The organism is Neoroseomonas marina (genome assembly GCF_012927745.1).
Classification (GTDB): Bacteria; Pseudomonadota; Alphaproteobacteria; order Acetobacterales; family Acetobacteraceae; genus Neoroseomonas; species Neoroseomonas marina.
This window is the reverse complement of sequence record NZ_JABBKX010000003.1, coordinates 495,575-606,367: the sequence shown is the minus strand read 5'-3', so window position 1 is coordinate 606,367 and position 110,793 is coordinate 495,575. Positions and strand designations below refer to the sequence as shown.

Here is a 110,793-nt window from a genome sequence, read left to right as displayed (position 1 = left end):
ATCTGCAGCTGGCCCTTTCGATGGTGCTGACCGGCATCAACGTCGTCGTCGGCAAGCTGCTGGCCGAGGCATTGCCGGTGCCCCTCGTCGTCTTCCTGCGCTGCGTGCTCGCCACGGCGGTGCTGTGGCCCTTGGCGCGGCGGATGGACGGGCCGGTCGCGGTGCCGCGCGCCGTGCTTGGCAACCTCGCACTGCAGGCGCTGTTCGGGACGGCGCTCTACAACGCCGCGCTGCTGGCCGGGCTGCGGCTGACGACGGCGCTTGAGGGCGGGCTGGTGCTGGCGACGCTGCCGGCGGTGGTCGCGATCGGCGGGGCGCTGCTGTTGCGCGAGAGGCTGCCGCGGCGCCAATGGGCGGCGGTGGTGCTGGCCGGTGGCGGCATGGCCGCGATCACCGTGGCGCGGGCGGCCGGCGGCGCGGATGGGTCGGCCTTCGGCAATCTGCTGATCTTCTGCGGCGTGCTGGGGGAGGCGGCCTACATGCTGCTCGCCCGCCGCATCGCCGGCCGCGTGCCGGTGATCACCGCGAGCTTCTGGATGCAGGCCTTCTCGGCGCTGGTGCTGGCACCCTTCGCGCTGCCCTGGGCCGGCGAGGTCGCGGCGCTGGCGGAACCGCGGATCGGCGGGCTGCTCGTCTTCCACGCCATGACGGCCAGCGTGCTGTCCCTGCTGTTCTGGTACGCGGGCATGAAGCGCGTGCCGGCGGGGATGGCGGGCGTTTTCACCGTCTTCCTGCCCGGCACGGCGGCGCTGGTCGCGGTCACGCTGTTGGGGGAGGCCTTCACCCTGGTGCACGTGGCGGGCTTCGCGCTGATGATGGGCAGCGTGGCGGTGGCGACCTGGCCGCGCCGAGGGGGAAACGCGTGAGGGCCTGGTACGCTTGCACGGGTGCCGAACTGCTCACGCGCGATCCGGCGGATACGGTGGGACGGCTCGCCTCGGCGCAGCAGATGCGCGGATTCTCGGGCACACCGGACCAGGAGATCGCGTGGCATCGGCAGGTCGCGGCGCTGCGCGGCGCGGTGGCAGCCCTGAGCGGCGCGGCCTGGACGATCGTGCTGGAGTACGAGTTGCTGCGCCTGGAAAAGCGCATCGACGCGGTGGTGCTGACCGATCGCGCCATCGTCGCCATCGAGTTCAAGTCCGGCGCGCCGAGCAATGCCAGGCGGGCCGAGGCGGAGGACTACGCGCTCGACCTGCGCGATTTCCATGCGGGCAGCCGGCGCCATTCCATCGTGCCGGTGCTGGTGGCCGCGGAAGCGGCCTTCGCGCCGCCCGTGCAGCCCTGGCTGCTACCACCCAATCCGACCGAGCCGCTGGTCTGCGGCCATGGCAGCATGGCCGAGGCGCTGCGCTGGGTGCAGGCCGAACTGCCACCCGCGGCCGCGCCACTGGTTGGCGCGGATTGGCTCGCCGGCGCCTACCGGCCGGTGCCGACAATCGTCGAGGCGGCGACGATGCTCTACGCGCGCAACGGCGTCGCCGACATCGCGACCGCGCGGGCCGATGCGCCGAACCTGACACGCACCGCGAAGGCCATCGCCCGCGCTGTCGCCGCGGCGCAGGCCGAGGGGGGCAAGCGCGTCGTCTTCGTCACCGGCATTCCTGGGGCCGGCAAGACCTTGTGCGGGCTGAACGCGGTCTTCGCGCCGGAGGCCGGCGGGCGTAGCGCCTTCCTGACCGGCAATGTCCCGCTGGTGACGGTGCTGCGCGCGGCGCTGGCGCAGGATGCGGTGGACCGGCGCGAATGCAGCCGCCCCGAGGCCGAGCGTCGCGTGAAGGAGCGGCTGCAGAACGTGCATCGCTTCCTCGAGGACAACGCGACCGATCCGCAGCGTCGTGCGCCGCCCGACCGGCTGATCGTCTTCGATGAGGCGCAGCGCGCCTGGGACGAGGCGAAGTCGCGGATCGGCACGCAGAACAAGCGATCCCTCCTGACGATGAGCGAGCCGGCCCATACGCTCGAGATCATGGGCCGGCACGAGGGCTGGGCCGTGATCGTGGCGCTGATCGGCAATGGCCAGGAGATCAACACCGGCGAGGCCGGGCTGCGCGAGTGGGGGCGCGTGATCGCGGCATCTGACGGGCGTTGGCGTGCCGTCGCCGCGGAGCGGGCGGTGGCCGCGCGCGACCCGCTGCAGCGCCTGGCCGATGGCGCGGCGCCCTGGCTGACCATCGATGAGAATCTCGACCTGACCGTTCCCGTACGCAGCGTACGGGAGAGCACCGGCGCGGCCTGGGTCGACGCGCTGCTGCGCGGCGAGATCCTGGAGGCCCGCAGCATCGCCGAGGCCGGCGCGCTGCCCTTCCTGCTGACGCGCGACCTCGATGCTCTGCGCGACGGGTTGCGGCGCTTCGCGCGCGGCCAGCGGCGGGCGGGGATCGTGGCATCGGCCGGGGCGAAGCGGTTGCGGGGGGACGGGCTCGGCGTTCAGCTGGACGATGTCGCCGACTGGTTCCTGAGGCGCTGGCCGGATGTGCGCGGATCGGACGCGCTCGAGACCTTCGCGACGGAATACGACTGCCAGGGTCTGGAACTCGACGTCGCGGGCTTGGCCTGGGGCGGCGACCTGCTGTGGTCGCGCAACGGATGGCGCACCCGGCGTTTCGTGGGACATACTTGGCAGGAACGGACCAAGGATGCGCACTACGTCATCAACAAGTACCGCGTGCTGATGACCCGCGCGCGCTACGAGACGATCCTGTGGGTGCCGCGCGGCAGCCTTCGCGAGGACCCTTTTCACGACGCCACGCGGGATGCGGCGGAGATGGACGCGCTGGCCGACCTGCTCCTCGCCTGCGGCGTCCGGCCGCTCGAGCCGATGCCGGCCCCCGCGCGCATCGCGGCCGCAACGCTGCTATGACTGCCGCCATGCGCCCCCTGCTGATCGCCTTGTGCCTGCTGTTCGCCGTGCCGCTCCAGGCCGCGGAACTGAAGATCGCGTCGTGGAACATCGCCTGGCTGACCACCAAGCCCGCGGGGCACCCCGACCTGCCGCGGGACCTTGCGCCACGGCAGGATCGCGACTTCGCCCGGCTGCGCGCCTATGCCGATCGGCTCGCCGCCGATGTCGTCGCAATCCAGGAGGTGGACGGGCCGCTTGCCGCCGCGCGGGTCTTCGACGCGACGCGCTACGAGTTCCACTTCCCCGACGAGACCGACACCCAGCGCGCCGGCTTCGCCTGGCGGCGGGGGCTGAACGTGACGCGCAATCCGGACGTCTCGGCGCTCGACCTGGTGCCGAATGCACGGCGGTCGCTGCGGCGCGGCGCCGACATCACGGTGCGCAGCGGGGAAGGGCCGCCGATCCGGCTGCTGTCCGTCCACCTCGACGGCGGCTGCGCCTGGCAATCGGTGCAGCGGCCCAATTCGCGCGACTGCCAGAATCTTGGCCGCCAGGCGGAGATCCTGCGCGACTGGATCGCGGCGCGCCGGCGGGAAGGGATCGCCTTCGCGATCCTGGGGGACTTCAACCGCCGCATCGAGCGCAACGACGATTTCCTGACCGTACTGACCGAGGCCGCGCCGCTGACCCGCGCGACCGAGGGTTTCTCGAATCCCTGCTGGGCGAGGGATGGGCAATCGCGAGGCTTCGTCGACCACATCCTGCTCGGCGGGCCGGCGCGGGACTGGCTGGTGCGGGACAGCTTCCGCGTCCTCGTCTACGCCGATCGCGATCCCGCCCTGCGCGACGTCATCTCGGACCACTGCCCGATCAGCGTGAGGATCGATCCGCGCTGATGGCCGATGGCGCACCGGGCTTCGCCCGCATCACCCTGCCGCTCGCGGCGATCAATTTCCTCAACCAGGCGAACCGCGCGCTGGTGGCGACGATCGGGCCCCTGCTCGCGCTGGAATTCGGGCTGTCCGCGGCGGAGCTCGGGCTGCTCGCGGCCTGCTTCTTCGGGGCCTATGCGCTGGCGCAGCTGCCGATCGGCGTCGCCCTCGACCTGCATGGACCGCGCAAGGTGCAGAGCGTGCTCGCGCTCGTCTCCATGGCGGGCTTCGTCGTCAGCGCGCTGGCGCCCGACGTGCTGGTGCTGGCGCTCGGACGCATGATCTGCGGCTTCGGCCTCGCCGCCGGACTGATGGCGATGCTGAAATCGAACACGCAGTGGTACCCGAAGGAACGCGTCGCGGCGGTGACGGGGGCGGGGCTGTTCATCGCCGGCCTCGGCGGGATGAGCGCGACGGTGCCGGTGCAATGGGCGCTGCCGCTGCTCGGCTGGCGCGGCATCTTCGTGCTGCTCGCGATTCTCGCGGTCTGCGGGTCGGTATGGATCCGGCTGATGGTGCCCGACCGCCCGCCGCATGTCGTCCGCCCCGAACGCCGCAGCCTGGTGCGCGAGATCGGCGAGTTCGGCCGCATCTTCAGCGACCGCGCTTTCCTGCGCTTCCTGCCGGCGGTGATGGTGCTCTCGGCACTGAACTTCACCTTCCAGGGGCTTTGGGCGGGTCCCTGGCTGCGCGACGTGGGCGGGATGGCGGACGGGCCACGCGCGGTCGCGCTGCTGATCTATGCGCTGGGTCTGGTGACGGGCAGCCTCGCCACCGGCCAGGCGGCATCCTTCGCGCAGGCGCGCGGATACTCCCCCATGTTCGTGCCCTATCTCGGCATCGCTGGCGTGCTGGCCGCTCAGGTCGTGCTGGTGATGGGACCGCAGGGATACTGGGTGATTGCGGCGACCTGGTTCTGCTTTTCCTTCTGCGGGTCGGTCGGCGTGTCGGGCTATGCCGCGATGGGGCAGGGCTTCCCGCCGGAACTGCAGGGGCGCGTCGCGACCGCCATCAACTTCGCGATGCTGGTGCTGGTCTTCGCGCTGCAGACCGGGATCGGGGCGATCCTCGACCTCTGGCCGCGCACGGCAAACGGCGGCTGGGATCCCGCCGGATATGCCGCGGCGCTGGGCCTCACCTTCCTGTTGCAGGCCGGCGCGGCGCTGTGGATCGTGGTGGCACCACGGGGGAGGGTCGCATGATCGCCAAGGGTACGGGAAAGCTGCTTGATCGTTTCCGCGTCACCTCGGGCAAGGGCTTCCGCCTCAAGAATTGCGACCCTGGTGACACCGGCGGGCTCGACGTCCAGAAGGACCATGCGGCGGACATGCTGCAGCGCGGGGTCGAACGTCTCGCGGAACTGCAGGACATGCTCTACGCGCAGGACCGCTGGTCGGTGCTGTGCATCTTCCAGGCGATGGACGCGGCCGGGAAGGACGGAGTGATCAAGCACGTCTTCTCCGGCGTGAATCCGCAGGGCTGCCAGGTGCATTCCTTCAAGGCGCCGACGCCGGTCGACCTCGACCACGACTTCCTCTGGCGCCATTCGACCGCCCTGCCCGAGCGTGGGCGCATCGGCATCCACAACCGCTCCTGGTACGAGGAAGTGCTGGTGGTGCGCGTGCATCCCGATTTCCTCGCCGGCCAGAAGCTGCCGCCGAGCGTCGTCGGCAAGACCATCTGGGAAGAGCGGCTTGAGGACATCGCGGCCTATGAGCGCTATCTCTCGCGCCAAGGCACCGTGGTGCTGAAGTTCTTCCTCAATGTCAGCCGGGAGGAGCAGAAGCGCCGCTTCCTCTCCCGCATCGACGAGCCCGAGAAGAACTGGAAGTTCTCGGCGAACGACGTCGCCGAGCGGGCGCATTGGGATGCGTATATGAGGGCCTATGAGGCGGCGATCCGCGGCACCGCGGCACGGCACGCGCCGTGGTTCGTGGTGCCGGCCGATGCGAAGTGGTTCACGCGCCTCGTCGTGGTCGCCGCGATCGTGGAGGCGCTGGAGGGTTTGGACCTCCACTACCCCAAGGTCTCGAAGGCGCAGAAGGCGGCGCTGGAGGTGGCGCGGAAGGCGCTGGTCTAGGCCTCGTTCGCCCGGTCCAGCGCATGCAGCGCGTAGGTGAAGGCCGCACCTGCGTTCAGGGCGATGGACACGCCCAGCGCCTCGGCGATCTCCTCCTTGGTCGCCCCGGCAGCCTGCGCCTTGCGGACATGCGCATCCAGGCAGCCGTCGCAGCGCGTGGTGATGGCCACTGCGAGCGCGATCAGCTCCCGCGTCTTGGCATCGAGGTGCTGCGTCTTCGCCGCCCCGTTGTTCAGTGCGACGAAGCCCTTGACGATCTCGGGGTGCAGTTGCCCGAGTTCCTTGCCGCGGTCGCGCAGCGTGGCGGAATAGGCGGGCCAGTCCTTGATGGCGCTCATGGCAATCTCCCCTGCCGTGCCGGCGCGGGATGGCGCCGTCAGGCGGCCAGGATATCCGCCGATGCCAGGCGCCGCACCCCCGCCGCGGTCATCTCGGACCAGGCGCGCGCCAGGCTGCCTTCAAGATCGATGGCGCGGCACGCTTCCTCGATCACCGCGGCCGCGATGCCGAAGCGGCGCGCATCCAGCGCGGTCCAGGCCACGCAGAAATCGGTCGCAAGACCGCAGACATGCACCTCGGTCACGCCGCGGGAGGTGAGCCATCCATCGAGCCCAGTGCGCGTCGCGCGGTCGGCTTCGAGCAGCGCGGAGTAGGAATCGACTCCACGATGGCTGCCCTTGCGGAGGACAAGCTGCGCGCGGGTGACGTCGAGGTCTTCATGAAGGGCCGCGCCATGGCTGCCCATGACGCAGTGGTCGGGCCACAGCACCTGCGGTCCGTACGGCATGTCGACCGTGTCGAAGATCGTCCGGCCGGGATGTTGCGAGGCGAAGGACGCGTGGTCCGCAGGATGCCAGTCCTGCGTCACGACGATGATGTCGTACTGCGCCTGGATGGCGTTGATCAGGGGGACGACGCGCTCTCCGTGAGGGACGGAGAGCGCGCCACCGGAACAGAAGTCGTTCTGCACATCCACGACGAGCAGTGCAGTCGTGGACGGTGCCCTCATTCCGCCGTCTCGGGTTCCCGCTCGGAATCGCCTTCGCCACCTTCCTCGGGCTTGGGCAAGGCCGGGGGCGCGGCTTCCACCACGTCGAAGGTGAGCGCGCCGTCCTTGAAGCCGACCTTCACCGCACCGCCCTTCACCAGCTTGCCGAAGAGCAGTTCCTCGGCCAGCGGCTTCTTGACGTATTCCTGGATGATGCGGGCCAGGGGACGCGCGCCGTACAACGGGTCGTAGCCCTTCTCCGCCAGCCATTCCTTCGCCGCGGAGGAGAGTTCGATCGTCACGTTGCGGTCGGCGAGCTGCGCCTCGAGCTGCATGACGAACTTCTCGACCACCTGGCCGACGATCTCGGGCGTCAGGCCCGAGAAGGGGACCGTGGCGTCGAGCCGGTTGCGGAACTCCGGCGTGAACATCCGCTGGATCGCCTCGGTGTCCTCGCCGACGCGCGCCGAGCGTTCGAAGCCGATCGCCGGCTTCGCCATGTCCGACGCACCCGCATTGGTCGTCATGATCAGGATGACGTTGCGGAAGTCGACGGTCTTGCCGTTGTGGTCCGTCAGCTTCCCGTGGTCCATCACCTGCAGCAGGATGTTGTAGAGATCCTGGTGCGCTTTCTCGATCTCATCGAGCAGGAGCACGGCGTGCGGGTGCTGGTCGATCGCATCCGTCAGCAGGCCGCCCTGGTCGAAGCCGACATAGCCGGGCGGCGCGCCGATCAGGCGGGAGACGCTGTGCCGTTCCATGTACTCGGACATGTCGAAGCGGATCAGCTCGATCCCGAGGGTCTTGGCGAGCTGCTTCGCGACCTCGGTCTTGCCGACGCCGGTCGGACCGGAGAACAGGTAGTTGCCGATCGGCTTTTCCGGGTCGCGCAGCCCGGCGCGGGACAGCTTGATCGCGGCGGACAGCGCCTCGATCGCCTTGTCCTGGCCGAACACCATCGCCTTCAGGTCGCGCTCGAGATTGCGCAGCTGCTCGCGGTCGTCGGTCGAGACCGACTTCGGCGGGATGCGCGCGATCTTCGCGACGATGTCCTCCACGTCCTTCAGCGTCACCGTCTTCCGCCGCTTGTTCTCGGGCAGCAGCATGCGGCTCGCACCGACCTCGTCGATCACGTCGATCGCCTTGTCGGGCAGCTTGCGGTCGTGGATGTACTTCGCGCTGAGCTCCACCGCGGCGCGGATCGCCTCGGGGGTGTAGCGGACCTTGTGGTGCTTCTCGTAGTTGGTCTTGAGGCCCTGCAGGATCTTCACCGCATCCTCGAGCGTCGGCTCGTTGACGTCGATCTTCTGGAAGCGGCGGACCAGCGCGCGGTCCTTCTCGAAGTAGTTGCGGTATTCCTTGTAGGTGGTCGACCCGATGCAGCGCAGCGTACCCTGCGCGAGCGCCGGCTTCAGCAGGTTCGACGCGTCCATGGCCCCGCCCGAGGTCGCGCCGGCGCCGATCACCGTGTGGATCTCATCGATGAAGAGGATCGAGCCGGCCTGGTTCTCCAGTTCCTGCACGACCGCCTTCAGCCGTTCCTCGAAATCGCCGCGATAGCGCGTGCCGGCGAGCAGGCTGCCCATGTCGAGCGCATAGATGGTCGACTTGAGCAGCACCTCGGGCACGTCGCCCTCGACGATGCGCTTCGCCAGGCCCTCGGCGATGGCGGTCTTGCCGACGCCGGGATCGCCCACGTAGAGCGGGTTGTTCTTGGTGCGCCGGCAGAGAATCTGGATCGTGCGCTCGATCTCGGGCTCGCGCCCGATGAGCGGGTCGATCTTGCCCTGCTGCGCCTTCTTGTTGAGGTTGACGCAGTAGTTCGACAGCGCGTCCTGCCCACGGCCGCCGCGCGGCTTGTCGTCCTTCTCCTGGTTCTCCTCGCTGTTGTTCGACCCGGTCGAACCCTGCACCGGACGCGGCTGGGACCGCCCCGGCGCCTTGGCGATGCCGTGGGAGATGAAGTTCACGGCGTCGAGCCGCGTCATGTCCTGCAGCTGCAGGAAATAGACGGCGTGCGATTCGCGTTCGCTGAACAGGGCGACGAGGACATTGGCCCCCGTCACCTCGTCGCGGCCGGACGACTGCACGTGGATCGCGGCGCGCTGGACGACGCGCTGGAAACCGGCGGTCGGCTTCGGGTCGCCGCCGCGCTCGGTCACCAGCCCCGCGAGGTCCTTGTCGAGGAACTCGGTCAGGTCGCGCTTCAGCCGGTCGAGGTCGACGCCGCAGGCGCGCAGCACGGTGGCCGCGTCCTGGTCGTCACCCAGCGCCAGCAGCAGGTGTTCGAGAGTTGCGTATTCGTGACGCCGTTCACTGGCCAGGGCCAATGCCCGGTGGAGCGTCTGCTCGAGGTTGCGGGACAGCATGTCAGTGACGCTCCCCTGTAGGTGGTGCGGACGCCTCGTTGGGCCGCTGCGCCACCGAAGTTCCGGTCGTGATGTGGGCCTCCCCCTGGGGTTCTGCGACCCCCGCCCTATTCCTTCTCGATGGTGCACTGAAGCGGATGCTGGTTCTGGCGCGCCAGATCCATCACCTGCGTCACCTTGGTCTCCGCGACCTCATAGGTGAAGACGCCGCAGACACCGACGCCGCGGCGGTGGACGTGCAGCATGATCCGCGTCGCCTCCTCGCGGTTCTTCTGGAAGAAGCGTTCGAGGACATGCACGACGAACTCCATCGGCGTGTAGTCGTCGTTCAGCATCAGCACCTTGTACATGGCCGGCTTCTTGGTGCGCGGACGGGCCTTTACGACGACCCCGGTCTGGGATCCGTCGCCGCCCTGTCCGCCGCCGGTACGCTTGTCCTGGTCGCTCATGGCCGCACTAGGTGGTTTCCCTCGACGCGGCCGGCAACAGGCGGCGTCGCATGACAGGATATCGGAGCGCGCGGCCCCAGGTGAAGGGCCGAGCGACCGCCGGGCGCAGATTGTGGGCCTGCACCGTTACCCTGCGCCTCACGCGAAAGGGCCCGGCCCAGGCCGCCGCCCTGAGGGCGGCGACCCGGAACCGGGCCCATCGTCGGCCGTCCCCGCCCGTGGGGAGGGGGAGTTGGCGGGAGCGGCCGGGTAGTCCCGTCGGAGGATCAGGCCGCGAGCGGCTTGGTGATCTTCTCGACCGCGACGGTCACGCGGGCGGAGATCGGGGCCACGGTCTGCTCGGTCAGCTTGAACATGGCTTCCTGGAACTTCGCGGACTCGGCCACGGCCTTCTCCATCGCGGCCTTGGCGAACTTCGCCTGGACCTCGGCGGCCTCGTTGAGGCTCTTCACCGCGGCGAGGGCCTTCGCGCCCTCGAGCGACTGGTCCGTGAAGCCCTGCGCGAGCGCCATCGCCTGGCGGGCGAGGTCCTGCGTGCCGACGGCCCAGGTCTGGGCGGCCTTGGTGAAGGCCTCGAGGTTGCCACGGCCGAACTCGGCGGCTTCCTCGGCGGCCTTCATGAGGCCTTCGGCCCCCTTCGTGATCTGTTCCATGCTCTTCTCCATCGTGGCGCGAGCCTGCGCCGCACCTTCGGTCACGATCTTCTGCGCCTGGGCAGCACCCTCGGCGGCGATCTTCTTCACGTCGGCCTTCGTCTCAGCCATGTCCGTATCCCTTTCGTCATCGACGACGGGCACCGGAACGGTCCCGTCCTGCTTGGTCGATCCGGGCTTCCGGACCGCTTTGCTGCGCTGCAACATGATGGCCGTGTATCCAATTCGCAGGAGCCGCCGCAACAGTTTTTTTGCACTGCACCATAGAAATCTTCCGCCCGCGGCTCGGGCCGCAGCCGGGTCAAATAACCGCGTGCGGCAACTGGGCGTCCTAAGCCATTGCGGGGAAAGGGGATGGCCCGGTCATTTCGGCTGGACGCCGGCGGCCCCACGACCGTATCCTGATGCCAGAAAGGGGGGCGGGCACGCGGGGGCGTGCCGCGCCGGAGGGTGATTCAGCATGACTCCAGACCGCGCCGAGACGCCGGCGATGCGGCGCGGCCGCACCTTCGGGACGACGCTGGCCTGCCTTCTGACTCTCCTTGCCTGGCTCCTGCCAAACCCGGCTGCCGCACAGATCGGCAGCGACCGTTATTCGGCCATCGTGGTCGACGCGCGCAGCGGGAACGTCCTCATCGCCGCCAACGCGGATGAGGAACGCTACCCGGCCTCCCTGACCAAGATGATGACCCTCTACATGCTGTTCGACGCGCTGCGGGAAGGCCGCGTGCAGCTCAGCACCCCGATCCGGATGAGCGAGGAGGCGGCGTCGCGCCCGCCTTCGAAGCTCGGCCTGCCCGCTGGCATGACCCTGACGGTCGAGCAGGCGATCCTCGCCCTGGTGACCAAGAGCGCCAACGACGTCGCCGCCGCGGTCGGCGAGCACCTGGCCGGCAGCGAGGACCGCTTCGCGCAGCTGATGACGATGCGGGCGCGCTCCATCGGCATGACGCGCACCACCTTCCGCAACGCCTCGGGCCTGCCGGACCAGGAGAACACCACGACCGCCCGCGACATGGCGACGCTCGGGCTGCGGCTGATCCGCGACTACCCGGACCGTTATCGTTACTTCAGCACGGTGCATTTCGCCTGGGGGCGGCAGATGATCCGCAACCACAACCGGATGGTCGGCGACTACGAAGGCGCGGACGGGATCAAGACCGGCTACATCCGGGCCTCCGGCTTCAACATCGTCACGTCTGCGCAGCGCGACGGTGTGCGGCTGGTCGGCGTGACCATGGGCGGGTCGTCCTGGGTCGAGCGCGACCGGCACATGGGCGCGCTGCTCGACCAGGGCTTCGCGCAGCTCGGCGTGGCGCCGCGGCCCCCGTCCTCCGCCATGGCCGCCGTCGGCGCGGTGGGGGCGGCGCGCGCGGCGACGGCCGGCGGCCGCGCGGCCGCCACACGCAACGCGGCGACCCGGCAGCGCGTGGGGCCCGGGCGTGGAACGACCGCGGCCACTGCCGCACGCCGCGCCGTCGCGCCGCCGACACCCCGGACGGCGACCACGACGCGGCCGACGCCTACCGTGCAGCGGACCTCGACGCGGGCGACCGCGACCGCCGCCCGCATCGAGCAGGGCAGCCGCGCGGCGCCGGTCTCGTCCGGCCGCGGCAGCCTGCCGCCGCCGGTGCGCCGGACCACCACCACCCAGGCGTCCCGCTGACGCCCCCACCCGTTCCAGGCATGGCACGAGGCTTGCGATCCTGACGTTCCGGTAATCACGCCGCGCGGCGCGGCCACCGCATTGCCTTCGCCCTGGGCGCCGGCTGCGCGGATGGGCGCGCCGGCGCCACCGGAAAGGGCAGTCCATGCTGCGTCGCCGCCTGCTTCTCGCCACCCCGGCCCTGTTGGCCGCACCGGCCGTCCGGGCCCAGGGCGCCTGGCCCAACCGTCCGGTGCGCATCATCAATCCTTATGCGCCGGGCGGGACGTCGGACATCGTGGTGCGGTTCCTCGCGGTCGGGCTGGAACGCGCCTTCGGGCAGTCCTTCATCGTGGACAACCGCCCCGGGGCGGGCGGCGCGGTCGGGACGGCGCAGGTCGCCGCCGCCGCGGCCGACGGGTACACGCTGCTGGTGACGAACACCGGGCCGCTCGCCGTCTCCGTCAGCATGACGCCGCCCCCGGCCTACGACCCGCAGCGATCCTTCGCCTACATCACCATGTTCGGCGGCGCGCCGATCCTGTGTGCCGTGAAGGGCGACGGGCCGATCCGGACCATGGCCGACTACAAGGCCGCGGCCGCGCGCGGGCGCGATGCCGTCTCCTTCGGGTCGTCCGGCGTCGGGTCCGTCGGGCATCTCGCCGGAATGCTCTGGGCGCAGGAAGCGGGCGTCGAACTGCTGCACGTGCCCTTCCGCGGCGCGGCGGATGCCGAACAGGCGATCGTCGGCAACAGCACCACCTCGCTCTGGAACACGGTCGGGGCCCATACCGGCGGCGTGCAGGGGGGCAGCATCCGTGGCCTCGCGGTGACGAGCGACACGCGCATCTCCTCGGTCCCCGCCGTCCCGACGATCGTCGAGGCGGGCTTCCCCGGATCGGTCGCGTCGAACTGGTTCCTGCTCGCGGGGCCGGCCGGGCTGTCGGGCGAGATCGTCGCGCGCCTGCGCGCGCATCTGAGCGCGGCGATGGCCGAACCTGCGGCGCGGGAACGATGGGCGAGTATCGGCATGGTCGCCCTGGGCGATCCGAGCCCGGCGGAGATCTCGGGCTTCGTCGCGCGCGAGGCTGCGCGCTGGGCGCCGGTCGTCAGGGCGGCGGGGGCCGCCTGAGGCGGTTCAGCGCGGGGCGGCGAGCACCAGCGTCCAGAAGAGCCGCGGCATGTTGCCGGGCATCATCCCCGGGGCGCCGGCATAGCCCACGCCGACCTGGGTGACGTCGTCGGCCAGCATGTTGTCGCGGTGTCCGGGGCTGGCGATCCAGCCGTGCATCACCTCGGGCACGCCCATGTACCCGGCGCCGACATTCTCGCGATAGGAGCGCCACCGATAGCCGGCGCGGCTGATCCGGGCGCCGGGGTCGCTGCCGTCGCTGCCCGCATGGGTCATCCGGCTCCATTGCAGCATGTCCAGGGAATGGGCCGTCGCCGCCTGCGACAGTCGCGCGTCGAGCCCGAGCGGTCGCCGGCGCTGGCTTGCACGAAAGGCGTTCACCTCGCGCAGCAGGGCCTGCTGCAGCCACACCTCGGTCGCGCCGGCCGGTCGCGGCCGGCCGAACAGCATCATCCCGGCGCCCGCCACGACGAGGCGACGCGGGACTCGATGTTCCCATCCACCCATGCCGTTCACGACGCCGCGTGCACGCCCCGTCGACAACACACGATCCCGCGAGGGTTCCTCACGCGAAGCGGTCGAGCCAATGCCGGGCGATGTCCATCCGCCGCGCCACCCAGGCGGCGTTTCCGGCGCGCGCCACGTGATCGAGGAACTGCTCGAGCCCGGCAATGCGCCCCGGCCGGCCGATCGTGCGCAGATGCAGTCCGACCGACATCATCCGCCCGCCTTCCTGCAAGAGGCGGTCGAAGGCGGCGATGCAGTAGCGGGAGAAGTCCTCGGCGTGGTTGAAGCCGCCACCCGGGCGGAAGCGCATGTCGTTGGTGTCGAAGGCGTAGGGCAGGATCACGTGCGGCCGCGTGGTCCCAGGCGCCAGGCGCGGCAGGTCGTCGTCGTAGCAATCGGAATCATAGAGGAAGCCGCCCTCCTCGATCAGCAGACGGCGCGTGTTCACCGAGGGGGCGGATTTGGTGTGCCACCCCACCGGCCGCGCGCCCGCATGGGCGCCGAGCGTCGCGACCGTCCGTGCGATCGCGGCGCGCTCGGTCGCCTCCTCCATGCCGGCATGCATCTCCCACCGCCAGCCATGTGCGCTGACTTCGTGGCCGCGTGCGGCCGGCGCGGCGGCAAGGGCAGGGGTATGCGCCACGGCACGCCCGCAGCAGGAGAAGGTCGCCTTCGCGCCGTGGGCGTCGAGCGCGCCCAGCACCCGCCACAGGCCGACGCGCGCCCCGTAGGCGAAGTGGCTTTCCATGCAGGGATCCGGCGCGCCCTGGATGAGCTGGCCGGATTCCGGGATCGTCTCGTTCCGCTCGTCGCCCGAGGCGAGGGACAGTTCCGCCCCCTCCTCGACATTCACCACGATGGACAGCGCAAGCCTCGCGCCGCCGGGCCATCGCGGATCCGGCGGCGCGAGGCCGTAGCCGGTCAGGTCGCGGGCCGGATCGGGCATCCCACCCGGCAGGCGGACCTCAGGCATAGGCCTTGAGGATCGCCCGCATCGCCGGTGCCAGGTCCGGGCGGCGCAGCGCGAAGGCGACCTGCGCTTCGAGGAAGCCGGCCTTGTCGCCGCAATCGTAGCGCCGGCCCTGGTAGCGCAACCCGTGGAAGGGCTGGGTGCCGATCAGCTTGGCCATGGAGTCGGTGAGCTGCACCTCGCCGCCGGCGCCCTTTTCGAGCCGCGAGAGGAATCCCATCACCTCGGGCGTCAGCACGTAGCGGCCGATGATGGTGAGGTTGGACGGTGCCTTCTCGACGGGCGGCTTCTCGACCAGGCCCTTCACCGAAACGAGGCGTCCCTTGTCCTCGGCGATGTCGAGCACGCCGTAGCGGTTCACTCTTTCGCGGGGCACTTCCTCGATCGCGACGACGCTGCCGCCGGTCTCGTGATAGGCCTCGGCGAGCTGCTGCATGCAGGGCACGTCGCAGAGCATCAGGTCGTCCGGCAGCAGGATCGCGAAGGGATCCTCGCCGACGAAGGAACGTGCGCACCAGATCGCATGGCCCAGGCCGAGGGGGACCTGCTGGCGCACCGTGACGATGGCGCCGGGCGTCATGGTCTGCGCGCGCAACGCCTCGAGCTCGGCGGCCTTGTTGCGTTCCTCGAGCGTGCGCTCGAGTTCGAAGGCGACGTCGAAATGCTCGACGATCGCGGTCTTGCCGCGGCCGGTGATGAAGCAGAACTGCTCGATCCCGGCAGCGCGCGCTTCCTCGACCGCGTACTGGATCAGGGGCTTGTCGACGACCGGCAGCATCTCCTTGGCCATCGCCTTGGTGGCGGGCAGGAAGCGGGTGCCGAGGCCGGCGACGGGAAGGACGGCCTTCTTGAGCGGCTTCAGGGGCACGGTTGGCGAATCCTCGTGTCAGTGATCCACACCATACGAAGCACGGCTCCAAGACGCGAATAGGGCGGCGCCATGCCGGCGCAACGGACGGGAGGCGATGGGCGCCGCGGGCATGGCACGGGGCGGCATCATCACGGAGCCCGTTCCATGCGCGATCCTCTCCAGCGTTTGACCGCCGCCGCCTTCGGCCTGCATGCGGCCGACCAGCTTGCCATGGCGGCGCTGCCTCTGACCGCGGTCCTTGCCTTCGGCGCCGGGCCGGGGGTCGTGGGGGCGCTGCTCGCGGCCCAGGCGGCCGCCTGGCTGGCCTTCTCGCTGCCCGCGGGGCTGCTGGTGGACCGGCTGGGCCGCGCGCGGCTGCTGGTCGCGGCGACCCTGACGGCGGCCGCGGGCGCGGCGCTGGCCCTGCCGGCCGCGGCGGGCGGCGGCGTTGCGATGCTCGGGGCGGCGGCGTTCGTGGCGTCCTGCGGCACGGTTCTCTTCGTGCTGACGGCGGGGTCGCTGGTGCCCGCCTTCGTGGCGCGCGATGGGCTGGCGGGCGCCAATGCCAGGCTCGAACTGGCGCGGGCCGCGGCAAGCCTGGGCGCGCCGCCGCTGGTCGGTGCGCTGGCGGGCCACGGATGGACCATTGCAGGCTATGGCCTGGCGCTGATGGCCGCCGGCTTCGCGGCGGTCGCGACCCGGGGCTTGCCCCGTGATCCGTCCGTTCGGGCCGCGGCGCGAGCGCCGATGCACGCGCAATTGATGGAAGGCGCGCGCTTCGTGCTCGGTCACCGGCTGCTGCGCGGCATCTTCGGTTGTGCGCTGGCGTGGAATTTCGGCTTCTTCGCGCTGCTGGCGGTCGTCGTGCCCTTCGCGCTCGGGCCGCTGGGTCTCGACCCGGCTCGGCTGGGGCTGGCGCAGGCGGGCTACGGGGCCGGGATGATCGCGGGTGCGCTGGCGGCAGCGGCGGCACAGCGGCGCTTCGGGCCGAACGCCATCCTGCTCGCGGGCCCTGGGCTATCGGTGGCGACGCCCCTGTTGCTGCTCATGGCACCGCCGGGCGGCGTGGGCGTTCCGTTCGCGGCCATGGCGTTGGTCGGCTTCGGCCCGATGATGTGGCTCATCTGCCAGACCGGCATTCGGCAGATCGTCACCCCGCCCGCCATGCTCGGGCGGGCCGGGGCCGTGCTGCAGGTCGCGATCTACGGCGTCCGGCCGATCGGTGCGCTGGCCGGGGGCGCCCTGGCGGCGGCGGCGGGACCGGCGGCCGGCATGTGGCTCGTCGCCGCGGCCTTCGCGGCGTCCTTCCTGGTCGCCGCGCTGTCGGACCTCGCGCGGTTGCGGCGGCTGCCCGCCGCCGCGCCGGCCTGAGGAGCTACTTCCGCCCGGTCGCGCCGCGCCCGCGGCCCGGCCCGTCGGAGGGATCCGCATCCGTCAGCCCCGAGGGCGGGCGCCCACGCCCACGGCCCGGCCCGTCGGAGGGATCCGCATCCGTCAGCCCCGAGGGCGGGCGTCCACGCCCACGGCCAGGCCCGTCCGAGGGGTCCGAATCCGTGACACCCGAGGGCGGCCGCCCCCGGCCGCGGCCCGGCCCGTCGGACGGATCGGAATCCGTGACGCCCGATGGCGGGCGCCCGCGACCCCGGCCCGGGCCGTCATTCGGGTCGGCGTCTGTGACGCCCGTCCCGCCGCGCGCACCGCGCCCGCGCCCCGGACCGTCATTCGGGTCGGAATCGGTCAGGCCGCTGCGGCCGCGGCCCGGCGCGTCGTTGGGATCGGAATCGTTGCGGCCGGACTGGGCCTCGGCCGGTGCGGCGATCGTCACGGCGCCGGCAGCCGGCGCGCTGACGATCAGCAGGCGGCGACCCAGCCGCCTGGGCTTCTCGGGCGTGTCGTCGGGCATGGCGGGCCTTCCCCTTGGGGCGTTGGTTGCGGATCCGGTTATGAAGGCCCCGGCCGAATCGCCGCAAGCATCGCCCGCATTGCAATCCGGTCATGATCCTCCGCGCCCGCCGCCGCGATTCCCCGCGCCGCCGATTTCGACTAGGGTCCGGCCACCATGGACATGCCCCTGAACGCGGACGCCCGCGTGGCTGCGGAAGCCGCGCGGCGCCGCTCCTTCGCCATCATCGCCCACCCCGACGCCGGCAAGACCACGCTGACGGAGAAACTCCTGCTCAAGGGTGGGGCGATCCAGCTCGCCGGCCAGGTGCGCGCCAAGGGCAACGCGCGGCGCACGCGCTCGGACTGGATGAAGATCGAGCAGGAGCGCGGCATCTCGGTCGCCACCTCGGTGATGACCTTCGAGAAGGACGGGACGGTCTTCAACCTGCTCGACACGCCGGGCCACGAGGACTTCTCCGAGGACACCTACCGCACGCTGACGGCCGTCGACGCGGCGGTGATGGTGCTCGACGCCGCCAAGGGCATCGAAAGCCAGACCCGCAAGCTGTTCGAGGTCTGCCGCCTGCGCGACATCCCGATCATCACCTTCGTGAACAAGATGGACCGCGAAGGGCGCGACCCCTTCGACCTGCTCGACGAGATCGAGAAGACGCTCGCGCTCGAGGCCAGCCCCGTCGCCTGGCCGGTCGGGCAGGGTGCGGACCTGCGCGGGGTCTACGACATCCTGCATCCGTCCCTGCGCATGGTGGACAGCGACGAGATCATCCCGCTGACCGGCCTCGACGATCCGACCATCGAGGCGCGCGTGCCCGGCGACCGTGCCGCGACGCTGCGCGAGCAGGCGGAGCTCGCATCCGGCGCCTGCGCGGAATTCGACCTCGGCAAGTTCCTCGAGGGGTCGCTGACGCCGGTCTATTTCGGCTCGGCGCTGCGCGACTTCGGCGTGGCGCATCTGCTGGAAGGCCTCGCGCGCTTCGCCCCCCCGCCGCGCGCGCGCCCGGCGGATGTGCGCACCGTGCGGCCGGAGGAGCCGAAGCTGTCGGGCTTCGTCTTCAAGATCCAGGCGAACATGGACCCGCAGCATCGCGATCGCGTCGCCTTCCTGCGCATCTGCTCCGGCCGGCTCGAGAAGGGGATGCGGCTGCGCCAGGTCCGCACCGGCAAGCTGGTGCCGGTCAACGCGCCGCTGTTCTTCTTCGCCAAGGACCGCCAGGTGGCCGAGGAAGCCTGGCCCGGCGACGTGGTCGGCATCGCGACCCATGGCGGCATCCGCATCGGCGACACGCTGACCGAGGGCGATCCGCTGAACTTCCAGGGCGTGCCCTCCTTCGCGCCGGAGCATCTGCGGCGCGTGCGGCTCGACGATCCGATGCTGGCGAAGAAGCTGCGCAAGGCGCTGGACGAACTCGCCGACGAGGGCGTGGTGCAGCTGTTCCGGCCGCTCGACGGGTCCCAGCCGATCGTCGGCGTGGTGGGGCTGCTGCAGCTCGACGTGCTGCAGTCCCGGCTGCGCGTGGAATACAGCGTGCCCGCGTCGTTCGAGGCAGCGCCCTGGACCACGATGCGCTGGATGGCGTCGGAGGATCGCGGCGCCATCGAGCGCTTCGCCGCTGCCAACAAGATGGACATGGCGCAGGACCACGACGACGAGCAGGTGGCCTTCTTCACCTCCGACTGGCGGCGCCGGCGCGCGGAGGAGGAATTCCCGATGATCCGCTTCCTGCCGGTGCGCGAGCAGCACGGGCTGGCCGCGGCCTGAAGGGGAAGGGGCCTCGCCCCTCTCGGGTCACTTCGGCGATGTCGCCTCGGCCAGCAGGCCGGCCTCCACCGCCGCGCCCTGCATCTCGCGATGGACGAGCGCGCGCAGCCAGGCATGGCCCGCGTCGCGCCGCCGCCCTTCGTGCCAGACGACCCAGATCGGGATACGGATCGCCGGGCCGGGAACGGGCACGATGATCATGCGGAACTGTTCCTCCGCGATCCGCGCCATGCTCTTCGGCAACACACCTAGGTAGTCGGTCCGCCCGATCACGAAGGGGACCTCGAGGTATTCGCTGACCGTCAGGCGGCTCTCGGCCATCAGCTCCCACAGCTTGCCCGACAGCGCCTTGGGCCGCCGTTCCGGCGCGCGGCGGTGGCAGCGGACGAATTCCTCCTGCGCGAGGTCCCGCCAACCCATGCCGGGGCGCGCGCGCGGATGCCCTTCCCGTGCGGCGATCACCAGGCTGTCGTCGAACAGGCGGCGGTTTACGAAGCGGTCGTCCTCCGCCGGGATCCAGTCCACGGCGCAATCGAGCAGCCCTTCGCGCATCAGGGCCGGGGCATCGTCGGCCAGCGTGCGGGTGTCGAAGCGCAGCGTGACGCCCGGCGCCGCGGCCCGCGCGGCGTCGCGGATGCGCAGCGCGAAGGCGGGGCCGAGGGGATGGGGGATCGCGATCTCGAAGCGCCGCGTGCTGGTTGCCGGATCGAAGCCGCGCGCCTCCTCGACCGAATGGCGCAGGGATTCCAGCGCCTGGTGGATATCGGGGAAGATGCGGTTCGCCACCGGCGTCGGCGTCATGCCGACCGGCGCGCGCAGGAACAGTTCGTCGCGGCAGGCTTCGCGCAGCCGGGCAAGGGCGTGGCTTGTCGCCGACTGGCTCAGCCCGAGCCGCTGCCCGGCGCGCGAGACGGACCGCGTCTCGTGCAGCGCCTCGAAGACGAGGAGCAGATTGAGGTCCAGGCCGCGCAGCGAGGTCATCTCGGTGTCCCCGGCGGCCGGAGGGGCGCGCACCGCGCAGGCCCGATCATGCCGCCACAGAACCGTTTTGGAGCCGATGCGGCACCGGGATCAAGGGCCTGCCTGCTAGTCCGGCCGCCGGGTCCGGACCACGGTCACGCTGCAGGGGGCCTCGGCCGCGACGCGCCCGGACACGCTGCCGAGCAGCCGGCGCGTGAGCGAGTTCTCGCGCGCGCCGAGCACGACATGGTCCACGCGGTTCGACCGCGCATAGTCGATGATGGCGTCGGCGACGTCGCTGCCTTCGAGGACGTGGAAGGTGGCCCGCCCTTCCGCCAGGCCGAGCGGGCGCGCCCAGTGCTGCAACTCGACGAGCCGCTGGACGTGCCGGTTGCGGCCCTGGTCGTCGTGGGTGCTCTCGATGGACAGCAGGGCCGTCTTGAGCACGTTGAGGCAGGCCAGCCGCGCGCCTGGCCGGCTGGCGAGCATCTTCTGCGCCTGGTTCCGCAGCGCCGCCGCGAGATCTTCCGTCATCAGGCTCGGATCGAGCGCGATGGCGACGATCGGCGCCGACTGCATCTGCCGGGCGGTCGCGAAGGCGCGCGGCTGGATCGTCTCGCCGCGGAGGCGGCGGCGCATCACGGTCAGGAAGCTGTCGCGCCGCGCCTTGGTCGCGCGTTCCGTCAGGGCGATCTGGTCGGGGTTGCGCAGGTCGAAGGCGAGCTGCGCGGCCGTCGGATAGCGCGCGTCGGGATGCACCTCGAGACAGCGGAGGATCACCTCCTGCAGCCAGGGCGGGATATTCGCGCGCCGTCGTCGCGGCGGCACCGGGTCCCGCCAGAGCCGCCGCTTCACGCCGCTGAGGTGCTGCGGTTCGCCGAAGGGCAGGTCGGCGGTCGCCAACTGGTACATCAACGCGCCGAGGGAGAAGATGTCGCTGCGCGGGTCGTTGCGGATGCCCAGCGCCTGTTCCGGCGCCATGTAGGGGACGGTGCCGTAGGGCAGGCGGAACTCCTCCGCCATCAGGTCGGGCAGGCGTTCGTGGTGGGCCAGGCCGTAGTCGATCATCACCGCCTCGCCCGTCTCGCGGAAGATGATGTTGGCCGGCTTCACGTCGAGATGGACGACGTGCTGGTGATGCAGGGCATCGAGCGCATCGGCGACGGCCGCGCCGATGCGTGCGACCTCCTCGGCCGGCAGCGGCACGTCGCGCAGGCGGATCGAGAGCGCCGGGCCTGGCACGCGCTCCATGACGATGAAAGGATCGGCCTCGAAGCCGCCGAGGGCGATGAAGCGGGGCACATGCACGCCCGCGAGGCGGGGCATGATCATCTGCTCCATCTCGAAGGAGACGATCGCGGCCGGGTCCTCGCCCTCGCGCAGCCGCGGCACCTTCATCAGCATGGACAGGTCGTGGTCGGGATGGGTCACGCGGTAGAGCACCGCCATGCCGCCCTCATGCAGGACTTCGTGGACCGTGAAGCCGGCGACCTCGCGCGTCATCGGCCGGGCCCCGCCGGTCAGCGACCGACGAAGAGCCGCTCGGCCAGGCCAGGCGGCAGGCCGGCGGCACGGATCTTCGCGGCGGCGGTGACGACGTCGTAGGGGACCCGCAGCCAGGTCACCCGCATCGGATGCGTGTCGACCATGGCGTAGCAGGCCGCGGGGTTGCCGTCCCGCGGCTGGCCGACGGCGCCGAGCACGCCCAGCCAGCGCCGCCCGTGCGTGAGCGGCACCGGCGCATCCTCGACCGGGCGGAACGCGATGAGCTTGCCGGTCTCCCCGAGGCTGTAGAGCGCCGGGCGATGCACATGGCCGCAGACCGTCGCATGCGCGGTCGTCGCCTGCAGGCTGCGATTGGCGGTCTCGGAATCCGTCACATAGCGCCATTTCGCGGGCGCCGAGGGATCGGCGTGGACGAAGAGGCAGCCCTCCTCCTCGATGGTCAGCGGCAGGCCACGCAGGAAGCGGCGATGCGTCTCGTTCAGCTTGCCGCGCGTCCAGGCGATGGCGGCCGCGGCGGAATCGTTCATGCCCGTCGCGCCGTTGCCGATCGCCGCTTCGTCATGGTTGCCGAGCAGGGCGAGCCCGCCGCGCCCGACCTCCTCCATGGCGAGGTCGAGCACGGCGGCCGGGTCGGCGCCGTAGCCCACCAGGTCGCCGAGCAGGACCAGGCGGTCCGCGCCGCGCGTCCTCGCGTGGTCCAGGCAGGCCCGGAAGGCCTCGAGGTTGGCGTGGACGTCGGCGAAGACCGCGAAGCGCATGGCGGCTAGTTGTTGATGAAGACGCGTGCGGCCAGGGCGACCTGGAACAGCGCCGTCACGAGATCGGTGCCGAGCTGCCAGTATTTCGGGTCGAGATAGGGCAGGGCGATCAGCTCGTCCCCCGGCCGCGGGGGCTGGCTCGGGCTGAGCTGCGCGAAGCCCGAGGGGCGGCGGACCATCAGCGTCGAGCGGTTGCCGCGCGGCGACAGCCCGCCCGCGGCCTCGATGTACTGATCGATCGACCAGCCCTCGCGCCAGACCACCGCCTGCGGCGCGTTCACCTCGCCCTGGACCATGACGGTCTGGGAGCGTTCGGGGATGACGATGACGTCGCCGGTTTCGAGGCGCAGCGGGGCGCAGGTGCCGTCGTTGCTCATCACCACCAGCGTGCCCTCGGGCTGCACCCGGCGGGCGCGGCTGATGTACTGCGAGATCAGCGCCGCCTCGGCGGTGCGGGATTCGGCGATGCGCGTCGTCGCGGAGGGCGCGAGGAAGAGCTGCCGCTCGAGCCGGTCCAGCGCCTCGTCGATCGAACGCTTCTGCCGCAGGGCCAGCGACGGCCGCATGACGAACACGCCTTCGGTGTTCGCGAGGACCGGGTCGACGGCGATGTGGTCGAGGATCTGGCAGAGGTTGATGTCGCGGTCGGCGACCAGCACCGAGGGATAGAGACGGCTGCCTTCGACCGAGACGCGCACGGTCCGCGCCGCGACGTCGGCGACGAAGGTGACGGTGTCCTGGTCGAGCAGCGTCTGCTGCGCCAGCTCGTTGATCGACATGTAGCGGGAGAAGGGCTGGGCATTGCGCACGCCGCGGATGACCGCGTTCGTTGCGGCAGGAAGCGGGCGGGCGAGGTCGATCAGCTCGCGGCCCGTGAGGTTGGCGCGGGCCGTGCTCTCGAACAGGTAGTTGTTCCGTACCGCACCGTCGGCGCCGACCATGGCGCGCTGCCGGCCGACGACGATGGTGTCGCCTTCCTGCAGGCGCAGGATGGGCAGCTGGCCCTCGAGCAGGAAGCGGTAGAGATCGATCCGGGCGACCGTGTTGCCGCCGCGGTTGAGCGCGATCTCGCGGAAGGAGCCGCGGCCGGGGTCGATGCCGCCGGCGCGGACCAGGAAGTCGAGGATGCTGTCGGAGGCGACGCCCGCGAAACGGCCCGGAGAGCGCACGAAGCCCGTCACGAAGACGCCGATGCGCTGGGTCGACAGCACCGTCGCATAGACCTGCACCTGCGTGGTGTAGACCTTGCGGATCTCGCCCTCGACGACCGATTGCAGGTCCCCCACGCGCACGCCGGCCACCCGGATCGGGCCGATGTTCGGCAGGAAGAGATTTCCGGCGGGGTCGATCACGCCCATCAGTTCGGAATCGACGGCGCCCCAGGCACGGACGGACACGCGGTCGCCGGGCTGCAGGACGTAGTTGGGGTTCGGCGCATCGGAGGAGGACTGCGCGGACCCGGTGAAGAGCGAGGCGCCGAACACCGCGGTTGCCGGGCCGGTGATGCGGCCCTGGTCGCCGAGCGGCGCGACCAGGGTCGGCCCGCCTTCCGCCTGGGTGGGGCTGCCGATGCGTTCCATCCCGCGCGTCTGGCCCGGGATGTCGGCGAGGCTGCGGCGGTCGAAGACGGGCGGCGGCTGTGCGGCCTGGTCGCTGGGCGCCGTCCCGGTCCCGGTGCCGTCCTGGGTGGTCGGCTGGCGCGGCAGCAGGTTCGGCATGCCGGGCAGCACCGCGGGCACGCCGCCGATGCCGGTGGGCAGCCGCGTCTGGCTCTGCGCCGCAAGGTCGCCGGCGAAGGTGAGGGCGAAAAGCGCCGCGAGCAGCGCGCCGCCGGCGCGGCGCCCGCTAAACCGCATGGTCGCGCATGCTGGCGATGAGGAGCCAGGCGATACCGAAAGCGACCGCAAGACCGAGGAAAACACTGCCGACACCGATGAGCTTCCGAGGATAGAGAGGATAGACGGCGAGGTTGGGTTCGACCACGCGGGCGACGAAGACCTGTTGGCGCTGCGCATCCGTGCGCGCGCTCTCGAGGCTCGTCGTCGCGGAGGCGAGTTGCCGGTCGGCGAATTCCCGTTCCAGCATGAGCCGATCGTAGGAGGCGAGCTGGTGCACCAGCGCGCCGTCGCCGCCGGTGCGGCGGAGCCGCTCGGCTTCGATCTGACGTTCCAGCGCCTCGATCCGGTTGCGTGTGCTCTGCAGCGCGGGGTTGTCCGGGCGCATGAAGGCGGACCGCTCGCGGAGCTCGGCGCGCGCGACGGTGAGGGCCCCTTCCATCGCCGAGATCTGCTGCTGCGATGCCACCGCGGTCCCCTGGCTGTCGAGGTCGCGCTGCTGTTCGCGGAAGCGGGCCAGGGCTTCCCGGCTGTCGGCCACGCGTCGCTCGGCGATCGCGACCTCGTCTCGCGCGACCCGCAGCTGGTCGCCGCGCTGCCGTTCCGACAGTCGGTTGACCAGGTCCTCCGCCTGCGCGAGCAGCGCTTCGGCGATGGCCTTCGAATCCTCCGGGCGGAAGCTGCGCACGCGCAGCGTGAGCACGCCCGTCGACCCGTCGAGGGAGGCCGAGACCATGGAGTTGTAGTATTTGGTCAGGCGCTCCGGCTCGGTATCGTGCAGGCGCGCGATGTAGTCGGCCTCCGGGCGCTGCCAGATCGAGACGATGTCGAGCCTGTCGTGCAGGCTCATCACCGCGTCATGGGATGTCAGGTACTCCCGCAGCGTGCTGGCCTCGCCGGCGCTGGCGCCGCTGCCCGTCGCGCCCATCAGGGACGCCAGCGCGTTGGCGCCCATGGCGTGCTGGGTCTCGCCCCGCACGCGCACCACGATGCGGGCTTCCGACACGTATTGCGGGGCGGCGAACAGGTAGAAATAGGCCGCGACGATCGCCGTCGGCAGCAGCACCCATAGGGTGAACGGGTGGATGATGAAGCGCCACAGCCGGTTGCGTGGCCGCGGTGGCGGCGTCGGCGCAGCCTCGGTCCAGGTCTCGACCGTCCCCAGGGGGGACGGTTCAAAGGCTGTTGTATGTGGCGAGAGCTTCATCGATGTCTTCGTAGAAGGTGAGGGTGCCCTGGTCCATGACCGCCGCCCGCGTACAGAGCTGGCGGACCTGGGAGGGCGAATGGGTGACGATGATCAGCCCGGCATTCGCCAGCCGGGCGGCGAAGGCGCGCCCGAACTTGGTGTCGCCGACCGACAGCGCTTCATCGACGAGGAAGCAGTCGAACTCGATCGCGAGGGAGATGGCAAGGCCGAGGCGCGAGCGCATGCCGCTGGAATAGGTGCCGACCGGCATGCGCAGGTATTCGCCGAGCTCGGCGAAGGATTCCACGTAGTCGACGACGGCTTGCGACGGCTTGCCGTAGATGCGCGCGATGAAGCGGCAGTTGTCGGCGCCCGACAGCGAGGTCAGGAAGCCGGCCGCCATGCCGATCGGCCAGGAGATCGACATCGACCGGCGGATGCGCCCGCGGGTCGGCACCTCGACGCCGGAGAGGACGCGCACCAGCGTGGACTTGCCCGACCCGTTGCGCCCCAGGATGCCGACGCGTTCGCCCCTGCCGAAGGATGCGTTGACGCCCCGCAGCACATGCTTGCGCCCGTGGTTCATCGGGTAGGATTTGTGGACGTCGATGAGGTCGAGTGCCATCGGCGCCTCTATTCGAGGCCGATGCGGCCGCGCACGACGCGCAGCCCGGCGAGCCCGATCAGATGCGTGACGAGGATCCACTTCGCCACGTAGAGAAGGTCGTACTGCGTCCAGTACTTCTCGCCGAACTGGCCGTCGCGCAGCAGTTCGAAGATGTGCACCGTCGGCACCCAGACCGCGTATTCCTGCAGCCACGGCGGCAGCCAGTACAGCATGAAGAACAGGCCGCTGATCGGCAGGAACAGATAGGTCATCAGGTGGATGAAGCGCTCGATGCCGTGCCACTCGGTCGTCGCCGCGCCGACCATCAGCGCCATCCCCTGAGCGAGGAGGAACATGAGCGCGGCCGCGGCCAGCATCTTCATCGGCGAGTCGGGATACTCGCCGCCCATCGCGATGCCGACGAAGGTCATCAGGAACAGGACGCCCGTGCACGCCGCGGTCTCGATCAGATGGCGGGCGAAGAAGAGGTCCGGCAGGGCGATCTGCCGATGATGCAGCAGCGCCACGTTCGACGGGATCGCCCCGCTGGCGCGCATGATCATCTGGCGGAACTTCATGAACAGGACGTAGCCGATGGCATACATCTCGAAGCTGCCGCGGACGCCGCGCTCGCCCTTATGGAGCTGGTGGATGATGCCGACGCCGATCGCGAGGATCATCGGTTCGAGGAACAGCGTCAGGTAGCCGAACCGGTGGCGCCCGAAGCGCGTATGCATCTCGCGGATGACCAGGGCGCCGATGACCCGAAGCTGCGTCCTTGCGCAGTCGGCCAGCGACGGACGGGCCGCGGTGTCGCTCACGGCCGGGCCGACGCGTCCTGGATCAGGGGGCGCGCCTCCCGCCACCCATTGCCGGCCCGGCAGATCAGACGGGTCTGTGTCGACCCGTCCGTGCGCACCAGGATCTCGCGGCAGTCGCGGCCACTCGCCGCGGCATAGGCGCGGACCATCCGCACGCGCGCGGTCTGCCCGGTGGAGGGAAGGACGACCGTTTCCTCCGCGCCGGGCGCGCCGGATGCGGCGAAGGCGACCACGGGATCGGAGATCGGCGCCACGACCGCGTCGCCACCCTGCGCCGCCGGTCCTTGCGAACCGTTCTGCGCGCAGCCCACGACCATCAGCGCCAGGACAGCCACGGACGCAACGCTACGGGACCGCTTCAGCGGGAGACGCATTCGTGCACAATCCTTGGCACCGAGACGACCGGACCCTAGCCTTTCCGAGCGAATTACGCAAAAATTAAGACGCCCGGATCGGCTGAGAGGACGTTTTGCGGGTCCGCCTCTCGCGTCACAGGATAGAGCGGCCCTGGATAACGTAAGATTACAACCTGAGCGTGTGTTCGCGCGGAATGCCTCGGCGGCGCCGCAGGGACGACTCCACGCCTCCAGGGCACTGCTGCGTCGTTGGCCGCATCTGCCTGCCTTCTGGCCCGATGCGAGGATCAGGACGCCGCCGGCCGTCGCGGCGCCCGACGACATGCTGCTGCTGCCGGTGGACGCGGCGGCACCGCCGGGCTGGGGTGGCGGCATCCTGTATCTCGACCCCGGCCCCTTCGCGCCGCCGGCCCTGGGTGGGCAGGAGGTGCCGACGATCCTGTTCGCCGACGCCGCGCCCGATCCGGTCCGGAGCATCCTGACCCGCGGGGCGCCGCGCCTGGCGGCCGATTACCGGCAACGATTGCGCGCCGCGGTGCGGGCGGCGCGGCTGGGCGGCCCCGCCGGCCTGCCGGACCCCGGGCCCGCCGCCCTCGGTCTCGGACCGGGCGAGGCCATCCTGGTCGTCGATCCTTGCGATCCGGCCTTGGCTGGCGCCGCCGCGGCGCTGCTGGACGAGGCATCGGTCGGCGATACCCGCCCCTGCATCGTCCGCGATCCCTTCGCGCCGGCCCGGGCGTCGACGACGCTGCATGGCGCCCGGCCGGAACGCCTCTCGCCCTGGACGCTGATCGACGCCGCCGCCGCGGTCCATGCGGCGCCCGGCGCGATGGCGCGGCTCGCAGCGCTTGCTGGCTGTCGCGTGATCGGGGCGGGGGGCGACGCGGACCCGCTGGACGCCCTCGCCGCGGCCGCACGCTGCGTCGATCCGATAGGTCGCTCGCCCATCGGCTTGGAGGAGGCGCTCGAGACGCTGGGCACCTGGCGGCGGCAGCACGCGCAGAACCGCGACATCGCGGTGTGTGTCGGCATGTCCTTCTGGAAGCGGCGCCGTATCGGCGCGGCTCTCGGGTCTGCCGGGGCGCCGGTGTCCTTTGCGCGCGGCGGACGCGATGCGGTGGCCACGGCGAGCCGGCGTGGCGGCGCCATCGCCGTCTGGGCGAGCCGCGCGCCGCGCGGCCTCGTCGCGCAGGCGGCCCAGGCCCGCGTGCCGCTGGTCTGGATCGAGGACGGGTTCATCCGCTCGGCGGGCCTCGGCGCGGGTTTCCTGCCGGGGGCGTCGCTGACCTGCGATCGGCGCCGACCCTATTATGACCCATCGGGGCCGAGCGACCTCGAGCGCCTCCTCGCGACGGCCGAGGTCCCGTCGGCGCTCCGCAAGCGGGCCGAGGCCCTGCGCGCCGCGCTGCGCGCCGGCGGCGTCACGAAGTACAACCTGCCCGGTGCCGCGCCGGTCCTACCGTCGACGCCGGGACGGCGGCGCATCCTGGTTCCGGGCCAGGTCGAGGACGACCTGTCGGTGCGCCTGGGTGCCTCGGCGGAGGTGCGCGGCAACCTCGACCTGCTGCGCGCCGTGCGGGCCGCCGCGCCGGATGCCTTCATCGCCTTCAAGCCGCATCCGGACGTCGAGGCCGGCTACCGCCGCGGCGCGGTGCCGGAGGCGGAGGCCCGCGCGCTGGCGGACGTCGTGGTCGCCCGCGCGCCGATCGCGCCGCTGCTCGACCAGGTGGAGGAGGTGCACACCATCACCTCGCTCACCGGCTTCGAGGCGCTGCTGCGCGGCCGTGCAGTGACCTGCTGGGGGAGACCTTTCTACGCCGGCTGGGGCCTGACCGAGGATCGCGCGCCGATCCCTCGCCGGCGGCGGCGGCTGTCGGTCGATGAACTCCTGGCCATCGCGCTGATCCTCTACCCGCGCTACCTGGACCCGGTGACCGAGCTGCCCTGCACCCCGGAACAGCTGATCGAGCGCCTGCGCGAGCCGCGCGCCTGGTCGGGCGGGTTCGCTGCGCGACTGCGCCGTTGGCAGGGTCGGGTCATGGCGCGGCTGCTGCCGGGGCGGGGCTGATGGCGCGTTCCTTCCTGGTGCTGCAGGGGCTGGCGACGCACTTCTTCGCCAGGCTCGGCGATGCGCTGCGCGCGCGCGGCCACGCGGTGCACCGGGTGAACCTCAACCCGGGCGACCGGCTGTTCTGGAAGCGGCCCAACGCGACCGACTACACCGGCACGGAGGCCGACTGGCCCGCCGCGCTTGACGCGCTGATCGACGGGCATCGCGTGACCGACCTCGTGATGTTCGGGGACGGGCGGCCTTTCCATGTCGCCGCCATCGCGGCGGCGCGGCGGCGCGGCCTGCGGGCCTGGATCTACGAGGAAGCCTATCTGCGGCCGGGTTACCTGGCGCTCGAGGCAGGCGGGGTGAATGCACGGTCCCGGCTGCCGCGCGACCCGGCGCGCATCCGCGCGCTGGCCGAGGGCCTGCCGCCGGCGCTGCCGGAGACGCTGTCGGGCGGATCCTTCCTTCGCCGCGCGTCGGACGATGTGCGGTACAATCTCGCGAACCTCCTGCATCGCCGCGACTTCCCGCATTGGCGGACGCACCGGCAATGGAACCCGTTCCACGAATATGCCGGCTGGCTCAAGCGCGGCCTGCTGCGGCCGCTGCGGCGGCATGCCGCATGGAAGCGGCTGAAGCAGGTGGAGGCTTGGCCCGGCCCGGTCTTCGTCCTGCCCCTGCAGCTCGAGGGCGATTACCAGCTGCGTCACCATTCGCCGTTCACGAGCCTTGCGGACGCGATCGCGCTCGTCGTCGAGTCCTTCGCCGCCCATGCCCCGCCCGATGCGCTGCTCGCCGTGAAGGGCCATCCGCTCGACAACGGGCTGTCGCATTGGGGACGCTTCGCGGAACGTCGCGCGGCGGAACGCGGCGTGGCGCAGCGCATCGCCTGGCTGCCGGAACTGCATTTCACGCCGGTCCTCGCGCCGGCGGCCGGCGTGGTGACGGTGAACAGCACGGCGGGGCTGCAGGCCTTGCGCGAAGGCAAGCCGGTCGTCGTGCTGGGCCGCGCGCTCTACGACCTGCCAGGCCTGACCTTCCAGGACGGGCTCGACCGCTTCTGGACCGAGCGCACGCCGCCCGACATGGCGCTGGTCGATGCGCTACGGCGCGTGCTCGCCGCGCATTGCCTGGTGCGCGGCGGCTTCTTCAGCGATGCGGGCATGAACGAGGCGGTGGCGAATTCCGTCCCGCGCCTCGAGGGCGATCCGCCCTTCGCGGCGGAACCGGCATGAGTGCACCGCGCTGCGTGCTGATCTCAGGCGCCTCGCGCGGGCTGGGCGCTGCGCTGGCCGAACGCTTCGCCGCGCCCGGCGTGACGCTGCGCCTCGTCGCGCGCGGCGCCGAAGGGCTGGCGGCGACGGCCGCGCGCTGCGTCGCGCGCGGCGCCATCGTCGAGACCGCGGCGATCGACGTGCGCGACGGCGCCGCACTCGGCGCGCAAGTGCTGGCCTGGGACGCGGCGTCGCCCATCGACTGCGTAGTCGCGAATGCCGGCATCTCCCGCGGCGTCGCACCGGACGGCGCCTGGGAAGGGGCCGAGGGCGCGACCGCCCAGGTTGCAGTGAACCTGATCGGCGCGATGCACCTCATCGAGCCACTTCTGCCCGAGTTTCGCGCGCGGGGCGTGGGACGGATCGTGGTCGTCGCCTCGGTCGCGGCCTATCGCGGGCTGCCAGATGCGCCGGGTTACGCCGCATCGAAGGCCGGGCTGCGCGCCTATGGCGAGGGGCTGCGCGCCGCCCTCGCCCCGCGCGGCGTCGGCGTGACGGTGGTGCTGCCGGGCTTCTTCGACAGCGCGATGGGCGCGCGGTGGAAGGGGCCGCGGCCGCTGGCCATGGGCCTCGACCGCGCGGCGGACATCACGCATCGGGCCATCCTGCGCGGCGCGCGGCGCTGCGCCTTCCCGCTGGCGCTCGCCGCGCTGCTGCGCGTGGTGGATGCGCTGCCGGCGGGGCTGTCGGACTGGGCGGTGCGGCGGATGCGCTTCCGCATCGCGCCCGAGGCGTGAACACCGCCGCGCACATCCTGATCGGCGCGGCGCTGCCGCTGCCCTTCTGGGTGTGGCTGCGGCGCGGCCTGCGCCCCTCGCCCTGGATGCTGCTGGATGCGGCGCCGCTCGTTGCGATGTTCTGTGCGCTGCTGGCGGTGACGGCGCGACCGGTGCTGGCGGGCGGGCTCACCGCGGGCGTGTGCATCTTCCTCGCCATCGCGGACCAGGCGAAGCGGGCGACGCTGCGCGAGCCGCTCGCCTTCACCGATGGCGGGCTGCTCTGGCAGGTGGCGGCGCATCCGCGCTTCTACCTGCCCTTCGTGCCGCCGGCGTTGCTGCTGGGCGGGATCGGGCTGGGGGTGGCGGCCTTCGTCACGGTGGTCGCACTGGAACCGCCGATCGCGCTTGATGCCGCGGCGCGGGCGGGGCTGCTGGCGCTGACGGCGGGCCTTGCATTGCTGGTGCTGCGGCCGCTGTGGCTGCTGCGCGGCGCTACGCCGTCGCGCCGACCGGCCGAGGATGCGGCGCGCTTCGGGCCGCTCGCCACCTTCGCGATCCATGCGCGGATCGCGGCGGTGGAACGGCCGGTGCGGCGGGCGGCGCATCCGGCCGCTGCGGCGAGCGCGCCGGCGGTCGCGCCGCATCTCGTGCTGCTGCAACTGGAATCCTTCTGCGATCCGCGCCGCTTCGGCCTGCCGCGCGCGCTGCCGAACTGGGATGCACTCGGCGCTCAGGCGCTGTCGCGCGGGCTGCTTGCGGTGCCGGGCTTCGGCGCAAACACCATGCGCACGGAGTTCGTCGTGCTGACGGGGCTGGACGATGCGGCGCTGGGGCTGGATCGGCTGAATCCGTATTTCCGCTTCGCGCGGGCGCCCGTCGGATCGCTCGCCTGGCTGTTGCGCGGGGCGGGCTATGCGACGACCTGCCTGCATCCCTTCGATGCGCGCTTCTTCGGCCGGGACAAGGTGCTGCCGGCCCTTGGCTTCCAGCGCTTCGAGGCGGAGCCCGCCTTCGCCGGCGCGCCGCGCGCGCATGGGCTGGTGACGGATGCGGCGCTTGGCGTGCGTATCGTGTCCGACCTGGCGGCGGCGGAAGGGCCGGCCTTCCTCTATGCGATCAGTGTCGCCGCGCACGGGCCCTGGACGGGACCCGACCCGGCGGCGGCCTGGGCGGACCGGATGGTCGCGACGGATGCGATGCTGGGTGCCATCGCCACGGCGGCGCGAAAATCGTCGCGGCCCGTGGTGGTCGCGGCCTTCGGCGACCACCGCCCGGCGCTGCCGGTCGCACGGGGCGGCACCGACACGGACTACCTGGTCTGGCGCAGCGATCGCGGGGGGGGGGGCACGCGGCGCGACCGCGACGCCGCCGGGCTCCATCGCGCGGTGCGCGATGCCGTGCTGCTCGGCTAGACGGCCACGCCGCCCAGCGCCCGCCCGGCGCGCCAGTCCGCGAAGCCCGCCAGCCGCACGCCCTTGCGCCGCGCCGCCGCGATCGCCGCGCCGTCGGGGAAGGACTGGTAGGGCAGCGGCGGGCTGTCCCGGCCGCGGTCGCGGCCCGTGGCGATGTCGTCCAGCGCCTGCAGCAGCAGCTCTGCGCCGGCCTGGTGCAGCAGGCGCGCCGCGGTCGAGACCGTCGCCTCCGCCGGCACCGGCACGCGCCGCTGGGCGATCACCGGGCCGGCGTCGATCCGCGGGGCCAGCCGATGCACGCTGACGCCGAAATCCCCGCCCCCCTCGGCTGCTGCCCAGAAGCAGGGCATCGGGCCGCGATGCAGCGGCAGCAGGGAGGGATGCAGGTTCACCCCGCCGCGGGGCGCGAGTGCCAGGACCTCGGGTACGAGGATCTGGTCGAAATGGCAGATGGCGATGACGTCGGGGCGCGTGGCCTCGATCGCCGCCTGGGCGAAGGCGCCGTTGATGTCGACGATCGGCGTCGGCGTGACGCCGCGGGCCCGCGCGGCGGCGGCGAGCGGGCCGGTGCCGCGCGGTCGCATCAGGCGCGGGGCGACGAATTCGGCGAGCAGCCAGGGAATGATGCGCGGCCCGCAGCGTCCGATGATCCGCCGGGCACGCGCGCGCGACAGCGGGCTCGAGACGCCGAGGAACACGACCTCGTGCCGCGTCTCGCGCAGGACGCGCGCCGCCGCCTCGGCGCTGGCCGTGCTTTCGAGCGTCAGGAGCGCGACGCGGAGCGGCATGGCGCGGGGGTCAGGTGGCGAGTTCCGCGGGCCGCGCGCCGCCGATCGCCGCGGCGACCGCGGCGACGGTGGCGCGGATCTGCGCGTCGTCGTGCTCGGAGGAGAGGAAGAAGCGCAGCCGCGCCGAGGACTCCGGGACGGCCGGGAACAGGATGGGCTGCACGTTGATCCCGCCATCGAACAGCGCCTGGGACAGCCGCGCAGCGCCGACCGAGGATCCGACGATGACCGGTACGATGGCAAGGCCCGCCGAGGTGCCGGTATCGAGCCCGGCCGCCTTCGCGAGTCGCAGGAACAGTGCGGCGTTGGCCTGCAGCCGCGCGACGCGCTCGGGCTCGGCGTGCAGGATGCGCAGCGATTCCAGCGATGCCGCGGCGAGCGCCGGCGCCATGCCGACCGAATAGACGAAGCCGGGCGCGGAATGCTTCAGCCAGGCGATCAGGTCCGCATTGCCGGCGATGTAGCCGCCGCAGCCCGACAGCGTCTTGGACAGGGTGCCCATCCAGATGTCGACATCCTGCGCGGCGACGCCCCAATGCTCGTGGATGCCCTGGCCGGTCGCGCCCACCACGCCGAGGCCATGTGCCTCATCGACCATGAGCCATGCGTCGTGCTTGCGCGCGAGGTCCACGAAGCGCGGCAGGTCGGGGATGTCGCCATCCATCGAGTAGTGGCCCTCGATGACGATCAGCGCGCGGCGCGCGCCGCGCCGGGCGGCGGCGAGTTCCCGTTCCGCCGCGCGCCAGTCGTTGTGGGCGAAGGCGATGCGCCGCGCGCCGGACAGCCGCGCGCCCTCGGCGCAGGAATTGTGGATGGCGGCGTCATGCACGATCAGGTCGCGCGGGCCCATCAGGTGGCCAAGCACGGTCACGTTCGTCGCATGGCCCGAGACGAAGGCGATCGCCGCCTCGACCCCGTAATGCGCCGCGATGGCGGCTTCCAGTTCCCCATGCACGGGCCGTTCGCCCGACACCATGCGGGAGGCCGAGGCCGAGACGCCGTGCCGGTCCATCGCCGCCTTGGCCGCCGCGATGACGCGAGGATCCCCGTTCAGGCCGAGGTAGTTGTAGGAGCCGTAGTTCACGACCTCCCGGTTGCCGATGCGCGTCGTCGCGCCGGCGATACCCTCATGTGGGCGGAAGAAGGGGTTCTCGAGGCCGAGGGCGCCGGCGGCCTCGCGGATCATCTCCATGTCGCGCTGGCCGGGCAGTTCGCGGAAGGCGCGCGCCGCACCCGGGGCGGGGCCCTTCTCCTCTCGGCGCTTGGACAGGCGCTGCAGCAGCGCGAGCCGCGCCGTGGCCGACAGGCCGAAGCCCTGGCTCATGGCGCCGCGTCGGTCGCGGCGGGCTCGTAGGCATCCATCAGCGACTGCACCGCGTGCTCCGTCCGGTCCTCAAGCACCACACCGGCGATGCGGTTGGCAAGCACGGCGATGGTGAGGTCCTCCGTCACCGCGGCAAGCGGCACCTGCACGCCGAGCCGCCGTTCCAGCGCCATGCGCAGTTCGAGCCCGCCGAGCGAATCGAGGCCGAGCCCCGCGACGGGCGCATCGGCGCCGAAGGCCTCGGCAGGGAGGCGGAGGATGCGGGCGATCTCCTCCTGCGCCAGCGCCACCAGACGCGCGCGGGCCTGCTCGGGCGGCAGGGCGCGGAGTTCCTCGCGCAGGTCGGCGCCACCGGGGGCCGCCTCCCGCGCCGTGCGGATCGCGGCGTAGGCGGGTTCGGCCAGGACGGGCAGGGCGGAAGCGAGCGCGCCCCAGCCGATGCGCGCGACATGCGCGACCGGGATGCGGGCGGCGAGGATCGCGGGCAGGGTGGCGAGCGCCTCCTGCGCCGGCATGGGCGCGACGCCGGTGCGGCGTTCCAGGGTCTCGGCCGTCGCCGCGTCGCGGGCCAGCACGCCGGCATCGGCGATCGGCCCCCAGCCGACGGCAAGCGCGGGCAGGCCCGACTCCTGGCGCTGCCGCGCGATGGCCTCGAGCGCCGCATTCGCCGCGACGTAGTTGGCCTGGCCCGGATTGCCGAAGGCGGTGGTGGCCGAGGAGAAGAGCAGGAAGAGGTGCAGCGGGTCCTCGCGCGTCAGGGCGTCGAGGTGCCGCGCGGCCGTCACCTTGGGCGCGAGCACGCGGGCGAAGCGCGCGGCATCCATGCCGGCGGCCGCGCCGTCGGCGAAGGCGGCGGCGGCGTGGACGACGCCCCGGATCGGCGGGCCCTCGCGCCTCAGTCGCGCGAGCAGCGCGGCGAGTGCCACGCGGTCCGTCGCATCGCAGGCCTCGATGCGCGTCCGGGCGCCGAGGGCGGCGAGCGTGCGTAGCGCGGCATCTGCCCCAGGCGTCTCGCCGCCGCGGCGTGAGACCAGCGCGAGATGCGCCGCTCCGTTCGCTGCGAGCCATTTCGCGCATTCCAGCCCGAAGCCCTGGGTGCCGCCGATGACGAGGTAGGTGCCCCCCGGAGCGGGCGCCCAGGGCGCGGGCGCCGTGCCGGTCCGGACGGGCGGGCGGATCACGAGCTTCCCGATATGCGCCGAGGCCTGCAGCGTGCGGAAGGCGGCCTCGGCCGCGTCGGCGTCGAATACGGCATGGGGCAGGGGCAGCAGCGCGCCCTCGGCGAGCCGCGCCGCGATGTCGGCAAGCAGCGCCTGGGCGAGGTCCGGCTTCGCGCGTGGCAATGCATCGGCGTCGACGGCGAAGTAGGAGACGTTGCGCCGCAGCGGGCGCAGCGCGGCGCGGCGGTTCTCCACGAAGTCGCGCTTGCCGAGTTCGATGAAGCGCCCGAAGGGCGCGAGCAGCCCAAGGCTGCGCTCCATCGCCTCCCCGGCGAGCGAGTTCATCACCACATCGACACCATCCGGCCAGGCCGCGCGCAGCGCGTCGGCGAAGCCGGCATCGCGGCTGTCGAGCACGAGCTCGGCGCCCGCCATGCGCAGGAAGGCGCGCTTTTCCGTGCTGCCGGCGGTCGCCGCGACGCGCGCCCCGGCCGCGCGCGCGACCTGCAGCGCCGCGAGCCCGACGCCGCCCGCCCCGCCATGGATCAGCACGCGCTCGCCGGGGCGGATGCGCGCCAGCGTCTCGAGCGCGTAGCAGGCGGTGATGAAGGCGACGGGGATGGTCGCCGCGGCCTCGGGGGGCAGGCCCTCGGGCAGCGGGGCGAGGGCCTCGGCGCGGGTCAGCGCATGGGTGGAGAAGGCCGAGGGCGCGAAGCCGAACACCGCATCGCCGGGACGGAGCGCGACGCCGGGCCCGCCGACCTCGACGACGCCGGCGCATTCCATGCCGAGGGTCGGGCCGGCGAAGCCGTCCATCAGCACTTCCTCGGGCAGCAGGCCCTGCGCCCACATCAGGTCGCGGAAATTCAACCCGGTGGCGGCGACGCGCAGGCGGACCTCGCCGGGGCCGGGCGCGGGCAGGGCGGGTTCCGGAGCCCAGGCCAAGCTGCCGATCTGGCCCGGCTGGCCGATCGCGAGGCGCCGCGCCCCGGTGCGCGCGGGCGCCGGCAGGCCGGGGGTGAGGCGCGGCAGCAGGCGCGCATCGGGGGCGACCACGACTTCGGGCGCGTCGCCCGCAAGTTCGGCGGCGAGCCGCCGCGCCGCAGGTTCCGGCGGCAGCGCGGGATCGAGCGTGATCCGCCGCGGCGCGAGGTCCGGCAGCTCGTTCGCCAGCACGCGGCCAAGACCGGCCAGCGCCGCGCTGTCGACGCCAGCGCCGACGAGGACGATGCCGCTTGCCGCACCGTTGGCGGCTTCCGCGAGGCGCGTCGCGGCGGCGAGCGTCGCGGGCAACGGGTCATCGCCGGCCAGCGCCACCACCTGCGCGCCCTGGATCGCGCGCGGCGCCGGTGTGGCGTCGAGCGGGGACTGCGTCACGGCATGGCCCTCGGCGCGCAGCGCGGCGTCGAGCGCGGCCGCGAGCCGCGCCGCGCCTGCGGCTGCGAAGATCGCGACGCGGCGCGGCTTGCCCGGAGCGGCAATGACGACCGAGGGCGCGCGGGCGGCGAGCAGCAACGCCGGCCAGGGCGCGGCGGCGAGCGGCAGGGCCTCCGGGTCCTCGAAACCGGCGTCGGACAGCGCGTGGCGCCAGCTGGCCGCGTCGGGTAGCGCGCCCTCGCCGCCGGTCCACCAGGCGGGGTCCTGGCCGCAGGCGAAATCCCACAGCCGTCCGGGCGCGGGTTCCGCGAGCAGCAGCAGCGCGCCGGGCGCGGCGGCGGCGCGGAGTGCCGCGGCAAGATCCGTCCCCGCCCGGCCGCGCACCGCCGGGGCGAGGCCGATCACAACGTCGGACGGCTCCAGGGGCCCGCTGCCGGTCCAGGCGAAGTCGATGCCCTCTGCGGCGGGGGGCGTCGCGCCGGCCCGCGCCTCGCCTGCCGCGCGATAGGCGACGCGCAGGCCGCGTCCGGCGAGCGCCGCGACGGCCGCGCGCGTCAGCGGCCCGCCGGCGCCGAATTCCGTCACGCGCAGCAGCCGCCCCGTCGGCCAGCGATCCGCGACGGCGGCGAGCGCGGCCGCGACGACCGCGGCGAGCCGTGTGAAGGCACCGGAGTCGAGTGGCGGCGGCGGCGCCGCGACCGGCTCCCCGGTGAGCGCGACCGGCAGCGTCTCCGCCGCGCGGGCCAGCCAGGCCATGTCGAGCGCGAGGTCCGGATTCTCCGCGAGCACCGAGCGCCAGATCTCGCTCGCCGCCGGCAGCGCCTGGTCCTCGGCCAGGCGCCAGCCGGCGGGGGTTTCCTCGGCGAGGCCGGTCTCGCCCAGCGACTGCCACAGCGCGCGGCGATAGGACGTGGCGACCGGCGGCGCGACGGGCAGCGCCGCGACGGTCGCCGCGGCGGCGAAGCCTTCGAGCAGCAGCGCCGCCTCGGCCGCATCGGCGGCGGCATCGGCGGCGCGGGCGGCATCGAGCGCGGCCTCGGCCGCCACGGGCGCCGCCGCGGGCGGCAGCGGCGGGGCGGGCAGCGGGTCGAGGCGGAAGACGAGGTCCTCCGGCGCCGTGCGGCCAGGCAGGCGCACCACCTGCAGCCAGACGTCGCTGCACACCGCGACGACCGTCCCTGTCGCATCGCGCAGTGTCAGGTCGGCGGCGAGCACGCGTTCCCCCCGCCGTGTCAGGCAGATCTCCGCGATGGCCGGCAGCGCGGCGCCGCGCAGCACCGCCAGCCGCCCGATCCGCACCGGCACCAGCGAGGCCGCGTCGGCGGCACCCGCCAGAAGCGCGACGAGGCCCTGCAGCGCGCCGTCGAGCAGCACGGGATGCAGCAGGAAGCCCGCCGCGCCGGGCGCGGCCTCGGGCAGGCGGAGGCTGACGCGGGCGTGGCGGCCGGCGGCGTCGGTCGTGACGCGCTCGACCGGGCGGAAGGCCGGGCCGTAATCGAGGCCCGCGCGCGCGGCGAGGGCGATCACCTCGGCGCCGCGCATCTCGCGTGCCTCGGCCGGCGGGGCGTCCGGCGCGACGGGCAGGCGCGGCAGGGCGGCGATGCGTGCGCGGGCGGCGAGCGCCCAGGGCTCCTCGGCGAGGCGGCGGCGACTTTCGAGCAGGAAGCCGCCCTCGGCATCGGCGGTGCTGCGGACCTCCCGGACGCGGCCGGGCTCGAAGGCCAGCGGGCGCTGGATGGCGAGCTCCGTGACTTCGAGTGCCGGGGCGTCCGGATGCAGCGCGGCGGCGGCGGCGAGCGCCATCTCGGCCATCGCGGCGGCGGGCAGCACCGCCTCGTTCATCAGGCGGTGGTCGGCAAGCCAGGGGTCGGTCTCGGTGTCGAGGAAGGCGGTCCAGCGCCCCGCATCCCCGCCCGAGCGCAGGCCCAGCAGCGGGTGGTCCCGCTCGGGGTCGGTGAGGCGCGCGCTTTCCGTAGTGCGCGGGAACCAGGCCGGGCGGCGGGCGAAGGGCGTGCGCGGCAGGTCGCGCCGGGCGGGGCCGGCGAAGGCGCGGCCGTCGCGCGGGTCGGCGCCGCGCGCGACGGCGCGGTCGGCGATGGCGGGGAAGGGATCGCCGGCCGGGTCGCGACGCGTGAGCGTGGGGAGGATCGCGGCCTCCGCGCTGTCCTCGCGCAGGCTTTCGCGCAGGTAGGATTGCAGGACGGGATGCGGCCCGATCTCGAGGAAGAGCCGCGCGCCGGCCTCGGCCGCGGCCCGCGTCGCGTCGCGGAAGCGCACCGGTTCGCGCAGGTTGCGCCACCAGTAGGCGGCGCCGGCATCATCAGCGGCCAGAACGTCGCCGGTGACCGAGGAGACCATCGGGATCGTGCCGCGTCGCGGCGCGAGCGTCGCGAGGTCAGCGAGCAGCCCGTTCCGCACCGGATCCATCGCCGCGGCGTGGAAGGCGTAGTCGAGATCGAGCGGGATGGCCGAGACTCGCGCGGCTTCGGCCGCCGCGCAAAGCCGCGCGACCGCGTCCGCCGGTCCGGCAACGGTGATCGAGGACGGGCCGTTCACCGCCGCGATCTCGACGCCCGGCCCGGCGGCGTCGAGCAGCGGCGCCGCGGCCTCCGGCCCGCAGCCGATCGCGGCCATCCGGCCGGTGCCGCGCGTCGCGTGCTGGTGGCGGCTGCGCGCGACGATCAGCCGCGCCGCTTCGTCGAGCGGGAGGAGGCCGGCGCACCAGGCGGCGGCGACCTCGCCGACCGAATGGCCGAGCACCAGGCCCGGGCGGATGCCCTGCGCGGCGAGCGCGCCCACCACGCCGACCTGCACCGCGAACAGCAGCGGCTGGGCGATGTCGGTGCCGGCGAGCGCCTCGGCCGTCACGCCGCGCCGGAGCAGCACCAGTGGCGACCAGCCGAGCAGCGGCGCGAGCGCCGCGTCGGCCTCCTTCACCGCGCGGCGGAAGGTGGGCGAGGCGGCCAGCGCGCCCTTCGCCATGCCGGCGTATTGCGCACCGTTGCCCGAGAAGGCGAAGGCGGTCGCGCCGCGCACGGCCTGGCCGCGCTCGCCCCGATCGGAAGCGATGGCGGCGGCCAGGGCATCCCCGTCGGCACCGCGCAACACCAGGCGGTGGGGGCCGAGGTCCCGGTGTCGCGCGACGCCGCGGGCGAGCGCGGCGGCGTCGGCCGCGTCGCACCCTTCGAGCCGGTCGCGCCATTGCGTGGCCAGCAGGCCGAGCGCGGCCTCGGACCGCGCGGATAGCACCAGCGGCGGCGCGCCGCTGGGCTTGCCGGCGGGCGTCGCGGCGACGGCCGGCGCGCGGCCCAGCAGCACGGTCGCGTTGGTGCCGCCGAAGCCGAAGGCATTGACGCCGACTACCGCATCCGGCGCGGCCGGCAGGGCCGCGTGCCGCGTCGCGACGGTGAGGTTCAGCCCGGCGAAATCGATCTCGGGGTTGGGCTCGGCGAAGTGGAGCGAGGGCACCAGCGCGCCCTTCTCCAGCATCAGCATCGCCTTCAGCAGCCCGGCCATGCCGGAGGCGGATTCGAGGTGGCCGATATTGGTCTTCACCGAGCCGATCGGCAGCGGCGCGGCGCGGCGCTGCGCGATGGTGGTGCCGATCGCCCAGGTCTCGGCCGGGTCGCCGACGCGGGTGCCGGTGCCATGCGCCTCGAAGGCGAGGAAACGGTCGGGGGTGATGCCGGCGCGCGCGACGACGCGGTCCATCAGCGCGGCCTGCGCCATGCGGTTCGGCAGCGACAGGCCGATCGTCCGCCCCGCCGCGTTCACGCCGCTGCCGAGCAGCACGGCCCGCACCGCATCGCCCGCCGCGATCGCATCCGGCAGGCGCTTGAGCACGACGACGCCCGCGCCTTCCGCCCGGACATAGCCGTCCGCCGCCGCGTCGAAGGCGCGGCAGCGCCCGGTCGGCGAGAGCATCCCCGCGCGCGAGAAGCCGATGAAGGAATAGGGCGAGAGCAGCATGTTCACGCCGCCCACCACTGCCGCTTCCAGTTCCGGGTCGTCCTCCAGCGCACGGATCGCGAGGTGCAGCGCGACGAGGGAGGAGGAGCAGGCCGTATCGATCGTCTGCGCCGGCCCGCGCAGGTCGAAGACGTTGCCGATGCGATTGGCGAGGATCGACAGCGCGTTCCCCGTCATCAGGAAGCGGTCCGCCGCGGAGGGATCGCCCAGGCGCAGTTCCGCGAAGTCGGTGGAGGAGCCGCCGATGAAGACCGCGACGTTGCGGCCGGCGAGGCGCTCGGCCGGGATGCCCGCATCCTCCAGCGCCTCGGCCGCGACCTCGAGCAGCACGCGCTGCTGCGGGTCCATCTCCGCCGCCTCGCGCATCGACACGCCGAAGGCCGCCGCGTCGAAGCCGGTTGCGTCCCCGATGGTGCCTGCGGCGAAAGTGTAGGAGCGGCCAGGCTCGGACGGGCGCGGATGGAACCAGCGCGCCTGGTCGAAACGGTCCGCAGGAACGCTGGTGACGGCGTCGCGCCCTTCGGCGAGCAGCGACCAGAAGGCTTCGAGATCCGGGGCGCCAGGCAGGCGACACGCGGCGCCCAGGATGGCGATGCCCGGCGAGGGCTGGCGCGGGCGCGCCCGGCGCGCGGCCCGCATCAGCTGGCGGCCGGCCTGGCCGTGCAGCGCCTCATTCGGCCGGGACGGGTGCGGCGGGCAGGGGCGCGCTCACCATCGGGCGGTCGAGCCGACGGGCCGGGGTCGCGATGGTGACCGCGCCGCGGGCGGTCGCCTGGGCCAGCAAGCCATCGACGGCGGCGAAGTGGTCGTCCCAGTTCGGCGCGCTCCAGTTCCGCAGGCGCGCGAGCTGCGCCGCACGCGCGCGGCTGTCGGGCGCGGCGTAGTCGAGGATGGTGCGCCGCCAGCCGGCGCCGTCGAGCGGGTCGAGGTATTCCGGTACGGCGCCACCCACCTCGCGCAGCGCGGGCAGGTCGGAGCAGATCGCCGGCGCGCCGGCGGCCAGGGCTTCGGCGAGCGGCAGGCCGTAGCCCTCGGCGAACGAGGGAAACAGCAGTGCGCGGCTGCCGGCGAGCAGCGAGGCGACTTGAGAGTCCGGAAGCGATCCCGCTTCCTCCACCACCCCGCGCAGGATCGTGCAGCGTTCGAGCAGGTCCAGGACGTTCTCGTTCTCCCAGCCACGGCGGCCGACGAGGACGAGTCGCGGCGCCGCAGGGCCCCATTTGGTCGCGAAGTCGCGCCACAGATGCAGCAGCAGGAGATGGTTCTTGCGCGGCTCGATGGTGCCGATCACGACGAAGTAGGGGTGCGCGGAAGGATCCGGCGGATCGCCGGCCTGCAACGTGTCGATGCCGAGAGGCGCGACGAGCACCGGCGGCGACACCGTCTGCCCGACCAGGTGCGGCGACAGGACCGCGGCCGTCGCCGCCGAATTGACGATGATCGCATCCGCCAGCGATGCCACCGTGTCGATCCGCTGCAGATGCTGCATCGCCACGCCCGGCCGGGCGTATTCGGGATGCGTCGCGGGGATGAGATCGTGCACCAGCGGCACGAAGGCGGCGCCGGCGCGCCGCAGTTCGGCGATCGGTTCCGCCTGTTCCATCAGACGATGCGACACAAGCAGGAGGACGGCCCGGCGTTCGCGCCCCAGCACCTCGGTCAGGCGGTTGCGACCGCGGCCGAGCGCCAGGCGAGCGAAGGCGACCAGCGCGGTGCGGCGGGCCGCGCGGCGGGCGGCCGACGCGCCGGGCCCGCCCGACCAGGCGACCTGCAACTGGTTCGCCAGATCGGCGACCATGCCTCGGGGCACAGCGGCGTAGCCGCCGCGCGGGCCGCGGGCGACGAAGGTGACGGTGCTCTCGGGGGCAGCGAGCCAGCGGCGGGCATAGGCGGCTTCGACGCGATCGATGCCGGAGGGTGCCCGACGGCGCGAGCAACCGAAGAACCGGGATACGTCGAGCAGTACGTGCACGCTCGGCCCTCCTGACCGCACCCTGGAGACCGGCGTCCGGCCTCCGCTTCTCGGCACTCCTACCATCGTGATGGTTGATAAAACGCGAACTCGCCTCACCGCGACGGTTGACCGTCTCAAATTTTCGAAACGACCGAAAAATTAATGCAATACTACTGGGCAAGTGTCAATTCTATCCGTGCGGTACCGTCATGACGCAACGTCCGAACCCTGGCACGCTGCGGACCTTCCCCCTCTTCGCCTATGAAGGTTTTCACATGACGATCTGGCGACAGCCCCCCGATTCCGCTGCCATGGAGCGTCGATTCGCGGGAAGCCTTCCCGGCCATTTCGGTATCAGAATTCTCGAGATCGGCCCCGATTTCATCCGCGCCGAGATGCCGGTCGACGATCGCCACATCCAGCCCTTCGGCATCCTCCATGGCGGCGCATCGGTCGTCCTGGCCGAGACGCTGGGCAGCATGGCCAGCAACATGACCCTGCCCGAAGGGCGGATGGCCGTGGGGCTCGAGGTCAACGCCAACCACATCTCCTCCGTCCCCAAGGGGGAGACCGTGAGCGCGGTCTGCCGGCCCTTTCACCTCGGACGCAACACCCAGGTCTGGCAGACGGAGATCCACCGCGCGGACGGGCGACTCGCCTGCGTGTCGCGCCTGACCACGGCGGTGATCGACCGGCGCGGCTGAACTGGGGCCGGTTGCCGGCCCAGGGGAGCGCCGATAGCGTTCGAGCGGATGTTTCGCGCCGCCACGACGACCGCCGGTCGCGATCCCGCACGTCTCGAAAGGAAGCAGCGTGAGCAGCAAACCCAAGGTCGCGATCATCGGCACCGGCGGGACGATCTCCTCCATGGGCAAGGGGCCGCTCGACCTCATCGACTATGGCAGCCTGGGCCAGGTGCTGGACGTGAAGGGGGTGATCGCGCGGGTGCCCGAACTGGCGCTCGTCGCCGATGTCATCCCCGTGCCGTTCAAGGCGATCCCCTCCACCGCGCTCGGCTGGCCGGAGTGGAAGGAGCTGCTGCTGATCTGCGACCGGCTGTCGGCCGAGCATCCCGACCTCGCGGGCATCGTCGTCACGCACGGCACGGCATCGCTCGAGGAGACGGCGTATTTCCTGTCGCTGACGCTGAAGATCCCGCAGCCGGTGGTGCTGGTCGGCGCGCAGCGGCCGGCCTCCGCGCTTGCCGGCGACGGGCCGATGAACCTGTTGAACGGCTGCCGCGTCGCCGCCGATCCACGCGCGCGCGGCCTCGGCGCGCTGGTGTTGCTGAATGACGAGATCCAGGCGGCGCGCGAGGTGACGAAGACCTCCACCCTGCGCATGCAGACCTTCCGCACGCCCGATTTCGGCGTGCTCGGCCAGGCGGATGCGGATGCCATCGTCTGGTATCGCAAGCCGCTGCGGCGCCTCGCCCCCGATACCGAGTTCGACGTGCGCGGCATGGAGGCGCTGCCGCGCGTCGATGTCGCCTATGTCTACGCCGGCGCCGATGGCGCGGCGATCGAGGCCTTCGTCGCGGCTGGTGCCAAGGGCATCGTCACCGCGGGCTTCGCGCCGGGCTATGTGACGCCCGCCATGTCGGCGGCGATGGCCGCGGCGGTGAAGAAGGGCGTCGCGGTGGTGCTGTCCTCGCGCGCCGGATCGGGGCGTGTGGGGCGGACGACGAAGAATGCCGCGCTCGGGTTCGTGACGGCGGACAACCTCAACCCGCAGAAGGCGCGGATCCTGTTGGCGCTGGCGCTGGCGCACGGGGTCACGGACCTCGAGCGCGTCTTTGCGGAATACTGACGGGGGAAGGCCGGGGGAGATGGGAACTTCTCCCCCGGACCCCCTCAACCTTCCTTGTCACCTGGTGCCGCCCGTGGACGTCAGTTCCCAAGAGCCAAGGAAGGGAGGGGGGGCGGGGGAGGCTCTCCTCCCCCGCGCATCCTGATGCCCGACCGTGCCTGGGTCCGCCTGCCCTCCGGACGGCGGCTGGATCTTCTGTCCCCGACGCCCTTCGACTGGACCGATGCCGACCTGGCGACGGGCCTGGCGCGCACCTTCCGCTGGGGCGGGCACTCGGCCTGGCCGGAGCCGCTGTCGGTTGCGCAGCATTCGCTGACGGTGCTCGCGCTGCGCCGGTCGCGCACGCGCCATCGCCTGACGCCGGTGCAGGAGTTGCGCGAGCTGCTGCACGACGCCGATGAGGGGCTGATCAACTTCGACTGCATCTCGCCGCTGAAGCCCTTCCTGGGGGAGGCCTTCGCCGACCTCCAGGCGCGGCTGTCCGCGGCGATCGCGACGCGCTACCGCCTGCCGTCCTGGACGGCGGAGGAGAAGCGCGCCCACAAGGTGGTCGACGTCGCGGCCGCGGCAGCCGAGGCGGTGCACGTCGTCGGCTGGACCGCGACCGAGGTGCGCGAGACGCTCGGCATCAAGGCCGAGGTCATCGCGAAGGACCCGCTCGCGGTGCGCTACGGCGACCCGCCCTGGCGCCCCTGGGCGCCCGACGTTGCGGCCGCGCGCTTCCTCGAGGAACTGACCATCCTCCAGGCGCGCGTCTAGCCGGTCAGGCGTGCGCGAAGAGCGGCGCGCCCGGCCGTTCCCAGCGGGCGCGCAGGACCGAACCGCTCTCGCTTTCGGTGATGAAGAGGTCGCGGTTCTCCGGGCCCCCGAAGCAGACATTGGTGGTGCCGAGCCCGCGCGGGGAGCGGATGCGCAGCAGCGGCTCGCCGAGGCGCGAGAAGATCCAGACGGTGCCCATCCCCGCATGGGCGACGGCGATGTTGCCGTCCACGTCCATCGCCATCCCGTCGGGCCCTGCGAGGCCGCCCGACATGGCGATGAAGCGGCCGACGCGGATCACGCCGCCATCATCGGTGATCGGCACGCGCCAGATGGCGTTGTCGCGGGTCACCGCGACGTAGAGTGTGTGGGCGTCCGCGGTCAGCACGAGGCCGTTGGGGCTCGGCACGTTGGAGACGAGCGCATCGGCCTGTGACGCGCCCGCGCGCAGGCGATAGACGCGCCCGGCGGGATCGTGCAGGCCGGTCTGGCCCTGATCGGTGAAGAACAGATCCCCGTTCATGGCGAAGGTACAGTCGTTGACGCCTCGGAAGCCCTCGCGCCGGGCGCGCGGCACGAGGGGTGCGACCTCGCCGGTCGCGGGATCGAGGCGCAGCAGGCCGCGCTTCGCATCGGTGATGGCGACCCAGCCGTCGCGATGGAAGGCGAGGCCGTTGGGCTCGCCGTCATAGTCGGCGACCACGGTCCAGTCGCCGGCGGGGCTCACGCGGAAGATGCGGCCGAAGACGATGTCGGTCAGCCAGAGGTTCCCCGCGCGGTCGAAGGACGGGCCTTCGAGGAAGGAATGCGGCGTCGCGCCGGGCCGGCCGTAGAGCCATTCGCTCGTGCGGCCGCGGATGCGCAGGGCCTCGGGGACCTCGGTGTGGATCTCGGCGGTGATGGAGGGTGGTGCGGCGTACATGCTCTCAGCCCAGGGTGATGTTGGCGTCGCGGATCAGGCGTGCGGCGCGCTCGCGCTGCGCGATGACGAAAGCGGCGAAGTCGTCGGGGCTGGTGCCGAGCGGCACGATCCCGATCTGGTCCATGCGCGCGCGGACGTCCGGCTGCGCCAGGGCGAAGATGGCCGCCGCATGCAGGCGTTCCACCGCGATGCGCGGCGATCCGGCGACGGTCCAGAGCCCGTTCCATTCGTCCCAGTCGAAGCCGGTGTAGCCCTGGTCCGAGATGGTCGGCATGTCGGGCAGGGCCGTGATGCGGCGCAGACCCGCGGCGCCGAGCGCGCGCAGCCGCCCGCCCTGCACATGCGCGGTCGCCGCCGCCGCCGAGGCGAAGGCCATGGCGACATTGCCCGCGATGAGGTCCGTCATCGCCGGGCCGCCGCCCCGATAGGGGATGTGCACCACCTCGATGCCCGCCAGGCGGGCAAATTCGACCATGGCCAGATGCGCGCCGGTGCCGTTGCCCGAGGAGGCGTAGGAGAGCGTGCCGGGCCGCGCCTTCGCCGCCGCCACGAGGTCGGCGAGCGTCCGGTAGGGCGAGGCCGCCGGCACCACCAGCATCTGCGGCTGCCAGGTGAGCTGCGTGATCGGCCCGAAGGCCGTCGCGTAGTCGAAGGGCAGGTTCGGCATCAGCGTCGGGTTGACGACATGGCCCATGCTGTCGAGCAGCAACGTGTGTCCGTCCTTCGGCGCGCGCGCGACCTCGGCCGCGCCGATCGCACCGCCGGCGCCGCCGCGGTTCTCGACGACGATGTTCTGGCCGAGCTGCGACATCAGGTGCGGCAGCAGCAGCCGCGCCACCGTGTCGGTGCCGCCGCCGGGCGGATAGGGCGGGATGAGGCGCAGCGGCTGCGTCGGGAAGGCCTGCGCGCGGGCGGTCACCGGCAATGCCGGCAACAGGGCGGCACCCAGCAGGGCGCGGCGGTGCAGGGCCATGATTGTCTCCTCCGGTCCTGGTGCGGAGGCTAGGCCGCTGCGGCGCGCGCGTCACCCTGGCGGCGCTTCACGGCTGCGGCCGTCGATGCAATGGTTCTCGCATGACGGGCGATGCGGGATCGATCGGGACATGAGTGGTTTCACGGCGCTGCGGCTGGGATCCGCCTGGCGGCGCATCGCGGGGCTGATGGACGAGGCGGCGCAGAACTTCGTCCGCACCTCCTTCTCCTCAGTGGTGCGGGACAACTGGGATCTCGCCATCGGGCTGATGGACAGCGAGGGGCGGCAGTTCGCGCAATCCTCCCGTTCCGTGCCGTCCTTCGTGGGCACGATGCCGGTGACGCTGGGGCACATGCTGGCGCGCATCCCGCGCGAGCGGCTGCGGCCGGGCGACGTGCTGATCAGCAACGACGGCTATCTCGGTACCGGGCACCTGAACGACATCACGACGATCCGTCCCGTCTTCCGCGATGGGCGGATCGCGGCCTGGATCGGCGGCACCTTCCATTCGACCGACATCGGCGGCGCACCATCGGTCGAGGCACGGGATTCCTGGGAGGAAGGCCTCACCATACCGATCGCGCGCATCCTGCGCGGCGGGGAGGAGAACGAGGACGTCATCGCCTTCCTCGAGGCGAACCTCCGGCAGCCCGACGAAACGCTGGGCGACATCCGCGCGCTGTTCGCCGTCTATGAGCAGGCGGAGACGCGGCTGTTCCGCATCCTGGCCGAGGAAGGGATCGAGGACCTCGATGCGCTGGCCGGCGAGATCTTCGCACGGTCCGAGCGGTCGATGCGCCAGGCGATCGCCGCGGTGCCGGATGGCGAGGTGACGGACGAGGTGACCTCGGACGGCTTCGAGCATCCGGTGACGATCCGGCTGCGGCTGGGGATCAAGGGCGATGCGTTGAGCCTCGACTTCACCGGCACCGATCCGCAGATCGCGCGGCCGGTGAATTCGCCGCTGAACTTCTCCCGTGCCTATTCCCACTACGCGGTGAAATGCGCCTTCGATCCGGAGACGCCGAACAACGACGGATGCTTCCGACCGATCCGCTTCATCGCGCCCGAGGGCAGCATCGTGAACCCGCGCCGCCCCGCGCCGGTCTGGGGGCGGCACCTGACGGGGCACTACCTGCCGATCCTGGTGCTGGCCGCGCTGGGGCGGCTGATCCCGGACCGCGTCATCGCCGAATGCGGCAGCCCCCTGTGGAACTGCTACTTCACCGGCGAGCACGCCGATGGCCGCCGCTACGTGCGGATGTTCTTCATGAATGGCGGGCATGGCGCGATGCCCATGCGCGACGGGCCGGCCTGCCTGTCCTTCCCCTCCAACGTCGCGACCCAGCCGGTCGAGCAGTTCGAGAACGCCGTGCCCATGCTGCTGACCGAAAAGCGGCTCATCCCGGATTCCGGCGGCGCGGGGAGGATGCGTGGCGGGCTCTCGCAGCGCCTGACCTTCGAGGCGACGGGGCCGAGGCCCGTCACCGTCACCTACCGCCACGAGCGCGTGCAGCATCCGCCGCGGGGCATCCTAGGCGGGCTGGCCGGCACCGGCGGGCGTGATCTGGTGAACGGCGCGAAGGCGCCGGCCAAGGCGCGCATCGTGCTCGCGCCCGGCGACCGCATCACCTTCGAGACGCCTGGCGGCGGGGGGATGGGACCGCCGACGGAGCGCGATCCGGCGGCGCTCGCGCGCGACATCGCCGAAGGCTACGTCACCGAGGCCGGCGCGAAGGCGTATCGCGCATGACCGGCGCGCCCTACCGGATCGGCGTCGACATCGGCGGCACCTTCACCGACTTCGTGCTGCTCGACACGCGCGACGGGTCCTTGCGCAACGGCAAGCTGCTGACGACGCCGCATGCGCCGGAGGAAGCCGTGCTTGCCGGCATACGGCAGATGCTGGACGCGCATGGCATCGCGCCGGATCAGGTGCAGCACGTCATCCATGGCACCACGCTCGTCGCCAACGCGCTGATCGAACGGCGCGGGGTGCCGACCGGGCTGATCACGACCGACGGTTTCCGCGACGTCGTCGAGATCGGCACGGAACTGCGCCACGACACCTACGACCTCTTCATGCGCGTGCCGCAGCCGCTGGTGCCGCGCAGCGGGCGCATCGAGGTCGCGGAGCGCATCCTGCCCGATGGCGGCGTGCGGATGCCGCTCGACGAGGCCGCCGCCCGCGCCGCGGCGCGGGACCTTGCCGCATCGGGCGTGCAGGCCGTCGCCGTCTGCTTCCTGCATGCCTTCCGCAACCCCGCGCATGAACGGCGGATGGGCGAGATCCTCGCGGAAGAGGCGCCGGGCGTGACGCTGTGCCTCTCCTCGGACGTGGTGCCGGAGATCGGCGAGTACGAACGCGCCTCCACCACCATCTGCAACGCCTATGTGCTGCCGGTCTTCCAGCGCTACCTCACGCGTCTGGCCGAGGGGCTGCGCGGCATCGGCCTGACCGGCCCGCTCTACCTGATGCTGTCCGATGGCGGCACGGTGGGGGAGGAGACCGCGGCGCGGCATCCGATCCGCCTGGTGCAGTCCGGGCCGGCCGGCGGGGTGCGCGCGACGGCGCTGCTCGGCGGGGCGTCGGGGGCGGCGGATGTGCTCTGCTTCGACATGGGCGGCACCACCGCCAAGGCCTGCCTGATCGAAGGCGGGGAGCCGCTGCGCAGCCTCGACTTCGAGGTCGCGCGCGTCGATCGCTTCCGCAAGGGCAGCGGCCTGCCGCTCAAGGTGCCGGTGATCGAGATGATCGAGATCGGCGCCGGCGGCGGGTCCATCGCGCAGGTCGATCGGCTCGGGCTGATCCAGGTGGGGCCGGAGAGCGCGTCGTCCGATCCCGGCCCGGCCTGCTACGGCCTCGGCGGCACGCGGCCGACGGTGACGGATGCGGATCTCGTCCTCGGCTATCTCGGCGCGGGGTCGTTCCTGGGCGGCGACATGCGGCTCGACGTCGCGGCGGCGGAGCGCGCGATCCGCGAGCATCTCGCCGATCCGCTCGGCCTGTCGGTGGTGGAAGCGGCCTGGGCGCTGCATGAGACGGTCAACGGCAACATGGCCCAGGCCGCGGCGATCCACGCGCTCGAGAAGGCGCGGCGGATCGAGGGCTACGCCATGGTCCCGATCGGGGGCGCCGGCCCGGTCCATGCGGCGCAGGTGTGCCGGAAACTCGGCATCGCGCGGATGATCGCGCCGGCCGGGGCGGGCGTCGCCTCGGCCTTCGGCTTCCTCGCCTCGCCGATCTCCTTCGCCTTCGTGCGGGGCTGGGTGGCGCCGCTGGCGACGCTCGACTTCGCGGAACTCGCGGCCCTGGTCGCGGGCATGGAAGCCGAGGGGCGTCGCATGGTCGCCGAGGCCGGCGTCGCGCCGGCGGCGATGCGCACCACCGTCATCGGCGCGCTGCGCTATGCCGGCCAGGGCTTCCAGGTCGAGGCCGAGATCCCCGCCGCCGCCATCGCGCATGCTGATCGCGACGGCATCCGCCGCGCCTTCGAAGCCGCCTACCTGCAGCAATACGGCCGCACGGAGCCGGCCCTGCCGGTCGAGGGCGTGTCCTGGCGTGTCATCGTCGCCGGGCCGACGCCGGCGCTCGACCTCGCGCGCGGCGCGGGCGGCGGCGGGGCGGCGGTGACCGGCGTGCGCCCGGCCTGGTTCCCCGGCCAGGGCTTCGTCGAGACGCCGGTGATCGACCGCACCCGGCTCGGTCCCGACGATCGCGTCGCGGGTCCGGCGCTGGTCGAGGAACGCGAAAGCACGCTCGTATTGCCGCCGGGCAGCGAGGCGGTGTGCGACGCGTCGCTGAACCTGGTGGTGACGGTCGGCGGCTAGCGCAGGCCGGGCAGCAGCGCCGCGCGGCAGGCGCTGCCCGATCGCAGCGACGGCGATTCCGCCAGCCGCGCCATCACCGCGCCGGCGCCGCCGCCCGGCTGCACCAGCACCATCGCGCTGCCCGCGCCGCCGCCGTCGCGCGGTGCGACGACATGCAGCAGCCAGCAGGAGAAGGGCGGCGAGAGGAACTCGCCTGCCACCGCTGCCAGGACGACGACCACGCCGACCTTGAGCAGGGTGCCGAACATCAGCGCGGCGGCGGCACGAAGGCGCCCTGGCCGGGCGTCTCGGCCCAGGCGCGGAAGGCGGGGGAGGGCGTGACGCGGCCGGCCTGCATCAGGCGCAACCAGGTCTCGGTCGCGCGGACGAAGGGGTTCACGCCGCGCACCCAGATGGCGAGGCTCATCGCCTCGGCGATCTCGGGTTCCGGCACGCCGGCGGCATAGGCGGCCTCGATCTCGGCGGCGAGGCCCCAGGCCTCGTCGCCCGCGGTATGCGCGCCGATCAGCGCGAGCCGCGCGAGGCGTTCGTCCAAGGCACCGGCGACGAGGCGCATCGCGCCGTCCTTGTATTCGCGCGCGAGGTCGGTCCCCGGCAGGTGCTGCTGCCAGGACGCCGCGAGCGCCGCATAGCGCCGCGCCCCCGCCGCCCAGGCGGCGAGGCGGAACACGGCGGCAGCCTCGGCCTCGGTGCCGCCGGTCTTCATGAACAAGTGCAGGTGGTGCGTGCCGACCGGCTCCTGGCAGGCGACGAGGATCGCGAGCCAGACCACCTCCTTCGCATGCGGGGTCAGGTGGTGGTCGTCGAGCGTCAGCGCCCGGTACATCGCCTCATAGGTCGCGTGCAGCTCGGGCAGGGCGGCGGCCATGGCGCCGTGGTGCGGCAGGACATAGCCGCCGCGCGCGGCGCGGATCGCCTCGAGCCGCGCGCGGACCTCCTCGGGCGAGGTCATGCGACGACGGGGTCGAGCGTCTCGACCATCCAGCGCGCGATGGCGGTCGCCTGGGCGTCCATGTGCGGCTGCACCATCACCTGGATGCCCATCGGCATGCCGCCGACCGAGGTGAGCGGCACCGTCACGGCTGGGGCGCCGATGCCGGAGCTCGGCGTGTTGAACACCGCATCGCCGGTCGGGCGCGGCACCAGCGGCTGGCCCGGCACCTCGCCGGCCCAGAGCGGGGCGGGGCCGGGCGAGGCGGGGGCGATCAGCGCGTCGACCACCGGGGCAAGGGCGGCGTGCCGGGCGCGGATCTCCTCGCGCTGCAGCAGGCGCAGGCGGTAGTCCTCGGGCGTCATCTTGCTGGCCATGGTCAGCACCGCCTTGCTCCGCGCGCTGATGCCGTCCGGGTCCTGCGCGACCAGGTTGCGGAACAGCCAGTGGTTCTCCCAGCCGGTGATGGCGCTGGTCATCGCCTGCACGCCGGTCAGCGAGGCCTCGAAGGTCTCGAGCAGCGGATGGTCGCCGCGGCGCAGCACCGTGACGCCCTGCGCGCGGAGGCGGTCCACCACCTGCTCGAAGGCCACCTTGCTCGCGGCGTCGAGGCCGGCCCAGCCTTCCGTCTCCATCACGCCGATCACGGCGGGGCGGCGCGCCTCGGGTGGCGTGGACGGGCCGAACAGGCCGGGGCGGCCGGGGTCGCCGCCGGCGCGCTTCGCGATCTCGATCGCGACCTGCCACATGTCCTCGATCGAGCCGGCATGCACGCCGGAGGTGCTCATCGAGGTCGCCTGGCGTTCGCCGCGGTTGATGCCGCCCTGGGTCGGCTTCAGCGCGAAGTTCCCGCAATAGGAGGCCGGGCGGATGATGGACCCGCCGACCTGCGTGCCGATCGCCGCCGGCACCATGCGCGCCGCGACGGCGGCGGCCGACCCGGAGGACGACCCGCCCGGCGTGCGTCCCTGGTCGAAGGGGTTGGTCGTCGGCCCCGGATGCGCGCCGCCGAGTTCCGTCGTCACGGTCTTGCCGAGGATGATCGCCCCCGCCTCCCGCAGCGCCGAGACGGCCGCGTTGTCGCGCTTCGGGAAATTCCCGCGATAGGCGCGGCAGCCCATCTGGGTCGGCATGTCCCGCGTCTCGAGCAAGTCCTTGATGCCGATCGGCATGCCGTCGATGGGGGAGAGCGGGCGGCCCGCCTTCCAACGCGCGGTGGAGGCGTCCGCGGCCTCCCGCGCGCCGGCCTGGTTCAGCACCACCCAGGCGCGGACCACCGGTTCCTGCGCCGCAATGGTCTCGAGACAGCGTTCGAGGAAGTCGCGTGGGGTGTCCGCATCCTCGGCGAAGGCCCGGGCGGCCTGGTGGAAGGCGAGGGCGCGAAAGTCGCGCGGCGAATATGCGGCCATGGATGATCCTGCTCCCGTCCGGGGCATTCAGGGCCCAGCTTGCGGGCATGTCCAGGCCAGGGCGGATGACGGGATGGACAGAACCCTCTGGCGCGCCGCACTCTGCCGTTGCAGTTTGAGGCAACGTCAGGGCAGAGCGCCGCCAGGCGCCGACTGGGAGAAGTGGGCATGACCGAGGACGATCTTCGCGGCCTTATCGCGCGCGTGAAGGATGGCCGGCTGTCGCGGCGCGGCTTCGTGCGGCGCATGGCGGCAGTGGGCCTCACCGCCCCGATGGCGACGCAGATCCTGGCGATCGCCGGCGCCGCGCCTGCCGCGGCGCAGTCGGTGCCGGAGTACAAGCCCACCCGGCGCGGGGGCGGCGGGCAGCTCAAGATCCTCTATTGGCAGGCGGCGACGCTGCTGAACCCGCATTTCGCGGCCGGCACGACCAACCAGGATGCGAGCCGCGTCTTCTACGAGCCGCTCGCCGGCTGGGCGACCGACGGGACGCTGGTGCCGATCCTCGCCGCCGAGGTCCCCTCCGTCGAGAATGGCGGCCTCGCCGCGGACGGCCGTTCCGTGACCTGGAAGCTGAAGCGCGGCGTGAAGTGGCACGACGGGCAGGATTTCTCGGCCGACGACGTCGTCTTCAACTGGGAATATTCCCGCAATCCCGCCGTCGCGGCGGTGACGTCGGGATCCTATCGCGACGTCAATGTCGTGAAGGTCGACGACTACACGGTGCGCGTCGAATTCCAGCAGCCGACCCCGTTCTGGGCGGACGCCTTCGTGGGCGTCACCGGGCAGATCGTTCCCAAGCACCAGTTCAAGGACTTCGCGGGCGGCAATTCCCGCGACGCGCCGGCCAACCTGCGGCCGGTGGGCACCAGCGCCTACAAGTTCGTCTCCTTCGCGCCGGGCGACAACCTGCGCGCGGAGCTGAACCCGAACTACCACATGAACAACCGCCCCTACTTCGACACGCTCGAGGTCAAGGGCGGGGGCGATGCGGTCTCGGCCGCGCGCGCCGTGCTGCAGACCGGCGACTACGACTACGCCTGGAACATGCAGGTCGAGGACGAGATCCTGAAGCGGCTGGAATCGGCCGGGCGCGGCAAGGTCAACATCGTCGACGGCGGCAGCATCGAGTTCGTCCAGCTCAATGCGACCGATCCGAACCAGGAGGTCGACGGCGAGCGCGCCTCGATCCGGACGCAGCACCCGGCCTTCCGCGATCCGGCGGTGCGCCAGGCGATGGCGCTGCTGATCGACCGCAACGCGCTCGAGCAGTTCATCTACGGGCGTGGCGGGCCGGCGACGGCGAACTTCCTGAACAACCCGCCGCGCTTCCGCTCGCCGAACCTGCGCTGGGAGTTCAGCATCCAGAAGGCGAACGAGCTGCTCGACGCCGCCGGTTGGGCCCGCGGGCGCGACGGCATCCGGGCCAAGGACGGCGTGCGGCTGAAGTTCGTCTACCAGACCTCGGTCAACGCGCCGCGCCAGCGCACCCAGGCGATCTACAAGCAGGCGGCGCAGCGCGCGGGCATCGAGCTCGAGCTGAAGTCGGTCACCGCGTCGGTGTTCTTCTCGTCGGATGTCGCCAATCCCGACACCTACACGAAGTTCTACGCCGACATGCAGATGTACACGACGACGATGCCGCAGGCCGACCCCGAGCGGTTCATGAACCAGTATGTCTCGTGGGAAATCTCCTCCAAGGCGAACAATTGGCAGGGCCGCAACATCGTCCGCTGGCGCAGCGAGGAATACGACCGCATCTTCCGCGAGGCGCAGGGCGAGCTCGACCCGGTCAAGCGCGCGGCGATGTTCATCCGGCTGAACGACCTGGTGGTCGGCAGCAACCACATCATCCCGCTGGTGAAGCGCCCGACCGTGAGCGCGAGCGTCAACAGTCTCCGGCCCGTGCTCAGCGCCTGGGATCTGACCTTGTGGTACCTGAACGACTGGACCCGCGAAGCCTGATCGTCGCGCGTGCTCCAGTACGTCACCCGGCGCCTGCTGATCGCGATCCCGAGCCTGCTCGGGATCAGCGTGGTGCTGTTCACCGTCCTCGCGCTCGCGCCCGGGGATCCGTTCGAGGAACTCGCGACCAACCCCGCCGTGCCGCCCGATGTCCGCGCGGCACTGCGGGCGAGCCTCGGGCTCGATGACCCGGTCTACCTGCGCTACCTGCACTGGCTGAGCGCGATGCTGCGCGGCGACTGGGGCTTTTCCTTCGTCAGCCGCATCCCGGTCGACCAGCTGATCCTGCAGCGCCTGCCGACCACGGTCGCCGTGATCGGCGCGTCGCAGGTGCTGGCGCTGGCGATCGCCCTGCCGGTCGGCGTCTTCGCGGCGACGCGGCCCTATTCGATCTTCGACCAGATCGCGAACACGCTGGCCTTCGTCGGCTTCTCCCTGCCGACCTTCTTCACCGGCCTGCTGCTGATCATGTTCTTCTCCATCCACCTCGACTGGCTGCCCTTCGTGTTCCGCACGAACATCGAGGCGACGGGCTGGAAGTGGTGGTGGGAGATGATCCGCCAGTCGATCATGCCCGTCCTGGTGCTCGGCCTGTTCCAGGGCGCGGCCTGGACGCGCTTCGTGCGGTCGGCCGTGCTCGACGTGGTGCGGCTCGACCACGTGACGACGGCGCGGTCGAAGGGCCTGTCGGAAGCGCGGATCACGCTGAAGCACATCGTGCGCAACGCGATGATCCCGGTGGTGACCCTGGTCGCGCTGCAGATGCCTGCCGTCTTCGGCGGCGCCATCGTGACCGAGCAGATCTTCCGCGTGCCCGGCATCGGATCGCTGCTGATCAGCGCCATCCTCGCCAACGACACGCCGGTGATCATGGCGGTCACCTTCGTCTTCGCGGGCCTCGTCATCCTCTTCAACCTGCTGGCGGACGTGCTCTATGGCTGGCTCGACCCTCGCATCAGCTTCCGCTAGCCCCGCCGCCGAACGCCGGCACATCGGGCCCTGGCAGGAAGCCTGGCGGCGCTTCCGCAAGCACCGGCTGGCGGTGGCCAGCGGCGTGGTGCTGCTGGCGCTGATCCTCGCCGTCGTGGTCGGTCCATTCGTCTGGTCGGTGCCGATCGACGAGATCGACTTCACCGCCCGGCTGCAGGGGCCGTCCTGGGCACATCCGCTCGGCACGGACGACCTCGGACAGGACCTGCTGGCGCGCATCCTCTATGGTGGGCGGATCTCCCTCGCGGTCGGCTTCGCGGCCATGGCGGTCGCGATCTTCGTCGGCGTGCTGGTCGGCGCGGTGGCCGGCATGGCGGGCGGGAAGGTGGACGTCGCCCTGATGTGGCTGACGGACCTGTTCCTCTCCCTGCCGCAACTGCCGCTGCTGCTGCTGATCATCTACCTGTTCCGCGACACGCTGACGGGGCTGGTGGGGCTGGAACTGGGCGTCTTCATCCTCATCGTCGCGGTGATCGGCGGCTTCCGCTGGATGCCGGTGGCGCGGCTGGTGCGTGCGCAGTTCCTGTCGCTGCGCGAGAAGGAATTCGTCGAGGCGGCGCGCGCCCTCGGCGCCTCCCGCGGGCGGCTGGTGCTGCGCCACATCCTGCCCAATGCGCTGGGGCCGGTGATCGTGGCCGCGTCGATCGACGTCGCGGCGGCGATCCTCGCGGAATCGACGCTGTCCTTCCTCGGCCTCGGCTTCCCGCCGGACGTGCCGACCTGGGGGCGGCTGCTGTTCGACGCCAAGGACAACCTCGACTTCGCGCCGCACTGGGCGCTGTTCCCGGGCATGGCGATCTTCCTGACGGTGCTGTCGATCAACTACATCGGCGACGGCCTGCGCGACGCGCTGGATCCGCGCCGGATCATCTCGGCATGAGCGCGACCGCGGCGGACCCGCTGCTCTCCATCCGCGACCTCAAGGTCCATTTTGCCACCGACGACGGCATGGTCCGCGCCGTCGACGGCGTGAGCATCGATGTCGGCCGCAAGGAGACGGTCTGCGTCGTCGGCGAATCAGGCTGCGGCAAGACCGTCACGGCGATGACGGTGCTGAAGCTGATCGCCATGCCGCCGGGCAAGATCGCCGGCGGGCAGATCCTGTGGCAGGGCAGGGACCTCGTGCCGCTCAAGGGCGATGCGATGCGGCCGATCCGCGCCAAGGAGATCGCGATCGTCTTCCAGGAGCCGATGACCTCGCTCAATCCCGTCTACACGGTGGGCGAGCAGATCGCGGAGGTGGTGCGTCAGCAGGAAGGCCTCGGCAAGCGCGCGGCGATGGACCGCGCGAAGGAGATGCTGAGCCTGGTGCACATCCCCAACGCCGCGCGGCGCGCGAACGATTATCCGCACCAGTTCTCGGGCGGCATGCGCCAGCGCGTGATGATCGCCATGGCCCTGTCCTGCAACCCGCAACTGCTGATCGCGGACGAACCGACCACCGCCCTCGACGTCACCATCCAGGCGCAGATCCTCGACCTGCTGGCCGAGATGAAGGAACGGCTCGGCATGGCGGTGATGCTCATCACCCATGCCATGGGCGTGGTGGCCGAGGTCGCCCAGCGCGTCGTCGTCATGTACGCCGGCAAGGTGGTCGAGGAGGCGCCGGTGCGGGAGCTCTTCGGCAATCCGCGCCATCCTTATACGCAGGGGCTGATCCGCTCGATCCCGCGCCTCGATCTCGCCGCGACGCACCGGCAGCGGCTCGAGGCGATTCCGGGCACGGTGCCGAACCTGCTGCATCCGCCGGTCGGGTGCCGCTTCGCCGCGCGCTGCCGCTTCGCCACCGACGCCTGCACCGCGGCCGAGCCGCCGCTGCGCGAGGTCGCACCCGGCCACAAGGTGGCCTGCATCCTGTGAGCGCCGCGAAGGAACCGCCGATGCAGACGCCGCTGCTCTCCGTTCGCAACCTGGTCAAGCAGTTCCCGGTGCGCGGTGGACTGCTGCGGCGCGTCGTCGACCATGTGCACGCCGTCGACGGCGTGGGTTTCGACCTGGACCAGGGGGAGACGCTCGGCCTGGTGGGCGAATCCGGCTGCGGCAAGTCCACCACGGGCCGCTGCATCCTGCGGCTGATCGAGCCGACCTCGGGCGAGGTGGTCTTCGAAGGGCGCGACGTGCGCGCGCTGAACGGCCGGGACCTCGCGGCGATCCGCCGCGACATGCAGATCATCTTCCAGGACCCCTTCGCCTCGCTGAACCCGCGGATGACCGTCTCGGCCATCATCGGGGAGGCGCTGGAGATCCACGGCCTCGCGAAGAATCGCCGCGAGCGGGACGAGAAGGTGGCGGAACTGCTGACCACGGTCGGCCTCCGGCCGGATCACATGACGCGGTTCCCGCACGAATTCTCGGGCGGACAGCGCCAGCGCATCGGGATCGCGCGCGCGCTCGCCGTCTCGCCCAAGCTCATCATCTGCGACGAGCCGGTCTCCGCCCTCGACGTCTCGATCCAGGCGCAGGTCATCAACCTGCTCGAGGATCTGCAGGAGAAGTTCGGCCTCTCCTTCCTGTTCATCGCGCACGACCTGTCGGTCGTGGAGCACATCAGCGACCGCGTCGCGGTGATGTATCTCGGGCGCATCGTGGAGATCGCGCCCTCGCGCGACCTCTACACGGACCCGCTGCATCCCTACACGGAAGCGCTGCTTTCGGCTGTGCCGATCCCGGACCCGACGATCAAGCGCGAACGCATCCGCCTCCAGGGCGACATCCCGAGCCCGCTGAACCCGCCCTCCGGCTGTCGCTTCCACACGCGCTGCCCGATCGCGGAAAAGGGGCTGTGCGACACCACCTCACCCGAATTCCGCGAAGCGAAGCCCGGGCACTGGGTGGCGTGTCACAAGCGCGGGTGAGGGCGTAGCGAGAGGGGCCTTGCCCCTCTCGCGCTCACCCCACCAGAGGCCGAAAGGCCTCTGGACACCAATAGTTCAATGGCCGGTTGGCGGAAGGGCACCGAAGGCGATCCGCGCATTGCGGTCGCTCGGTGCCCTTCCGCCAACCGGCCATCTGACGGGTTCCAAGGGCCTTTGGGCCTTTGGCGGGGTGGTCCGGAGGGGCAGGGCCCCTCCGGCGACAACCTCAGCCCCGCTTGTCGATCGCGACGAAGTCGCGCGCTGCCGCGCCGGTGTAGATCTGGCGCGGGCGGCCGATGCGCTGGGACGGGTCCTCGATCAGTTCCTTCCACTGGCTCACCCAGCCGACGGTGCGCGCCACCGCGAACAGCACGGTGAACATCGAGGTCGGGATGCCCATCGCCTTGAGGATGATGCCCGAATAGAAGTCCACGTTCGGGTACAGCTTGCGCGACACGAAGTACTCGTCGGTCAGCGCGATCCGTTCCATCTCGATCGCCATGTCGAGCAGCGGCTCGTCCTTGATGCCAAGCTCGGCGAGGACCTCGTGGCAGGTCTCCTTCATGATCTTCGCGCGCGGGTCGAAGTTCTTGTAGACCCGGTGACCGAAGCCCATGAGCTTGGTGTGGGAGTTCTTGTCCTTCACCTCGCTGATGAAGGCCGGGATGTTCTCGGGCTTGCCGATCTCCGCGAGCATCTTCAGCACCGCCTCGTTCGCGCCGCCATGCGCAGGGCCCCACAGGGCGGCGATGCCGGCGGCGATGCAGGCGAAGGGGTTCGCGCCCGTCGAACCCGCCAGGCGTACCGTCGAGGTCGAGGCGTTCTGCTCGTGGTCCGCGTGCAGGATCAGGATGCGATCCATGGCGCGCGAGAGGATCGGGTTGTTGACGTATTCCTCGGCCGGCACGCCGTTCAGCATGTAGAGGAAGTTCTCCGCGTAGCCGAGGTCGTTGCGCGGATACATGAAGGGCTGGCCGATCGAGTACTTGTAGGCCCAGGCCGCGATGGTCGGCACCTTCGCGATCAGGCGGAAGGCCGCGATGCGGCGCTGCTCCGGATCGTTGATATCGAGGTTGTCGTGGTAGAAGGCGGCCATCGCGCCGACCACGCCGCACATCACCGCCATCGGGTGCGCGTCACGGCGGAAGCCGTCGAAGAAGCGGCGCAGCTGCTCGTGCAGCATGGTGTGGCGCGTAACACCCTTGTCGAATTCGGCATACTGCGCCGCGGTCGGCAACTCGCCGTTCAGGAGCAGGTAGGCGACCTCGAGGAAGGAGGACTTCTCGGCCAGCTGCTCGATCGGGTAGCCGCGGTAGAGCAGCACGCCGGCGTCGCCGTCGATGTAGGTGATCGTGCTCTCGCAGGACGCGGTCGCGCCGTAGCCGGGATCGTAGGTGAAGATGCCGAGCTCGTTGTAGAGCTTGCGGATGTCGGCGACCTGCGGGCCGAGCGTCCCGCCGAGCAGCGGCAATGTCGCGCTCTTGTTGGAGCCCTCCATCGTGACGGTGATGGAGCCGGTGGCCTTGCTGCTCATGTGGGGAGTTCCTCGGGGCGTTCGGGCGGGGTGCTGAGGGGCGGCCCCGCCTGTTTGATGCACCGCAAGATAACGGCCGTCACCCTGGCTTGGCAAACGCGGCGGAATGACCGGGAGGATGGAGGCGGTCCGCGGGTTCGACGCATGACATCCGGGTCATGCGTTGCACAAGCGGCGGAACGGGATGCTAGTCGCGCAGGCGCCAGGCCGGCGGCGCGCCGGCGCCGTTCGCCCAGAGGCCCTGCGCGGCGCCGCGGGCGAGGCTTTCCTCGTTGCGCAAAACGCCGCTGCTCGCGATCGCGAAGCCGCCGCGGACGAGAGAGCGATTGAGATCGGCACCCGCCGCGTCGCACTGGCCGAGCCCGCGGCCGAACCCGTCCTGGCCGACGATGCGGCAGGTCACGGGGCGTCCGGAGATGAGCCGCATCAGCGCGGCGGCGGACGCGGCGCCGCAGTCGAAGACCTCACCGCCGCGGCCGCGGCAATCCTCGCCGCGTGTCGGCGCGGCCACACCGGCCAGCCGCACGATCTTGTCGCCGAGCCCGATCGTCTCGCCATCCACGATGCGGATCGCATGCGCTTCGGCATGCCATTCGCGGCTGGTGGGCGCGGAACCGAAGAGGTTCGACGGCACCGCAACTGCCGCGATCACCGGCAGGGCGATCGCTGCGGAAAGCAGGAGCGCCGTGCCGCTCATACGCGGACGGTTCCTGCGGCCTTTGAAGATGCGCCGTCGTTCAAGCACGGTGCGATGGCTATCGCGACGAAACGCCATCTGCAACCCGCCGTTGCAGCCTGTTCCGACAAAATTTGATCGTCATCGTCAACGCGATGAGAGGAAGCGTCGCTAGTCGCCTGACCAGAAACGATCCTTGCCGCTCAGCCGCTCCCACGCCTCCAGGGCGTCGCCGCGATGGTCCGCGACGCGGGCTTCGCACCACCCTTCGATGACGCCCGCAGCCCACATCCGGCCCGCCTGGCCCTGCCCGATGAGGCTCCGCGCGAGGCCTCGCGCCACGGCCGCGTCGTTGGCGATGCCGAGGCCTTCCTGCAACGCGGCAACACGGCGCAGGAAGCGTCGTGCCGCCTTCGGGCCGAAGACGGGCGCGAACACCTCGGCCGCGTAGCGCAGGCGCTTGCCGTCCAGGCGGAGCTCGTGCAGCGCCTCGGACGACAATTGCTCGAAATCCTCGCCGGCGCGACGCAGCCGGTGCCAGCGGCGGTCCAGGATGCTGCGGGCGAACTCCCCGACCCGCGCTTCGAGCGCCGCAAGAGCCTCGCTGGATGCCTCCTCGCGCCAGGGGCGGGCCAGGAGTGTCCCCGTCGCGTCGATCAGCAACATGCGCCACGCCGGCCCGTCGAGCATGGCGAGCACCGCCTCATACGCCGCATGCCGACGCCCTTTGGCGGCGCGGAGCAGGGCGGCGATGCGCGTCTCATCGGGGAAGGCCGTGCTGACCTGACGGCCGATGCCGCCGATGAACACATCCCAGTCCCGTGCCGGGCCGAGCACCGAGAGCACCTCCCGCAGGCGGGCGTCGAGTGCGCGCAGGGGCGGTCCGTCCGTTGCCGCCCGGAAGACGCGCAGCACGGATCGGAGGCGGCGCAGGGCGACCCGTGTCTGGTGCACCGCCTCCGGCCCGCCGTCCTGGCGTATGCGGGCGGATTGCTGGCGAATGACCTCGATCAGGTGGCCGGCGGCACGCAGGAAGGCGTCCTCGACCGTGTCGGCGCCCGAGGTATCGGGAGGGCCGAGCCGATGGGGTCGCGCATCGGTGCCGGTGGCCAGCGCGCGGCCTTCCTCGGCGAGGCAGGCGAGCGGCGGCAGCAGCGGGACGGTCGCAGCGATGCCGTTGGCCGCCGCCAGCACGGCCGGCAGCGTGCCCGTCAGCGAAAGTCGCGCGGTGGGGCGTTCCGCCGCGACGCAGCGCAACCGGCCGACCAGCAGGACGCCGTCGACCGTCTCCCCCGCAAGTCCGAGGCGAAAGGCCAGGCGGCGCCCCGTGAAGGCGGCGACGGCGACGAGCGGGCCGTCTCCGGCCTGGGCCGGCGTCTCATCGGCGGCGAGCGGACGCAGGACCTCGGGCGGCATGCCGGGGTGCCAGGCCGCCGCAGGTTCGGGCAGCGTACGGACCAGGACGCGCGGGCCCCGCTTCGGCGCGGCGACGGTCAGCCCGGCGGCCGCGAGCGCGCCGTCGGCCGTGTCGAGCCACACCGTCTCCGCCGTCGTGGGCCGTGCCCGGTCGCTGCGGTGGGTCTGGAGGAAGGGCAGGCGGGTCAGGCGCTCCGCGGCCTCGACGGGCAGGGTGAAGTCGAGGGTGAGCGCCTCAGGCGATCGGGCGTCCGGTTCCGGCGGGGGCGGGTCGCCGGTGTGGGCTTCCGCCTCGCCCTCCGTTTGGCGGGTTGCGCGGCCGGCTGCCATGGCGGAGATCACAGGGCCATCTCCGGCAGGTCGGCCGGCACCAGGAAGCGCACCAGCCGGCCACCCCCGTCGCCGAGGTCGTGCCATGGCGTGGCAATCGAGAATTCGGCCAGCGCGCAGGTCGGGAAGCCGTCCGCCATGCGTCGGGCCGAGGCCGGGCCGGACGCCATGCCCGCCGCGCCGACCAGCGCCAAAGCGAGGTCCTGCAGACCGGGATTGTGGCCGATCAGCATGATGCTGCGCGCCGTCTCGGGCGCGCGGCGCAGGATGTCGAGGAGCCGCGGCCAGGGTGCCAGGTAGATGTCGTCCATCGGCTCGACGAGTGGGCTGTCGGGGAAGGGCGATATCGCCTCGAGCGTCTGCAGCGTGCGCCGCGCCGAGGAGACCAGCACCACGTCCGGCGACAGGCCGAGGTCGCGCATGGCGCCGGCCATGGCCTGTGCGGCCCGTCGCCCGCGGGCGTTCAGCGGGCGGGCATGATCGGGAAGGGACGGGTCGTCCCAGGAGGATTTCGCGTGCCGGAGAAGAAGGAGCTGACGCATGTCGCCGCGCATCCTGCCACGGCGCGCGCGTCCTGTCGCGGGCGGCGCGGGACCCCTCCCGCTTCCGCGCGCCGCCACCATCTCGCGCGGACGGTCGGCGATCGAGGGTTGCATGTCGGGAACGGTCATCGTGGTGGGCGCGACGGGGGCGGTAGGCGCGGCGCTGGCGCGGCGACGCGCGGCACAGGGGGACCGTGTCGTGCTGGTGGCCCGCGACCCCGAACGGGTTGCTGCGCTGGCGGCGGGGCTGCCGGGCAGCCTCGCCGTGGTGGCGGACGCAATGGACGCGGCGGCGTTGCATGCCGCCGTCGCCGCGGCCGGGCCGTCCGTTTCGGGCCTGGCCTATTGCGCCGGGTCGATCGCGCTGAAGCCGCTGAAGCGGACGCGGGAGGCGGATTTCCTTGATGCCTTCCGGCTGAACGCGCTCGGCGCGGCGATCGCGGTGCAGGCGGCGCAGGACGCCCTTGTCGCGGCAAAGGGGTCGGTGGTGCTGTTCTCGACGGTTGCCGCGCGGGCCGGCTTCCCCAACCATGCCGCCATCGCCGCCGCCAAGGCGGCGGTCGAGGGGCTGACGGTGGCACTCGCCGCCGAGCTGGCACCGGCGGTGCGGGTGAACTGCATCGCCCCCTCGTTGACGCGCAGCGCCATGGCGGCGCCGCTGACCGGGAATGCACAGATGGCCGAGGCGATCGCGAAACAACACCCCATCCCGCGCCTGGGCGAGGGCGAGGATTCGGCGGCCCTCGCCGATTTCCTGCTCTCCCCCGCCGCGGGCTGGATCACCGGGCAGGTCTTTGCCGTGGACGGCGGCCGGTCGACCGTGCGGAGCCGCGGCTGATGCAGCGGCGCGACGCGATCGCCTTGCCCGCGGCGCTGCTCGCCTGGCCGGCGCGCGCGGCGGAGGGCGACATCGCCTTCCGCATCCTCCGCAAGGGCGAGGCCGTGGGCACGCACACGGTGCGCTTCGCGACGCGCGGGGCGGAACGCGTCGCGACCTCGGACCTGGTGATCGCGCCACGGGTCTTCGGCATCGTCGTCTACCGCTATGAGCATCGCTACGAAGAGGTGACGGAGGGCGGCCGCTTCCGCCGCGTGACTTCGCGCCTCAACCGCAACGGCCGCATCGTGGAGGTGCGCGGGGAACGGGTGGCCGGCGCCGTGCTGCTCGACGGAACCGAGGGGCCGCAGCGCCTGCCCGAGGACGCCGCGCCGCTGTCCTGGTGGGAGATGCGCCGCCTCGGCGGCCGCGTGCCGCTGTTCGGCACCACCACGGGCCGCGCCCTGGACCTCGCCTGGGAGACACGACGCGGGGCCGCCGGCGGGCCCGAATTCCAGTGCAGCGGGGAGGTGACGGCATCCGTCGCCTTCGATGCGGCCGGGCGCTGGGTGGGGTTCTCCGCGCGCGGGGACGACGGCACCGACATCGTCTACGCCCCGGCATGACCGGCGGCACGCTGCGCGTGGTGCTGGGTGACCAGTGCGCGCGCGACATCGCGTCGCTGGACGGCCTCGATCCGGCGCGCGACGTGGTGCTGATGATGGAGGTGCAGGCCGAATGCACCTATGTCCCGCATCATCCGCAGAAGATCGTCCTCGTGCTGTCGGCCATGCGGCACTTCGCGCGGGCGCTCGCGGCGCGTGGCGTGCAGGTGGACCTGGTGCGGCTCGACGATCCGGCGAACACGCACTCCTTCCGCGGGGAGGTCTTGCGCGCCTTCGCCCGACACCGGCCCGCGCGCATCGTCGCGACGCATCCCGGCGAATGGCGCGCGCTGCAGGACATGCTGGGCTGGGAGGAGGCGGCGGGCGTTCCGGTCGAGATCCGCGAGGATACGCGCTTCCTCTGCTCCCTGCCGCGCTTCCGCGCCTGGGCGGCTGGGCGGAAGTCGTACCGGATGGAATTCTTCTACCGCGAGATGCGACGCGAGACCGGCCTGCTGATGGACGGCGACGAGCCCGCCGGCGGGAAGTGGAACTTCGATGCGGAGAACCGCGCCGCCCTGCCCAAGGGCCTGACGCCGCCGGAACCGCCGCGCTTCGCGCCCGATGCGATCACGCGCGAGGTGATGGACCTGGTCGCCGCGCGCTTCGGCGCGCATTTCGGCGCCGTCGAGGGCTTCTCTTGGCCCGTCACCGCGAAGGATGCGCGCGCCGCGCTGGTCGCCTTCGTCCGCGACCGGCTGCCGCTGTTCGGCGACTACCAGGACGCGATGGCCACGGGACAGCCGACGCTGTTCCATTCCCTCGTCTCGACCAGTCTCAACACCGGTCTACTCGATCCGATGGAGGCCTGCCGCGCAGCCGAACAGGCCTGGCGCGACGGGCAAGCGCCGCTCAACGCCGCCGAGGGCTTCATCCGCCAGATCCTCGGCTGGCGGGAGTATGTCCGCGGCATCTACTGGCACTTGATGCCGGGCTATGCGCGGGAGAACGCGCTCGGTGCCGACCGCCGGCTTCCGGGCTTCTACTGGGGTGCACCGACGACGATGCGCTGCATCGAACAGGCCGTGGCGCAGACGCGCGACCTCGCCTACGCGCACCACATCCAGCGCCTGATGGTCACCGGCAATTTCGCGCTGCTGGCCGGCATCGATCCGGCCGAGATCAATGCCTGGTATCTCGCGGTCTACGCGGACGCCTTCGAATGGGTGGAACTGCCCAACACCCACGGCATGGCGATCCATGCCGATGGCGGGGTAATGGCGTCGAAGCCCTATGCGGCCTCGGGCGCCTACATCAACCGCATGTCGGATTATTGCGGCGGCTGCGCGCACGACCCGAAGCAGTCGACCGGCCCGCGCGCCTGTCCGTTCAACGCGCTCTACTGGGACTTCATCGCCCGCCACGCGGACCGCTTCGCCGCGAACCCGCGGATGGCCATGCCGCTGCGGACGCTGGCGAAGATGGACCCGCGCAAGGTCGCGGCGATGCGGGCCGAGGCGGCGCGGTTCCTCGCCGCCCTCGACGCCTGACCGCGCGCGTTCCATCCTCCGCCCGGCCCAGCACGACGGAGGACGCCATGACGCAGGATACCGAGATCGAGTGGATGAAGCTCACCTTCGCGGAGCTCAACGCCCACGCGGCGGCGGATGCGCTCGTCATCGTCCCGGTCGCCTCGCTCGAGCAGCATGGGCCGCACCTCGCGACGGGCGTCGACATCATCTGCGCCAGCGGCGTCGCGCAGCGCGTCGCGCGCCGCATGGTCGCGGCCGGCAAGCCTGCCGTGGTCATGCCCTGCGTGTGGACCGGCCTCGCCGAGCATCACGTGCCTTTCGGCGGCACCGTGACGCTCGACTACGACACCTTCGCTGCGGTGCTGAAGGGCGTCGTGCGGTCCGCCGCGCGCGCGGGCTTCAAGCGGGTGATGCTGCTCAACGGCCATGGCGGCAATGCCGAGGCCGTCGCCGTCGCCGGCGGCGAATGCCAGACGGAGTTCGGCCTGAAGGTCGCCGCCGGCACCTATTGGCACCTGGCCGGCGATGCCTTCGCGCCGATCCTCGAACGCCAGTCCAACGTGCTGCACGCCTGCGAGGCCGAGACCTCCATGGTCATGGCCCTGCTGCCCGAGGCGGTGCGCACCGACCGCCTGGCCGAGGCGCACGGGCCGCACTCGACGCGCCCCGAGGGCCAGCCCGCGGCGATGATCCGCCGGCGGTCGTTCAAGGAGATCACGCCCTCCGGCGTGATCGGCGACGCACGCGCGGCGACCGCGGCGAAGGGCGAGGCGCTGCTGGACGCCGCGGCCGAACGCATTGCCGACGAACTCGGCAACGCGCGGCTCTGGGGCTAGAGAGGCACGGGCGCGCCGGGCGTCGGCGCGCCCTTGGGTCAGTAGGTCGCGATCACCGCCGGATCGTTGGCATCGTTCGGATCGAACCAGCCGGTCGAAACGCCGGCGTCGGTGTTGCACACGTAGTTCCAGAACGACTGCCTGTGGTTCCCGATGTACTGGATGCCATTCCACGGATCCAGGATCGTGAGGTCGCGACCGTCCTTCGTGGGACCGACGCAGACGGTCCAATGTCCGCCGTTGGACCGCTCGCCGCGCCGTCCCCACCACCAGCCGACGATGGCGGGCCGCTTCGAGGAGGATTTCTGGAGAGCGTCCAGAACGGCGGCCGCGTTCCCCGCGACCGTCCGTGCCGTCGTGATGGGCGACGGTTGAGCCTTCAGGATCTGGACCAGCGGTGCGGCCTCGGAGCCATTCCGCGTCCAGTCGTGCAGGCCGCCGGCACTGCGGCTGATCGCCGATATGCCGGCGTTGAGCCGCCCGCGTTCGGCGAGTGCGACGAGCCCGCGGAAGACATCTTCCGAGATCTGGTATCGCGCCGCCGGGTTCCAGAGCTGCTTCATGATCAGCACGCAGGCGGGACCGCACGAATTGCCCCGCTTCTGCAGGACGAACTCGAACCAGTTCCCGTCGCGATTCTTCTCGCGAACCCATTTGCCAGCTTCATAGACCACGGCGACTCATCCTCCATGCGGGCGACGATCGGCGGGGGCTGAACCACGGCCGACGCGTCGCGAACCAGGAGCCGGTTGGAAGGAGGACGCCGCCCAGAGCCATCGCAACGGCCGTGCGCCTCACCTGCCCGACAGTACGTCCGTGGCTTGCTCGCTCGGCCTTCGATGTCCAACCGAAGACCGCAAGATATCAATCTCAAGACGATCAGGCGTCAAGGTGGGATCGGGCTACCGCGCCACGCGCCGCCGCTGTTCCGGATGCAGCGTCTTGCCCAGGATATGCGCGTTCGATCCGATGACATGGGCCGTCGAACCGACGATCAGCGGATCGGGTTCGTGCACCACGCCGTCATCCTTGCCATCATAGCGCAGGTTGTAGAGGAAATGGCGCATCGCCTCGATCCGGGCGCGCCGCTTGTCGTCGGACTTCACGATCGTCCAGGGGGCGTCGGCGGTGTCGGTATAGAAGAACATCGCCTCCTTCGCCTCGGTGTAGTCGTCCCACTTGTCGAGGCTCGCCTTGTCGATCGGCGAGAGTTTCCACTGCTTCAGCGGATCGGTTTCGCGTGCCTTGAATCGGCGCAGCTGTTCGTCGCGCGTCACGCTGAACCAATACTTGAACAGGCGCAGGCCGGAGCGGACCAGCATGCGTTCGAGGTCCGGCGCCTGGCGCATGAATTCGAGGTAGTCGGAGGCGGAGCAGAATCCCATCACGCGCTCGACGCCGGCGCGATTGTACCAGGAGCGATCGAAGAACACGATCTCGCCGCCCGAGGGCAGGTGCTTCACATAGCGCTGGAAGTACCATTGCGACCGTTCCTGGTCGGACGGCTTCTCGAGCGCTACGATGCGCGCGCCGCGCGGGTTCAGGTGCTCCATGAAGCGCTTGATGGTGCCGCCCTTGCCGGCGGCGTCGCGGCCTTCGAACAGCACCGTGATGCGTTCATTCGCCGTCTTGATCCAGTTCTGCGCCTTCAGCAGCTCGACCTGCAGCGGCATGATGCGGGCGACGTACTCCTTCTCGGTCAGCCGCGTGGCGTAGGGATAGGCGCCGGTCTCGAAGGCGCGGCGGATCGCCTCGGCGTCGCGGGCGGGCCGGTGCGGTCGCTTCTCGGGCGTCGCGAGCGCTGCGGCGGCATCGGTGATGGAACGCGCGCCCTCGGCGGCGCCGTTCGGGGGAGTCTCCTGATCCATGCAACCTCCACGGCGGCGCCCGGGATAGGGCGGCTGTGTCATCAATCCGTCATCGCGGCCGCGTGTCCTTGCGGTGCATCAACGAAGACCTCCTCCAGGCGAAAATCCCGCCAGGCGAGCGCGCCGCCCTTGCCGGCGCCCGTGTCGAGGAAGATGGCACGCCCCCCGCGCGCGCCGGTGAGGATGAGCGGCCGCCCGTCGCGGGACCGGTTGTCGTGCCCGACCAGCACGGTCAGGCCCGGAGGAATGCGATCGACCCAGCCGGTGAGGCGGATCGGGAAGCCATCGGCGCCCCGCACGCCGGTCACCTGGCCGAAGATCGCACGGCCGACCAGTCCCTCCGCCTTGCGTGTCCCGGCATCCGGCGGGGCGGGATGCAGCAGCATCGCGTCGTGGAAAGCGGCATGCACGCAGAAGAGCCGGCCGATCAGGAGCCAGGCCGGTGCGCGGCCGATATGGACCATGGCGCGTTCGCGCAGCGCCGCAGCGTCCGGCGCGGCAGCCATCTGGTCCAGCGTGCGGCCGAGCCCGGCGGCCTCGATGCGGATCTTCTCGCCCGCCAGGGCGCGGCGCAGCTTGTGGTCGTGGTTGCCGAGGAGGAAGAGACCGCGTTCGGCTTCCACCAGGTCGAACATCATCCGCAGCACGGCAGGGCCGTCGCTGCCGTGGTCGGTGAGGTCGCCGAGCTGGACGATGTAGAGGCCGGCCGCCTCCGCGCCCGCCACGGCGGCCGCGAAGCCGCGCACGTCCCCATGCACGTCGCCGACGATGCGCACGCCCTTGAAGCCGGCCGCGCGCAGGCTGTCGGGCGTGACGATCATGCCGCGTCCGCGCCCTTGATCTCCGCGAAGGCGGCGAGTGCGCGGGCGCGCCCTTCGGCAAGGTCGACGATCGGCGCGGGATAGGTCTTCCCCAGCACGATGCCGGCACCGCGCAGCACGATCTCCGGCGCTTCGTGCACGCGATGGATCCAGCGGTCCGGCAGCCTCGCCAGCTCGGGGCACCAGCGACGGACATAGGCGCCGTTCGCGTCGAACTTCTCGCCCTGCAGTACCGGGTTGAAGATGCGGAAATAGGGCGCGGCATCCGCCCCGCAGCCCGCCACCCACTGCCAGGAGGCACTGTTCGCCGCGAGGTCGGCATCGACCAGCGTGTCCCAGAACCAGGCCTCGCCGTCCTGCCACGGCTGCAGCAGGTGCTTCACGAGCAGGGAGGCGGCGATCATGCGGACCCTGTTGTGCATCCACCCGGTTTGCCAGAGCTGGCGCATGCCGGCATCGACGATCGGAAAGCCGGTGCGGCCCTGCTGCCAGGCGCGCAGCAGCGCGGCGTCGCGACGCCAGGGGAAGGCGGCGAACTCGGGCCGCAGCGGCGTCTCGGGCATTTCCGGGCGGTGCCAGAGCAGGTGGTGGGAGAATTCCCGCCAGAGCACTTCCTTGAGGAAGGTCTCGAGCCCGCGGCCGCCCCTGTCCCGCGCCGCGTGCCAGACCTGGCGGGGCGAGATCTCGCCGAGATGCAGATGCGGAGAGAGGCCGGAGGTTCCCCAGATCACCCCGGGATCGTTGCGCCGCGCGGCGTAGCCGTCGAGGCCCTCCTCGAGAAACGCGGCCATGCGCGCGGCGGCGCCCGCCTCGCCGGGTTGCCAGTGATCGCGGAAACCCGCGGCCCAATCCGGCACCGGCGGCTTCGGCAGCAGGCCGAGCGCGTCGAGAGCGAGGCCGGCCGGCGCCCCGGTTGCCGGACGAAGCCGTGTCGGCGCCGGGATCGGCGGCGGCAGGCCGTCGAGCAGGGCGAAGACCGCGCGGGAGAAGGGCGTGTAGACGCCGTAAGGACCGCCGCTGCCGGTCCGCACCAGATGAGGCTCATGGAGCAGCGCCGTCCGGTGAAGGACCAGGCGCCGACCGGTCGCGTCGAGGGCCACGTGTGTCTCGGCGTCGCAGCGACGTCCGGCCGGTTCGGTGCGGCGATCGGCATGGACCTCGGTCGCGCCGGTCGCGTCGGCCAGGCCGGGCAGGATCTGCCGCGGGTCCCCGCGCAGGATCAGCAGCGGCGTGCCCGCCGCGGCCAGGGAGGCCGACAGGGCGGCCAGGCTGTGGTGCAGCCACCAGCGCGCCGCGCCGCCGGGCGCCCAGGGGCCGTCCTCGAGGATGTAGACTGGCAGCACGGGCCGGTCGCCGATGGCGGCGAGGGCCGGGTTGTCCGCCAGCCGGAGGTCCTGGCGGTACCAGAGAATCGCAGGGTCACTCATGCGACGAATCTGGGGTGTCCTGAGCGTGCGTCACGGGGTGGTCGCGAGTCTGCAACATGCGCTGGCGCGCATGGGCGGCCCGCCGTCGATGCCGCCCGCCGCGTCAATGCGTCTCCATGGTCGTCCGCAGGCGGGCCATCAGGGCCTCCCGCGCCGCGGTGTCCGGCGCCTTTTCGAGCGCATCCTCGATCGCGAGCAGCAGGGCGGCGCGCTTGTTGTGCCAATCGGGCCTGCCGGCCGCGGCCGGATCCGGGCGGCGGCGCGCCGCATCCCGCGGCCGCGCCGGGCTGCCCTTCGGCAGGATGAAGGTATCGTCCAGCGCGGGCTGCAGGACCTGACCCGGCCGAGCCACGCCGTCCGCGGTGAGGCGCGCCGCAAGCGCCTCCATCGCCGGCGGTTCACCATGCACCAGGAAGACGCTTCCCCCGACCGGCGCGCGCGCCTTCAGCCAGGCGGCCAGTTCCGGTGCGTCCGCGTGGCCGGAGTAATCGCGGATCTGTCGGATCCTGGCGCCCACGCGGATGGTCTCGCCCTGGATGCGCACCTCCTCCTTGCCGTCCAGCAGCAGCCGGCCGAGCGTGCCCTCGGCCTGGAAGCCGGTCATCAGCACCGTCGCTTCGGGGGCCCAGAGCCAGCGCTTGAGGTGGTGGCGGATGCGGCCCGCATCGCACATGCCGGACCCGGCGATGACGATGTGGAAGCCTTCCATCTCCGCGATGCGGCGCGACTGCTCGCCGCTCTCGGTGAACTGCAGCAGGGGGGACCGCAGGGCACGGCGCACCGACCGACCGTTCTCGAGCGAGGCCGCGTGTTCGAGGAACACCTCGGTCGCGCGGATGGCGAGCGGGCTGTCCACCACGATCGGCGCCTTCGGGATGCGCCCCGACTGCATCAGCGTGACCAGGTCCCAGCAGATTTCCTGGGTGCGTTCGACCGCGAAGGCCGGGATCAGCAGGGCGCCGTCGGGGTGCATCGCCTCGCGCACCAGCCCTTCGAGGCGCGCGCGCCGCTCGGCGTGGTCGACGCAGGGCTTGTCCTCGTCGCCATAGGTGCTCTCGAGGAAGACGTGGTCGAGCGCCTCGGGCCCCTGCGGATCATGCTGGAAGACCGAGCAATCCGGGCCGAGGTCGCCCGAGACCAGCACGCGGACGGTCTCCTCCTCCTGGAACTCCAACTCGATCGAGGCCGATCCGAGCATGTGCCCGGCGTTCCACCAGCGGGCGCGGACGCCGGGCAGTTCGTCGAACTCCAGCCAGCGATCCATCGGGACGCTGCGGAAGGCGCGCAGGGACGCGACGGCGTCGTTGGCGGTGTAGATCGGCTCGACCTCGCCGCGGCCCCGGCGGCGGTTCCGGAGGTTGAGGTGCTTCACCTCCATCTCCTGCACATGCCCCGAGTCCGGCAGCATCACGGCGCAAAGGTCGACGGTGGGCCCGCTGGTGTGGATCGGGCCGCGGAAGCCTTCCTTCACAAGCTTCGGCAGCAGGCCGGAATGATCGATATGCGCATGCGTCAGCAGGACGGCCGCGATGTCGCGCGGGCGGTAGGGGAAGGGCTCCCAGTTCAGGGCCTTCAGCGTCTTGGGGCCCTGGAACATCCCGCAATCGACCAGGAAGCGGGTGCGCGGCGTTTCGAACAGCAGCGACAGGCCGGTGACGGTGCGGGCGGCGCCGCAGGCGCGGACGGTGACGGGCATGGTGGCTACTCCGCGGTCACGCCGCCATCGACCGGCAGCGCGATGCCGGTGATGCCGGACGATGCGGCCGAGAGGAGGAACACCGCCGGGCCGGCGATGTCATCGGGTTCCATGATGCGGCCGAGCGGGATGCGCTTGCGCGTCGCGGCGACGAAGGCCTCGTCGGCCATCAGGTCGGCGGCGAGCGGCGTGTTCACCAATCCCGGGCAAACGGCGTTCACGCGGATGCCGAGCGGACCGAGCTCCAGCGCCATCGCGCGCGTCAGCCCCATCAGCGCGTGCTTGGTGGCGGCATAGAGGCTGCGGTTCCGCGCGCCGACCAGCCCGGCGACCGAGGCGATGTTGACGATCGCGCCCTTCGTGCCGGCCCTGGCCATGCCGCGCGCGACCTCCTGAGCGACGATGGTCGCGCCCTTCACGTTGAGCCCGAGCACGCGGTCCATCTCGGATTCGCTCGCTTCCAGGAAGGGTTCGCGCGTTACGCTGCCGGCGTTGTTCACCAGGCCGTCGAGGGGGCCGGCCATGGCGACCGCGCGGCGGATGTCCGCGGCGTCGGCGGCGTCGAAGGGCAGGGTCGTCGACCGTCCGCCGTCGCGGTCGATCAGCGCCGCCACCTCGTCCAGTCCGGCGCGGCGGCGCGCGGCGATGACCACCTCGGCACCGCTCGCCGCCGCGGCGAGGGCGATGGCGCGACCGATGCCACGCGAGGCGCCGGTGACGAGGATCCGGCGTCCGTCGAGACGAAAATCAGGGGCGGCGAGGGTCATGGCGTCTCCCGCGCGGGCAGATGTCCCGCGATGTTGTCGGAACCCAGTCTCGACGTTGCGCGGAAAGGCGCAACGGGCTGCGTTCCGCCTCTCCCTGCCATGCGTTGCTAGGCCCCTCTATCCATTCGATTGTTCTTGATCTATCGCAACACCCGAACGACACTCCCACCGCCCGGGTCGGGCATGGGGAGATGCGGCCCAGAGGGCCGTCAGCGGCAGGTGAAGGCGCATCATGCATCCACTCGACGCTACGCGCGCCCTGATGGACGGCCTCGGAAGCGACGCAAGCGTCTGTATGAAATGCGGTTCCCGGTCGGTGGGCCTGTGCGCGCCGCTGGATGCCGCTGCGCTCGACGACATGGCGGGTGAAAGCGAGCGCCTGGCGCTCGACCCCCGCGATGCGATCTTCCACCAGGGCGACCCTGCGCGCCACGTCTTCACCCTGACCGAGGGCATGGCGCGGCTGACCCGCGTCCTGCCCGATGGCCGCCAGGCCGTGATCGGCTTCCGCTTCGCCGGCGACATCCTCGGCTTCACGCCCGAGACGGAACACGCCTTCGGCGCCGAGATGCTGACGCGGGGCAATGTCTGCCGCCTGGACCGCCGCCGGCTCGAACAGCTCTTCCGTCGCTATCCGGCGATGGAACGCCGGTTCCTCGATCTCTGCCTGCGGGAACTGGCCCAGAGCCAGGACCATATCCTGGCCCTCGGGCGGTTCAGCGCCGAGGAGCGGGTCGCCGCCTTCCTGGTGTCGCTGGCCGAGGCACAGGAACGGCGCGGGCATGTCGGCCCCGTCTTCGAGCTGCCGGCGACGCGCGCCGACATGGGCGAGTTCCTCGGCCTGACGCTCGAGACGGTAAGCCGGGCGATTTCCGCCTTCCGCAAGCGCGGCTGGATCCGCCTGCACGGGCATTCCGGTATCGAACTGGTGGACCGGGTCTCCCTCATCCATCTCGGGAGCGGCGAGGGCGCCGACGCCGCCTAGGCGCGCACTACTCCCGCGCGTGCTGCCAGTTTCCATTTCAACCTGGACATGATATTTCCATAGAAAGTGATGCGTCCCCTGGCGCATGAAAATGGGCCGTTTCGGCCTAATTTGTGTGGCCATGACCGCCCTGCCGAGTCCCCAACAGCTTCGCTATCTCGTCGCGCTCGCCGAGCACGGCCATTTCGGCCGCGCCGCCAGCGCCTGCGCCGTCACCCAATCGACCCTGTCCGCCGGCATCCTGGCCCTGGAGCGCCAGCTCGACGCCGCGTTGCTCGAGCGCACCGGCGGCAAGCGACCGGTCTTCACGCCCCTCGGCCGTGACCTGGTGGGCCGGGCCCGTTCCGTCCTGTCGGCGCTCACGGCCTTCGTCGAGGCGGTGGAGACGGCGCGGGACCCGCTGACCGGGCCGCTGCGCCTCGGCACCATCCCGACCATCGGGCCGTTCCTGCTGCCCCGGCTGATGCCGCGTCTGCGCCAGTCCTTTCCCCGGCTGCGGCTTTTCCTGCGCGAGGACCTGACCGAGCGGCTGGTCGAAGGCCTCGAAGGCGGCCGGCTGGACCTGCTGCTCCTGGCCCTGCCTTGCGACTGCGGCGACGTGGAGACGATGACGATCGCCGAGGATCCGTTCTCGGTGGCGCTGCCGACGGCCCATCCGCTCGCGGCGCGGGAGGAAGTGACGCCGGGGGCGCTGGCGGGCGAGCGCGTCATGCTGCTCGAGGACGGGCATTGCCTGCGGGATCACGCCTTGTCGGCCTGTGGCCTGCCCGGCACCGCGACGTCGCAGGAGTTCGCGGCGACGTCTCTCCATACGCTGGTGCAGATGGTCGGTGGCGGGCTCGGCATCACCCTGCTGCCGCGGCTCGCGGTGGCCGGCGGCGTCACCGCCGGAGCGGAGGTCGCCGTGCGGCCGCTCACCGGCACGTTCGGGCGGCGCATCGGACTCGCATGGCGCGCCCGCAGCCCGCGTGCGGAGGAGTTCCGCGCGCTCGCCCCCTCCATTGCCGCGGCGCTGTCCGAACGCTAGCAAGGCCTGAGAGGGCCAAGGGAGCCTCCGGCATGGCGCGGTTCGACCTCGGTGACGTTCTCGGTTCGGTGCTCGGCGGCGGGTCCGCCGCGCGCGGCACGACGCGGCGCCGCAGTTCATCGCGGGGCCAGCAGGATCTGGGGCGCGCGCTGGCGATGCTGGCCGGCGTGGCGATCGAGGCGATGACGCGGTCCCAGCAGCAGCCGACGCCGGCGCCCGCGCCGCCGCCGCGCGGCAAGGGTGATCCGTGGGGGCAGCCGGCGCCGTCCGGCAAGCCGGCGCCGTTGCCGGGCGGGCCCAAATCCGCGCCGCCGGCCCGCGGCAGCGTCCCACGCAGCGGACCCTGGGGCGACACGGCGCCCGCACCCGCCAAGCCCGGGCCGACCGATGCCTGGTCCCCGGTGCCCGGCGCGCCTGCGCCGCCGCCGATCGCGGCAGAGGACCGCGAGGGGGTGCTGATGCTCCGCGCGATGATCGCCGCGGCGAAGGCGGATGGGCATGTGGATGCCGAGGAACGGGCGCGCATCGCCGATCAACTCGACGCGGCCGGCCTCGGCAGCGTCGCGCGCGATGCTGTGCTCGCCGAGTTCGACCGAAGCGTGACGGCCGAGGCGCTGGCGCGCGAGGCCGCCGATCCGATGCTCGCGGCGCAGGTCTATGCCGCGGCGGTGGCCGGGGCGGGCACCATCGAAGGCGCCGAACGCGCCTGGCTCGATGCCTTCGCCAAGGCGCTGCGGCTCGACCGCGCCGCCACCGAGGCGATCGAGCGCCGCATCAGGGGAGGATGACACCATGCACGGCCTGAACGAGGCGGAAGCCCGGCTGCGCGACCGGGCGCGCGAACTGGCCCGCGAGGCCGCGGCTCAGGCGGCGGAGACCGACCGGTCCGAGCAGTATCCCTGGCCGATGGTCCGCCGGATGACCGAGGCCGGCTTCCTCGGCCTGACCGTGCCGAAGGAATGGGGCGGGCCGGGCCTGTCCTATTTCGACGCGGTCCTCGTCATCGAGGAATTCTCGAAGGCCTGTTCGGTCTGCGGCCGCATCGCGGTCGAGGCGAACATGGGCGCGATCGGCGCGATCATGGCCTACGGCACCCCGGCGCAGAAGAAGATCGCCGCCGAATGCGTGCTGTCCGGCGACAAGCCGGCCATTCTGATCACCGAGCCCGAGGCCGGGTCCGCAGCCACCGACATGCGGACGCGCGCGGTGAAGCGCGGCGATTCCTGGGTGATCGACGGGGACAAGACCTGGATCACCGGCGGCGGCATCTCCCGCCTGCATCTGGTCTTCGCCCGCGTCATCGAGGACGGGGAGGAGAGGGGCGTCGGCGGCTTCATCGTCGTGCGCGACGGCGACGCCATGCCGCCAGGGATGGAGGCGCGGCGCATCCCGTCCATGGGCCTGCGCGGCATGCCAGAGGCCGACGTGACCATGCGCGGCCTGGTGGTGCCGGATTCGATGGTGCTGCGCCCGCCCGGCGGCTGGGCGCGCGGCTTCGGGCGGCTGATGGACGCCTATAACGGCCAACGCGTCGGCGCGGCGACGGTCGCGCTCGGCCTCGCGGCCGGGGCCTACGACCATGCGCTGGAGCGCGCCCAGGCGCGGCGCCAGTTCGGCCGCCCGATCGCGGAGTTCCAGGGCCTCGCCTGGATGCTCGCCGACATGTCGATCGAGGTGGAGGCGTCCCGCGCGCTGGTGTGGCGCGCGGCGCGCTCGGCCGGGCCGAACGGCTTCCCGGACCGGCTCGCCGCGGCGCAGGCGAAGGTGATGGCCGCCGACATGGCGATCCGCGTCACCAACAACGCGCTGCAGGTCTGGGGCGCGGCCGGGTATTCGCGGAACAACCCGATGGAGCGCTACGTCCGCGACGCGCGGATGTTCGCCATCGCGGGTGGGACGGCGCAGGTGCTGCGCACGCAGGTCGCCGAGCAGATCCTGGGCCGGAAGCTGCCGCAGACGCGCGACGGGTTCGTGCGCATCGCGGAGGAAGAGCGCGCCGCGCGCCGGTCGGCCGCGGACTGAGGAGGCGGGGAGGGCGTCCGCCCTCCCGGCGTCGCTCGCGCAGGATCCGGCGCTCCGGAGACCGAAGGGTCGCCGGATGCTCCTGTTCTTGAGGCTTTCACGGGGCTGCGGGCCGGCCGGGCGCTGCGCATACGCCGTCATCACGAAAACATTTAACTATTTGGTTGACTATTTCGCGCTGCGCCCCGATATTCAACCTCATGGTTGAATTGAATTCCCCGCCACTCGATGCCGTCTTCCACGCGCTCGGCGATGCGACCCGCCGGAGGATGCTGCGGGACCTGGCCGGCGGTGCGCGGACGGTCGGCCAACTCGCCGAGCCCTTCGCCATCTCGCTGGCGGCGGCGTCGAAGCACGTGAAGGCGCTGGAGAATGCCGGCCTGCTCCGGCGCGAGGTGCGCGGCCGCACCCACTACTGCCGCCTCGAGCCCGGGCCGTTGGCCACGGCCCATCAGTGGCTCGGCTTCTACGAGCGGTTCTGGACGGGCCGCCTCGACGAGCTCGAACGCCTCCTTCGGGAGGAGGCCGAGAAAACCCCCCCAAGGACAGGAGACGACCGATGAACGACCTCGCGACGCTGGACGCCCATGGCGTCCTGACCGAGCCCATGACGCTGCAGATCCAGCGCCTGCTTCCCGGACCGATCGAGCGGGTCTGGGCCTACATCACCGACAGCGACCTGCGGCGGCAGTGGCTCGCGGCAGGCGAGATGGAGATGCGGGTCGGTGCGGCCTTCGAGTTCATCTGGCGCAACGACGAGCTGAACGACCCGCCGAGCCGGCGCCCCGAGGGCTTCGACGCGGAGCACCGTCTGGAATGCTGGATCACCGAACTCGACGCGCCGCGCCGACTCGGAGTCACCTGGGGACGCAGCGACGGGGTGACCTTCGAACTCGCGCCGGTGGGCCAGAAGGTGCTGCTGACGATCACCCACCGCCGCCTGCCGGATCGCGACCTGCTGCTGAAGGTGTCGGCCGGCTGGCATGCCCATCTCGACGTCCTGGCCGCGCGCGTGTCGGGCACGGTGCCGCCGCCCTTCTGGGACGAATGGCTGCGCCTGAAGGCGGAGTACGCGGCCCGCATCGCGGAGTGACGCGTCACGCCCGATCCGATCCGCCACGCCGGGTTCCCGCGGCAGTGTGGTCGGATCGGGCGGATCGGCACGGTTGCGGCGCGCTGCGAGGTTGACTTGCCGCAACCGCCCTCCTAGAAGCGCGGCCTCACGAGGTAAGCCATGAAGATCCGCAATTCCCTGAAGACCGCGAAGACCCGCGACAAGAACTGCGTCCTGGTGCGTCGCCGCGGCCGCGTTTACGTCATCAACAAGAAGAACCCGCGCCTGAAGGCCCGCCAGGGCTGAGGCCCCGGGCCTCTCGAGGCTGCGAAGGGGGGCTCGGCCCCCCTTTCTATTTGCGCGGGGCGGCGCCACCGCCGCCGGCCGGCGTCAGGATCTCGGCCCCGATGCCGCCGCCCTGGCCCTGCGTCCAGGTGCCGCGGAGGCTGCCGTCCGGCTGCACGGCATAGGCCGCCGCGCCGATCTGGTTCCCCAGGACATAGCCGACCACCAGCAGCGGGCCTTCCGGGATCAGGAAGCCGACGCCCTGCGCGCGGTCGCCGCCGACCTGCCAGGTGACCCGCCAGGTGTTGTTGCCGGTCGAAGCGAGCGTCGCCGTGCCCTGGTAGCGCGACCCGTCGGCGCCCTGGCCCTCGACCGCATAGGTCCCGGCCTGCTGGGCGAGGGCGGGGCCTGAGAGGGCGGCCAGCAAGGCCGCGGTGGCGAGGGTGGGTCGCATCTCGGTCGGTCTCCCCAGGATCGTTCCGGGGCCGAGCCTGCACGCTTCGGCCCCGCCGAGGCAATGCTTGCCCCGTCCGTCCGCGATGCGCATCTTCCGCGCATCGAGAGGAATGCCGCCGTGATCGCGCTGCCCGCCCCCAAGCCTGAGATCCTCGCCCGGCGCGAGGAGATCGTCGCGGCCCTTCGCACCATCGTGCCCGGGGACGGGGTGATCGGCGAGCCGACGCGGCTCAAGCCCTATGAAACCGACGGCCTCGCCGCCTATCGCCAGGTGCCGCTCGCGGTCGTGCTGCCGACGACGACGGGGCAGGTCGCCGCCGTGCTGCGCTACTGCCACGAGACCGGCGTGCGCGTGGTGCCGCGGGGGGCGGGGACCTCGCTGTCGGGTGGTGCGCTGCCGCTGGCGGATGCGGTCGTCGTCGGGCTGATGCGCATGAACCGAATCCTCGAGATCGACCTCGATGACCGCTTCGCCGTGGTCGAGGCGGGCGTCACCAACATCGGCATCACCAAGGCGGTGGAGGGCGACGGATTCTTCTACGCGCCCGATCCGTCGAGCCAGCTCGCCTGCATGATCGGCGGCAATGTGATGATGAACTCGGGCGGCGCGCATTGCCTGAAGTATGGCGTCACCGCGAACAATCTGCTCGGCGTGAAGTTCGTCACCATCGAGGGCGAGATCATCGACATCGGCGGCGCGCATCTCGACGCCGCGGGATACGACTGGCTCGGGCTGATCACCGGTTCGGAAGGCCAGTTGGGGATGGTCACCGAAGTCACCGTGCGCATCCTGCGCGGGCCGGAAGGCGCGCGCGCCATGCTCGCGGCCTTCAAGGGCACCGAGATCGCCGGCGCGGCCGTGGACGCCATCATCGGGTCCGGCATCATCCCTGTCGCGCTCGAGTTCATGGACAAGCCCTGCATCCATGCCTGCGAGGCCTTCGCCCACGCCGGCTATCCGCTCGATGCCGAGGCGATGCTGATCATCGAGGTGGAGGGCTCGGTCGCGGAGCAGGACGACCTGCTGAACCGCATCAAGGCGATCTGCGAGCGCTTCGACCCGATCAGCCTGAAGGTCGCCGAATCCGCCGAGCAGTCGCTCGCCATCTGGAAGGGGCGCAAGGGCGCCTTCGGCGCGGTGGGGCGCATCAGCCCGGATTACCTCTGCATGGACGGGACCATCCCGACCTCGGAACTGCCCTTCGTGCTGAAGCGCATCGGGGAGATGAGCACGCAATACGGCCTTGGCGTCGCGAACGTGTTCCATGCCGGCGACGGCAACCTGCACCCGCTGATCATGTTCGACGCCAACGATCCGGAATCCTTCCGCAAGGCGGAGGCCTTCGGCGGCGACATCCTGAAGCTCTGCGTCGAGGTCGGCGGCTGCCTGACGGGCGAGCACGGCGTCGGCGTCGAGAAGCGCGACCTGATGACGGTGCAGTTCACCGCGCGGGAGCTGGACCAGCAGCGCGCGATCAAGACCGCCTTCGATCCGCAATGGCTGCTCAACCCGTCCAAGGTCTTCCCGCTGGAAGGCGCGCCCGTGCCGCTGGCCGCCGAATGAGCGACCTCATCGCTCCCGCGGACGAGGACGGCCTCGCCGCCGCCATCGCCGCCGCCCATGCCGCGCGCGAGCCGGTCGCGATCGAGGGCAACGGATCGAAGCGCGGCCTGCTGCGCCCGGTGCAGGCCGCGCGCACCGTCTCGACGCGCAACCTCTCGGGCATCACGCTCTACCGGCCCGCCGAACTCGTGCTGTCCGCACGCGCCGGCACGCCGATCCCTCAGATCGAGGCCGCGCTGGCCGAGAAGGGCCAGCACCTGATTGCCGAGCCACCCGACACGCGCGCGATCTTCGGCAGCGACCGGCCGGCGACGCTGGGCGGCATCGTCGCGGCGAACCTGTCGGGGCCGCGGCGCATCACCTGGGGCGCGATGCGCGACCACGTCCTCGGCATCCGCTTCGTGAACGGGACGGGGGAGGTGCTGCGGTCGGGCGGGCGGGTGCTGAAGAACGTCACCGGTCTCGATCTCTGCAAGCTGCTCGCGGGGTCCTACGGGACGCTCGGCGTGATGACGGAGATCACGCTGAAGGTGTTGCCCGCACCGGAGGCGACGGCGACGCTGCTGGTCGCGGTGCCGGATGCAGCGGCCGGCGTGCGGGCGCTGTCGGCGGGGCTGGGGAGCCCCTTCGGCGTCTCGGGCGCGGCGCTGGTGCCGGGGGAACCGCTGCTCGCGGCGCTGCGGATCGAGGATTTCGCGCCGTCCGTGACCTACCGCATCGGCCGGCTGCGCGAGACGCTGGCCGGCTTCGGCGCGCTGACGACGATCGAGGGCGAGGCAAGCCGCGCCTTGTGGCGCGACGTGCGCGACGCGACGCCGCTCGCCGCCCAGCCGGGGGAGGCGATCTGGCGCCTGTCGGTCCGTCCATCGGCCGGACCGGCGGTGGTCGCGGCCGCGGGCGCGCTGGGCGGCCGCGCCCTGCTCGACTGGGGCGGGGGTCTCGCCTGGGTGGCCGCGCCGGCGACGGCCGCGGCACATGCCGCGCTGGTTGCAGCGGCCGAGGCGTCTTGTGGCGCCTGCACGCTGTTCCGTGCCCCGGAGGATCTGCGGCAGTCCGTCGCCGTCCTGCCGCAGGAACCGGCCCCGCTCGCCGCCATCGGGCGGCGGGTGAAGGCCGCGCTGGATCCGGCGGGAATTCTCAATCCGGGTCGGATGCGCGCCGGCGCCTGACGCCGGGGGTGCCAAACCGCAACCTGGGCGTGCAAGACTGAGCCCCATGTCATCCCTGCCGCGCTCGCTGCGCTCCTTCGCTCTCGCGGTCGCCCTGGGTGTGCCGCTGCCCGCCGCCGCCCAGGCGGCCGGGGACCACATCGATGTCACCGTCGTGACGGTGGAGGGGATCAACGCCCAGGATTGCGGCGGCCGGACCGCCCGGCTCGCGGAGCAGTCGCGGACGCTGTCGCTCGCGACGTCTCCGCCCTACGACCTCGCGCCGGGGCTGCGGACCTTCTACGACCACGTCCTGCGGCTGGATTCGAATGGCGAGCTCAGTTCGACCGCGCAGCTCAGCACCGTCTACGTCACCGGCTACACCAGCGCCGGCGAGCCGATGCAGCGGGCGGTGTCCCCCTTCGTGCGCGTGGAGGTGGCGCGTCCGGCCGGCACGCCGGCCGATGCGCCATCGCGCCTGTCGATCTCCTGGCTATGGCTGCAGCGGCTCGCGCAGAGCAACGACCCTGCGGGCCGGATCATCGAACGCCCCTTCCTCCATCGCTTCGACTTCGTGGGGGAGGTGACGACCACCTACGGGACGTGGGGCCAGGCCGTCGCACCCTGCCGGACGGGGACGGACGGAACATGGGTGGGCGCGGTGGCGGTCTGGACCTACCTGCCGCCCTGAGCGCGAGCGCCTATCCGCCGGCCTCGCGCACCGAGAAGCGCGCCTTGCCCTCGGTCTCGAGCTGCTGGCGCCGGGCCTCGATCTGGCGCTGGACCGCCTCGCGGTCGCCGCGGCTGTAACGGTAGGCGCGGCACGCGGCGTTCCATTCGGTGACCGCGGCGTTGAAGGCCTGCACCTGGCCCTGCTTGGCGCCGCGCATGTCGGGGCGCGCCGCCTCGATCCGGATGTCGTTGAACATGCACCAGCGCAGCTCGGTGCGGCTCAGCGTGCGCTCGTTGCCGCCATTCGCGGGCTTGGCCTCGGTGAAGTCCTCGGAACAGGCCGTGAGCGCCAGGACGAGAGCGAGGAGGACGCCCAGGGATCGTGACATCAAACGTCTCCTCCTCGGTCGGGTGGGATCGCGGACAGAGGACCGCCACCATGACGAAGCGCGCGCAGCTTTCCGCGTTGTGGTGCCGCCCAAAGCCTTGAAGTCGAGGTGGATCGAGGGCCCCACGGTCGGTGCCGCTGATTTACCACGCCAGATGGCCGTGTCTCGCCTCCCGTTCCGTGACGGCGCGCACAGGATCGCCACCTGCCCGCAAGAATGGAGATGCGGACCGGCTGTGCCACGACATGATTCAGGCCTCGTCGGTGCCGCCGGCGTTGCCGCGGGGATTGTGTGCGGGCCGTCCCGCCGCCACCCTCCGCCTCAGCCAACGACTCGAAGGAAACGGCCATGGCGGCGCGCAAGCACAGGATCGCGGTGATTCCGGGCGACGGGATCGGCAAGGAGACCACGCCCGAGGGGCTGCGCGTGCTCGACGCCGCCGCCCGCCGCTTCGGCTTCGACCTGGACCTGGTCCACTACGACTGGTCCTGCGAGACCTATGCGCAGACCGGCAAGATGATGCCGGATGACGGCATGGACCGGCTGCGCGACAGCGACTCCATCTTCCTCGGCGCGGTGGGCTGGCCCGGCGTCCCGGACCACGTCTCGCTGTGGGGCCTGCTGATCCCGATCCGCCGGCAGTTCGACCAGTATGTGAACCTGCGCCCCTGCAAGCTGCTGCCGGGTTCGAAGACCCCGCTCGCCAACCGCGGGCCCGAGGACATCGACTTCTACGTGGTGCGCGAGAACACCGAGGGCGAATACTCCTCCATCGGCGGTCGGATGTTCCCCGGCACGGATCGCGAATTCGTCTCCCAGCAGACTGTGATGACGCGCATCGGCTGTGACCGGGTGATCAGGTATGCCTTCGAACTGGCGATGACGCGCAAGCGCAAGAAGGTGACGTCTGCCACCAAGTCGAACGGCATCACCTTCACCATGCCCTACTGGGATGAGCGCTTCGCCGAGATGGCGAAGAACTACCCGGGCGTGACGACCGACCAGTTCCACATCGATATTCTGTGCGCGCACTTCGTGCAGCACCCGGACTGGTTCGACGTGGTGGTGGGATCGAACCTGTTCGGGGACATCCTGTCGGACCTCGGGCCGGCGGTGGCCGGGTCGATCGGCATCGCGGCCTCCGCCAACATCAACCCGGAGAAGACCTTCCCCTCGATGTTCGAGCCGGTGCACGGCTCGGCGCCGGACATCGCGGGCAAGTGGATCGCGAACCCGATCGGCCAGATCTGGTCCGGGGCGATGATGCTCGAGCACCTCGGCGAGAAGGAGGCGGCGGACTGCATCGTCGCCACCATCGAGCGGCTGCTGGCCGAAGGCGGGCCCCGCACCCGCGACATGGGCGGCCAGGCGGGCACGGTGGATGTCGGCAAGGCGATCGCGGAGGCCGTCGCGGCGGGCTGATCCCGCAGCGCAGGCCGGCATTGCGCGGGGCGGGGCTCCATGACGGCCCCGTCACTTGAACGCGCGTTCAGGTGTCGCTACTCTGGTCAAGTGTTGCGAGTGATTCGCAACTGATGTGTCGGAGGGTTGGCCATGGGCCGCGACTTCAGCCACATCGCCCGGCGGTGCGAACGGGCGGTGGTGACGGCCTACCGGGAACTGCGGGAGCAGGGGTCGGGCGACTTCAGCGCCTTCGGCGCCTGCACGGCGCTCTATCGGATCCATCATCCGGAATCCTCGGTGAACGAGGCGCGGCGGCTGGTGGCCGAATGGATCGATCACCATATCGTGCGCGGTGAGACCGGGCCGACCGACGGCTGCCTCTGCGATTGACGCCAACGGCGCTCTTCGGCGCCGTCACGCGGTGTGAACCAGTTCACACCCCAGCCTGTCGACACCTCGACGGATTCGCTGCCGCAACATAGCCTTGCGCGAGGCTGGCTGCATCGGATCGGAGACAGGCGACATGGCGTACATCACCGTCAAGCACACGGCCGAGGCCGCCAAGGCTATCTATAAGAACAACGATTTCGAGGGCGGCGTTCAGCTCGGCGGGTTCTTCGACCCGAAGAACGACGATCGCCTCGGCTGGCACAAGGACGGCGATGCCGGCGGCGGTTCTGCCGGCTTCTACCGCTTCAGCGGCGGTGCCGACCAGTACATCCTGAGCTTCCGCGGATCCAAGGGTGCCAAGGACTGGAAGGTCGACGACGTCCAGATCGGCATGAACACCGAGGTCGACCGCGCGCATGACTGCATCGAATACGCGCGCAGCATGCAGGCGGCCTATCCGCGTGCCTTCATCATGGTCACGGGGCATTCCCTGGGCGGCTTTCTCGCGCAGGTCGTCGGCGTGATGTGCGACATGCCCTTCATCACCTACAACGCGCCGCCGGCGGGTCGGGCCCTCGCGCACAACCGGGAGGCGCAGCGGTTCCGGAAGGGCGTGAACTTCCGCGTCAACTGGGATCCGGTGAGCCGCGCGCCGGGCCGCCACATCGGGCCGCTCATCACGTTGCCGCATGTCGGCATGAACATCCTCAACGCCCATACCGGCGCGGCCTTCATGAAGGCGATCGACCGGGCGGCCTTCCGCGATACCGTCGCCATGGCGTTCATCACGCGTCAGAACATGTAGCCGAGGCGCGCCCATGGTGGTCGAAGCGCAGCGGCTGTCCTAGCGTCCGTCCCGGACCGCGCCGCGCCGCGCGGCGCGTCCCGGGTCCGGCGCCGGCCTTCACGCCCGCCTGGCTACCCTTGTCGGACGCCGTCCGGGGTGGCCCGGTCGCGGTGTCGCAGGCGCCGGCCGTGGCAAAGGGACCCTGGCCTGGCCGCATGCATGACGTGATCAAGCAATCGACCGAATGGGTCGCCGTGGCGGTGGAGGCCGCGGCGGTCCTCGTCGTCGCCCTGGCTGTCGCCCAGGCGGTGCTCGGCTTCCTGCGCGCCTTCCTCACCGGTGACGGCGAGGCGACGCCGATGGGCGACGCGGTGCGGCTGCGGCTCGCGCGGTGGCTGATGCTCGCGCTCGAATTCGCGCTCGCGGCCGACATCCTGCGCACCGCCATCGCGCCCGGCTGGGACGAGATCGGCAAGCTCGCCGCCATCGCCGCGCTGCGCACCGTGTTGAACTTCTTCCTGCAGCGCGAAATGGAACACGCCGCCCGCATCGGGCGGTGAGCGCCGTCAGGCCGCCGGCTTCGCCCAGGCGATCGAGGCGCGCGCCAGCGCGTCGATGGTGTCGGCGACGGGGAAGGGCAGCGCAGGCCCCGCCGCGATGCCGAGCGGGATCTCGGTGCAGCCCAGCACCACGGCCTTGGCGCCGCGCGCGATCAGCCGGCGCGCGATCTCGGCGAGCGGGGCGTAGGATTCCGAGATCCGGTTCGCCTTCACGAGGTCGATGGAGGGCATGACGATGCGGTCCATCTCCTCCTCGGTCGGGACCAGGCAGTCGAAGCCGCGCGCCTCGAGCCGTGGCTGATACAGCCGCATCGCCAGCGTCCCCTTGGTCGCCATCAGCCCGACCGTGCCGCCGGTCAGGCCAAGGCGCAGGAGCTCGTCCGCCGCGGCGTGGACGATGTGCAGGATCGGCAGGCGGGTCGCTTCCTGCATGGGCTCGAACCAGCCATGGGCCGTGTTGCAGGGGATGGCGATTGCGCCGCAGCCGGCGGCCTCGAGGCCCCGGAGACCGCGCATCAGCCAGGGCAGGGGGTCCTCGCCGCCGGCGATGCGTGCGGCCGTGCGGTCGGGTACCCGCGGGTCGGACCACAGGATCGAGGGGATGTGATCCTGGTCCCGCGATGCGGGTGTGAGCAGCGTCAGGCGCTGCATGAAGGTGGCCCCGGCGAGCGGCCCCATGCCGCCCAGCACGCCGAGGATCCGCGCTTCGCTCATCCGAACACTCCGTCCCAGGTCAGCTTCACGCCCGTCACGGCCAGCAGCCCGTAGAGCACGCGGTAGAAGACCGTGTCGGGGACGTGCTTCTGCATCCAGATGCCAAGATAGACGCCGACGGGCGCGAGCGGGAGAAGCACCGCGCTGGTCGCGAGGTTCCCGGGCGAGAGGTTGCCGAGGAAGAAGTAGGGGATGAGCTTCACGTAGTTCATCACCCCGAAGAAGACGACGGTCGTCGCCGCCATCACCTGCCGATCGAGCCGGCGAGGATAGAGGTAGATCGCGAGCGGCGGCGACCCCGCATGGGCGATGGTGCTGGTGAAGCCGGAGGCCGCGGCGCAGAGCCCGCCCTTCACCGGGTCGTGGGGCGCGGCCGGCGGCGGCAGGCGGTGGCGCGACAGCCAGAGCGTGCGCCCGAGGAACAGAAGGGTGGTCACCCCCACCATGGACAGGATCGCCCGGTCGGACATGAACCGGAAGGTCAGGGCGCCGATGAGGATGCCGGCGAGCGCGCCGGGGATCAGCACGCGCATCTCGCGGTGGTCCCATTTGCCCCACCACGCCTTCACGCCCGAGATGTCCATGGCGCAGAGCAGCGGCAGGGCGATGCCCGCCGCGACCGGTGCCGGCACCGTCAGGGCCATGAGCGGCACCAGCAGGTTTCCCGCGCCCGAGGCGAAGCCCCCCTTGCTGATGCCCGTCAGGAGCACGGCAGGTATGGCGAGGGCGTAGAACCAGGGGTCGGTGACGAAGGGCAAGGCGGGGTGACGCTGGATGGGTCAGCGTGTATGCCACGTCTCCTCATTCCCGCCCATCCCGGACCATCGGACCATGGAACACCTCAACGATCCCGTTTGGCTTTTCGCCCTCGCGGCCGCGATGGCGGCAACGGGGCTCGTGTCGGGCACGCTGGCGGGGCTGCTCGGCGTCGGCGGCGGCATCGTCATTGTGCCGCTGCTGTTCAACGTCTTCCCGCTCTTCGGCATCCCGGAGAGCGTCCAGATGAAGATCGCGGTCGCGACCTCGCTCGCGACCATCATCCCGACCTCGATCCAGTCGGCGCGCAAGCACTACGCGAAGGGGGCGATGGACGTGGCGCTGCTGCGGTCCATCTGGCCATCCATGCTGGCCGGCGTGGCGCTCGGCACCTTCCTCGCGGTCTATGTGAAGGGGGAGGGGCTGACGGCGGTCTTCGCCGTGGTGGCGCTGATGGTGGCGCTGAACATGGGCTTCACCGGCGTCGAGTTCAAAATCACCGACACCGTGCCGGAGGGGCCGCCCCGGCAGGCGCTGGGCCTCGGCATCGGGTCGGTCAGCGCCATGATGGGGATCGGCGGCGGGACGCTCGGCGTGCCGATCCTGTCGATGTGCGGCGCGCCGATCCGCAGCGCGGTCGCGACCGCCTCGGCCTTCGGGCTGATCATCTCGATCCCGGCAACGATCGGCTTCATCTGGGGCGGCTGGTCGGACCCGCTGCGGCCGCCCTATTCGATCGGCTACGTGAATCTGGTCGGCTTCGCGCTGATCGCGCCGACCTCGATCCTGGCAACGCCGTGGGGCGTGCACCTTGCGCACACCATCCCGCCGCTGTGGCTGAAGCGCGCCTTCGCGGTGTTTCTCGCGGTGACCAGCCTCCGGATGTTCTGGAAGCTGTTCACCTGAGGATGCCGAACCGGCCGCGCGGCGCTAGGCCGCCGGCCGGTGGTCCTTGAACATCTCCCGCAGCTTCGTCTTGAGGATCTTGCCCGTCGCGGTGTGCGGGATCTCGTCCACCACCACGAGGTCGTCGGGCAGCCACCACTTCGCGACCTTGTCGGCGAGGAAGTCGCGCATCTGCGCGAGGGTGGGCGACAGCACGCCCGGCTTCATCACCAGGATCAGCAGCGGGCGTTCGTCCCATTTCGGGTCCTTCATGGACACGACCGCGGCCTCGGCCACGCCGGGATAGCCCACCGCCGCGTTCTCGAGCGCGATGGAGGAGATCCACTCGCCGCCGGACTTGATGACGTCCTTCGACCGGTCGGTGATCTCCATGTAGCCGTTCTCGTCCATGGTCGCGACGTCGCCGGTGTCGAAGAAGCCCTGTTCGTCGAGGATCTCCTCCTCCTCGCGCCGGAAGTAGCGCCGGGCGACGGCCGGGCCCTTCACCTTCAGCCGGCCGAAGGTCTCGCCGTCCCAGGGCTGTTCCTTCCCTTCGTCGTCGGTGATCTTCATCTCGACCGTGTAGGGCGGGGTGCCCTGCTTCGCCTGCAGGCGGAGCATGTCGTCGCCCGTGAGGTGCGCCACCTCCGGCTTGACCGAGAACAGCGTGCCGACCGGGGAGAGCTCGGTCATGCCCCAGGCGTGGATGACGCGCACGCCGTACTTCTCCTGATACATCTTCGTGATCGCCGCCGGGCAGGCCGACCCGCCGATCGCGACCCGCTGCAGGCTGTCGATCCGTGACCCGGTCGCTTCCATGTGCTGCAGCAGCATCATCCAGACCGTGGGCACGGCGGCCGAGAAGGTGACGCGCTCGCGCTCGACCAGTTCGTGCACCGAGGCGCCGTCGAGCTTCGCCCCCGGCATGACCAGCCCGGCGCCCACCATCGGCGCGCAGAGCGCGAGCGACCAGCCATTCGCATGGAACATCGGCACCACCGGCATGACGCGATCCGCCGCGCCCAGGCCGAAGGCGTCCACCTGGTTGCAGACCATGGCGTGGATGACGTTGGACCGGTGCGAATAGACCACGCCCTTGGGGTCGCCCGTGGTGCCGGAGGTGTAGCAGATGCCCGCCGCGGACTGCTCGTCCACCTTCATCCAGGCGAAGTCGCCGTCCACCTCGGCGATCCAGTCCTCATAGGCGACGGCATTGGGCAGCGTCGTCTGGGGCATGTGCGCGGCGTCGGTCAGGATGACGAAGCGCTCGACCAGCGGCAGCTTGTCGGCCAGCGCCTGGACCAGCGGCACGAAGGTGAGGTCGAGCATCATGATGCGCGACCCGGCATGGTTCATGATCCAGGTGATCTGGTCCTGGAACAGCCGCGGATTGACCGTGTGGTAGACCGCGCCGGCGCCGGCGATGCCGTACCATGCCTCGAGGTGCCGCCAGGTGTTCCAGGCCAGCGTCGCGACGCGGTCGCCGGGCCTGATGCCGTCCCGCACCAGGCGCTGCGCGACCCGCAGGGCGCGGGCGCGGATGGTGGCGTAGTCGGTGCGGTGGAAGGGGCCCTCGACCGAGCGGGTCACGACCTCTCGCTTCGGGTGCTGGATCGCCGCGTGGTCCAGCACCGTGTGCATCAACAGCGGCCAGTCCTGCATCAGGCCAAGCATGGCGTATTCCCCTCCCTGCGCAGCCCCGGGGGCCGCTTTGCCGAGAAGGCTACACCACGGATTCCGCTGCCGTCAGCAGGGTGGAGCGATCACTCCGCCGGGACGAGGACCGCCAGCCCACCGGCCCCGACCGCCCGCCGCCACGGCAAGGCGAGGGCATAGAGCGCCGGCACCACAAGAAGCGTCGCGAGCGTCGCCAGCGTCAGCCCGCCGATCATCGCGATCGCCATCGGCCCCCAGAAGACCGACAGGGTCAGCGGGATGAAGGCGAGCACGGCGGCCAGCGCCGTCAGCAGCACCGGGCGGGTGCGGCGGACGGTGCTCTCGACGATGGCGGCGCGAAGGTCGAGCCCGGCCTCGAGATCCTGGCGCACCTGATCCACCAGGATCTGCGTGTTGCGCATGACCATCCCGGCCAGCGCGATGACGCCGAGCAGTGCGACGAAGCCGAAGGGCGCGCCGAGGGCCAGCAGCGCGAAGGCAGCACCCGGGATGCCGAGCGGCGCCGTCGCCAGCACCAGCGCGACCCGCCCGAAATGCCGCAGCTGGACCATCAGCAGCACCAGCATCACGGCGATCATCACCGGAAACAGGGCGAAGAGCGCGGCATTGGCCTTGCCCGATTCCTCCGCCGCGCCGCCGGCCTCGATGCGCAGGCCGACCGGCAGGGAGGCGATCACCGGGTCGAGGCGCGCACGCACCGCGGCCGAGACGTCCGGCCCCTGCAGTCCCGGCGCGACGTCGGCGCGGACGGTCAGGTAGGCTTCGCGGTTGCGGCGATACAGGATCGGCTCCTCGGCCTCAGGCAGCAGCCGCGCGACCTGGGACAGCGGTACCGGCCCCGACGGCGTGGCGAGGGAGAGGTCGGCGAGCGTCTCCGTCGTCAGGCGTTCGGCGGCCGGGGCGCGAAGGACGACGTCGACCAGGCGGTTGCCCTCGCGGTGCTGCGTCGCGGTCACGCCCGTCAGCAGCAATTGCAGGGAGGAGGCGACCTGCGCCGGGGAGAGGCCGAGCTCCGCCACGCGGGCGCGGTCGAGTTCGAGGCGCAGCGCCGGCGCGCGCTCGCCCCAATGGAGTTGCACGTCGCGCGTGCCGGGGGTGGCGCGCATCACGGCCATCACGTCCTCGCCGGCGCGGCGCAGCGCGGCGGGGTCGTCGCCATGGATGCGGAACTGCACGGGGAAGCCGACCGGCGGGCCGAAATCGAGCCGCGAGACGCGCACCCGCGCCTCCGGCACCAGCCCGTCCGCGACCAGGGCGTTGAGCCGGTCGCGCAGGCGTTCGCGCGCCGGCACGTCGCGCGCCTGGACGATGATCTTGGCGAAGGCCTCGTTCGGCAGGTCGGGGTTCAGCGCCAGGAAGAAGCGCGGCGAGCCCTGGCCGAGATAGGTCGTCACCAGCCGCGCATCGGGGTCGCCCTCGATCGCCTGCTCGATGCGCTGCGCGGCGTCGAGCGTCGCCGCGTAGCCGGCCCCCTGCCGCAAGTTGATGTCCACCAGCAGCTCGAGCCGTGCCGAGGTCGGGAAGAACTGCTTGCGGACCTGGCCCATGGCCGCGAAGCCGGCGACGAGGACGAGGAGCGTCGCGCTGATCACCGCCACGCGGTGATCCACCGCCCAGCCGACCAGGCGGCGCAGCGCGCGGTAGCCGCGCCCGTCATAGGCGTCGTGGTGCGACCCTGGCTTGGGCGAGGGCAGCAGCTTCACCCCGAGCCAGGGCGTGAACAGCACCGCCACGAGCCAGGAGGCGACGAGGGCGATGCCCACCACCCAGAAGATCCCGCCCGCATATTCGCCCGCGGTGGACCGCGCGAAGCCGACCGGCAGGAAGCCCGCCACCGTCACCAGCGTGCCCGAGAGCATCGGCCCGGCGGTGGAGGTCCAGGCGAAGGTCGCGGCCTTGGCGCGGCTCCAGCCTTCCTCGAGCTTCACGACCATCGCCTCGATGGCGATGATCGCGTCGTCGACCAGCAGGCCGAGGGAGAGGATCAGCGCGCCGAGCGTCACGCGCTCGAGCTCCATCCCGGTCGCGAGCATCACCAGGAAGACGATGGCGAGCGTCAGCGGCACGGACAGCGCGACGATGATCCCGGCCCGGAAGCCGAGCGAGAGGAAGGAGACCAGCATCACCACGCCGAGGGCGGCGACGAACTTCATCAGGAACTCGGCGATGCTCTCCTGCACCACATGGGCCTGGTCGACGATCTGCGTGACGGTGATGCCCATCGGGATGACGCGGCGCTGCGCCTCCATCGCCGCGGCGAGGTCCTGGCCGAGCGTCAGCACGTTCACCCCCGGCTGCTTCGCCACCGCGAGCAGCACGGCATTCTCCCCGCCCTGGCGGATGCCGCTCGACGCCGGATCGGCGAAGCCGCGCGTGACCTCGGCGATGTCGCCGAGGCGCAGCGAGCGGCCATTGGCGGCGACCGGGACCTCGCGCACCGCGGCGAGGCCGTCGAAGCCGCCATCGACGCGCAGATGCAGCCGCGTCGCGCTGCCTTCCACCACGCCGGCCGGCGTGACGGGGTTGTGGCGGGCCAGCGCGTCGAGGATCGCCTGCGGCTGCAGGCCGAGTGAGGCGAGGCGCGCATGGGCGACCTCGACATGGATGCGCTGGGGCTGTTCGCCGAAGATCCTGACCTTGTCGACGCCGGGCACGCGCAGCAGCCGGGCGCGCAGCGCCTCCGCCTGGCGGACCAGTTCGGCGTTGTCGGCGCCGGTCACCGCGTAGATGGCGGACCAGACGTCGGAATACTCGTCGTCGAAGAAGGGGCCGATGACGCCGGCGGGCAGCATGTGCCGCATGTCGCCGACCTTCTTGCGCACCTGGTACCAGAGGTTCTGCACCTCCCGCGGCGGGGTGGTGTCGCGCAGCACCACGGTCATCGCGGCCTGGCCGGGGCGGGTGAATGTCTCGACGCGATCCAGCCAGGGCAGGTCCTGCAACCGGCTCTCGATCGGGTCGGCGACGTGGCGCTGCATTTCCTCCGCCGTGGCACCCGGCCATTGCGCGGTGACGACCATGACCTTGATGGTGAAGCCGGGATCCTCCGCGCGGCCGAGGCGCAGATAGGCCATCGCCCCCGCGGCGCCGAGCATGACGATGAGGAACAGCGTCAGCGCGCCGTTGCGCACGCCCCAGTCGGAGAGATTGAACCCCATGGCGGCGCGGCCCTAGCGAAGCGTCGCGGCGGCGCGGTTCTGCACCACGCGCACATTGGCCCCGGGATCGAGCAGTTGCGGGCCGAGGGCCACGATGCGGTCTCCCTCGGCGAGCGGGCCGCGCAGCGCGACCTGCGTCTCGCCGAGCCGCGCGACCTCGACCGGCACGGCGACGACGCGCTCGCCCTGGACCTTCCACACCATCGGCCCCTGGCCGCGGTCGTGCAGGGCGGAGGCCGGCAGCAGGGCGACGGGCTCGCTTTCCGCGCGCAGACGGATCGTGCCGGTCATGCCGAGCGCGGCCCAGTCCGGCGCGGCGGGCAGCGAGAAGCGCGCGGAATAGGTGCGCAGCATCGGGTCGGCCTGGGGCGCGACCTCGCGCAGGCGGGCGAGGATGGGCTCGTTCGGGCGCGCCCAGAGCACGGCTTCGGCCTGCGCGCCGGCGAGGCCGGGAAGGGCGCCTTCGGGCACCTGGACCATGAGCTCGCGCTCGGCGGGGTCCGCCATGCGCATCACGGCCTGGCCCTCGGCGACGACCTGGCCGACCTCGGCGACGAGGGCGGTCACGACGCCATCGGTCGGCGCGCGCAGCACGGTGTAGCCGAGCCGGTTGCGCGCGAGGTCGAGCGCGGCGCGGGCGGAGGCGACGCGTTCCTCCGCCGTGCGGGCCGAGGCCTGGCGCTGGTCGTCATAGGCCGCGGCGACATGGCCGGCGGCGAGCAGGGTGCGGGATCGCGCGGCATCGGCCGCGGCGCGGCGGGATTCGGCCTCGGCGGCGGCGAGGTCGGCCTCCGCCGCCCGGACCGACAGCGCGATGTCGGCCGGGTCCAGCCGGGCGAGTTCCTGCCCGGCGGTCACGATGGTCCCGACATCGACCAGGCGCGCCTGGACGCGGCCACCGGCGCGGAAGGCGATGTCGGCCTCGCGCCTGGCCTTCACCACGCCGGCGAAGGCGCGGGGCTGCTCGGCCGGGACGAAGCGGATCTCGGCGACCTGGACGGGCTTGGGGGGCTCGGGGGCGGCGGCCTGGCCGGCGCCGTCGCGGCAGGCGGGCAGGGCGGCGAGCAGTGCGAGGGCGGGAAGGGCGCGACGCATGGCATGGCTCCTGGGCTCGCGCCAGGATACTCCTGCTATCTGATAAAAGTCAATAATCGTCAGTAATCAGGAATCAAGCCTCAGGCCCCGGATCAGCAGGTCCAGCATCTCCTCCAGCTCGGCGGCCATTTGCGCCTCGTCCATGGCGCGCTTGTCGAGGGCATCGGCGATCAGCTCGGGGTGCATCCAGCACATGGTGCCCTGCTTCATCATCCGCGCCGCCGTCGCGGGATCGACCGGCGCGAAATCCCCCGCGGCGATGCCGTCGGCGACGATGCGGGCCAGGGCGGCCTCGATGCGCGCGATGAAGGCGGCGACCACGCCCCAGTGCTCGGTCATGGCGGCCGAGACCATGTCGTGCATGCGCTTCTGGGAGAAGAACAGCGCCAGGTGCCGGTCGTGCAGGGTGCGGAGCACCGCCTTGAGCCGTTCGCCCGCGCTGCCCGACCCGGCCGCGATCGATTCGAGGTCGCCGGCCACGCCCTCGAGCAGGCGGGCGGCGATCGCCTCGTTAATCGCGCTCTTGGAGGGGAAGAAGCGGTAGACGTTCGCGGGCGACATGCCGATCTCGCGCGCGATGTCGGCCACGGCGGTCTTCTGGTAGCCCAGCGTGCGGAACAGGTCCCAGGCGGCGTCGAGGATCCGCTCGCGGGTGGCGGCGGCGCGGTCTTCCTGCTCGGACGCAGTGGTTCTCATGGCGCTGAAGAAATCCGTCAGTCGTCAGGCGGCTATAGCAGCGCGCTCCGGCGGACGTCACGGTTGCCCTCGATCGTGCGTCGCACCATTTTGCGACGGGGCGCGGTGCCCCCGAGGAGATCGTGCCGTGGCAGGCGTGCCGGATGTCAGCCCGAAGGAAACCTGGGAAGCGCTGCGGAACGATCCGCAGGCCGCGCTTGTCGACGTGCGCACCGATGCGGAGTGGAACTTCGTCGGCCTGCCCGACCTGACCAGCATCGCGAAGCAGACCGTGCTGGTGCCGTGGCAGATCTACCCGACCATGCAGGTGAACGGGCATTTCGCCGACCAGCTGCACAAGGCGGGGCTGACGCCGCTCCACAAGGTCTACTTCATCTGCCGGTCCGGCGCGCGATCGCTCGCGGCCTGCCAGGCGGCGCAGGCGGCGGGCTTCCCGCACGCCTTCAACGTCGCCGACGGCTTCGAAGGCCCGGTCGACCCGCAGGGGCATCGCGGCGTCGTGGCGGGGTGGAAGGCGGACGGGCTGCCCTGGCGCCAGCGCTGAGGCGCGGGCATCCTCCCCGCCATCGTCCTGATGGGGAGAACGCCGTGACGCCACTGCCGCTCAAGTCCGAATTCCTATTCCGCATCGTCCTGACCGTCGGCACGCCGCAGATGGTCGGCACGGCACGCAACGGGGAACTGCGCATCATTCCGGTGACCGGCGGCACCGCCGAAGGCCCGCGTTTCAAGGGCGAGGTGATGCCCGGCTCGGCCGCCGACTGGCTGCGCGTCGACCCCGACGGCACTGCGCACATGGATGTCCGGCTGACGCTGAAGTCGGTAACCGGCGGCGTGGTCTACATGCATTACAGCGGCATCCGCACCGGCACGCCGGAGGTGCTGGCTCGGCTCAATTCCGGCCAGACCGTCGATCCGTCGGACTACTATTTCCGCACGGCGATGCGCTTCGAGACGGGCGCGCCGGAGCTCGCCTGGATGAACAGGATCCTCGCGGTGGGCATCGGGCAGCGCCCGCCGTCGGGCCCCACCTACGACGTGTACGCCATCGCCTGAGGCACAGCGGGGGGAGGGCGCTCCCCCCGATCGGTCCCTATTGGACTCGCTCGACCATCACCGGCGACCGGCCGCCCGGCCGCGGCACGGTCCATCGTTCCGCGTCAGTTCCGCGGCACGTCGAGCCGGCTGAGAATCGGCCGCCAGAGCTCGTCCGAGCGGCGCAGGAAGTCCGTGAAGTCCTGCGGGCTGCCGCCGGCGAGGAACTGACCTTCGTTGGTCAGCCGTTCGCGGATGCGGGAGTCCTGCAGGGCCTCGTTGGCGGCAGCGTTGGTGCGTTGCACGACTTCGGGGGGCGTGCGCGCGGGCGCGAGCAGGCCGAACCAGGACAGCGCGTCGAGGCCTGGCGCGTAGTCGGCGGCGGTCGGCACCTCCGGCGTCGATTCCACCTTGCGCGCGCTGGTCCACGCGATCAGCCGGCCCTGCTGGTTGCGGTGGGCGGGGATGGCGGTGCCGCCCGCGACGATCAGCATGTCGAGGTCGCCGGCGAGGAACGCCGCGAGCTGCGCCGAATCCCCGCGATACGTCACGTCCTGCATGGTGATGCCGAGCCGCTGCATGACCATCAGCATCGCGACGTTGGTCAGCGTGGTCGGCCCGTTGGTGCCGTAGGTCATCTGCCCCGGCCGTGCCTTGGCCGCGGCGACCCAGGCCGCCACGTCCACCGGCCCACCCTGCAGGCGAGTGAGAATTCCGAAGGGGAAGGTGGTCGCCAGCGTCACCGGGGCGAAGTCGTCGACCTTGTAGGGAAGGTTGGGCACGATCACCGGATTGATCGTCAGCGTCGTGCCGGCGGCCATCAGCAGCGTCAGCCCATCGGGGCGCGATCGCGCGACGTATTCGGCGCCGATGATGGTGTTCGCACCCGGCCGGTTCTCCACCTGCACGGGCTGGCCGAGGACGGTCGTCATGCGCTCGGCCATCAGGCGGCTGACGATGTCGGTGCTGCCGCCCGGCGCGAATGGGACGACGATGGTGACGGGACGTGCCTGGCTGCTGCCCTGCGCGAGGGCAGGCGCCGGAAGCGCCGCGATCGCGGCCAGCAGCGGACGGCGGGGAAGGCGGAAGGTCATGGGCGGCAATCCTGGCGAATGTCCCTGGACCGCGCTCTGCCGGCGCGGATCCCGGGCATCATCGCCCAGTCAGCGCCGACCGGCCAGTTGCCGGTTCTCGAGCCGGCTGAGCAGCCGGACCACCGGCCAGAGCAGGATGAAGTAGGCGATCGCCGCGGCCATGATCGGCGAGGCGTTGTAGGTCACGGATTGCGCCTGGCGCGCCTGGAAGAGCAGTTCCGGTAGCGCGACGACCGAGGCGATGGAGGTGAGCTTCACCACCTCGAGCGTGTTGGAGATCAGGTCGGGCAGCACGTTCCGCACCGCCTGGGGCAGCACGACATAGGCCATGGTCTGCCCGCGGGTGAGGCCCGTGGAGCGCGCGGCCTCGATCTGCCCGCGCGGCACGCTCTCGATGCCGGCGCGCAGGATCTCCCCGTAATAGGCGCCGGTATTGAGGAAGAAGCCGATCGCCACCGCGCCCCATGCGCCGACATCGATGCCGACGAAGGGCAGGCCGGCGAAGATGAAGATCAGCAGCACGAGCGGCGGCAGGGCGCGGAAGGTGTCGACCCAGACGCGCAGCGGCCACTTCACCCAAGGGGCATGGAAGGTCGCCAGCACCGCGATGATGACGCCGCCGAGGAAACCGAGCGGCACCACCAGCGCCGAGAGCAGCAGCGTCGCCTTCAGCCCCTGTAGCAGGATCGGCGACGCCTCCTGCATGATCTGCCAGTTGAAGAAGGTGTCGAGGAACGAATCCATGATCAGCGCTTCCACGCGAAGCGCGTCTCGATCCAGCGGCCGAGCACGACGACGGGCAGGAACAGGACGAGGTAGGCGATCGCACCGAGGGTGAGCGGCGAGGGGTTGAAGGAGAAGGACACCCCCGCATTCGCAGCACCCAGGATGTCCGGCACCGCGACGACCGAGGCGAGGGCGGTGCCCTTGGTGATCGCGATGGTGCGGTTGGTCAGCGGCGGGATGGTGATGCGCAGCGCCTGCGGCAGCACCACGTAGCCGAGGGTCTGCACGAAGCCGAGCCCGGTCGAGCGCGCCGCCTCCCATTGGCCCCTCGGCACCGAGGTGATGCCGGCCCAGAAGATTTCCTCGGCGAAGGCCATCAGCACTAGCGTGAGCGCGAGCCACGATGCGGCGAAGCCCGACAGTTCCACGCCCGCGTTGGGCAGGCCGAAGAACAGCAGCACGATGATGACGAGCGGGGGCAGCGCGCGGAACAGATCCACCGTGAAGATGATCAGCCAGTTCAGCGGCCGGATGCCGAAGGCGCGGACCACCGCGAGCAGCAGGCCGAGCGCGAGCCCCGCGGCGATGATGCAGAGCGCGAGCACGACCGTCAGCCCGAAGCCCTCGATGATCTTGGGCAGGTACTGCGCCATGACGCGCGCATTGAAGAAGCTGTCGACGAAGCGATCCCAGTTGGTCATCGGATGGGCCTATGATCGCCCGACACGTCGAAGGACTGCTGCGGATGACACGAGGGACCCGGACCTGCCTGGCACTGATGGCGATGTTCTGCGTTGCGGCGGCGCCACCGCCGGAGGAGGAGCGCCTGGTGCCCGGCGGGCGTGCCGGGTTCGTCACGGACGGGGCGGGGGGATGCTGGCTCTGGGGCGGCGGCCTGCGCGCGGACGCCACGGACCTGACGGCATCCTGGACCGGCAGCTGCCCGGAGGGCCCGGCGGAAGGCGAGGGCCGCGGCGAGATCCACTGGCGCGAAGGCGGCATGCCGCGCGCGATGATCTATGAGGGCACGCTGCGGCGCGGCAAGTCCGAGGGCCAGGGTCGCCTGACCATCACCGCGGGCAAGGATGTGCTGGCGATCCAGCAGGGCCAGTTCCGCGACGACTTCTTCGTCTCCGGTCGCGTCGAACTGCCCGGCCCCCGCATCGTGTACGAAGGCGGCTGGTCCCGGTCCCATCCGAATGGCCGCGGCCGGTTGATCGTCGAAGGCCGCGTCATCCAGGGCGAATGGCGCAACGGTTGCCTGCGTGGCCCCCGCGGCTGGATCGCCTTCACCCGCCCCGCCCAGGAATGCGAAGGCACCGACACCTGAGGTGATGGTTTCCAAAGGCCCTTCGGCCTTTGGCGGGAGGGGTCCGGGGAGGGCGGCACCCTCCCCGAAGCACGCCGCGCCCATCAATGCCGCTCGATCTGCGAAATGAACGCCCGGGTCCGCGCATGCTGCGGATTGGCGAAGATCTCGGCGGGCTTGCCTTCCTCGACGATCGCCCCGTCGGCCATGAACACCACGCGGTCCGCCGCGGCCTTGGCGAAGCCCATCTCGTGGCTGACCACGACCATGGTCATGCCGTCCTCGCGCAGCTCGCGCATCACCGCGAGCACGCCGCCCACGAGTTCCGGATCGAGGGCGCTGGTCGGTTCGTCGAACAGCATCACGCGCGGTTCGAGCGCGATGGCGCGCGCGATGGCGACGCGCTGCTGCTGCCCGCCCGAGAGTTGCAGCGGGTAGTGGTCCGCGCGATCGGCCAGGTGCACGCGATCGAGCGCCGCCTTGGCCTTCGCCTCGGCCTCCGCGCGCCCCATGCCGAGCACCTTGCGCAGCGCGAGCATGACGTTCCCGAGCGCCGTCATGTGGGGGTAGAGGTTGAAGGACTGGAACACCATGCCGATGCGCTGGCGGGCCTTGTTGATGTCCGTCTTCGGGTCGAGCATGTCGATCCCGTCCACGGTCACCGTGCCCGAGGTCGGATCCTCGAGCCGGTTGAGGCACCGCAGCAGCGTCGACTTGCCCGAGCCCGAGGGGCCGATCAGGAACACCAGTTCCTTCTCGGCCACCGTCAGGTCCACACCCTTGAGGACGTGGAGGTGCCCGAAATGCTTGTGGATCGCACGGGCCTCGACGATCGGCCCGTGCGCGGTCATGGCGCTGCTCACCCGCAGGTCGGGTTCTGCGGCGTCGGGTCGTAGCCCGGCATGTCCGGCACGCCGTAGCCCGGGAAGACGATGCGCTCGGCCTGGTCGTCGCCGGGGGCATTGCCGAACCAGCGCTCGGACAGGCGCGCGACGGTGCCGTCCCGCTTCATGCAAACGATGATGTCCTCGACCTGGTTGCGCAGCGCGCCGGAATCGCGGCGGAAGGGCGTGCCCCAGTGGAAGCGCGTGCCCGGCAGCACGTAGTCGGCCACGAATTGCGGCGTGCGCGAGGCCGAGTAGCGGATGACCGTGTTGCCCGAGAGATTCGCATAGGCGCGGCCCTGGATGACGGCCTGGGCCGCATCGGCCTGGCTGTCGAAGGCGAGGAGGGTGAGGTTCAGCCGCTCGCGGTTGTTGTTCACCCACTGCTCGTAGGGCGTGCCCTTGTTCACGCTGATGGTCTTGCCGCGCAGGTCCTCCTCCGAACGGATCGGCGGCGTGCCGCGGCGGATGCCGAACTGGAGTTCGGTCCAGAGGTAGCCCTCGGTGAACAGCAGCGCCTCGGCGCGCTCCCGCGTCACCGTGGTGGGCGCGCAGAGGAAGTCGTAGCGCCCGGCATTCAGCGCCGGAATGAGACCGGAGAAGGCCGCGGATTCGATCACGATCTCGCGGCCCATGCGGCGCGCGACCTCGCGGAACAGGTCAACCTGGAAGCCCTGGACGCCGCCCTGCAGGTTGGGGAAGGCGTGCGGCGCGAAGGTCCCGTCCACGCCGCAGCGCAACGGTGGCTGGCCGCCCTGCGCCAGGGCCGGCCCGGCGATGACGGCCGACAGGAGAGCGGCGGCGATGAGCCTGCGCATGGCGAAACCTCCTCTTCATGAATCGGGACCAACACTTCCCAGATGGCTGCCCTGCTGTCCATGCAGGCCCTGCCACAAACTTGCCCCCTGAGCGTCCCGCTGCCGCCGCCGCGGGCAGTTTCTAATGAGGATGAACGGAGCGACGCCATGCCCATCATCCCCCTGACCCTGATCGGAGCCGGACTGCTCGGGAATCTGCTGCTCGTCATCGCCCTGCTGGGCGACGTGACGGCGCCGGGCCGCATGCCGCTCGCGGTCGCCGCGGTGCTGGCGCTGGGCGGCGGGGCGCTGATGCTCGTCGGGCTGATGATGATGGAGCCTCGGCGCGACCGGGAGGTCGATCACCGTTCCTGATGGCGATTGTCCATCCCGCGGAAGACGATCAGCGGGCGTGAGTTTCGCGCCTTGGGCGACATCTCCAGCCAGTCCAGGAATTCCAGCAGCACCTTCGCCGTGATGTCCGCGACGCGGTGGCGATGGGCGGCCTCGGGCGTGAACCAGCCGAGGTGTTCCAGTTCGCCCGAGCCCGCGATCTCGCCATGAACGGCCTCGGCCGGGGCGGCGAGGAAGCGGGCGTTGAACCGGATCGGCCGGCCGCCAGGCGTCACGGCGCGGCAGACATAGTGCAGGGCGCCGAGGTCGGCCGCGACCGCCTCCCCCCGCCGTTCGCCCAGGACCAGGCCGGTTTCCTCGAACAATTCCCGCGCGGCGGCGATGCCGATGGCACGCGCCCGGCCGGGTGTGGCCCGGCGTTCCAGCATCCGCCGCGTGGCCGGGGCCAGTTCGCTGGTCGCCGGCTGGCGGTGGTCGTCGGCATCCACCCGGCCGCCGGGGAAGACCATGACGTCCGGCATGAACCGGTGGCGCGCATGGCGCCGACCCATCAGCACCTCGGGGCCCGCGGGGCCGACGCGCCACAGGATCAGACTCGCGGCGTCGCGGGGACGGACGGTGCGGCGGGACCGGCCCTCGGCATCGGCGCCGCCGGGATTGTCGGCCAGCGCGTCAGTCAAGCGCGAAGCCCCTCAGGCGTAGCCAGGTCCGGAAGCCGAAGCGTTCCGGCACCGAAAGCTGCCGCGCGGCATTCTCCGACCAGGTGCAGCCCTCCGGGGCGGGGCCGTGGATCTCGGGGTAGCGCGGCTTCTGCTTCGGGCGGAGGGCGTCGTAGTCCGAGAGCGCGTCCTCGAGGCCGGTGTCGCGATAGGTCTCCCGATGCACGATGACCGAGGGCGGCAGCCGCGGCGTGACCTCGTTCTGCGCCGCCGGCCAGCCGAGGGTCAGCCCGGCGAGCGGATAGACGCCCTCGGGCAGGCCAAAGAGGGGCGCGACCTTCTCGATATGGCTGCGGACATAGGAGATCGGGCAGGTGCCGAGCCCCGCGGCGTCGGCCGCCGCGATCGCCATCCCCATGGCCAGCGCGGCATCGACCGCGGTGTTGAGGAAGGTGTCCATGTTGTTGTTGGCGTGGGGCCGGCCATGCTTCGCGCAGGCCTGCTGCCCGCGGCGCATGTCCCCGCAGAACAGCAGCAGGACCGGGGCGTCCTTGATCCAGGGCATGGTGCCGATCCAGTCGGCGACCTTGGCGATCTTCGCCGGATCGCGCGTCACCACGATCGAATACTGTTGCAGGTCCGATTTGGACGGGGCGGATTGCGCCGCGGCCAGGACCGTGTCGAGCAGCGGGTCCGGCACCTCGTCGGTGCGGTAGCGCCGCGTCACCCGGCGGTCGAGCAGGGCGGCGAGCGCCGGGGCGACCTCCTCCGGCGGTTCGAAGGGGACGATGCCGTAGCGGTTGTGGATCAGGTCGGCGGGGGTCATGGCGTCAGCGTGGCACCGGGGTGGGCGGACGAAAAGGTCACGGGTCGGGCGTCGGCCAGACCATGCGGAAGCGCTCGAAGACGACGGGTTCGTCATCGGTCAGGACGAAGCCGTCGCGCTCGGCCTGCCAGCCGAAGAACTCCCGATGGTTGGCGAGCCAGGTCGCACGGCTGCGGTCGCCTTCGCCCTCGACCCAGGCGAAGTCGTCCGTGACGCCGGCGAAGGGGCCGACCGTGACCTCGGTCGTCTGCCAGATGCAGGTGGGGCGTCCCGACCCGTCCACCACCAGCACATGGTCCCCTGGCGCCGGGCGCGGCGCCTTGCCCGGCCCGTAGTCGCGCGCCAGCGACGCCGTTGCTCGCTTGGCGCCCGCGAGGATCAGCGCGGCGAGCGCGTCCGCGATCGCGGGGGTGTGCCCGTGGGCCACCACGTCATAGCGGTCGTGATCGAGGCCGGCGGCGGCGCGATACGCCGCCCAGAAGGCCGCGACCTCGGGCGTGCGGTCAGGCACGTACCACCCAGGCATCGGCGACCGTGACGCCCTGGCCCTCGGCATGGACGATCAGCGGGTTGATCTCGGCTTCCGAGACCTCGGCCACGGCGGCCAGGCGGGATACCGCCACGATGGCACGGGCAAGGGCGTCGAGGTCGCCCTTCGGCAGGCCGCGCCAGCCGGCCAGAGGCTTGAGGCCCTTCACCTCGGCGATCATGGCGTGGGCCTCGGCTTCGCTGAGCGGGGCGCAGCGCAGCGCGGTGTCCCGGTGCAGTTCCGCCATCACGCCGCCGGCGCCGACCAACACGACCGGGCCCGATTCCGGGTCGCGACGGAAGCCGAGGATGGCCTCGGCCAGGCCCTTGGCCATTGGCTGGACCAGGAAGCCGGTGATGGTCGCATGCGGGGCCCTGGCCTTCACGCGCGCCAGCATTTCCGTCGCCGCGGCCTTGAGCGCGGCGGCGTCGGGGAGGTTGAGCGCGACCCCCCCGACCTCGGTCTTGTGGGCGAGGTCGGGCGACAGGATCTTGAGCGCGACCGGGTAGCGCAGGCCCTCCGGCACGGCATCCGGCGTCGCCATGACCGCGAAGCCGGTGGCAAGGCCGAGCGCCTCGAACAGCCGGCGGGCGTCGGCCTCGTCAGGCCGGGCGGCCAGGGCGTGCGCCAGCGCCGGCGCGGCAGGGACCGCGCGCGGCGCCTGCCATTCAATGAAGGCGCGGATCACATCGGCGCAGGATTCCGGGGTGCGGAAGGCGGCGATGCCGGCCTCGCCCAGCATCCGCAGGGAGACATCCGCCTGCGGCACCAGGAAGGCCGCGACGGGCTTCGCCAGCCCCGACCGCGCCGCGCCCAGGATGCCGGCGACGGCATCATGCGGGCGGAACTGCGCCGAGGACCCGATCACCGACAATGCGAGGTCCGTGTCCGGATCGGCGGCGAGCGCGGAGAGCGCCGCCTGTACCTTGTCCGCCCGCGTGCCGGCGAGCGTCACGTCGATCATCCGCCCGTGATGCGGCAGGCCGGCGGCCTTGAGGCCTTCCACGGCGGTCTCGTTCGGCGCGCGCGTCTCGATGCCGGCGACGCCGAGCGCATCGACCGCCATCGCCCCGCCGCCGCCCGTCGTCGTCATCACCGAGACGGCGCGCTTCGGCGCGGCGAGCGGCTTGCGCCCGATGAACAGTGCGGGGGCCTCGAGCAGCGCCTCGATCATCGTCACCCGCGCGATGCCGTTGGCGCGGAAGAAGGCGTCGGCGGCGGCGTCCGATCCCGCCAGCGCGCCGGTGTGGCTGTTCGCCAATTCCGCCCCGAAGGCCGAGCGGCCGAGCTTGAAGGCGATGATCGGCTTGCCGGCCGCATGCGCCCGGCGGGTGGCCTCGGCCAGCAGGTCGGCGCGGCGGATGGCTTCAAGGAACAGCAGGATGGCGTCGACCTGCGGGTCGTCCACCAGCAGGCCGGCGATCTCGCTCGCCGTCAGGTCGGCCTCGTTGCCGGTGCTGATCAGGTGCGAGAAGCCGAGGCCCCGCGCAGCGCCGCGCGCCATGATGGCGCCGAGCATCGAGCCCGACTGCGACACCAGCGCGAGCCGCCCGGCAGGAAGGCTCTCCGCTTCCAGCGCCGCGTTCACCGAGCAGGCGGTGCGGCTGTTGAGGTTGATCAGCCCCATCGAGTTCGGCCCGAGGATCCGCACCCCCGCCGCCTTGGCGGTAGCGAGCAGCCGCGCCTGGCGCGCCTGGCCTTCCGGCCCCGCCTCGGCGAAGCCGTCGGCGAGGATGGCCGCGACCTTGATGCCTTTGGCTGCGACGTCGGCGATGACGCCTTCGACATGCTCGGTGCCGAGCAGCAGGTAGGCGAGGTCCACCGGGCCAGGGATATCCGCGATGGTGGGATAGGACTTCTCGCCGAGGACTTCCTCGGCGCGCGGGTTCACCGGGTAGAGATCCCCGTCGAAGCCGTGCTTGCGCAGGTAGATCTGCGCCCGCGCCGTCAGCCGCTTCGGGTCGGCCGACGCGCCGACGAGGGCGATGCGGCGCGGGTTGAGCAGGGCAGGGGCGAGCGCGGTCATGATCGGGTCCGGTTCAGCGGGTGCCCTGCGCGACGCAGCCCTCTGGCGGGGCGGCGGGCGGGGCGACATGGATGGCGAGGAAGGCCGGCATCGGCGCGTCCGCTGCCAGCGGCGCGAGGTCGATGGCATGCAGCGAGATGCCGCCCTCGGCGATGCGGGCGCGGGTCGCGGCCCGGGCGAGGAGCTCACGGGTCGGGCGCAGCACCACGGCGCGTTCCCCGGTCTTCAACCCGGGCAGGCCGGCCAGGATCACCACCGCCTCGGGGCGTGCCCAGGCCATGTTGCCGGGCAGGCGGTCGAGGTGGCGGATGGTCGGGGCGAAGGCGCAGGGGGCGGCGCGCAGCGGCGCCTCGAGCGCCGCGCTGGGCGGCAGGTGCTGGACGGCGTCCAACACCTCCCGCGGCACATCCGCTGCGGCGGGCATGGCGACGGCGCAGAACGCCAGGGCCAGGACCCGCCGCATCGGGATCCTCAGATCGGGTCCCAGCAGAAGATGTCGCCGGACCGCTCGAGCTTCGAGAAGCCCTGCGCGAGCGAGGGCAGCGCGTATTCGGCGATGCTCTCGGGCGTCCAGCCGCTCTCACGATGCACCGACTTGATCGGACGGATCTGGCTGTACACGAACAGCTCGTTCATGCGCGGGGAGAAGATCTGCCCGGTCACGTCCTTCGCCGCGTCGGAGGCGAGGAAGACCGCGAGCGGCGCGTTCTTGTCCGGCGTCATCTGCATGATGCGCTCGACGCGGCGCTTCTGCTCCGGCGTCTCCGCCGGGATGGTGCCGGTCATGCGCGACCAGGCGAAGGGTGCGATGCAGTTCGAACGCACGTTGAAGCGCGCCATGTCGAGCGCGATCGACTTCGACAGCCCGACGATGCCGAGCTTCGCCGCCGAGTAGTTCGCCTGCCCGAAATTGCCGATCAGCCCCGAGGTCGAGGACATGTGCACATAGGCGCCGGACTGCTGCTGGCGGAAATGCGTGGCGGCCGCGCGGGAGACGTAGAAGGAGCCATTGAGGTGGACGGCGATCACCGCGTCCCATTCCTCGGGCGTCATGCGGTGGAAGATCTGGTCGCGAAGGATGCCGGCATTGTTCACGACGATGTCGATGCGGCCGAAATGATCGAGCGCGGCCTGCACGATCTTCTGCGCGGAGGCCCAGGTGGCGACGCTCTCGGTCGAGATCTCGGACTGGCCGCCGTTCTGGGCGATGATCGCCTTGGTCTGCTGCGCGGGCGTCGCGTCCTGGCCCTCGCCGGCAACGGAGGCGCCGACGTCGTTGATGATCACCTTGGCGCCCTGCTTGGCCATCATGATGGCGATCTCGCGCCCGATGCCGTTGCCGGCCCCCGTGACGATCGCGACCTTGCCCTCGAGCATGTTCGGCATCTGGCGTATCCCCTCCATGGTCTTTAGCCACTTAAGCTTCTAGACCCGGCCCAGCGGGCCGTGAAGCCGGGTTGCCGTGGCGGCCGCGGGCCGCGTAGATGCCGGACATGGCAGGCAGGATCGGACAGCATGGGCAGTGGTGATCGCCGGATCGCGGCGCTGCGCCGCTTCGCGGAGCATGTGGCCAAGGTCGCGCCGCTCGACCTCTCGGTCAGGCTGTGGGACGGGACCGTGCTGCCGCTGGCGCCGGGTGCGGACGGCGCGCTGACGCTCACCATCGCGACACCGGCTGCCCTGACACGCCTGGTACGCCGGCCGCGCCTGCCGACCATCGTGGAACTGATCGCCGAAGGTGCGGTCGATCTCGAGGGCGGGACGTTGCTCGACCTCGCGGCCCGGGCAGGGTCGGGATCGACCCGCGGGCTGGCGAAGCGGCTCGACAAGGGCCTGGCGCTCCGGGCGTTCCTGCCTTTCCTGTTCGGCCCCGGCGGGGGCGGGAAGGGTTACGCCTATACGGGCACGCAGGCCGCGAGGCATGGCGAGGGGCGCGACGACAAGGCGCAGGTGCAGTTCCACTACGATGTGTCGAACGCCTTCTACGCGCTCTTCCTCGACCCCGAGATGGTCTACTCCTGCGCCTACTTCCCGGATTGGGAGGCGGACCTCGCGACCGCGCAGAAGGCCAAGCTCGACATGTCCTGCCGCAAGCTGCGGCTGAAGCCCGGGGAGCGGATGCTGGACATCGGCTGCGGCTGGGGCGGTCTCGTCTGCCATGCGGCGCAGCACTACGGCGTGCAGGCGCATGGCGTGACCTTGTCCCAGGCGCAGTTCGACTTCGCGACGGAGAAGGTGCGGCGGCTCGGCCTTCAGGATCGCGTCACCATCGAGTTGCGCGACTTTCGCGACCTCACGGACATGGAGTTCGACAAGGTCGCCTCCATCGGCATGTTCGAGCATGTCGGGCTCGACAACCGGGACGGATATTTCCGCCACATCCGCGGCCTGCTGAAGCCGCGCGGGATCTACCTGCACCACGCGATCGCACGGCCGATGAAGGCGACCGAGAAGAAGTTCCGCAAGGCGAACCCCGAGTTCCGCACATTGGTGAACTACATCTTCCCGGGCGGCGAGCTGGACCATATCGGGGGCACGACCGATGCGATGGAACGCAACGGCTTCGAGATCCACGATACCGAGGGCTGGCGCGAGCATTACGGTCGGACCTGTCGGCTATGGACCGAGCGGCTCCACGCCCATCGCGAGGCTGCGTATCGCGAAGCCGGCGAGGCCAAGACCAAGATCTGGTTGATGTATCTGGCCGGCTGCGCGCTTGCCTTCGAGCGCGGCACGGTCGGCATCTTCCAGACGGTGGCGACCAAGCGGGCGCGCGGGGCCTCGGGCCTGCCGCCGACGCGGCAGGACCTCTACGCGTGAGCGCGCCGGTGTTCCGCCGCGCGATCGCGGCCGACGTACCGGCGATCGTGGCCCTGCTCGCCGACGACGTGCTCGGTGCGGCGCGGGAGAAGCCTGGCGACCCTGGCTATGATGAAGCCTTCGCGGCGATCGCGGCCGATGCGAACCAGTTCCTCGCGGTGGTCGAGATCGCGGGTCGCGTCGCCGGCTGCCTGCAGCTGAGCTTCATCCCCGGCCTGTCCCATCGCGGCATGTGGCGCGGACAGATCGAGAGCGTGCGTATCGCCGCCGAGGCGCGTGGCGGCGGCCTCGGTCGGCAGATGTTCGAATGGGCGATCGACCAATGCCGTGCCCGCGGCTGTGGCATCGTGCAACTGACCACCAACAAGTCGCGCGGGGATGCGCGCCGCTTCTATGAGACCTTGGGCTTCGTCGCCAGCCATGAGGGCATGAAACTGAAGCTCTGACGCCGGCGCGTCAGGTCTTCGCGGCGATAATGCTGCCGCTCTGGCTGGCCGGGATACGCCGCCGCCAGGCGCCGGCATCGACCTGCGTCACGAAGTCGAGCACGGCCCGGTTGAAGGCATCCGGATGCTCCAGGTTCATGGTGTGCCCGCATTTCGGCAGCACCATCAGCGCGCTCGTCGGGATGGTGCGCTTGAGGTAGAGCGCGGGCTCGAGCGTCGGATCGTCCTCGTCCCCCGCCACGACCAGCGTCGGCGTGGTGTAGGCGCGGAAACCCTCGGCGAGGTCGAAAAGGGAGGGCCGTTCGCGCTGCACGCCCTGCATGGTCAGCGCCGAGCCTTCGGTGGAATGCTCGCACAGCTGGGCCTCGAACTCGGCGAAGCCGCGCGGGTCGGATTCCTCGAAGACCAGGCGGGTCGGGCCATGGGCGTAGGTCTTGCCGTAGACGGCCATGCCCTCGGTGCGCAGGCGGGCGATGGCGGCGTCGGTCTCGGCCCGGAACTGGTCCCGTTTGTCCGGGGCGGCGCCGTAGCCGACGCCGGCCGCGACCAGGCTGCGGGCCATTCGCGGATAGCGCAGGCCGAAATGCAGCGTCGCGAAGGCGCCCATGGACAGGCCCACGATATGCGCCGGCGCGAGGTCGAGCGCCCGGACCACGGCCGCGATGTCGTTCGTCGCATGGTCCTGCGAATAGGATTTCGGGTCTGCCGGCACGGCGGAGGGCGGATACCCCCGGGCGCAATAGGCGACGCAGCGGTAGCGGCGCGAGAAGAACCGCATCTGCGGCTCCCAGGACCGGTAATCCCCGGCGAATTCGTGCACGAAGACCATCGGGATGCCGGATCCGGCTTCCTCGTAGTAGAGGTCCACGCCGTCGTCGGTCCGGATGGTCGGCATCGCGCTTTCTCCCGCTGTCGCCGGGGCAGGATGGAAGGCGCTCGTCTGGCCGTCCAGGCCGCCTTGACAGAGGATCGATGCAAGCGCATCTGCAATCCGTACCAATCGGGTCCTGATTGCAGGAGGGCAACGGCCGTGCTGCGGCTGTCCAAGCTGACCGACTACGCCGTGGTGGTGCTGACCAGGCTCGAGGAAGCCGAGGATGGGGG

The 110,793-nt window shown here is 71.5% G+C and carries 105 protein-coding genes (2 of these 105 only partly in view); 49 read left to right on the top strand and 56 right to left on the bottom strand.

What is annotated here, in order from left to right:
* The 5 genes in view from GWK16_RS13020 to GWK16_RS13000 are tightly spaced (at most 8 nt apart) and all read left to right on the top strand, a layout consistent with a single transcriptional unit that may run on beyond the window.
* Positions 1-866, top strand: the 3' portion of a protein-coding gene (locus GWK16_RS13020; RefSeq protein WP_170054379.1) for an EamA family transporter. It extends 13 nt beyond the left edge of the window; 866 of the gene's 879 nt are visible here — the last part of the coding sequence; the start codon falls outside the window, past its left edge; the stop codon is at positions 864-866.
* Positions 863-2,863, top strand: a complete 2,001-nt coding sequence (locus GWK16_RS13015) for a DNA/RNA helicase domain-containing protein (protein WP_170054378.1) — start codon at positions 863-865, stop codon at positions 2,861-2,863. The genes GWK16_RS13020 and GWK16_RS13015 overlap by 4 nt, the downstream gene beginning before the upstream one ends.
* Positions 2,864-2,871: 8 nt before the next feature.
* Positions 2,872-3,741 carry an endonuclease/exonuclease/phosphatase family protein gene (locus tag GWK16_RS13010; protein ID WP_170054377.1) on the top strand — a complete coding sequence of 290 codons (870 nt, stop codon included), beginning with the start codon at positions 2,872-2,874 and terminating at the stop codon, positions 3,739-3,741.
* Positions 3,741-4,979, top strand: coding sequence for an MFS transporter (locus tag GWK16_RS13005; RefSeq protein WP_170054376.1), 1,239 nt, complete (start codon positions 3,741-3,743; stop codon positions 4,977-4,979). The genes GWK16_RS13010 and GWK16_RS13005 overlap by 1 nt, the downstream gene beginning before the upstream one ends.
* On the top strand, positions 4,976-5,857 hold the full coding sequence (locus tag GWK16_RS13000; RefSeq protein ID WP_170054375.1) for a polyphosphate kinase 2 family protein: 882 nt from the start codon (positions 4,976-4,978) through the stop codon (positions 5,855-5,857). The genes GWK16_RS13005 and GWK16_RS13000 overlap by 4 nt, the downstream gene beginning before the upstream one ends.
* Here GWK16_RS13000 and GWK16_RS12995 read toward each other — a convergent pair.
* The 5 genes from GWK16_RS12995 to GWK16_RS12975 all read right to left on the bottom strand — a co-directional run bounded on the left by GWK16_RS12995 (position 5,854) and on the right by GWK16_RS12975 (position 10,427).
* Complete coding sequence (locus GWK16_RS12995) at positions 5,854-6,186, bottom strand: carboxymuconolactone decarboxylase family protein (RefSeq protein ID WP_338144468.1); 333 nt, start codon at positions 6,184-6,186, stop codon at positions 5,854-5,856. The two genes, GWK16_RS13000 and GWK16_RS12995, sit on opposite strands and share 4 nt — an antisense overlap.
* Before the next feature lie 47 nt (positions 6,187-6,233).
* On the bottom strand, positions 6,234-6,866 hold the full coding sequence (pncA, locus tag GWK16_RS12990) for a bifunctional nicotinamidase/pyrazinamidase (RefSeq protein WP_170054373.1): 633 nt from the start codon (positions 6,864-6,866) through the stop codon (positions 6,234-6,236).
* Complete coding sequence (gene clpA / locus GWK16_RS12985) at positions 6,863-9,214, bottom strand: ATP-dependent Clp protease ATP-binding subunit ClpA (protein WP_170054372.1); 2,352 nt, start codon at positions 9,212-9,214, stop codon at positions 6,863-6,865. The genes pncA and clpA overlap by 4 nt, the downstream gene beginning before the upstream one ends.
* A 107-nt stretch (positions 9,215-9,321) precedes the next feature.
* Complete coding sequence (gene clpS / locus GWK16_RS12980; protein ID WP_168039745.1) at positions 9,322-9,663, bottom strand: ATP-dependent Clp protease adapter ClpS; 342 nt, start codon at positions 9,661-9,663, stop codon at positions 9,322-9,324.
* A gap of 266 nt (positions 9,664-9,929) precedes the next feature.
* A complete protein-coding gene (locus GWK16_RS12975) occupies positions 9,930-10,427 on the bottom strand; it encodes a phasin family protein (protein ID WP_170054371.1) in 498 nt (165 codons plus the stop codon).
* 349 nt (positions 10,428-10,776) lie between these two features.
* On the opposite strand from GWK16_RS12975, the gene GWK16_RS12970 reads away from it, so the two are divergent.
* Both GWK16_RS12970 and GWK16_RS12965 read left to right on the top strand, forming a co-directional pair.
* A complete protein-coding gene (locus tag GWK16_RS12970; RefSeq protein WP_170054370.1) occupies positions 10,777-11,982 on the top strand; it encodes a D-alanyl-D-alanine carboxypeptidase family protein in 1,206 nt (401 codons plus the stop codon).
* A gap of 145 nt (positions 11,983-12,127) precedes the next feature.
* Positions 12,128-13,093, top strand: coding sequence for a Bug family tripartite tricarboxylate transporter substrate binding protein (locus GWK16_RS12965; RefSeq protein ID WP_170054369.1), 966 nt, complete (start codon positions 12,128-12,130; stop codon positions 13,091-13,093).
* A 6-nt stretch (positions 13,094-13,099) separates the two neighbouring features.
* Here the strand turns inward: GWK16_RS12965 and GWK16_RS12960 are convergent, their stop codons facing one another.
* From GWK16_RS12960 to galU, 3 genes are read right to left on the bottom strand one after another with little or no spacing between them, the layout of a single operon-like run.
* Positions 13,100-13,636 carry a CAP domain-containing protein gene (locus tag GWK16_RS12960; protein WP_170054368.1) on the bottom strand — a complete coding sequence of 179 codons (537 nt, stop codon included), beginning with the start codon at positions 13,634-13,636 and terminating at the stop codon, positions 13,100-13,102.
* A 22-nt stretch (positions 13,637-13,658) separates the two neighbouring features.
* On the bottom strand, positions 13,659-14,573 hold the full coding sequence (locus GWK16_RS12955) for a polysaccharide deacetylase family protein (RefSeq protein WP_248291325.1): 915 nt from the start codon (positions 14,571-14,573) through the stop codon (positions 13,659-13,661).
* Positions 14,566-15,438, bottom strand: coding sequence for a UTP--glucose-1-phosphate uridylyltransferase GalU (gene galU, locus GWK16_RS12950; protein WP_170054367.1), 873 nt, complete (start codon positions 15,436-15,438; stop codon positions 14,566-14,568). Before galU ends, GWK16_RS12955 begins: the two co-directional genes overlap by 8 nt.
* 147 nt (positions 15,439-15,585) lie before the next feature.
* Here galU and GWK16_RS12945 point away from each other — a divergent pair, with 147 nt between their 5' ends.
* Positions 15,586-16,791: an MFS transporter gene (locus GWK16_RS12945; RefSeq protein WP_170054366.1), complete on the top strand. Its 1,206-nt coding sequence runs from the start codon at positions 15,586-15,588 to the stop codon at positions 16,789-16,791.
* A 4-nt stretch (positions 16,792-16,795) separates the two neighbouring features.
* Here GWK16_RS12945 and GWK16_RS12940 read toward each other — a convergent pair whose 3' ends face one another.
* Positions 16,796-17,323, bottom strand: a complete 528-nt coding sequence (locus tag GWK16_RS12940) for a hypothetical protein (protein ID WP_170054365.1) — start codon at positions 17,321-17,323, stop codon at positions 16,796-16,798.
* Positions 17,324-17,485: 162 nt separating this feature from the next.
* Between GWK16_RS12940 and GWK16_RS12935 the strand changes: the two genes are divergently transcribed.
* Positions 17,486-19,084, top strand: a complete 1,599-nt coding sequence (locus GWK16_RS12935; protein WP_211187391.1) for a peptide chain release factor 3 — start codon at positions 17,486-17,488, stop codon at positions 19,082-19,084.
* A 27-nt stretch (positions 19,085-19,111) separates the two neighbouring features.
* Here the strand turns inward: GWK16_RS12935 and GWK16_RS12930 are convergent, their stop codons facing one another.
* The 8 genes from GWK16_RS12930 to GWK16_RS12895 all read right to left on the bottom strand — a co-directional run bounded on the left by GWK16_RS12930 (position 19,112) and on the right by GWK16_RS12895 (position 27,134).
* The gene (locus tag GWK16_RS12930; protein ID WP_170054363.1) at positions 19,112-20,065 is read right to left on the bottom strand and encodes a LysR family transcriptional regulator; all 954 of its coding nucleotides are present in this window, start codon (positions 20,063-20,065) and stop codon (positions 19,112-19,114) included.
* Positions 20,066-20,170: 105 nt separating this feature from the next.
* Positions 20,171-21,547: a serine/threonine protein kinase gene (locus tag GWK16_RS12925; protein ID WP_170054362.1), complete on the bottom strand. Its 1,377-nt coding sequence runs from the start codon at positions 21,545-21,547 to the stop codon at positions 20,171-20,173.
* Positions 21,548-21,564: 17 nt separating this feature from the next.
* The gene (locus GWK16_RS12920; RefSeq protein WP_170054361.1) at positions 21,565-22,308 is read right to left on the bottom strand and encodes a metallophosphoesterase family protein; all 744 of its coding nucleotides are present in this window, start codon (positions 22,306-22,308) and stop codon (positions 21,565-21,567) included.
* 5 nt (positions 22,309-22,313) lie between these two features.
* Positions 22,314-24,164, bottom strand: coding sequence for a polysaccharide biosynthesis/export family protein (locus GWK16_RS12915; RefSeq protein WP_248291324.1), 1,851 nt, complete (start codon positions 24,162-24,164; stop codon positions 22,314-22,316).
* Positions 24,154-25,350: a capsule biosynthesis protein gene (locus GWK16_RS12910; protein WP_248291323.1), complete on the bottom strand. Its 1,197-nt coding sequence runs from the start codon at positions 25,348-25,350 to the stop codon at positions 24,154-24,156. Before GWK16_RS12910 ends, GWK16_RS12915 begins: the two co-directional genes overlap by 11 nt.
* The gene (locus tag GWK16_RS12905) at positions 25,319-25,957 is read right to left on the bottom strand and encodes an ABC transporter ATP-binding protein (RefSeq protein ID WP_170054360.1); all 639 of its coding nucleotides are present in this window, start codon (positions 25,955-25,957) and stop codon (positions 25,319-25,321) included. The genes GWK16_RS12910 and GWK16_RS12905 overlap by 32 nt, the downstream gene beginning before the upstream one ends.
* An 8-nt stretch (positions 25,958-25,965) precedes the next feature.
* Positions 25,966-26,760 (bottom strand): ABC transporter permease, encoded by a 795-nt coding sequence (locus tag GWK16_RS12900; protein ID WP_170054359.1) that lies wholly within the window; start codon positions 26,758-26,760, stop codon positions 25,966-25,968.
* Positions 26,757-27,134: a DVU3141 family protein gene (locus GWK16_RS12895; RefSeq protein ID WP_170054358.1), complete on the bottom strand. Its 378-nt coding sequence runs from the start codon at positions 27,132-27,134 to the stop codon at positions 26,757-26,759. Before GWK16_RS12895 ends, GWK16_RS12900 begins: the two co-directional genes overlap by 4 nt.
* A 304-nt stretch (positions 27,135-27,438) precedes the next feature.
* On the opposite strand from GWK16_RS12895, the gene GWK16_RS12890 reads away from it, so the two are divergent.
* From GWK16_RS12890 to GWK16_RS12875, 4 genes are read left to right on the top strand one after another with little or no spacing between them, the layout of a single operon-like run.
* The gene (locus GWK16_RS12890) at positions 27,439-29,184 is read left to right on the top strand and encodes a capsular polysaccharide export protein, LipB/KpsS family (protein WP_170054357.1); all 1,746 of its coding nucleotides are present in this window, start codon (positions 27,439-27,441) and stop codon (positions 29,182-29,184) included.
* Positions 29,184-30,407, top strand: coding sequence for a capsule biosynthesis protein (locus GWK16_RS12885; protein WP_170054356.1), 1,224 nt, complete (start codon positions 29,184-29,186; stop codon positions 30,405-30,407). The genes GWK16_RS12890 and GWK16_RS12885 overlap by 1 nt, the downstream gene beginning before the upstream one ends.
* Complete coding sequence (locus GWK16_RS12880; protein WP_170054355.1) at positions 30,404-31,183, top strand: SDR family NAD(P)-dependent oxidoreductase; 780 nt, start codon at positions 30,404-30,406, stop codon at positions 31,181-31,183. Before GWK16_RS12885 ends, GWK16_RS12880 begins: the two co-directional genes overlap by 4 nt.
* Positions 31,180-32,577, top strand: a complete 1,398-nt coding sequence (locus tag GWK16_RS12875; RefSeq protein ID WP_170054354.1) for a sulfatase-like hydrolase/transferase — start codon at positions 31,180-31,182, stop codon at positions 32,575-32,577. Before GWK16_RS12880 ends, GWK16_RS12875 begins: the two co-directional genes overlap by 4 nt.
* On the opposite strand, the gene GWK16_RS12870 is transcribed toward GWK16_RS12875, so the two are convergent.
* From GWK16_RS12870 to GWK16_RS12855, 4 genes are read right to left on the bottom strand one after another with little or no spacing between them, the layout of a single operon-like run.
* Complete coding sequence (locus tag GWK16_RS12870; protein ID WP_170054353.1) at positions 32,574-33,365, bottom strand: formyltransferase family protein; 792 nt, start codon at positions 33,363-33,365, stop codon at positions 32,574-32,576. The two genes, GWK16_RS12875 and GWK16_RS12870, sit on opposite strands and share 4 nt — an antisense overlap.
* A gap of 10 nt (positions 33,366-33,375) precedes the next feature.
* Positions 33,376-34,689 carry an aminotransferase class I/II-fold pyridoxal phosphate-dependent enzyme gene (locus tag GWK16_RS12865; RefSeq protein ID WP_170054352.1) on the bottom strand — a complete coding sequence of 438 codons (1,314 nt, stop codon included), beginning with the start codon at positions 34,687-34,689 and terminating at the stop codon, positions 33,376-33,378.
* A complete protein-coding gene (locus GWK16_RS12860; protein WP_170054351.1) occupies positions 34,686-41,834 on the bottom strand; it encodes a type I polyketide synthase in 7,149 nt (2,382 codons plus the stop codon). The genes GWK16_RS12865 and GWK16_RS12860 overlap by 4 nt, the downstream gene beginning before the upstream one ends.
* A 31-nt stretch (positions 41,835-41,865) precedes the next feature.
* Positions 41,866-43,167, bottom strand: coding sequence for a glycosyltransferase (locus GWK16_RS12855; protein ID WP_338144465.1), 1,302 nt, complete (start codon positions 43,165-43,167; stop codon positions 41,866-41,868).
* 257 nt (positions 43,168-43,424) lie between these two features.
* Here GWK16_RS12855 and GWK16_RS12850 point away from each other — a divergent pair, with 257 nt between their 5' ends.
* The 3 genes from GWK16_RS12850 to GWK16_RS12840 all read left to right on the top strand — a co-directional run bounded on the left by GWK16_RS12850 (position 43,425) and on the right by GWK16_RS12840 (position 45,717).
* Positions 43,425-43,853, top strand: coding sequence for a hotdog fold thioesterase (locus GWK16_RS12850; protein WP_170054349.1), 429 nt, complete (start codon positions 43,425-43,427; stop codon positions 43,851-43,853).
* 109 nt (positions 43,854-43,962) lie between these two features.
* Positions 43,963-44,958, top strand: coding sequence for an asparaginase (locus GWK16_RS25735; protein ID WP_338144464.1), 996 nt, complete (start codon positions 43,963-43,965; stop codon positions 44,956-44,958).
* Positions 44,959-45,102: 144 nt separating this feature from the next.
* Positions 45,103-45,717, top strand: a complete 615-nt coding sequence (locus GWK16_RS12840) for a phosphohydrolase (protein WP_170054348.1) — start codon at positions 45,103-45,105, stop codon at positions 45,715-45,717.
* A gap of 4 nt (positions 45,718-45,721) precedes the next feature.
* On the opposite strand, the gene GWK16_RS12835 is transcribed toward GWK16_RS12840, so the two are convergent.
* Positions 45,722-46,639: an SMP-30/gluconolactonase/LRE family protein gene (locus tag GWK16_RS12835; RefSeq protein ID WP_170054347.1), complete on the bottom strand. Its 918-nt coding sequence runs from the start codon at positions 46,637-46,639 to the stop codon at positions 45,722-45,724.
* A gap of 4 nt (positions 46,640-46,643) precedes the next feature.
* Positions 46,644-47,612 (bottom strand): Bug family tripartite tricarboxylate transporter substrate binding protein, encoded by a 969-nt coding sequence (locus GWK16_RS12830; protein ID WP_170054346.1) that lies wholly within the window; start codon positions 47,610-47,612, stop codon positions 46,644-46,646.
* Positions 47,613-47,742: 130 nt separating this feature from the next.
* On the opposite strand from GWK16_RS12830, the gene GWK16_RS12825 reads away from it, so the two are divergent.
* Together GWK16_RS12825 and GWK16_RS12820 are read left to right on the top strand one after the other, a co-directional pair.
* Positions 47,743-49,365: a hydantoinase B/oxoprolinase family protein gene (locus GWK16_RS12825; protein ID WP_170054345.1), complete on the top strand. Its 1,623-nt coding sequence runs from the start codon at positions 47,743-47,745 to the stop codon at positions 49,363-49,365.
* The gene (locus tag GWK16_RS12820; protein ID WP_170054344.1) at positions 49,362-51,443 is read left to right on the top strand and encodes a hydantoinase/oxoprolinase family protein; all 2,082 of its coding nucleotides are present in this window, start codon (positions 49,362-49,364) and stop codon (positions 51,441-51,443) included. Before GWK16_RS12825 ends, GWK16_RS12820 begins: the two co-directional genes overlap by 4 nt.
* Here the strand turns inward: GWK16_RS12820 and GWK16_RS12815 are convergent.
* From GWK16_RS12815 to GWK16_RS12805, 3 genes are read right to left on the bottom strand one after another with little or no spacing between them, the layout of a single operon-like run.
* Complete coding sequence (locus GWK16_RS12815; protein WP_170054343.1) at positions 51,440-51,691, bottom strand: hypothetical protein; 252 nt, start codon at positions 51,689-51,691, stop codon at positions 51,440-51,442. The two genes, GWK16_RS12820 and GWK16_RS12815, sit on opposite strands and share 4 nt — an antisense overlap.
* Positions 51,691-52,395, bottom strand: coding sequence for a carboxymuconolactone decarboxylase family protein (locus tag GWK16_RS12810; RefSeq protein WP_170054342.1), 705 nt, complete (start codon positions 52,393-52,395; stop codon positions 51,691-51,693). The genes GWK16_RS12815 and GWK16_RS12810 overlap by 1 nt, the downstream gene beginning before the upstream one ends.
* On the bottom strand, positions 52,392-53,783 hold the full coding sequence (locus tag GWK16_RS12805; protein ID WP_170054341.1) for an amidase: 1,392 nt from the start codon (positions 53,781-53,783) through the stop codon (positions 52,392-52,394). The genes GWK16_RS12810 and GWK16_RS12805 overlap by 4 nt, the downstream gene beginning before the upstream one ends.
* Positions 53,784-53,951: 168 nt before the next feature.
* Between GWK16_RS12805 and GWK16_RS12800 the strand changes: the two genes are divergently transcribed.
* The 5 genes from GWK16_RS12800 to GWK16_RS12780 are packed head-to-tail and all read left to right on the top strand — an operon-like array spanning position 53,952 to position 59,593.
* Positions 53,952-55,748 (top strand): peptide ABC transporter substrate-binding protein, encoded by a 1,797-nt coding sequence (locus GWK16_RS12800; protein WP_170054340.1) that lies wholly within the window; start codon positions 53,952-53,954, stop codon positions 55,746-55,748.
* Between the two features lie 9 nt (positions 55,749-55,757).
* Positions 55,758-56,717, top strand: a complete 960-nt coding sequence (locus GWK16_RS12795; RefSeq protein ID WP_170054339.1) for an ABC transporter permease subunit — start codon at positions 55,758-55,760, stop codon at positions 56,715-56,717.
* Complete coding sequence (locus GWK16_RS12790) at positions 56,683-57,618, top strand: ABC transporter permease (protein WP_170054338.1); 936 nt, start codon at positions 56,683-56,685, stop codon at positions 57,616-57,618. Before GWK16_RS12795 ends, GWK16_RS12790 begins: the two co-directional genes overlap by 35 nt.
* On the top strand, positions 57,615-58,598 hold the full coding sequence (locus tag GWK16_RS12785; protein ID WP_170054337.1) for an ABC transporter ATP-binding protein: 984 nt from the start codon (positions 57,615-57,617) through the stop codon (positions 58,596-58,598). Before GWK16_RS12790 ends, GWK16_RS12785 begins: the two co-directional genes overlap by 4 nt.
* A gap of 20 nt (positions 58,599-58,618) precedes the next feature.
* The gene (locus tag GWK16_RS12780) at positions 58,619-59,593 is read left to right on the top strand and encodes an ABC transporter ATP-binding protein (RefSeq protein WP_170054336.1); all 975 of its coding nucleotides are present in this window, start codon (positions 58,619-58,621) and stop codon (positions 59,591-59,593) included.
* Between the two features lie 226 nt (positions 59,594-59,819).
* Here the strand turns inward: GWK16_RS12780 and GWK16_RS12775 are convergent, their stop codons facing one another.
* The 4 genes from GWK16_RS12775 to GWK16_RS12760 all read right to left on the bottom strand — a co-directional run bounded on the left by GWK16_RS12775 (position 59,820) and on the right by GWK16_RS12760 (position 64,091).
* Positions 59,820-61,127 carry a citrate synthase gene (locus tag GWK16_RS12775; RefSeq protein ID WP_170054335.1) on the bottom strand — a complete coding sequence of 436 codons (1,308 nt, stop codon included), beginning with the start codon at positions 61,125-61,127 and terminating at the stop codon, positions 59,820-59,822.
* Between the two features lie 187 nt (positions 61,128-61,314).
* Positions 61,315-61,824: a thermonuclease family protein gene (locus GWK16_RS12770; protein ID WP_170054334.1), complete on the bottom strand. Its 510-nt coding sequence runs from the start codon at positions 61,822-61,824 to the stop codon at positions 61,315-61,317.
* A 150-nt stretch (positions 61,825-61,974) separates the two neighbouring features.
* Positions 61,975-63,549, bottom strand: coding sequence for a CYTH and CHAD domain-containing protein (locus tag GWK16_RS12765; protein WP_170054333.1), 1,575 nt, complete (start codon positions 63,547-63,549; stop codon positions 61,975-61,977).
* A gap of 8 nt (positions 63,550-63,557) precedes the next feature.
* Positions 63,558-64,091 carry a SixA phosphatase family protein gene (locus tag GWK16_RS12760; RefSeq protein ID WP_170054332.1) on the bottom strand — a complete coding sequence of 178 codons (534 nt, stop codon included), beginning with the start codon at positions 64,089-64,091 and terminating at the stop codon, positions 63,558-63,560.
* Between the two features lie 112 nt (positions 64,092-64,203).
* Here GWK16_RS12760 and GWK16_RS12755 point away from each other — a divergent pair, with 112 nt between their 5' ends.
* The 4 genes from GWK16_RS12755 to GWK16_RS12740 are packed head-to-tail and all read left to right on the top strand — an operon-like array spanning position 64,204 to position 67,881.
* Positions 64,204-64,929, top strand: coding sequence for an SDR family NAD(P)-dependent oxidoreductase (locus tag GWK16_RS12755; protein WP_170054331.1), 726 nt, complete (start codon positions 64,204-64,206; stop codon positions 64,927-64,929).
* Positions 64,929-65,534, top strand: coding sequence for a DUF6134 family protein (locus GWK16_RS12750; protein ID WP_170054330.1), 606 nt, complete (start codon positions 64,929-64,931; stop codon positions 65,532-65,534). Before GWK16_RS12755 ends, GWK16_RS12750 begins: the two co-directional genes overlap by 1 nt.
* A complete protein-coding gene (locus GWK16_RS12745; RefSeq protein ID WP_170054329.1) occupies positions 65,531-67,063 on the top strand; it encodes a cryptochrome/photolyase family protein in 1,533 nt (510 codons plus the stop codon). The genes GWK16_RS12750 and GWK16_RS12745 overlap by 4 nt, the downstream gene beginning before the upstream one ends.
* Before the next feature lie 47 nt (positions 67,064-67,110).
* A complete protein-coding gene (locus GWK16_RS12740) occupies positions 67,111-67,881 on the top strand; it encodes a creatininase family protein (RefSeq protein ID WP_211187345.1) in 771 nt (256 codons plus the stop codon).
* Between the two features lie 38 nt (positions 67,882-67,919).
* Here GWK16_RS12740 and GWK16_RS12735 read toward each other — a convergent pair whose 3' ends face one another.
* The 6 genes from GWK16_RS12735 to GWK16_RS12710 all read right to left on the bottom strand — a co-directional run bounded on the left by GWK16_RS12735 (position 67,920) and on the right by GWK16_RS12710 (position 74,460).
* Complete coding sequence (locus GWK16_RS12735; RefSeq protein WP_170054328.1) at positions 67,920-68,555, bottom strand: papain-like cysteine protease family protein; 636 nt, start codon at positions 68,553-68,555, stop codon at positions 67,920-67,922.
* A 228-nt stretch (positions 68,556-68,783) separates the two neighbouring features.
* Complete coding sequence (gene ppk2 / locus GWK16_RS12730; protein ID WP_211187343.1) at positions 68,784-69,749, bottom strand: polyphosphate kinase 2; 966 nt, start codon at positions 69,747-69,749, stop codon at positions 68,784-68,786.
* A gap of 41 nt (positions 69,750-69,790) precedes the next feature.
* Complete coding sequence (locus tag GWK16_RS12725; RefSeq protein ID WP_170054326.1) at positions 69,791-70,570, bottom strand: metallophosphoesterase; 780 nt, start codon at positions 70,568-70,570, stop codon at positions 69,791-69,793.
* Positions 70,567-71,997: a cryptochrome/photolyase family protein gene (locus GWK16_RS12720; protein WP_170054325.1), complete on the bottom strand. Its 1,431-nt coding sequence runs from the start codon at positions 71,995-71,997 to the stop codon at positions 70,567-70,569. Before GWK16_RS12720 ends, GWK16_RS12725 begins: the two co-directional genes overlap by 4 nt.
* A 103-nt stretch (positions 71,998-72,100) precedes the next feature.
* Entirely contained in the window at positions 72,101-73,693 is a 1,593-nt protein-coding gene (locus tag GWK16_RS12715) for an MBL fold metallo-hydrolase RNA specificity domain-containing protein (protein WP_170054324.1), read from the bottom strand.
* 5 nt (positions 73,694-73,698) lie between these two features.
* Positions 73,699-74,460, bottom strand: a complete 762-nt coding sequence (locus tag GWK16_RS12710; RefSeq protein WP_170054323.1) for an SDR family NAD(P)-dependent oxidoreductase — start codon at positions 74,458-74,460, stop codon at positions 73,699-73,701.
* Positions 74,461-74,776: 316 nt separating this feature from the next.
* On the opposite strand from GWK16_RS12710, the gene GWK16_RS12705 reads away from it, so the two are divergent.
* The 7 genes from GWK16_RS12705 (at position 74,777) to ykgO (ending at position 79,854) form a co-directional block, all read left to right on the top strand.
* Positions 74,777-75,445, top strand: a complete 669-nt coding sequence (locus GWK16_RS12705) for a helix-turn-helix domain-containing protein (protein WP_211187342.1) — start codon at positions 74,777-74,779, stop codon at positions 75,443-75,445.
* 121 nt (positions 75,446-75,566) lie between these two features.
* On the top strand, positions 75,567-76,472 hold the full coding sequence (locus GWK16_RS12700) for a hydrogen peroxide-inducible genes activator (RefSeq protein ID WP_170054321.1): 906 nt from the start codon (positions 75,567-75,569) through the stop codon (positions 76,470-76,472).
* A gap of 32 nt (positions 76,473-76,504) precedes the next feature.
* Positions 76,505-77,260 carry a DUF533 domain-containing protein gene (locus tag GWK16_RS12695; protein WP_170054320.1) on the top strand — a complete coding sequence of 252 codons (756 nt, stop codon included), beginning with the start codon at positions 76,505-76,507 and terminating at the stop codon, positions 77,258-77,260.
* 4 nt (positions 77,261-77,264) lie between these two features.
* Positions 77,265-78,494 carry a 3-sulfinopropanoyl-CoA desulfinase gene (acdA, locus tag GWK16_RS12690; RefSeq protein ID WP_170054319.1) on the top strand — a complete coding sequence of 410 codons (1,230 nt, stop codon included), beginning with the start codon at positions 77,265-77,267 and terminating at the stop codon, positions 78,492-78,494.
* Positions 78,495-78,694: 200 nt separating this feature from the next.
* Complete coding sequence (locus tag GWK16_RS12685) at positions 78,695-79,057, top strand: ArsR/SmtB family transcription factor (protein ID WP_170054318.1); 363 nt, start codon at positions 78,695-78,697, stop codon at positions 79,055-79,057.
* Entirely contained in the window at positions 79,054-79,587 is a 534-nt protein-coding gene (locus GWK16_RS12680) for an SRPBCC family protein (protein ID WP_170054317.1), read from the top strand. Before GWK16_RS12685 ends, GWK16_RS12680 begins: the two co-directional genes overlap by 4 nt.
* Positions 79,588-79,728: 141 nt before the next feature.
* Positions 79,729-79,854 (top strand): type B 50S ribosomal protein L36, encoded by a 126-nt coding sequence (gene ykgO, locus GWK16_RS12675; protein ID WP_137125466.1) that lies wholly within the window; start codon positions 79,729-79,731, stop codon positions 79,852-79,854.
* Between the two features lie 46 nt (positions 79,855-79,900).
* Here ykgO and GWK16_RS12670 read toward each other — a convergent pair whose 3' ends face one another.
* Complete coding sequence (locus GWK16_RS12670; protein ID WP_170054316.1) at positions 79,901-80,287, bottom strand: hypothetical protein; 387 nt, start codon at positions 80,285-80,287, stop codon at positions 79,901-79,903.
* 120 nt (positions 80,288-80,407) lie between these two features.
* On the opposite strand from GWK16_RS12670, the gene GWK16_RS12665 reads away from it, so the two are divergent.
* Genes GWK16_RS12665 through GWK16_RS12655 form a run of 3 tightly spaced genes read left to right on the top strand, consistent with a single transcriptional unit; the run spans position 80,408 to position 83,692 of the window.
* On the top strand, positions 80,408-81,853 hold the full coding sequence (locus GWK16_RS12665) for an FAD-linked oxidase C-terminal domain-containing protein (protein WP_170054315.1): 1,446 nt from the start codon (positions 80,408-80,410) through the stop codon (positions 81,851-81,853).
* Complete coding sequence (gene glcE / locus GWK16_RS12660; protein ID WP_170054314.1) at positions 81,850-83,022, top strand: glycolate oxidase subunit GlcE; 1,173 nt, start codon at positions 81,850-81,852, stop codon at positions 83,020-83,022. The genes GWK16_RS12665 and glcE overlap by 4 nt, the downstream gene beginning before the upstream one ends.
* Positions 83,023-83,068: 46 nt before the next feature.
* Positions 83,069-83,692 (top strand): hypothetical protein, encoded by a 624-nt coding sequence (locus GWK16_RS12655; protein WP_170054313.1) that lies wholly within the window; start codon positions 83,069-83,071, stop codon positions 83,690-83,692.
* 10 nt (positions 83,693-83,702) lie between these two features.
* On the opposite strand, the gene GWK16_RS12650 is transcribed toward GWK16_RS12655, so the two are convergent.
* Positions 83,703-84,062 carry a hypothetical protein gene (locus GWK16_RS12650; RefSeq protein ID WP_170054312.1) on the bottom strand — a complete coding sequence of 120 codons (360 nt, stop codon included), beginning with the start codon at positions 84,060-84,062 and terminating at the stop codon, positions 83,703-83,705.
* Between the two features lie 348 nt (positions 84,063-84,410).
* On the opposite strand from GWK16_RS12650, the gene GWK16_RS12645 reads away from it, so the two are divergent.
* From GWK16_RS12645 to GWK16_RS12630, 4 genes are all read left to right on the top strand, one after another.
* Entirely contained in the window at positions 84,411-85,484 is a 1,074-nt protein-coding gene (locus GWK16_RS12645) for a tartrate dehydrogenase (RefSeq protein ID WP_170054311.1), read from the top strand.
* Positions 85,485-85,616: 132 nt separating this feature from the next.
* The gene (locus GWK16_RS12640; protein WP_168039606.1) at positions 85,617-85,856 is read left to right on the top strand and encodes a hypothetical protein; all 240 of its coding nucleotides are present in this window, start codon (positions 85,617-85,619) and stop codon (positions 85,854-85,856) included.
* Between the two features lie 133 nt (positions 85,857-85,989).
* Complete coding sequence (locus tag GWK16_RS12635; RefSeq protein ID WP_170054310.1) at positions 85,990-86,661, top strand: Mbeg1-like protein; 672 nt, start codon at positions 85,990-85,992, stop codon at positions 86,659-86,661.
* Positions 86,662-86,858: 197 nt separating this feature from the next.
* Positions 86,859-87,203 carry a DUF1622 domain-containing protein gene (locus GWK16_RS12630; protein ID WP_170054309.1) on the top strand — a complete coding sequence of 115 codons (345 nt, stop codon included), beginning with the start codon at positions 86,859-86,861 and terminating at the stop codon, positions 87,201-87,203.
* 6 nt (positions 87,204-87,209) lie between these two features.
* On the opposite strand, the gene cuyB is transcribed toward GWK16_RS12630, so the two are convergent.
* Together cuyB and GWK16_RS12620 are read right to left on the bottom strand one after the other, a co-directional pair.
* Entirely contained in the window at positions 87,210-87,917 is a 708-nt protein-coding gene (gene cuyB / locus GWK16_RS12625; protein ID WP_170054308.1) for a cysteate racemase, read from the bottom strand.
* A complete protein-coding gene (locus tag GWK16_RS12620; protein ID WP_170054307.1) occupies positions 87,914-88,675 on the bottom strand; it encodes a sulfite exporter TauE/SafE family protein in 762 nt (253 codons plus the stop codon). Before GWK16_RS12620 ends, cuyB begins: the two co-directional genes overlap by 4 nt.
* A gap of 73 nt (positions 88,676-88,748) precedes the next feature.
* On the opposite strand from GWK16_RS12620, the gene GWK16_RS12615 reads away from it, so the two are divergent.
* On the top strand, positions 88,749-89,579 hold the full coding sequence (locus GWK16_RS12615; protein WP_170054306.1) for a sulfite exporter TauE/SafE family protein: 831 nt from the start codon (positions 88,749-88,751) through the stop codon (positions 89,577-89,579).
* A gap of 24 nt (positions 89,580-89,603) precedes the next feature.
* Here the strand turns inward: GWK16_RS12615 and GWK16_RS12610 are convergent, their stop codons facing one another.
* The 4 genes from GWK16_RS12610 to GWK16_RS12595 form a co-directional block, all read right to left on the bottom strand.
* Complete coding sequence (locus tag GWK16_RS12610) at positions 89,604-91,232, bottom strand: long-chain-fatty-acid--CoA ligase (RefSeq protein WP_170054305.1); 1,629 nt, start codon at positions 91,230-91,232, stop codon at positions 89,604-89,606.
* 89 nt (positions 91,233-91,321) lie between these two features.
* A complete protein-coding gene (locus GWK16_RS12605) occupies positions 91,322-94,393 on the bottom strand; it encodes an efflux RND transporter permease subunit (RefSeq protein WP_170054304.1) in 3,072 nt (1,023 codons plus the stop codon).
* Positions 94,394-94,405: 12 nt separating this feature from the next.
* Positions 94,406-95,488 (bottom strand): efflux RND transporter periplasmic adaptor subunit, encoded by a 1,083-nt coding sequence (locus tag GWK16_RS12600; RefSeq protein ID WP_170054303.1) that lies wholly within the window; start codon positions 95,486-95,488, stop codon positions 94,406-94,408.
* Positions 95,489-95,554: 66 nt separating this feature from the next.
* Complete coding sequence (locus GWK16_RS12595) at positions 95,555-96,184, bottom strand: TetR family transcriptional regulator (protein ID WP_170054302.1); 630 nt, start codon at positions 96,182-96,184, stop codon at positions 95,555-95,557.
* Positions 96,185-96,311: 127 nt separating this feature from the next.
* Between GWK16_RS12595 and GWK16_RS12590 the strand changes: the two genes are divergently transcribed.
* Both GWK16_RS12590 and GWK16_RS12585 read left to right on the top strand, forming a co-directional pair.
* Entirely contained in the window at positions 96,312-96,728 is a 417-nt protein-coding gene (locus GWK16_RS12590; protein ID WP_338144463.1) for a rhodanese-like domain-containing protein, read from the top strand.
* 44 nt (positions 96,729-96,772) lie between these two features.
* Positions 96,773-97,240, top strand: coding sequence for a DUF3237 domain-containing protein (locus GWK16_RS12585; protein WP_211187340.1), 468 nt, complete (start codon positions 96,773-96,775; stop codon positions 97,238-97,240).
* A gap of 104 nt (positions 97,241-97,344) precedes the next feature.
* On the opposite strand, the gene GWK16_RS12580 is transcribed toward GWK16_RS12585, so the two are convergent.
* The 3 genes from GWK16_RS12580 to GWK16_RS12570 form a co-directional block, all read right to left on the bottom strand.
* Positions 97,345-98,313: a tripartite tricarboxylate transporter substrate binding protein gene (locus tag GWK16_RS12580; protein ID WP_170054300.1), complete on the bottom strand. Its 969-nt coding sequence runs from the start codon at positions 98,311-98,313 to the stop codon at positions 97,345-97,347.
* A gap of 69 nt (positions 98,314-98,382) precedes the next feature.
* The gene (locus GWK16_RS12575) at positions 98,383-99,057 is read right to left on the bottom strand and encodes an amino acid ABC transporter permease (RefSeq protein WP_170054299.1); all 675 of its coding nucleotides are present in this window, start codon (positions 99,055-99,057) and stop codon (positions 98,383-98,385) included.
* Positions 99,058-99,059: 2 nt separating this feature from the next.
* Positions 99,060-99,740 (bottom strand): amino acid ABC transporter permease, encoded by a 681-nt coding sequence (locus tag GWK16_RS12570; RefSeq protein ID WP_170054298.1) that lies wholly within the window; start codon positions 99,738-99,740, stop codon positions 99,060-99,062.
* A gap of 44 nt (positions 99,741-99,784) precedes the next feature.
* Here GWK16_RS12570 and GWK16_RS12565 point away from each other — a divergent pair, with 44 nt between their 5' ends.
* On the top strand, positions 99,785-100,369 hold the full coding sequence (locus GWK16_RS12565) for a hypothetical protein (RefSeq protein ID WP_170054297.1): 585 nt from the start codon (positions 99,785-99,787) through the stop codon (positions 100,367-100,369).
* 83 nt (positions 100,370-100,452) lie between these two features.
* Here GWK16_RS12565 and GWK16_RS12560 read toward each other — a convergent pair whose 3' ends face one another.
* A complete protein-coding gene (locus GWK16_RS12560) occupies positions 100,453-101,199 on the bottom strand; it encodes an amino acid ABC transporter ATP-binding protein (RefSeq protein ID WP_170054296.1) in 747 nt (248 codons plus the stop codon).
* A gap of 8 nt (positions 101,200-101,207) precedes the next feature.
* Positions 101,208-102,050, bottom strand: a complete 843-nt coding sequence (locus GWK16_RS12555; RefSeq protein ID WP_170054295.1) for a transporter substrate-binding domain-containing protein — start codon at positions 102,048-102,050, stop codon at positions 101,208-101,210.
* A 147-nt stretch (positions 102,051-102,197) separates the two neighbouring features.
* Between GWK16_RS12555 and GWK16_RS12550 the strand changes: the two genes are divergently transcribed.
* Positions 102,198-102,404 carry a hypothetical protein gene (locus GWK16_RS12550; RefSeq protein WP_170054294.1) on the top strand — a complete coding sequence of 69 codons (207 nt, stop codon included), beginning with the start codon at positions 102,198-102,200 and terminating at the stop codon, positions 102,402-102,404.
* Here GWK16_RS12550 and GWK16_RS12545 read toward each other — a convergent pair.
* From GWK16_RS12545 to GWK16_RS12520, 6 genes are read right to left on the bottom strand one after another with little or no spacing between them, the layout of a single operon-like run.
* Complete coding sequence (locus GWK16_RS12545; protein WP_248291322.1) at positions 102,392-103,063, bottom strand: NUDIX hydrolase; 672 nt, start codon at positions 103,061-103,063, stop codon at positions 102,392-102,394. The two genes, GWK16_RS12550 and GWK16_RS12545, sit on opposite strands and share 13 nt — an antisense overlap.
* Positions 103,056-103,868, bottom strand: coding sequence for a nitroreductase family protein (locus GWK16_RS12540; protein ID WP_170054293.1), 813 nt, complete (start codon positions 103,866-103,868; stop codon positions 103,056-103,058). Before GWK16_RS12540 ends, GWK16_RS12545 begins: the two co-directional genes overlap by 8 nt.
* Before the next feature lie 37 nt (positions 103,869-103,905).
* Positions 103,906-104,379 (bottom strand): ASCH domain-containing protein, encoded by a 474-nt coding sequence (locus GWK16_RS12535; protein ID WP_338144462.1) that lies wholly within the window; start codon positions 104,377-104,379, stop codon positions 103,906-103,908.
* Positions 104,372-106,423, bottom strand: coding sequence for an acetate--CoA ligase family protein (locus tag GWK16_RS12530; RefSeq protein ID WP_170054291.1), 2,052 nt, complete (start codon positions 106,421-106,423; stop codon positions 104,372-104,374). The genes GWK16_RS12535 and GWK16_RS12530 overlap by 8 nt, the downstream gene beginning before the upstream one ends.
* A gap of 13 nt (positions 106,424-106,436) precedes the next feature.
* Positions 106,437-106,886, bottom strand: a complete 450-nt coding sequence (locus GWK16_RS12525) for a hypothetical protein (RefSeq protein WP_170054290.1) — start codon at positions 106,884-106,886, stop codon at positions 106,437-106,439.
* An 8-nt stretch (positions 106,887-106,894) separates the two neighbouring features.
* Positions 106,895-107,809: an SDR family NAD(P)-dependent oxidoreductase gene (locus GWK16_RS12520; protein ID WP_170054289.1), complete on the bottom strand. Its 915-nt coding sequence runs from the start codon at positions 107,807-107,809 to the stop codon at positions 106,895-106,897.
* A 129-nt stretch (positions 107,810-107,938) separates the two neighbouring features.
* Between GWK16_RS12520 and GWK16_RS12515 the strand changes: the two genes are divergently transcribed.
* Together GWK16_RS12515 and GWK16_RS12510 are read left to right on the top strand one after the other, a co-directional pair.
* Positions 107,939-109,243 carry an SAM-dependent methyltransferase gene (locus GWK16_RS12515; protein WP_170054288.1) on the top strand — a complete coding sequence of 435 codons (1,305 nt, stop codon included), beginning with the start codon at positions 107,939-107,941 and terminating at the stop codon, positions 109,241-109,243.
* Positions 109,240-109,689, top strand: a complete 450-nt coding sequence (locus tag GWK16_RS12510; protein ID WP_170054287.1) for a GNAT family N-acetyltransferase — start codon at positions 109,240-109,242, stop codon at positions 109,687-109,689. The genes GWK16_RS12515 and GWK16_RS12510 overlap by 4 nt, the downstream gene beginning before the upstream one ends.
* A gap of 10 nt (positions 109,690-109,699) precedes the next feature.
* On the opposite strand, the gene GWK16_RS12505 is transcribed toward GWK16_RS12510, so the two are convergent.
* On the bottom strand, positions 109,700-110,584 hold the full coding sequence (locus tag GWK16_RS12505) for an alpha/beta fold hydrolase (protein WP_170054286.1): 885 nt from the start codon (positions 110,582-110,584) through the stop codon (positions 109,700-109,702).
* A 135-nt stretch (positions 110,585-110,719) separates the two neighbouring features.
* On the opposite strand from GWK16_RS12505, the gene GWK16_RS12500 reads away from it, so the two are divergent.
* Positions 110,720-110,793, top strand: the start of a protein-coding gene (locus tag GWK16_RS12500) for an SUF system Fe-S cluster assembly regulator (RefSeq protein ID WP_170054285.1). The gene runs 373 nt beyond the window's last position; the window shows 74 of its 447 coding nt (coding positions 1-74); its start codon is at positions 110,720-110,722; the stop codon falls past the right edge of the window.

Excerpts from the sequence above, each read along its gene's own strand:
- GWK16_RS12680 (WP_170054317.1), top strand. The coding sequence starts at position 79,054 with ATGAACGACCTCGCGACGCTGGACGCCCATGGCGTCCTGACCGAGCCC.
- GWK16_RS12540 (WP_170054293.1), bottom strand. The coding sequence starts at position 103,868 with ATGACCCCCGCCGACCTGATCCACAACCGCTACGGCATCGTCCCCTTC.
- glcE (WP_170054314.1), top strand. The coding sequence starts at position 81,850 with ATGAGCGACCTCATCGCTCCCGCGGACGAGGACGGCCTCGCCGCCGCC.
- GWK16_RS12940 (WP_170054365.1), bottom strand. The coding sequence starts at position 17,323 with ATGCCCGACGACACGCCCGAGAAGCCCAGGCGGCTGGGTCGCCGCCTG.
- GWK16_RS12650 (WP_170054312.1), bottom strand. The coding sequence starts at position 84,062 with ATGTCACGATCCCTGGGCGTCCTCCTCGCTCTCGTCCTGGCGCTCACG.
- GWK16_RS12710 (WP_170054323.1), bottom strand. The coding sequence starts at position 74,460 with ATGACCCTCGCCGCCCCTGATTTTCGTCTCGACGGACGCCGGATCCTC.
- GWK16_RS12805 (WP_170054341.1), bottom strand. The coding sequence starts at position 53,783 with ATGGCCGCATATTCGCCGCGCGACTTTCGCGCCCTCGCCTTCCACCAG.
- GWK16_RS12570 (WP_170054298.1), bottom strand. The coding sequence starts at position 99,740 with ATGACCAACTGGGATCGCTTCGTCGACAGCTTCTTCAATGCGCGCGTC.
- GWK16_RS12695 (WP_170054320.1), top strand. The coding sequence starts at position 76,505 with ATGGCGCGGTTCGACCTCGGTGACGTTCTCGGTTCGGTGCTCGGCGGC.
- GWK16_RS12760 (WP_170054332.1), bottom strand. The coding sequence starts at position 64,091 with ATGCGTCAGCTCCTTCTTCTCCGGCACGCGAAATCCTCCTGGGACGAC.
- ppk2 (WP_211187343.1), bottom strand. The coding sequence starts at position 69,749 with ATGGATCAGGAGACTCCCCCGAACGGCGCCGCCGAGGGCGCGCGTTCC.
- GWK16_RS12685 (WP_170054318.1), top strand. The coding sequence starts at position 78,695 with ATGGTTGAATTGAATTCCCCGCCACTCGATGCCGTCTTCCACGCGCTC.
- GWK16_RS12935 (WP_211187391.1), top strand. The coding sequence starts at position 17,486 with ATGCCCCTGAACGCGGACGCCCGCGTGGCTGCGGAAGCCGCGCGGCGC.
- GWK16_RS12880 (WP_170054355.1), top strand. The coding sequence starts at position 30,404 with ATGAGTGCACCGCGCTGCGTGCTGATCTCAGGCGCCTCGCGCGGGCTG.
- GWK16_RS12815 (WP_170054343.1), bottom strand. The coding sequence starts at position 51,691 with ATGTTCGGCACCCTGCTCAAGGTCGGCGTGGTCGTCGTCCTGGCAGCG.
- GWK16_RS12580 (WP_170054300.1), bottom strand. The coding sequence starts at position 98,313 with ATGACCTTCCGCCTTCCCCGCCGTCCGCTGCTGGCCGCGATCGCGGCG.
- GWK16_RS12610 (WP_170054305.1), bottom strand. The coding sequence starts at position 91,232 with ATGCTTGGCCTGATGCAGGACTGGCCGCTGTTGATGCACACGGTGCTG.
- GWK16_RS12850 (WP_170054349.1), top strand. The coding sequence starts at position 43,425 with ATGACGATCTGGCGACAGCCCCCCGATTCCGCTGCCATGGAGCGTCGA.
- GWK16_RS12755 (WP_170054331.1), top strand. The coding sequence starts at position 64,204 with ATGTCGGGAACGGTCATCGTGGTGGGCGCGACGGGGGCGGTAGGCGCG.
- GWK16_RS12955 (WP_248291325.1), bottom strand. The coding sequence starts at position 14,573 with ATGCCTGAGGTCCGCCTGCCGGGTGGGATGCCCGATCCGGCCCGCGAC.
- GWK16_RS12800 (WP_170054340.1), top strand. The coding sequence starts at position 53,952 with ATGACCGAGGACGATCTTCGCGGCCTTATCGCGCGCGTGAAGGATGGC.
- GWK16_RS12790 (WP_170054338.1), top strand. The coding sequence starts at position 56,683 with ATGGCTGGCTCGACCCTCGCATCAGCTTCCGCTAGCCCCGCCGCCGAA.
- GWK16_RS12765 (WP_170054333.1), bottom strand. The coding sequence starts at position 63,549 with ATGGCAGCCGGCCGCGCAACCCGCCAAACGGAGGGCGAGGCGGAAGCC.
- GWK16_RS12575 (WP_170054299.1), bottom strand. The coding sequence starts at position 99,057 with ATGGATTCGTTCCTCGACACCTTCTTCAACTGGCAGATCATGCAGGAG.
- GWK16_RS12975 (WP_170054371.1), bottom strand. The coding sequence starts at position 10,427 with ATGGCTGAGACGAAGGCCGACGTGAAGAAGATCGCCGCCGAGGGTGCT.
- GWK16_RS12615 (WP_170054306.1), top strand. The coding sequence starts at position 88,749 with ATGGAACACCTCAACGATCCCGTTTGGCTTTTCGCCCTCGCGGCCGCG.
- GWK16_RS12520 (WP_170054289.1), bottom strand. The coding sequence starts at position 107,809 with ATGCCGAACATGCTCGAGGGCAAGGTCGCGATCGTCACGGGGGCCGGC.
- GWK16_RS12525 (WP_170054290.1), bottom strand. The coding sequence starts at position 106,886 with ATGCGGCGGGTCCTGGCCCTGGCGTTCTGCGCCGTCGCCATGCCCGCC.
- GWK16_RS12600 (WP_170054303.1), bottom strand. The coding sequence starts at position 95,488 with ATGCGTCGCGCCCTTCCCGCCCTCGCACTGCTCGCCGCCCTGCCCGCC.
- GWK16_RS13005 (WP_170054376.1), top strand. The coding sequence starts at position 3,741 with ATGGCCGATGGCGCACCGGGCTTCGCCCGCATCACCCTGCCGCTCGCG.
- cuyB (WP_170054308.1), bottom strand. The coding sequence starts at position 87,917 with ATGAGCGAAGCGCGGATCCTCGGCGTGCTGGGCGGCATGGGGCCGCTC.
- GWK16_RS12930 (WP_170054363.1), bottom strand. The coding sequence starts at position 20,065 with ATGACCTCGCTGCGCGGCCTGGACCTCAATCTGCTCCTCGTCTTCGAG.
- GWK16_RS12640 (WP_168039606.1), top strand. The coding sequence starts at position 85,617 with ATGGGCCGCGACTTCAGCCACATCGCCCGGCGGTGCGAACGGGCGGTG.
- GWK16_RS12925 (WP_170054362.1), bottom strand. The coding sequence starts at position 21,547 with ATGACGCGCGAGGTCGCCGGCTTCACGGTCCACGAAGTCCTGCATGAG.
- GWK16_RS12630 (WP_170054309.1), top strand. The coding sequence starts at position 86,859 with ATGCATGACGTGATCAAGCAATCGACCGAATGGGTCGCCGTGGCGGTG.
- GWK16_RS12605 (WP_170054304.1), bottom strand. The coding sequence starts at position 94,393 with ATGGGGTTCAATCTCTCCGACTGGGGCGTGCGCAACGGCGCGCTGACG.
- GWK16_RS12870 (WP_170054353.1), bottom strand. The coding sequence starts at position 33,365 with ATGCCGCTCCGCGTCGCGCTCCTGACGCTCGAAAGCACGGCCAGCGCC.
- GWK16_RS12885 (WP_170054356.1), top strand. The coding sequence starts at position 29,184 with ATGGCGCGTTCCTTCCTGGTGCTGCAGGGGCTGGCGACGCACTTCTTC.
- acdA (WP_170054319.1), top strand. The coding sequence starts at position 77,265 with ATGCACGGCCTGAACGAGGCGGAAGCCCGGCTGCGCGACCGGGCGCGC.
- GWK16_RS12965 (WP_170054369.1), top strand. The coding sequence starts at position 12,128 with ATGCTGCGTCGCCGCCTGCTTCTCGCCACCCCGGCCCTGTTGGCCGCA.
- GWK16_RS12860 (WP_170054351.1), bottom strand. The coding sequence starts at position 41,834 with ATGCGGGCCGCGCGCCGGGCGCGCCCGCGCCAGCCCTCGCCGGGCATC.
- ykgO (WP_137125466.1), top strand. The coding sequence starts at position 79,729 with ATGAAGATCCGCAATTCCCTGAAGACCGCGAAGACCCGCGACAAGAAC.
- GWK16_RS12715 (WP_170054324.1), bottom strand. The coding sequence starts at position 73,693 with ATGCCCGTCACCGTCCGCGCCTGCGGCGCCGCCCGCACCGTCACCGGC.
- GWK16_RS12825 (WP_170054345.1), top strand. The coding sequence starts at position 47,743 with ATGAGTGGTTTCACGGCGCTGCGGCTGGGATCCGCCTGGCGGCGCATC.
- GWK16_RS12810 (WP_170054342.1), bottom strand. The coding sequence starts at position 52,395 with ATGACCTCGCCCGAGGAGGTCCGCGCGCGGCTCGAGGCGATCCGCGCC.
- GWK16_RS12895 (WP_170054358.1), bottom strand. The coding sequence starts at position 27,134 with ATGCGTCTCCCGCTGAAGCGGTCCCGTAGCGTTGCGTCCGTGGCTGTC.
- GWK16_RS12915 (WP_248291324.1), bottom strand. The coding sequence starts at position 24,164 with ATGCGGTTTAGCGGGCGCCGCGCCGGCGGCGCGCTGCTCGCGGCGCTT.
- GWK16_RS12555 (WP_170054295.1), bottom strand. The coding sequence starts at position 102,050 with ATGCGCAGGCTCATCGCCGCCGCTCTCCTGTCGGCCGTCATCGCCGGG.
- GWK16_RS12740 (WP_211187345.1), top strand. The coding sequence starts at position 67,111 with ATGACGCAGGATACCGAGATCGAGTGGATGAAGCTCACCTTCGCGGAG.
- GWK16_RS12655 (WP_170054313.1), top strand. The coding sequence starts at position 83,069 with ATGTCATCCCTGCCGCGCTCGCTGCGCTCCTTCGCTCTCGCGGTCGCC.
- GWK16_RS12945 (WP_170054366.1), top strand. The coding sequence starts at position 15,586 with ATGCGCGATCCTCTCCAGCGTTTGACCGCCGCCGCCTTCGGCCTGCAT.
- GWK16_RS12785 (WP_170054337.1), top strand. The coding sequence starts at position 57,615 with ATGAGCGCGACCGCGGCGGACCCGCTGCTCTCCATCCGCGACCTCAAG.
- GWK16_RS12780 (WP_170054336.1), top strand. The coding sequence starts at position 58,619 with ATGCAGACGCCGCTGCTCTCCGTTCGCAACCTGGTCAAGCAGTTCCCG.
- GWK16_RS13010 (WP_170054377.1), top strand. The coding sequence starts at position 2,872 with ATGCGCCCCCTGCTGATCGCCTTGTGCCTGCTGTTCGCCGTGCCGCTC.
- GWK16_RS12565 (WP_170054297.1), top strand. The coding sequence starts at position 99,785 with ATGACACGAGGGACCCGGACCTGCCTGGCACTGATGGCGATGTTCTGC.
- GWK16_RS12505 (WP_170054286.1), bottom strand. The coding sequence starts at position 110,584 with ATGCCGACCATCCGGACCGACGACGGCGTGGACCTCTACTACGAGGAA.
- GWK16_RS12515 (WP_170054288.1), top strand. The coding sequence starts at position 107,939 with ATGGGCAGTGGTGATCGCCGGATCGCGGCGCTGCGCCGCTTCGCGGAG.
- GWK16_RS12725 (WP_170054326.1), bottom strand. The coding sequence starts at position 70,570 with ATGATCGTCACGCCCGACAGCCTGCGCGCGGCCGGCTTCAAGGGCGTG.
- GWK16_RS12745 (WP_170054329.1), top strand. The coding sequence starts at position 65,531 with ATGACCGGCGGCACGCTGCGCGTGGTGCTGGGTGACCAGTGCGCGCGC.
- GWK16_RS12560 (WP_170054296.1), bottom strand. The coding sequence starts at position 101,199 with ATGACCGCGCACGGGCCGATCGTCGAGGCCCGTGCGATCCACAAGCAT.
- clpA (WP_170054372.1), bottom strand. The coding sequence starts at position 9,214 with ATGCTGTCCCGCAACCTCGAGCAGACGCTCCACCGGGCATTGGCCCTG.
- GWK16_RS12770 (WP_170054334.1), bottom strand. The coding sequence starts at position 61,824 with ATGAGCGGCACGGCGCTCCTGCTTTCCGCAGCGATCGCCCTGCCGGTG.
- GWK16_RS12910 (WP_248291323.1), bottom strand. The coding sequence starts at position 25,350 with ATGAAGCTCTCGCCACATACAACAGCCTTTGAACCGTCCCCCCTGGGG.
- GWK16_RS13000 (WP_170054375.1), top strand. The coding sequence starts at position 4,976 with ATGATCGCCAAGGGTACGGGAAAGCTGCTTGATCGTTTCCGCGTCACC.
- GWK16_RS12595 (WP_170054302.1), bottom strand. The coding sequence starts at position 96,184 with ATGAGAACCACTGCGTCCGAGCAGGAAGACCGCGCCGCCGCCACCCGC.
- GWK16_RS12550 (WP_170054294.1), top strand. The coding sequence starts at position 102,198 with ATGCCCATCATCCCCCTGACCCTGATCGGAGCCGGACTGCTCGGGAAT.
- GWK16_RS12920 (WP_170054361.1), bottom strand. The coding sequence starts at position 22,308 with ATGCGCTTCGCGGTCTTCGCCGACGTCCACGCCAACCTCGAGGCCTTC.
- GWK16_RS12700 (WP_170054321.1), top strand. The coding sequence starts at position 75,567 with ATGACCGCCCTGCCGAGTCCCCAACAGCTTCGCTATCTCGTCGCGCTC.
- GWK16_RS12645 (WP_170054311.1), top strand. The coding sequence starts at position 84,411 with ATGGCGGCGCGCAAGCACAGGATCGCGGTGATTCCGGGCGACGGGATC.
- GWK16_RS12820 (WP_170054344.1), top strand. The coding sequence starts at position 49,362 with ATGACCGGCGCGCCCTACCGGATCGGCGTCGACATCGGCGGCACCTTC.
- clpS (WP_168039745.1), bottom strand. The coding sequence starts at position 9,663 with ATGAGCGACCAGGACAAGCGTACCGGCGGCGGACAGGGCGGCGACGGA.
- GWK16_RS12865 (WP_170054352.1), bottom strand. The coding sequence starts at position 34,689 with ATGAGCCAGGGCTTCGGCCTGTCGGCCACGGCGCGGCTCGCGCTGCTG.
- GWK16_RS12905 (WP_170054360.1), bottom strand. The coding sequence starts at position 25,957 with ATGGCACTCGACCTCATCGACGTCCACAAATCCTACCCGATGAACCAC.
- GWK16_RS12890 (WP_170054357.1), top strand. The coding sequence starts at position 27,439 with ATGCTGCTGCTGCCGGTGGACGCGGCGGCACCGCCGGGCTGGGGTGGC.
- GWK16_RS12530 (WP_170054291.1), bottom strand. The coding sequence starts at position 106,423 with ATGACCGCGCTCGCCCCTGCCCTGCTCAACCCGCGCCGCATCGCCCTC.
- GWK16_RS12750 (WP_170054330.1), top strand. The coding sequence starts at position 64,929 with ATGCAGCGGCGCGACGCGATCGCCTTGCCCGCGGCGCTGCTCGCCTGG.
- GWK16_RS12635 (WP_170054310.1), top strand. The coding sequence starts at position 85,990 with ATGGCGTACATCACCGTCAAGCACACGGCCGAGGCCGCCAAGGCTATC.
- GWK16_RS12720 (WP_170054325.1), bottom strand. The coding sequence starts at position 71,997 with ATGAGTGACCCTGCGATTCTCTGGTACCGCCAGGACCTCCGGCTGGCG.
- pncA (WP_170054373.1), bottom strand. The coding sequence starts at position 6,866 with ATGAGGGCACCGTCCACGACTGCACTGCTCGTCGTGGATGTGCAGAAC.
- GWK16_RS12775 (WP_170054335.1), bottom strand. The coding sequence starts at position 61,127 with ATGAGCAGCAAGGCCACCGGCTCCATCACCGTCACGATGGAGGGCTCC.
- GWK16_RS12830 (WP_170054346.1), bottom strand. The coding sequence starts at position 47,612 with ATGGCCCTGCACCGCCGCGCCCTGCTGGGTGCCGCCCTGTTGCCGGCA.
- GWK16_RS12835 (WP_170054347.1), bottom strand. The coding sequence starts at position 46,639 with ATGTACGCCGCACCACCCTCCATCACCGCCGAGATCCACACCGAGGTC.
- GWK16_RS12970 (WP_170054370.1), top strand. The coding sequence starts at position 10,777 with ATGACTCCAGACCGCGCCGAGACGCCGGCGATGCGGCGCGGCCGCACC.
- GWK16_RS12670 (WP_170054316.1), bottom strand. The coding sequence starts at position 80,287 with ATGCGACCCACCCTCGCCACCGCGGCCTTGCTGGCCGCCCTCTCAGGC.
- GWK16_RS12840 (WP_170054348.1), top strand. The coding sequence starts at position 45,103 with ATGCCCGACCGTGCCTGGGTCCGCCTGCCCTCCGGACGGCGGCTGGAT.